Raw genomic sequence first — 110,369 nt, 5'->3', positions numbered from 1 at the left:
GACCCCACCCTCTTAGCCAACCCCTTGATTCGAAAGAGGTTTTCCGTGAGGACCGCGCCGGAAGTGGTGCGCATTATAGGGACCTCAAATCTGGCGTCAACCATTTTTTACTATGGCATCGCCTTTTCAGCATCCAGCTCCGAACTCGCCGCCAAAGCCGTTCACCTGAAACGATGAACGGCTTTTTTCAGCAAATGCTAGTAAACACATGCATTACGCTTAAGCAGATAGCTCTACCAATAGTTTATTAAGGCGCTGCACATAAGCGGCTGGGTCCTTGAGATTATCCCCTGAAGCCAAGGCAGCCTGATCAAATAGGATACGCGACAAATCAGCGAAGCGATCCTCGTCAGGCTCGGTATCTAGCCTTTCGATCAATGGATGCTGAGGATTGACTTCAAAGATAGGCTTGGAGTCGGGCACACTCTGCCCACTGGCCTCGAGGATTTGCCGCATCTGCAGGCCAAGATCTTGCTCCCCGATTGCAAGGATTGCAGGAGAATCGGTCAATCGGTGGGAAATCCGAACCTCAGCAACCTCATCCTTGAGAACCCCCTTGAGCCGCTCGACAAGCCCCTCTTTAGCTTTGGCGATTTCCTCCTGGGCCTTCTTCTCATCCTCAGAATCTAGCTTGCCCAAATCCAGATCACCGCGGGCCACATCGATAAATTGCTTGTCTTCAAAGTCAGTAAGATAGCTCATCAGCCACTCATCGATTCGGTCGGTAAGCAGCAGAACTTCTATCCCCTTCTTACGGAAGATCTCCAGATGCGGACTGCTCTTCACTTGAGCATAGCTCTCACCGGTCAGGTAGTAGATCTTGTCCTGCCCGTCCTTCATGCGACTGGCATAATCAGCTAGAGATACCGATTGTTCGCCGAACGCATCTCCGGTCGAGGAGAAACGAAGCAAACTGGCAATTTTCCCCTTGTTGGCGAAATCTTCTGCCGGCCCCTCTTTGAGCACCTGGCCGAACGCCTTCCAAAAGGACTTGTACTCTTCCGGCTTATCCTTAGCGAGCTTTTCCAACATATCGAGTACGCGCTTGGTAAGCGCCGACTTCATGGACTCTATCACTGGATCCTTCTGCAGTATCTCACGAGAGACGTTCAAAGACAGATCATTAGAATCCACAACTCCCTTGATGAAGCGCAGATAGAGAGGCAGGAACTCGTCGGCCTGATCCATGACGAACACGCGCTGAACATAAAGCTTGAGCCCCTTGGGCGCCTCCCGGTGATACAAATCGAAAGGAGCTCGACCAGGCACGTAAAGCAGTGAGGTATATTCCAGTTTACCCTCGACTTTATTGTGACTCCAGGTCAGCGGATTCTCGAAATCGTGGGCAACATGCTTATAGAACTCTTGATACTCCTCATCCTTGATTTCAGCGCGGGGCCTAGTCCAAAGCGCACTAGCGCGATTGACAACCTCCCATTCAGGCTCAGTCGACCTGTCTTTCTCCTCACCATAGAATTTTTTCGGCAGTTCGATTGGCAGTCCAATATGATCCGAGTATTTCTTAATGATGTTGCGCAAGCGCCAGCCGTCGGCGAACTCTTCTTCGCCAGCCTTCAAGTGCAGGACAATACGGGTACCATGCTCTGGCTTGTCGATCGTCGCGACGTCAAACTCCCCCTCACCTTTCGATGACCAGTGGACACCTTCGCTTGCCGGTCTATCGGCCCTACGACTGAAGACATCGACCTTGTCAGCAACAATAAAAGCTGAGTAGAAACCAACGCCGAACTGACCGATCAGATTCGAGTCCTTTCGCTGGTCACCCGATAAATTTTTCAAAAAGTCCGCAGTACCTGATTTTGCAATCGTGCCAAGATGCGCGATTACATCCTCTCGGGTCATACCAATGCCATTATCCTCGACAGTGACCGTCTTGGTTTCCTTATCGAAGTTAATTCGTATCTTCAGATCTCCCTGTCCCTCCAGCAGCTCCGGCCGCTCAAGGGCTTTGAACCGCAACTTGTCTGCCGCATCAGAGGCATTGGATATCAGTTCGCGTAGAAAGATCTCCTTATTGGAATACAGCGAATGGATCATCAGGTGAAGCAACTGCTTCACTTCCGTCTGGAAGCCAAGCGTCTCTTTTTGAGTCTCCACACTCATGGTCGTATAACTCCAAGCAGATGGTAGTAGCCGCAGCTGCGGCGGTTCCCATCCAAATGGGGGCGTTAAATGACATTTCAAGGAGTGGCGCAGACGCAGGGCCTACTCAGGGATCGATTAACTGGATTGCGCGAATCATATCGGGAGCCAGAGCGAAACTGGCGTCGCCCGCCCCCTCCAGTTCACGACGCAGCACTATGTAACCTTTATCATCAAAAATTTGGAATCTGCCTTCGGCGATGCTTCCCTTTGACGTAACGATACGCATACGTAGCTGTCGGTAATCAGCAGGCGACGCCTGAAGGCGCTTCAAAGTGAAAGCCAAGCGCCGGTCCCCGACTCCACCGTTAGGCTCTAAATCCGAGCGAAGCTGCCCCTCCCTAACTAGTCCTGACAGGCTCACAGAATGACCTAGTGGCGGATAATGCTCTCCTCTGACTTGCCAGCCAATCGCTCCCTCTTTAGCTAGGGGAATACCGATTTCCTCCAACTTACCATCAATGCGAGCAACCACTTGGATATTCAACTCTTGCGCTGGGAACGACGCACCTTTTAAATCCAGAACCTGCACAGCATGGGTAGCCTCACGTCGCTGCAGATAGCTCTCTATTACATAAACAAGAGTTTCTTCCGAGTCGAATGAGGCATCGACTTTTCCATTGCGGTAGCGCAGATGATCAGTGAGAAGCTCAATATTACCGCTGAGTCTAGTTCTATATTGGCTAGGAAGAACCAGATGGAAATCACCGACCAAGAGATTCGGAGACTTAGGCAGGAGATTAAGATGCAAAGTATATCCCCTTGTAACAAGGTATATCTTAGGTAGTTCTTGGCCAGATGAGCGCCAACTGATTTCAATGATGGGAATCCCCCCCCGATCCTGCGGCAGTACATCCAAACTCAGAAGTCCTGAGTGCTCCGCTGGTATGCGAATACGGATTTCCCCCTGGGAAAAAAAATCCCCCCCATCCCGCAGAGTGAGCACCCTCTTAATCAGCTCGCCCTGCTGCGGGTGGAAAGGTTGGCCATTGAGCTCACCGCGTAAGTCGATGTTTAGCTCGGGAGGTTGTTTAACCTCCGGCTTGAGCCACCTCAAGCTGAGAATCGCGTCTAATCGCTCGCTATCGTGACTGGCAAGCAAAGTAAAACCCACAATCAAAGGAATAAGACCTAAAGCCATCAACATCACTGGCTTTGAGACTTTTCGCCAGTGACCAAACATGAAAACCAGAGTCAGAGGTGGCAATAGGGCTCCCACCCCCCAAAGCAGACTAGTTGTAAATGCGCGTATGGCCAGCCATACCCAGCCGCCGAGCATCAGAAGCAAGCCCCCTAGGATCAGCAGTGCATCCATCCGGGTTTCCTGTAGATCATTTCATGATCAGGCAATGTTACCCTATTTAACTTGGTCTAATATTGAACTGATAGGCACTGAATGAGCATGAATCATGTCAATGAAGACTAGGTTCTGTACGAAAAGTCGGTGCAGGTAGAATCGTCGCCATGATTGGCTGGAGGCCCACATGGCAAGGCGCTACGAACTCCCGGATACGGGCTGGGAGTTGATCAAGGATCTAGTTTCCCCGGAACAAAAGATGGGCCGACCTCGAAGTGATGATCGGCTGGTACTCAACGGTATCTTCTGGATCCTCTGCTCCGGAGCCGCCTGGCGCGATCTGCCGGAACGTTTCGGCCCGTGGTCGACGATTTATCAACGGTTCCGTGACTGGCGAGACGACGGCACGTTTGACCGAGTACTTGAGCGATTGCACGTCCGGTTGAATCAGGAAGGCCTGATTGACCTGGACACATGGATGATCGATTCCACTGCGGCGCGCGCAACCCGAGCCTCTTCTGGCGCCGGGAAAAAGGGGGCCAGAAGAACCGGTAGACCATGCATTGGGACGTAGCCGAGGCGGCCTGACCACCAAGATTCACCTAATCTGCGATGCCAATGGGATACCTCGTCGCTTCATGCTGTCACCGGGCAGGCCAGCGATATTGCCCATGCTCAGCCGCTCTTGGATCAGGTGCGTATCCCCGGAAAGTTGGGACGGCCTCGCAAGCGCTGCCGTTGGTTACTGGCAGACAAAGGTTACGATGCCGAGCATCTGCGCCAGTACTGCGACCGCTACCGCCTGCAGCCGGTGATTCCGCAGCGCACCATGAAGTGCAAACCCAAGCCAGGACTACCCCGACTGTTTGATCGTCCGAAATACCGACAACGGAACATCATCGAGCGGATGCTTGACTGGTTGAAAGAGAACCGGAGAGTCGGCACACGCTACGACAAGCTCGCCAGAAGCTTTGCCGCAATGATCACGCTGGCCTGCACGTTGCGATGCCTACGGCAGTACTTTCCGGGACCAAACACCTAGAAGCACAGAATCAAATCGCTATTGCTCCTTAGATAATCTACGGTCCATAAAGGCCGCTATAAGCATAACCAGTGCGGTAGGCAACAACCAGCCTAGGCTTTGCTCAGCCAATGGCAAGTGTCGAAAAAAAAGAGGAATCCATAATTCGAACCCTGCTGCGGCAATGGCGTCAATAACGCCAAAGATCAGAGTAACCATCATTACAGGTACGAAAACACGGCGAGGCGACAGCCATAAGCGATCGAACAAACAAAGCCCAACAAGCACGATGGCAAGCGGGTAAAGCCCGACGAGAACCGGTGTGGAAATCCGAATCAATTCGTCTAGCCCCTGATTAGACACCCAGAGACTGAATAAGCTAACCAAGCAAACAACGAGACGGTATGAAATGGCAAAGCGGCTACTGAAGAATTCGCCGCAAGCAGTTATAAGGCCAACAGCCGTTGTCAAACAAGCAAGCGTAATCGCCACAGCCAACAGCAATTTCCCCGCAAAGCCAAAGGTTTGCCATGTGTAGGCGGACAGGATTTGCACGCCATTCAGACCCTCACCAGCCAAGTTTTGGCTCTTAGCACCAAGATAAAAAAGCGCCAAATAAATTAAAGATAACCCAAAGGCAGCAATAAGGCCGGCGATAATGGTGTAGAAGGTGATAAGACGTGCTTCCGTGATGCCTTGATCACGTACAGCCGAAGCGATGACGATACCAAAAACCAAAGCTCCCAGCGTATCCATGGTCAAGTAGCCGTCCAGAAATCCTCGTAGCATGGGTGCATCTTGATAGGCTGGTAGGCTTTTGCCTATCACCCCAACAGGAGTAAGGAAAGTGCCCCCCCCCAAAATCAGCAGTGCAATCAGTAACACCGGGGTGATGAGTTTGCCCATTCGATCAACCAATTTCCCCGGACTAAGAGCAAGGGCTAGAGATAGAGCAAAAAAAACCAACGAGTGGCCCAACCTTGGCCACATCCCATTGCCACTGAACGGAGCCATTCCCATCTCGAAGGCGACAACCGCCGTGCGCGGGGTCGCGAATAGAGGACCTATGGACAGATAAATTGCTATAGCTATCAACAGCCCAGCAAATCGGCCAAGCGGTTCCGTAAGCCGATCCATTCCACCGCCAACACGAGCAAGCGCGATGACGGCTAACAGTGGCATCCCAACCCCAGTTATAAGAAAACCAAATGCCACACGCCATACGTTTTCCCCCGCTGCCATCCCTACGCTTGGGGGAAATATGATGTTCCCTGCACCAAGAAAGAGCGAGAACGTCATAAAACCAAGGGCAAGCACATCTGCAGTTCTCAATCTCTCCATAAAGCCCCCTTACAAGAAATTCAAGTGACAGCAAAGCAACCGACTCGATCACATCCCCATTAATCAACATTCTCTTCCAACAAACCAGCAAACCTAAAGCCATCACTAAGCAAGCCCGCTTGTTAAGCAAGGGCTAACAGATGCCTTTAAGTGTGACTTATGCGCGACCTGGCTTTCCCTTAATGCATGAATACAGAAAAACCAATGTAACGACTCACTCAAGCTCAAAAAAAATGCCAGTCGCTGTAGCGACTGGCATTTCATGTGATAGACAAAAGCCTGATTAGGTGTGTGCCACCTAGCCTACCAATCTGTGAGTTCGGCAACGGCCTTGCCAATATCCGCCAAGGAGCGGACGGTTTTCACGCCAGCATCCTGAAGGGCAGCAAATTTTTCGTCTGCAGTGCCCTTTCCACCTGAAATAATAGCGCCAGCATGTCCCATACGCTTACCTGCAGGGGCAGTAACACCAGCAATATAAGAGACTACTGGCTTGGTTATATTGGCCTTGATATAGGCCGCCGCTTCCTCCTCGGCAGAACCACCGATTTCTCCGATCATCACTATTGCTTCAGTCTGAGAGTCTTCCTGAAAGAGCGAAAGAATATCAATGAAGCTAGAACCAGGAATCGGATCCCCACCGATACCAACACAGGTCGACTGTCCAAAACCAGCATCAGTGGTTTGCTTCACCGCTTCGTACGTTAGAGTCCCAGAGCGGGACACGATACCCACTTTGCCCGGCAGATGGATATGGCCTGGTTGGATACCGATTTTGCACTCACCCGGAGTAATGATGCCCGGGCAGTTGGGGCCGATAAGACGCACGCCCAGCTCATCGCATTTAACTTTGACGTCGAGCATATCGAGAGTAGGAAGACCTTCCGTGATGCAGACAATCAGCCTGATGCCGGCGAAGGCCGCCTCCAAAATAGAATCCTTACAAAACGGGGCAGGTACGTAGATTACGGAAGCATCTGCTCCCGTAGACTCGACAGCTTCCTTGACAGTGTTGAAAACCGGTAAGCCTAGGTGGGTATTTCCCCCTTTTCCGGGAGTGACTCCGCCAACCATCTTGGTGCCATAAGCGATCGCTTGCTCACTGTGGAAGGTACCTTGACTACCAGTGAACCCCTGGCAAATCACTCTCGTACCTTTGTCGATCAGGATGCCCATTGCCTACCCTCCGCCGCCTTGACTACCTGCACTGCCGCATCGGTCAGGCTGGTAGCCGCAATGATATTCAGGCCGCTAGTAGCTAGGGTCTTGGCACCCAACTCGGCATTGTTGCCTTCCAGACGCACAACAACCGGTACCTTTACGCCTACTTCCTTGACCGCACCGATGATGCCTTCTGCGATCATGTCGCAACGTACGATTCCACCAAAGATATTAACCAGAACAGCTTTCACGTTGCCATCAGAGAGAATGATCTTGAATGCCTCGGTCACTCGTTCACGAGTGGCGCCGCCACCGACATCTAGAAAGTTTGCCGGTTTGCCTCCATGAAGATTGACGATATCCATGGTTCCCATGGCTAAGCCAGCACCATTGACCATGCAACCGATATTGCCCTCGAGAGCCACGTAATTCAGCTCCCATTTGGTGGCATGCGCCTCTCTCGGATCGTCTTGGGAGGGATCGTGCATCGCGCGCAGTTTCGGGTGGCGATATAAGGCATTACTGTCGATGACGATTTTTGCATCCAGACAATTGAGGTCGCCTTGCTGGGTAATTACCAGAGGATTCACCTCGAGCAAAGCCAAGTCGTTATCTTGGAACAGCTTAGCTAGACCGAGGAAAATATGGGTGAACTGCTTGACTTGGTCACCCGACAGACCGAGTTGGAAAGCGAACTCGCGTCCTTGATACGGCAAAGCACCAGTCAGAGGATCGATAGTAGCCTTGAGAATTTTTTCGGGAGTTTCATGGGCCACTTTCTCGACATCCATGCCTCCCTCAGTCGAGGCCATGAAGACGATACGGCGACTGGAGCGGTCGACCACTGCTCCAAGATAAAGCTCTCTGTGGATGGCCGTACAAGACTCGACCAATATCTTACTTACAGGCTGGCCACGTGCGTCAGTCTGGTAAGTAACCAATCGTTTGCCAAGCCAATTTACCGCGAAATCCTTAGCCTCTTCCTTGCTCTTGACGAGTTTCACGCCTCCTGCCTTTCCGCGACCACCCGCGTGGACCTGCACCTTTACGACCCAGGCCTCACCACCGATTTTGTCACATGCTTCCGCTGCCTCCTCAGGGGTGTCTACCGCATAGCCCTTGGATACGGGGAGACCGTATTCAGCGAACAGCTGCTTACCCTGATACTCGTGAAGATTCATGCTTTCCTACCTTTCTTGATTTTATTAAAGGTATTGCGCATACGACGCTGCACTCATTGCATTGCGCCGTTGTTGACTGTGGTCTGGCGAGAACAGTCAGCAGCAGGCATTCCGCATAGAAGATTACGGGCAGCCTGCTGCTATTAGACGCTTAGATTAGCGCTTCTTCCGGTTGGCGATGTGAATCGCATGACCGGTTACAGCAAGGGCAGCCTCATGCAATGCTTCGGACAAGGTCGGGTGCGAGAAGACCATCATGCCCAGATCTTCGGAGCTGGTACCAAACTCCATAGCGATCGCGCCCTGCTGAACCAGTTCGGCAGCGCTTGGACCAATTACATGAACCCCCAGCACCCGGTCGGTCTTGGCATCAGCAATCACCTTGACCATACCCGCAGTGTCATTAGCTGCCATAGCACGGCCACTGGCAGCGAATGGGAACACACCAACGTTGACTTCGACGCCTTCTGCTTTCAGAGCCTGCTCGGTCTTGCCAACCCACGCAATTTCCGGGTGCGTATAGATGACCGACGGAATCAGGTCGTAGTTCATTTGAGGCTTGTGACCAGCGATACGCTCGGCGACCATGACGCCTTCTTCCGAAGCCTTGTGGGCCAGCATGGGGCCGCGCACTACGTCGCCGATTGCATAAACGCCTGGGACACTGGTAGCGCAATAGTCATCTACGAAGATGAATCCGCGCTCGTCCAGATCAACACCACTATCGGCAGCCAGCAAATCGGTGGTGACCGGTCGACGGCCGACAGCCACGATCAGCTTGTCGAAGGTCATCTGCTGCTCACCCTGAGCAGTGGTGAACTTGACGGTAACTTGTTTGCCCTTGACCTCGGTGCCAGTTACCCGAGCCCCCAACAGAATATTCAGCCCCTGCTTGGAGAGAATCTTCTGTGCTTCCTTGGCGATCTGCTCGTCGGCAGCAGCGAGGAACTTGTCCATGGCTTCGAGGACAGTAACCTCGGATCCCAGACGAGCCCATACCGATCCCAGCTCCAGACCAATCACGCCAGCGCCGATCACGCCCAGCTTACCCGGAACACTCTGGAAATCCAGGGCTCCGGTAGAATCGACGATAACGTCCTGATCGACCGGGGCCGGGGGAATTTCCACCGGCTTGGAGCCGGAAGCGAGAATCACGTTTTCAGCAGCCAGAACTTGGGTATTGCCATCCAGGCCGGTCACTTCGACCTGCTTGCCTGCCAGCAACTTGCCATGGCCTTCGAACAAGGTGACGCCGTTGGCCTTGATCAGCGCAGCGACACCGCCGGTCAGGTTTTTGACGATCAGGTCCTTGCGGGCGACCATGGTCGGGACGTCCATGGTGACTTCACCCGTGCCGATACCGTGAACCTTGAAGCTTTCATGGGCCTCATGGAATTTGTAGGTACTGTCCAGCAGAGCCTTGGACGGAATGCAGCCGACGTTCAGGCAGGTACCACCCAGCGCGGTCTTGCCTTCCTTTCCCTGATACTTCTCGATCAGGGCAGTCTTCAGACCGAGTTGCGCGGCCTTGATGGCAGCGACATAACCGCCGGGACCAGCGCCGATCACTACCACGTCGAATTTCTGGCTCATATCGAATCCTCGTCTTTAAACAATTTCAAACCGCAGCAAGAAGGCCCAGGTTATCGCCTGGGCCCCTCATCCTGCAGTACGTCCTAGATCAGATATCCAGCAGCAGGCGTGCCGGATCTTCCAGAAGATCCTTCATGGTGACCAGGAAGGTCACGGCTTCCTTGCCGTCGATCAGACGGTGATCGTAGGACAAGGCGAGGTACATCATCGGCAGGATGACCACTTGGCCATTTACTGCCATCGGGCGCTCCTGGATCTTATGCATACCGAGGATGGCGGTCTGCGGCGGGTTGACGATTGGAGTCGACAGCAAAGAACCGAACACCCCGCCGTTGGAGATGGTGAAGGTGCCACCGCTCATTTCTTCGATGGTTAGCTTGCCGGCCTTGGCCTTTTTGCCGAACTCGTTGATACCACCTTCGATTTCCGCCAGGCTCATGAACTCGGCATTGCGCAGAACCGGCACCACCAGACCACGATCGCTGGACACGGCTACGCCGATATCCTGGTAGCCGTGGTAAACGATGTCGTTACCGTCGATGGAGGCGTTGACGCCCGGCTGGCGCTTCAGCGCTTCGACTGCCGCCTTGACGAAGAAGGACATGAAGCCCAGACGCACGCCGTTATGGGTCTTCTCAAACAGATCCTTGTACTTGGCGCGCAGGTCCATGATCGGCTTCATGTTCACTTCGTTGAAGGTAGTGAGCATGGCCATGGAAGACTGGGCCTCGACGAGGCGCTCGGCGACCTTGGCACGGAGGCGGGTCATCGGTACGCGCTTCTCGACGCGATCGCCTGCGGCGAAGATCGGGGCAGCTACAGCGGGGGCTGTGGGCTTCGCTGCCGGTGCTGCAGCAGGAACGGATTTCTTCGCCTCCACTGCCGCAACCACGTCCTCCTTGGTCACGCGGCCACCCTTGCCGGTGCCGGGAACGCTATTCGGATCGATAGCGTTCTCTTCAGCCAGCTTACGTGCTGCTGGAGACAGGATTTGCTCTTCGGCAACAGGAGCCGGGGCGGCAGGAGCGGCAGGAGCCGGGGCCTCAGCGGCCTTCGCCGGAGCAGCGGCAGCTGCACCACCCTCGGCCAGACGGCCCAGCAGTTCGCCGCTAAGTACGGTGTCACCTTCGTTCTTGACGATCTCGGCGATTACACCATCAGCCTCGGCGAGGACTTCCATTACGACTTTGTCGGTTTCGATGTCGACGATCAATTCGTCACGCTTGACGGCATCGCCAACTTTCTTGTGCCAAGTGGCGACCGTGCCGTCCGCAATCGATTCGGGAAAAGTCGGCGCTTTGATATCGATAGCCATTATCTATGGTTCCTATTGATCTGGTGCTTCTGCGTGAAAGCGTTAAACAGTGAAGGCATCTTGCAGGAGCTTCTCCTGCTGTTCTGCGTGCATCGAGGGGTAACCACAGGCCGGAGCAGCCGATGCGGCGCGACCTGCATACTGGAGGAACAGCCCCTTCTCATGCGCAGTGGCGACACGACGCATGTGATGCTGGCTGCAGTACCAGGCCCCTTGGTTCATCGGCTCTTCCTGGCACCAGACGATGTGCTTGAGGTTAGTGTAATTGGCCAGGATTTCGGCCAAATCCTCTTCCGGGAATGGATAAAGCTGCTCGATACGAATGATGGCGATATCTTCGCGACCTTCGGCACGGCGCTTTTCCAGTAGGTCGTAGTAGACCTTACCGCTGCACATGACCAAGCGCTCGACCTTCTTCGGATCGATCGGATCGATCTCGTTGATGACGGTCTGGAAGGAGCCTTCGGCCAGATCCTCAAGGGTCGAGATAGCCAGTTTGTGGCGCAGAAGGGACTTCGGCGTCATGACGACCAACGGCTTGCGCAGCGGACGAACCACTTGGCGGCGCAGCATGTGGTAGACCTGTGCAGGAGTCGACGGAACACAGACCTGAATGTTCTGCTCGGCGCACAGTTGCAGGTAGCGCTCAAGACGAGCAGAAGAGTGCTCGGGACCCTGTCCCTCATAGCCATGCGGCAGCAACATGGTCAGACCGCACAGGCGGCCCCACTTGTGCTCACCACTGGAAATGAACTGGTCGATAACTACTTGAGCACCGTTGGCGAAATCACCGAACTGAGCCTCCCAAATGACCAGAGCGTTCGGAGTAGTGGTGGCGTAGCCATATTCGAAGGCAAGTACGGCTTCTTCGGAGAGGAAAGAGTCGTACAGATCGAAACTCGGCTGATCTTGCTTCAGATGTTGCAGGGGCAGATAGGTGGAGTCGTCCTTCTGGTTATGCAGCTTCGCATGGCGGTGCGAGAAGGTGCCGCGACCAACGTCCTGACCAGTGATACGTACCGAATGGCCCTCGTTCAACAGGGTTGCATAGGCCAACGTCTCGGCATAGCCCCAGTTGATCGGCAAGGCGCCGGCAGTCATCTTCTGACGATCTTCCAGAATCTTCGCCACTTGCCGCTGAACGACGAACCCTTCCGGGATTTGCAGCAGCTTGTTGGCAAGCTCCTGCAGGGTCTTCAACTCGACACGGGTATCGTGACGGGCAGTCCAGGCGTGGCCCAAGTAAGGGCGCCAATCCACGAACAGCGCGCTATTCGGCTCCTTGACCAGACTCTTGACAACATGCTGGCCGTTATCGAGAGCAGTGCGGTACTCATCAATCTTGGCTTCTACCTGCTCCGTGGACTGAACACCAGCCTGAATCAGTGCATCGGCGTAAAGCTCACGAGTAGTACGCTGCTTGGCAATCTGTTGGTACATCAGCGGCTGAGTACCGCTGGGCTCATCTGCCTCGTTGTGACCACGACGACGATAGCAGACCAAGTCGATGACCACATCGCGCTTGAACTGCATGCGATAGTCGACAGCAAGCTGGGTGACAAAAAGCACGGCTTCCGGATCGTCGCCATTCACATGCAGAATGGGCGCCTGGATCATCTTGGCCACATCGGTGGCGTACTCAGTCGAGCGCGCATCCTCAGGATAGCTAGTGGTGAAGCCGACCTGGTTGTTAATGACGATGTGGATGGTGCCGCCGGTCTTGTAGCCTCGGGTCTGCGACATCTGGAAGGTTTCCATGACCACGCCCTGACCGGCGAAAGCCGCATCACCGTGAATGGAAACCGGAACCACTTTGTCGCCTTTGGCATCATCGCGGCGATCTTGGCGAGCTCGAACGGAGCCCTCGATCACCGGCGACACGATCTCGAGGTGGGATGGGTTGAACGACATGGCCAGGTGAACTTCGCCACCCGAGGTCATCACGTTGGAAGAGAAGCCTTGGTGGTATTTGACGTCACCAGACCCCAGCTCGATCTTGTTCTTCCCTTCGAACTCGTCGAAAAGATCGCGAGGATTCTTACCGAAGGTGTTGACCAGAACGTTCAAGCGACCGCGGTGGGCCATTCCGATGACCACTTCGAGAGTGCCATAAGAGCCACTCCGCTGGATGATCTCGTCCATCATCGGAATCAGGCTTTCGCCGCCCTCGAGACCGAAACGCTTGGTACCCGGATACTTGGTGCCCAGATATTTCTCCAAGCCTTCCGCTGCGGTCAGACGTTCCAAGAGGTGAGCCCTGACCTCCGGCGAGAACGCAGGACGGCCACGCACGCTCTCAAGACGCTGAGCGAACCAGTTGCGTTGCTCAGAATCGACGATGTGGGCGAACTCCGCACCGATGGTGCGGCAATATGTCTCCTGCAACCCCTGAAGAATTTCGCGTAGGGTCGCTTCCTCCCGGCCGAAGAAGAGCTCGCCAGTACGGAAGGTAGTATCCAGATCGGCATCAGTCAGGCCGTAATGGTTCACCGATAGGTCAGCCGGAGCCGAACGTTTCCACAGACCAAGCGGGTCCAGCAGGGCGGCCTGATGACCACGGACGCGATAAGCCTGGATCAGGCGCAGGACTGCCACCTGCTTCTTCTCATGCTCGGTGCTTACGCTGGAGGTTGCCACGGGCTGGGCACGATGCTGGTTTTTCGCCAGCAGGATGAACTGATCACGAATCGTAGAGTGCGGAACGTCAGTGGCAGGGTTGCCGTCGGCAGGCAACTTCTGGAAGTAGGTGCGCCACTCTTCGGGCACAGCGTTAGGATCGTGAAGATAAAGCTCGTAGAGCTCTTCCACATAGGAAGCATTCCCACCAGAAAGGTAGGCGCTATCCCACATGCGCTGCATAACGCTATCTTGCATGCTCGGTCACCCTCGTAAGGGGACACCATCGGCGCGAGCCGCACATGGTCGATCCAAAGTCATGAAGCAGCGACTTCGGTAAAGCCACTACGGATCACGCAGATAGTCCAGGCGCAAGCCCGGATGCCCCTAGTCATTCGAAATACTTTAAAAAGGAGCGCGGCTTTATGGGCTGCGGATCCAGCCATAAATGCGGCGCTGGGCTTCCAGCGCCGCAATTTTCTTGATGTAGCGAAAAGCGGATCAGGTACCACTCTGCAGCAGCATATTGCGAATGTGACCGATAGCCTTAGTCGGATTCAGGCCTTTCGGACAGACATACACGCAATTCATGATGCCGCGGCAGCGGAATACGCTGAAGGGGTCATCCATAGCAGCCAGACGATCCTGGGTCTTGGCATCACGGCTATCGGCCAAGAAGCGATAGGCCTGCAGCAATGCAGCGGGACCGAGGAACTTGTCCGGATTCCACCAGAAGGACGGGCAGGAGGTCGAGCAGCAGGCGCACAGGATGCACTCGTACAGACCATCCAGCTTCTCGCGATCTTCCGGGCTCTGCAGACGCTCGATGGCCGGGGCCGGAGTGTTGTTCTGCAGGTAAGGCTGCACCTTCTCGTATTGCTTGTAGAAGATGCTCATATCCACGACCAAATCGCGGATAACCGGCAGGCCTGGCAGCGGACGAATCACCAGCTTTCCACCATTCACGACAGCGGACAGCGGATTAATGCAGGCAAGACCGTTCTTGCCGTTCATGTTCATACCGTCAGAACCACACACGCCTTCACGGCAGGAACGGCGATAGGAGAACGACTGGTCCTGGTCTTTGATCAGGGCCAACACGTCCAGAACCATCAGGTCCTTGCCATCGATCTCGACGTTGAAATCCTGCATGTACGGAGCAGCGTTCTGCTCCGGGTTGTAGCGATAAACGCTAACTTGCAAAGTTTTGGGCAGCGACATATCGATAACCCTCAATAAGTACGCACTTTGGGTTCAAACATCGGAACGGTCTTCGGTGCGAAGTTGACGGCTCGCTTGGCAACGCGCTTCTCGCCCGGGAAGTACAGGGTATGGCACAGCCACTCTTTGTCATCGCGACTTTCGTAGTCCTCGCGGGCATGTGCACCACGAGATTCTTTACGGGTTTCCGCAGCGATGGCGGTAGCCTCAGCTACCTCGAGGAGGTTCTGCAGCTCCAGTGCTTCAATGCGAGCAGTGTTGAATGCCTGGCTCTTATCGTCGATCTTGATTTGAGCAATGCGTTCGCGCAGACCTGCCAGTTGGGCAATCCCCTTCTGCATGTATTCGCCAGTACGGAATACACCGAAGTAGTGCTGCATGCAGTTCTGCAACTCCTTGCGCAGCGTGGTGGCATCTTCGCCGCTGGTACGCTGATTGACGCCGTCCAGACGCTTGAGGGACTGCTCCAAGTCGGACTCGGAAGCCATGCGACCCTCGACGCCCTCCTTGAGAGCCTGTTCCAGGTAAAGGCCTGCAGCACGACCGAAAACGACCAGGTCGAGCAGCGAGTTGCCACCTAAGCGGTTGGCCCCGTGAACCGATACACAGGCCACCTCACCTACGGCAAACAGACCTTCAACGATCCTGTCGTTTCCGTTGGCATCCTGGGTAATAGCCTGGCCATGAATGTTGGTGGCGATGCCCCCCATCATGTAGTGGCAGGTAGGAACTACCGGGATCGGAGCCGTAACCGGATCGACATGGGCGAAGGTTTTCGAGAGCTCGCAGATACCTGGCAGGCGGCTGTGCAGCACTTCCTCGCCCAGATGGTCAAGCTTCAGCATCACATGGTCGCCGTTCGGGCCACAGCCGTTGCCGGCCAGGATTTCCTTGACCATCGAGCGCGCTACCACGTCGCGACCCGCCAGATCTTTGGCGTTCGGAGCGTAACGCTCCATGAAGCGCTCGCCGTGCTTGTTGATCAGATAACCGCCCTCGCCACGGCAGCCCTCGGTCACGAGGACACCGGCACCGGCAATGCCAGTGGGGTGGAACTGCCACATCTCGATGTCCTGCACCGGGACGCCCACGCGAAGCGCCATCCCCACACCATCGCCGGTGTTGATGTGAGCGTTAGTCGTCGAAGCGTAAATGCGACCGGCACCACCGGTAGCCAGTACTACAGCCTTGGAGCGGATATAGACGGTTTCGCCAGTCTCGATGCAGATGGCGATTACACCAACGATGGCGCCATCTTGGTTCTTCACCAGATCGACGGCATACCACTCGTTGAGGAAAGTGGTTTCGTGCTTCAGGTTGTTCTGATAAAGGGTATGCAGCAGCGCGTGACCGGTACGGTCCGCTGCGGCACAGGTACGAGCAGCCTGGCCACCCTTACCGTAATCCTTGGATTGACCACCGAACGGGCGCTGATAGATGCGACCGGTTTCAGTACGTGAGAACGGCAGCCCCATGTGCTCCAGCTCGAACACAGCCTCGGGACCGACGGAACACATGTACTCAATCGCGTCCTGGTCACCGATATAGTCGGAACCCTTGACGGTGTCATACATGTGCCAACGCCAATCATCGTTCGGGTCGGACGAAGCGATGGCGCAGGTGATACCGCCCTGAGCGGACACTGTGTGGGAGCGAGTCGGGAAAACCTTGGTGATTACCGCGGTTTTGTGGCCACCCTGAGCCAGTTGCAGCGCGGCGCGCATACCTGCGCCACCACCGCCGACGATGATTGCATCGAAGGAAAGCGTACGAATGTTAGCCATGGATCAGACACCCCAAAGAATCTGCACACCCCAGACGAAATACGCGAACATGGCAATGCCACACGCAGCCTGGAAGAGGAAACGCACGACGGTCGCCGACTTGCCGAACGCCATCGGAGTAAGATAGTCGGTGGAGATAGTCCACATGCCAACCCAAGCGTGCACGCTCAAGGAAACGAGAGCCAGGAGGCTGAAAATTCGCATGGCATTATGGGAGAACAGCGCATGCCATTCGGCAAAAGTCAGACCCGGGCTAGCGACCAGATAACCCAGCAAGAAGAGAAAATAAGCCGCGAGAACGACCGCAGAAACACGCTGAGCCATCCAGTCATAGAGGCCAGAGCGCGAAAAGTTCGTGACATTGGTTACCATATCCAAACCCCCGCCAGCAGGATCAGCACCACCGAAACGGCGATAACGATTTTCGAGCCCAGAGTGCCGCCTTGCAGCGTCTCACCGATGCCCATGTCCATAATCAGATGGCGCACGCCGGCCACCAAGTGGTACAGCAATGCAGACAACAAACCCCAGGTCACCAGCTTGACCAGCGGACTGGCCAGGTACCCCTTCACCTGCTCGAAGCCTTCCTCGGAAGCCAAGGACTTACCGAGCGCAACTAGCAGCACAGCAATCCCTAGAAAGAGGATGACACCAGAGATACGGTGAAGAATGGACGTGTAAGCAGTGACAGGAAGTTTGATTGTCCTAAGGTCTAGGTTTACAGGTCGTTGGCTTTTCACGGCTTTTTTCACAGTGAGAGCCCTGGCGAGCAGGGCGAAGTTGTTGGGAAGTGCACTGGTCAGGTACCCACCACCCAGAGAGTGACAACCTCCAGAATACGAGCCTAAAGCCCCTGGTGGTCGGTGCCCGAGTATAGACAGTTAGGCCCCTAATGACAACGCGCCGCGCCCTACCAAAGTCGGCCTTGAACAAATCATACCTGTAACGTAAACAGGCAATTTTTAGCGCAAAATTGCGCTAAAAAGGCTCTAACATCTACTTCTGTGCAAATTGACTTTACGATTTATCACCTTATAGTGATGCGGGCCCTACAAGGGGGCCGTCTGATGACACCTAGCAGAAAGCTGATTGAAGGAGGCCAACATGGCTGACAAAAAAGCGCAGTTGATCATCGAGGGCCTAGCCCCCGTCGAACTGCCCGTCCTGACCGGCACACTCGGTCCTGATGTGATCGATGTTCGGGGACTAACTTCCACGGGCCACTTCACTTTTGATCCTGGCTTTATGTCCACTGCCTCCTGCGAGTCGAAGATTACCTTCATCGACGGCGACAAAGGCGTCCTGCTGCATCGTGGGTATCCGATCGAGCAGCTGGCCGAGCAGTCCGACTACCTGGAAACCTGCTATCTGCTGCTGAATGGCGAATTGCCCAATGCCGAGCAGAAGGCTAAGTTCGTCAGCAACGTGAAGAGCCACACCATGGTTCACGAGCAGCTGAAGAACTTCCTCAACGGTTTCCGTCGTGACGCCCACCCCATGGCCGTGATGTGCGGCGTCGTCGGTGCCCTTTCCGCCTTCTATCACGATTCGCTGGACATCAATAACCCGCAGCACCGGGAAATCTCCGCGATCCGCCTGATCGCCAAGATGCCGACCATCGCTGCCATGGTCTACAAGTACTCCCTAGGCCAGCCGCTGATGTATCCGCGTAACGATCTGAATTACGCAGAAAACTTCCTGCATATGATGTTCAACACTCCGTGCGAAGTGAAGCCGATCAGCCCGGTACTCGCCAAGGCCATGGATCGCATCTTCATCCTGCACGCTGACCACGAGCAGAACGCATCCACCTCAACCGTGCGTCTGGCCGGCTCTTCCGGTGCCAACCCCTTCGCCTGTATCGCTGCCGGTATTGCGGCCCTGTGGGGTCCGGCCCACGGCGGTGCCAACGAAGCCGTTCTCAATATGCTCGATGAAATCGGCGATGTTTCGAACATCGAGAAATTCGTCGCCAAGGCGAAGGACAAGAACGACCCGTTCAAGCTTATGGGCTTCGGCCATCGCGTCTACAAGAACTTCGACCCACGCGCCAAGGTCATGAAAAAGACCTGCGACGAAGTACTTTCCGAGCTGGGCATCAACGACCCGCAGCTCGAACTCGCGATGAAACTGGAAGAGATCGCTCGTCACGATCCCTACTTCGTAGAGCGTAACCTCTATCCGAACGTGGACTTCTACTCCGGTATCATTCTGAAGGCCATCGGCATTCCGACCAGCATGTTCACCGTGATCTTCGCCCTCGCTCGCACCGTCGGCTGGATTTCGCACTGGAAGGAAATGCTCTCCAGCCCGTACAAGATTGGTCGTCCGCGCCAACTGTACACTGGCCAGCTGGAACGCGATTTCGTTTCGCTGGAAAAGCGTTAACAAAGCATTTCTAGCGGCAAATTAAGGTTTTTTTGTCACGCCAAACCTTAATAAGCCTAGAAAGTTCAAAGATGCCCATATCTTTCGATATGGGCATTCTTATTTCAACAGACCAAAACCTACCGCCGAAATAGATACCCAAGCGAATCACTGCCCCCTTACACGCGCCCTGCTCCTTTCCATCCCATAGAGCAAAAAACTCTTATATTGTTCCGCGGCGACATCTTTTCCCTTAAGAACGGTTTTTTCATTGGATCAATTGATCACCCTGTCGGTTTCCTGCTCCAGCCAATGGATATAGTGCAAAGCCTCGTCCCGATCATTTCCGCATATATCCGGATCAGCCTTGAAATCCTCGCAAACGACTGGGCGCTCCGGACTCCCGAACAAGCCACATAAATTATCCATAGACAGGTGCAAGCAGCGCACGCCAGCAGGTTTGCCATCGGGCATCCCCGGAATCGGCGAAGAGATGGAGGGAGCAATGCAGCAAGCCCCACAGCCAGCCCGACATTTCATGATTGCCTCCTGTAGCGACTGGAACGAAAACCCTGAATCTTACGCCGGTGGCGACAGATCGATAAATACAGTCTTATCACCCTCGCTCCATCCCCCTGCATCACGCTCGAACGCTTTATCCATGCCCTTTGGAGTCATCCTCATGCCGGTCTGGCTGCAAACTGCCTTAATGCTCAGCCTCTCTAACGTCTTCATGACCTTCGCTTGGTATGGGCACCTGCGAACCCTGAACCAAAAACCCTGGTTCATCGCTGCCCTGATCAGCTGGGGCATCGCTTTCTTCGAATACCTGATACAGGTCCCGGCCAATCGCATTGGCTACAGCGTGCTATCCGTCAGCCAACTCAAGATCATGCAGGAAGTCATCACCCTATCCATCTTCGTGCCCTTCAGCGTGCTCTTCATGCAGCAGCCGTTGAAACTCGACTATCTTTGGGCAGGACTCTGTCTGCTTGGTGCGGTGTACTTCATCTTCCGCAGCTAGCCGGAGTCGGGTTCGATCCGGCCCCCGACGCGATACCCGAAATCTCTTCATGCTGGGTTTGCCCCAGACTGAGACTGACCACCGCGGTTGACGGTAGAATGCACCCGCCCGGGTAAATGAACGGCAAGGAAGCCCGAGGCCCGCGCACAGGAGGTTGCCATGGATATCTGGCTGGTGATCGATCTGGAGGCCACAACGGAAGAAGGTGGCTGGCCGATCAAGGATATGGAGATCATCGAGATCGGTGCCAGCCTGGTTAACGAGGACGGGCATGAGATCGATCATTTTCAGCGCTTCGTCAAGCCACAGCGGCGCCCGTACCTCACCAGCTTCTGCAAGGGCCTGACGCATATCAGCCAGCCGGATATCGACGCCGCCGAATCCATGTCCAGTGTCTGGATGCAGTTCGAGCATTGGCTGCAACCTCACCGCCAGCGTCTGGCTGGGTGGGCCAGCTGGGGCGAATACGATCGCCGGCAGCTCGAGCTGGAATGGCAGCGCCATGGCCTGATCAGTTCACTGACCATGAGCAGCCACACCAATCTCAAGCAGCGCTTTGCCGAGGCCCGCCAACTCAAGCGCGCCGTGGGCCTGAAAACCGCCCTCCATCTCGCCGGCCTACGCTTCCAGGGGCAGCAGCATCGTGCTCTGGAGGATGCGCGGAACACGGCACGTCTGCTCCCCCTGATACTTCCCGCCTAGCGCCAAGAAGCGGATGACGGCCCCAAACGTCTTATGCATACTGGCGGGCCTTTTTCACCCCTTCCGAGGTAGCTAGCATGTTCAAAGTCAACGAGTACTTCGACGGCACCGTCAAATCCATCGCCTTCGGCATGAGCCAGGGGCCGGCCACCATCGGCGTGATGGCAGCTGGCGAATATGAATTCGGTACCAGCCAGCAGGAGATCATGCACGTGATCGCAGGCGCCCTCACCGTCAAGCTGCCGGGCAGCGATGCTTGGGCGACCTATGAGGCCGGTAGCCAGTTCATCGTTCCCGCCAATAGTAAGTTCCAGCTGAAAGTCGCCACCGACACCGCCTACCTCTGCGAATATCGCTGATCGAAGCGACTCCGCCCGAAACCGGCTTCCTCGCCGGTTTCCCCCCTGGGATACCCTTCTCCCGGCCGTCCTCCGGTCGGCGGCACTTCCTCGCAGACGCTGAACTCTTCCGGCAATCGAATGGTCCATCCTGTTCTGCACAGCAGGCCAACTCGGGCATAACCCGAGCGCTCGGCCTTCGCCATGGCGCCTGGATGCCAGAGACAGCACGGTCTGTCCATTCCGACGCCTGAACTGTCGTGAGCGGAAGAGGAGATCGGTAATGCCAAACGAAACCGAGCAGCGCCAGGAGTCCCAGCACGCCCAGGGTCCGACCGGTGGAGCCATCATCGATGCCGAAGGTCGGGAAGTTCCCATTACGGAGGACATGATCCAGACAGCCTGCCGCATTCTCGACGAGGAGTGGAGCCTCCCGCGGCAACGGCAGAGCAGGCACCCAGCCGCCACGCCCAGGAGAGCCGGCTGATTCTTTCGGCGTGTGCGAAGGAGGCTTGCCGGGGTTCGTGAGCCTTGGAAGCCGACCGCCCCCGTCCCGGCCTAATCCTGGGAAATACCCAGCGCCTTCAGCATCTGCTTCAGAATCGGGGCCTCGCGGCCCAGGGACACACGCAACCCGTCGATTTCCCGACGAGGTGGGTAGTGCTTGCGCAACGCATCGAAGCCGGCACGCCGCTCCGCGGAGCCGCCCTGCAGGGTCCGGCGAAAATCCGCATCGTCGCGGCGCGGGTCGTAAACCGCGCGGCAGACCATGGCCAGGGCCCAGGCCGGGTCGGCACCGGCATCCAGACTCAGCTCCCTGAGCCAGGGCGCCGGCAGCAGCGCATCGAGACGAATCGACGGGGGCAGCCCCCGCTCCCTGCAGAAAGCCTGATAGATCTGCTCAGTGCCGCGCAGCTTGCCGTCCAGGCTATAGCCGGCGATGTGCGGCGTAGCGATATGGCATAGGTCGGCCAAAGCGACATCGACCTCCGGCTCACCCTCCCAGACATCCAGTACCGCTTCCAGATCCGTGCGATCGGCGAGCAGCTCGCGCAACGCCGCGTTGTCGACGACGGCGCCGCGACTGGCGTTGATCAGCCAGGAACCGGGCCGGAGCCTCCCCAGTTCCTCGCGCCCAAGCAGATGCCAGGTCGGATGCGGACCGCTGCGGGTCAGCGGCGTGTGCAGGCTCAGTACGTCGCACTCGCTCAGGATGGTCGGCAGATCGACGAAATCGCCGCCTTCGGCCTCTTGCCGCAGCGGATCGCAGACCAGCACGCGCCAGCCCAGGCTGCGCAGCACGTCGACCAGCCGTCCGCCGACCTGGCCGGCACCGATCACCCCGTAGGTTCTCGAGGCCAGATCGACGCCATGCACTTCGGCCAGGCTGATCAGACTGCCCAGCACGTAATCGACCACGCCGCGGGCATTGCAGCCTGGCGCGCTGGCCCAGGCGATCCCCGCCTGGCGCAGGTATTCGAGATCGAGATGATCGGTGCCGATGGTGCAGGTGCCGACGAAGCGGACCTGGCTGCCAGCCAGCAGCGCCTCGTCGACTCGGGTGACCGAGCGCACCAGCAGGACCTCGGCGTCGCCCAGGGTTTCGCGGTCGATGGATCGCCCCGGCGCGCGGCGGATATCGCCGAAGGCGCCGAAGAAGGCATCGACCAGAGGAATGTTTTCGTCGGCGAGAATTCGCATGGCAGGCTCCTTTCGAGGCTCGCCATTCTAGGCACTTCTACGACGGCACGGGAGCCATGCGCGAAAAACCGACCGGGCCCTCGCCGAGCTTTTCTGACCGCTCCGTCAGCGCGTAGACTACGCGGCCTTTCCGCAAGCGCCCGCCCGATATCCAGATGTCTGCCGTCTCGTTCCCGCAGCGGGTGCGCACCGAGTTGCGCGCCCTCCTCCCTCTCGCCCTGCCGATCATCGTCGCCCAGCTGGCGCACACGGCCATGGGCTTCGTCGACACGCTGATGGCCGGCCGGGTCGGATCCGCCGACCTGGCGGCGGTCGCGCTGGGCAATTCGCTCTGGGTGCCCCTGTACCTGCTGATGACCGGCGTGCTGCTGGCGACCACGCCCAAGGTGGCGGAACGCTTCGGTGCCGGTCGGCTGGCGGAGATCGGCCCGCTGGTCCGCCAGGCGCTGTGGCTGGCCCTGGCCGTGGGTTTCGGCACGGCCCTGCTGCTCTGGAACGCCGAACCCGTGCTGCATCTGATGAAGGTGGAGGCGCGTCTGATCGAGCCGGCCATGGGCTATCTGCGCGCCGTGGCCTTTGGGTTCCCTGCTGCCGCCCTGTATCAGGTGCTGCGCTGCTTCAGCGACGGCCTCGGACACACGCGCCCGAGCATGATGCTGGGCATCGCCGGCCTGCTGCTGAACATTCCGGCCAACTACGTCTTCATCCACGGCAAGTTCGGTCTGCCGGCCATGGGCGGCGTCGGCTGCGGCTGGGCGACCGGGCTGGTGATGCTGTTCATGCTGATCGGCATGCTCGGCTGGGTTCGCTGGGCCCCCTGCTACGCGCCGATCCGCCTGTTCGAGCGCTTCGAGCCGCCGCGCTGGCCGACCATCGGCCGCCTGATGGGCGTCGGCGTGCCGATCGGCATCGCCGTATTCGCCGAGGTCAGCGTCTTCTCCGTGGTCGCCTTGCTGATCGGCGGGCTAGGGGCCGACGTGGTCGCCGGCCACCAGATCGCGCTCAACTTCTCCTCCCTGGTGTTCATGGTTCCCTATTCCCTGGCGATGGCCGTCACCGTTCGCGTAGGCCAGAGCCTCGGCCGCGACCAGGCGCACACCGCCCGCTTCTCCGCCGCCGTCGGCATGGGGACAGCGCTGGGCTTCGCCTGCCTGTCGGCCACCTCCATGCTGCTGCTGCGCGAGGACATCGCCCGCGTCTACACCGCCGACCCGCTGGTCATCCAGATCGCCAGCGGCCTGCTCGTCTATTCCGCCCTGTTCCAGTTCTCCGACGCCATCCAGGTCAGCGCGGCGGGGGCCTTACGCGGCTACCAGGACACCCGTGCGACCATGCTCATCACCCTCTTCGCCTACTGGGGAATCGCGCTGCCGATCGGCTATGGCCTCGGCCTGAGCGATTGGCTCGGCGCTCCCAGCGGCCCGCGCGGTCTCTGGCAGGGGCTGGTGATCGGCCTGACCTGCGCCGCGGCCCTGCTCGGCATCCGCCTGCTGCGCTGCACCCGATTGCGCGTTCATATATAAGATCGCTCGCGAAAGTTATAGTGAAGTTGCCGGTTGGTCTCCGCTAATTATTCAAGGTAACTACCACTTATCGGATGCCAACTCGCGGCTTCTATACCGAAGCCCCTCTCTACTACACTTTTGCCCACTCCTAGCCAAATGGCTTTATCTGCAAATAGTCATTTGGTTGACATTGCCGCCAGAAATCCGATGAGGCAATGGAGCGAAACTTCACGGAAGAACATAAAGGGTTTCTGCAGATGTCACTTAGGACAATTGAAGGCCGAGCCCGCATTACGGCCATAAAACCACTCAAAAACAGACCGTTAGTCGCTCGCAACGACCGCGAGCAGGATGCTGTTTGCATGAGGTTTTTTGTCTTCAGGAAAAGACGTTAAACCTGGGGCGGTAGCGTGCCGATGCACTCTTCTGGCGAAGCGATGAATATATAAGCGCAACAGCGAAGAACTACCGCGGGTCATCCCCGCATGGCGATCGCTCGCACCGAACGAATGCCGCTTCGATTATCGACTGCCCATTGCAAGTTCGAAGAAACATACAACTCAAGGATTGCCGAAGTGTTCGAGCGAGTTTTGATCGTCTGTATCGGCAATATATGCCGTAGTCCCTGTGCGCAAATACTGTTGGAAGAAGCCATCGCCGGCAGCGGCGTCAAGGTAGCTTCCGCCGGCCTGGCGGCCAAGGTCGGCCAGCCCATCGAAGCCAGCACCCGCAGCGTACTCCTCGAACACCGACACGCCTTGCCCGAGCACCGGGCCCGCCAGCTGGACGGCGCCATGCTGCAGGCGGCCGATCTGGTGCTGACCATGGAACGCAGGCACATCGAGCACATCCACCACATGGCCCCGGAAGCGCGCGGCAAGACCTTCCTCCTAGGCAAATGGCAGGGCGAGCTGGAAATCGTCGACCCCTACCGCCGGGACAGGACGGCCTTCGAGCAGGCCTACCGGGACATCGAAAAAGGCGTCGAGGCCTGGGCGAAACGCCTGCGCCCGTAGTCCGACCGGACCCGCAGTTACTTCCACCTGACGAAGACCGACCCATGCAACCAGTCCAAGCCCTGCCCCAGCCGGACCACGACGGCAGCATCGACTTCCGCAAGCTGCTCGGCACCCTGCTCGACCACAAATGGCTGATCGCCTTTATCACCGCGCTGTTCTGTCTGGGCGGTGCGGTCTACGCCAAGCTGGCCACCCCGATCTATCTGGCCAATGCCCTGGTGCAGATCGAGAAGAAGAGCGGCACCGCCCCCGGACTCAGCGAAATCGGCGACTCCCTCGGCATGTCGGATGCCACCACCGGCACCGAGATCGAGCTGATCCGCTCGCGCACCGTGATCGGCAAGGCCGTCGACAACCTCGGGCTGGACATCCAGGCCGCGCCGGTGCGCTTCCCGTGGATCGGCGACCTCCTCGCCCGCCGCTATCGGGCGAGCCATCCGGACGCCCTGGCGCCGCCCCTCATGGGGCTGGACGAATACGCCTGGGGCGGCGAATCCATCGACGTCTTCCAGCTCGACGTGGCGCCCGAGCGGGTCGGCGAGACCTTCCAGCTGATCAAGGGCGAAGGGGACGCCTTCAGCCTGTACGACGGTTCCGGCGCCCTGCTGGCCGAGGGACACGTCGGCCAGGCCGTCGACGGCAACGGCATCCATCTGCAGATCCGCGAGCTGACCGCCCGCCCCGGCACGCACTTCGTCCTGCAGCGGCTCAACCGCCTGGGCACCATCCGCGCCTACCAGGGAGCCCTGCAGCTGAGCGAACTGGGCACCGATACCGGCCTGATCACCGTCGCCATGACCCACCCGGAACCCCAGCACGCGGTCAAGGTGGTCGACGAGATCAGCCGCCAGTTCGTCCGCCAGAACGTCGAGCGCATGTCCGCCGAGGCCGCCAGCAGCCTGGAGTTCCTGCGCGGCCAGCTCCCCCACGTGCGCCAGGACCTGGAGCGGGCCGAGGAAGCGCTGAACAACTACCGCAAGAGCAACGGCTCGGTGGACATCTCGCTGGAGACCAGCACCATCCTCAACCAGGCCGTGGCCCTGGAAACCCGCATCTCCGAACTGAAGATGCAGCAGGCCGAGTACGACCGCCGCTACACGCGCGAGCACCCCAGCTACCAGGCCCTGATGATGCAGATCGAGAGCCTGACCCGGCGCCAGAACGAGATCGCCGGCAAGGTGAAGGGGCTGCCGGAGACCCAGCAGGAGGTCCTGCGCTACTCCCGCGACGTGCAGGTCAGCACCGAGATCTACACCCAGCTGCTGAATAAGGCCCAGGAACTGGACCTGGTGCGCGCCGGCACGGTCGGCAACGTGCGCATCATCGACTCGGCGGTGGCCGAGAGCGGACCGGTGGCGCCGCGCAAGGCGCTGATCGTCACCGGCTCGACGCTGTTCGGCGCGGCCCTGGCGATCGCTTTCATCCTCGTCCGCAAGCAGCTCAACCCGGGGCTGGAGACCCCCGAGGCCATCGAGCACCTGGGCCTGCCGGTCTACGCCACCGTGCCGTTCAGCGAGCGGCAGAACCAGATCAGCCACAGCAAGCGCCCGCGCGGCGCGGGCGACGGCGGCGCCGCGCTGCTGGCGGCCAGCAGCCCGGACGACCTGGCCGTGGAGGCGCTGCGCAGCCTGCGCACCAGCCTGCACTTCGCCATGCTGGAGGCGGAGGACAACCGCCTGATGATCTCCGGGCCCAGCCCGAAGGTGGGCAAGAGCTTCGTCTCGCTCAACCTCGCCGCGGTCATCGCCCAGACCGGCAAGCGCGTCCTGCTGATCGACATGGACATGCGCAAGGGGCACCTGCACAAGCTGCTCGACCTGAAGGCGGACAACGGCCTCTCCGATACGCTGTCCAAACGCTGCACCCTCGACCAGGCCATCCGCGCCACCCCGGTCGAAGGCATGTTCCTGCTGCCACGCGGGCAGATCCCGCCCAACCCCTCCGAACTGCTGATGCACCCCAACTTCACCGCCCTGCTCGAGCAGACCAGCGCGGCCTTCGACCTGGTGATCTTCGACACCCCGCCCCTGCTCGCGGTGACCGACGCGGCGATCGTCGGCCGGCAGGCCGGGACCAGCCTCATCGTCGCCCGCTTCGGAGTCAACCACGCCCGCGAGATCGAACTGGCGGTCAAGCGCTTCGCCCAGAACGGCATCGTCATCAAGGGCGCCATCTTCAACGGCATGAAGAAGCGGGCCTCGGCCTACGGCTACGGCCACCGCTACTACTTCCAGTACGAATACAAATCGGACAACGCCTGACCCGGGGCGGCCAGGGAGCCGGGCCGCCCGCACGCAAGTTGATGCTCGAACACCGACGCCGGACGGGGTAACGACCATGCACAACCTGCAAGACATCAAGCTCGCCATCATCGGGCTCGGCTACGTGGGGCTCCCCCTGGCCGTGGAGTTCGGCAAGCGCCGCTCCGTCGTCGGCTTCGACATCGACCCGGCGCGCATCGCCGCCCTGCAGGCCGGGCACGACAAGACCCTGGAAGTCGGCGACCGGGAGCTGCGGGAAGCCACCTCGCTGGTCTACAGCGCCGACATCGCCAGCCTGGCCGACCGCAACGTGTTCATCGTCACCGTGCCGACGCCGATCGACGAGCACAAGAAGCCCGACCTGACCCCGCTGATCCGCGCCTCGGAAACCATCGGCCGGGTGCTGAAGAAGGACGACGTGGTCATCTACGAATCCACCGTCTACCCCGGCGCCACCGAAGAGGGCTGCGTGCCGGTGCTGGAGCGGGTCTCCGGGCTGGTCTTCAACCGCGACTTCTATGCCGGCTACAGCCCCGAGCGGATCAACCCCGGCGACCACGAGCACCGGGTCACCCGGATCAGGAAGATCACCTCGGGCTCGACGCCGGAGGTCGCCGAGCTGGTGGACGCGCTCTACAACGAGATCATCGCCGCCGGCACGCACAAGGCCGGCAGCATCCGGATCGCCGAGGCGGCCAAGGTCATCGAGAACACCCAGCGCGACCTCAACATCGCCCTGGTCAACGAGCTGGCGGTGATCTTCAACCGCATGGGCATCGACACCGAGGCCGTGCTCCAGGCCGCCGGAACCAAGTGGAACTTCCTGCCGTTCCGCCCCGGCCTGGTCGGCGGCCACTGCATCGGCGTCGACCCCTACTACCTGACCCACAAGGCCCAGGCCATCGGCTACCACCCGGAGATCATCCTCGCCGGCCGCCGCCTCAACGACGGCATGGGCAGCTACGTGGTGTCCCAGCTGATCAAGGCGATGCTCAAGCGGCGCATTCAGATCGACGGCGCGCGCGCCCTGATCATGGGCCTGGCCTTCAAGGAGAACTGCCCGGACCTGCGCAACACGCGGGTCGTCGACATCGTCCGCGAGCTGCGCGAGTACAACGTCTCGGTGGATGTCTACGACCCCTGGGTCAGCCCCGAGGAGGCCGAGCACGAGTACGGCATCACCCCGGTCGCCGAGCCCCTGCCCAACGCCTACGACGGCATCGTCCTGGCCGTGGCGCACCACCAGTTCCGCGGCATGGGCGCGCACAGCATCCGCCGTCTCGGCAAGCCCGCCCATGTTCTCTACGACCTGAAATACCTGCTGCGCGCCGAGGAGGCGGACCTGCGCCTGTAGAAGATTCCCCACCCACCCCCAAGGCGGATCATCCGATGCCACGTTATCAACGCCTGCTGAGTGAACTGCCGCGGTCGCCGCAGACCTGGCTGATCACCGGAGTCGCCGGCTTCATCGGCTCCAATCTGCTGGAAACCCTGCTGGTACTCGGCCAGCGCGTGGTCGGCCTGGACAACTTCGCCACCGGCCACCGGCGCAACCTGGAAGAGGTCTGCGATCTGGTCACCCCCGAGCAGTGGGCCAACTTCCACTTCATCCGCGGCGACATCCGCAACCTCAACGACTGCCGCCGCGCCCTCTACTTCCCCCATGCGCGGGGCGCCATGCCGGTCGAGCACGTCCTGCACCACGCCGCCCTCGGCTCGGTCCCGCGCTCGCTGGACGAGCCGATCGCCACCAACGGCGCCAACGTCGACGGCTTCCTCAACATGCTGGTCGCTGCCCGCGACGCCCAGGCGAGGAGCTTCACCTACGCCGCCAGCAGCTCCACCTACGGCGACCATCCCGCCCTGCCCAAGGTCGAGCAGCGGATCGGAAAGCCGCTCTCGCCCTATGCCGTGACCAAGTACGTCAACGAGCTGTACGCCCAGGTGTTCGCCCTGAACTACGGCTTCGCCAGCGTCGGCCTGCGCTACTTCAACGTCTTCGGCAAGCGCCAGGACCCGGAGGGCGCCTACGCCGCGGTGATTCCCCGCTGGATCGCGGCGATGCTGCGGGGCGAGGATGTGCACATCTACGGCGACGGCGTCAGCAGCCGCGACTTCTGCTTCGTCGACAACGCCGTGCAGGCCAACCTGCTCGCCGCCACCAGCGCCGCCAGGGCGCGCAACCAGGTCTACAACGTCGCGGTCAGCGCCCGCACCGACCTCAACCAGCTGTTCGAGGCGCTGCGCCAGAGCCTGGACAGCCACGGCGTGCGCTACGCGAGAACACCGAAGTACCGCGACTTCCGCCCGGGCGACGTGCGCCATTCCCTGGCCGACATCGGCAAGGCACGACGACTGCTGGGCTATGCGCCGCAGTACGACCTCCATGCCGGCATCGCCCAGGCCATGCCGTGGTACATCGCCCACACAGGAAGCCTCGCATGTCCGTCAGCAGTACAGCTCGCCGCACGCTGAACAGCAGCCTGCGGCACAGGTTCTTGCGCCTCTTGGTTGGCACGTTCGTTCCGAAAACCGCCGTACCGGGCACGCGGGCCTCGCTGGCCGGCGCCATCCGCCGGCTCTACGCCCACCTCTCGCGGCGACGGCGCGTGCAACTGGCCGGCCTGCTCGCGCTCATGCTGCTCGGTGCCCTGGCCGAGCTGGCCACCCTGGGCGCCGTGCTGCCCTTCCTGACCCTGATGGCCGAGCCGGGCAAGGCCCTGGAATACCCGCTGCTGCAGCAGGGTTTCGCCGCCCTCGGCTGGCACGACCGGCAGGACCTGCTATTGCCGGCGACCCTGCTGTTCGGCGCGATCGCGGTGAGCGCCGCGGCGGTGCGCATGCTGCTGCTCTGGGTCAGCAACCGGATCACCTTCGGCATCGGCTACGACCTCGGCGTCGAGGTCTACCGGCGCACCCTCTACCAGCCCTACCGCTACCACGTGGCGCGCAACACCAGCCAGATCATCGCCGGCATGAGCAAGGCGCAGAACGTGGTCAAGGGCATGCTCCTGCCGCTGATCAACGCCATCATCGCCGCCATCATGGCTCTGGCCATCTTCGCCGCGCTGATCCTCATCGACCCGCTGGTCGCCAGCGTCGCCGGCGTCGGCTTCACCCTGCTCTACCTGGCGATCACCCTCGGCACCCGGCGCAAGCTGCGCGACAACAGCCGGATCATCGCCGGTGCGCAGAACGTCCGGGTGCAGGCCATCCAGGAAGGGCTCGGCGGCATTCGCGACGTGCTGATCGACGGCTCCCAGGAGCTCTACGTCGAGCGCTTCCACCAGGTCGACGGCGACCTGCGGCGGGCGATGGTGGCCAACACCTTCATCGCCGGCGCGCCGCGCTACCTGATCGAATCCATCGGCATGCTGATGATCGCCGTGCTCGCCTACTGGCTGAGCCAGCGCGACGGCGGCGTGGCCGCGGCCATCCCGGTCCTCGGCGCCCTGGCCATCGGCGCGCAGCGCCTGCTGCCGCTGATGCAGCAGCTGTACAACGGCTGGGCCACCATCATGGGCAACCTGGGCGACATCGACGACGTGATCGACCTGATCGAGCAGCCCATCCCCGCCGAGTACGCCAGCCCGGAGCCGCCGCGGCCGCTGTCCTTCGCCCGCGGCCTGGCCCTGCAGGACCTCTGCTTCCGCTACGCGCCGGGTGCCCCGGAGGTGATCCGCCACCTCAGCCTGGACATCCCCAAGGGCAGCCGGGTCGGCTTCATCGGCAAGACCGGCAGCGGCAAGAGCACCACCCTGGACCTGCTGATGGGCCTGCTGGAGCCCTGCAGCGGCAAGATCCTGATCGACGGCGTGGAGCTGACCGCCGCCAACCGGCGCGCCTGGCAGGCGCGCATCGCCCACGTGCCGCAGAGCATCTACCTGGCCGACAGCTCCATCGCCGAGAACATCGCCTTCGGCGTCGAGCGCCGGCGGATCGACCCGCAGCGCCTGCGCCGGGCCGCCCGCCAGGCGCACATCGACCAGTTCATCGAGGCGCTGCCGGAAGGCTACGAGACCCTGGTCGGCGAGCGCGGCGTGCGCCTCTCGGGCGGGCAGCGCCAGCGCATCGGCATCGCCCGGGCGCTGTACCGGGAGGCCGACGTGCTGATCTTCGACGAGGCCACCAGCGCCCTGGACGACTGCACGGAAAGCCAGGTGATGCAGGCCATCGGCGAACTGGGCGGCGAACTGACCGTGCTGATGATCGCCCACCGCCTTTCCACGCTGAGCGATTGCGACAGGATCTTCGAACTGGAGCATGGCGTGCTGGTGCGCACCGGCAGCCACGCCGAAATCATCGACAAGCACCTGAGGAAGGCCTGAGGCCGGCATGCCCGCGCCTCGCGCCCTGGTCCGATCCCCAGCCCGGGAGCCAAAGCCATGAACGACCTGGTAAGCATCATCCTGCCGACCTACAACCGGGCGCGCCTGCTCGGCCGGGCGATCCGCAGCGCCCTGGCGCAGTCCTATCGGGAAATCCAGCTGATCGTCGTCGACGACGCCTCCACCGACGACACCGAAGAGGTGGTCGCCGGCTTCCGGGACTCGCGCATCCTCTATCTGAGGAACCCCGGCAACCTGCGCGCCTCCGGCGCACGCAACGTCGGCATCGCCAGGGCCGAGGGACGCTACGTCACCTTCCTCGACTCGGACGACGAATACCACCCGGACAAGGTGATCGAGCAGTACTCGAAGATCCGCAACACCACGCTCGGCGCGGTCACCTGCGGCCGGGACGACTGCTACGGGGACGGCCGGATGAGCACCTGGCTGCCGCGGATAGACAAGAACGCCCTGCACCACCTGCTGGCCCGCGACAACGTCGGGGCCGGGGCGCCGTTTCTGATGGTCCCGCGGACAGTGCTGCGGGACTACGGCATCCTCTTCGACGAGAAGATGAGCGCCATGGAGGACCACGACCTGCTGATCCGCATCTGCCAGCGGTTCGAGTTCGCCTACGTCCGCCGGCCCCTGGTCAGGGTCAACCACCACCCGGGCGAGCACCTGTACAGCAACGAGCGGAGCATCGAGTCGCACCTGGAGCAGAACCGCAAGTACGCGGAGCTCTACGAACGGGACACCAAGGCCCGGATCAAGAACGCCATCAATCTGGCGGAAAAGTACTTCTACCTGAACAAACCGGCCGAGGCGGTCCGCACCATCGAGCAGCAGATCCCCGGCGGCTCCCTGCTGGGCCGACTCTGGGCCCTGCACTTCCGGACCTTCGGCAGCCCCGACAACGGCCTCAGCCGCGTCAACCTGAAGCTGCTGCGCAAATGCACCTACATCACCTGAGGCGGCGCCGCCGCCAGCGCTCCGCTCATTCGTTGATCCAGCGACTCCGCGGGAGACGAGACATGAACAGCGATCTGTTGATCGGCCTGATCGCCGAGGGCAAGCACCTGGGCGGCAAGTACGTCTACTACCGCAACCTGACCGGCGCCCTGGCCGAACGGCAGGCGCCCTTCGTCGAGATCCGCCACCGCCCGGTGCCGCGCTTCTCGCCGCAGCGGGTCGCCAGCTACGTGCTCGGCCGCCTGGCCGGCGACCGTCGGGCGCGGATGGTGGACTTCGAGCTGAACGCCAAGGCCCGGGAGCTGAACCGGCTGCGCACGCGCCCCACGGTCTTCCATACCCAGCACCCCTTCGCCTCGGTGACCATCGCCCGCTCCGCCCTGCGCGACACGCCCATCGTGCAGACGGTGCACAGCTTCTGGCTGATCGAATGCCAGGCCCTGGGGCTGGCCGCGGACGACGAGCTATTGCGCAAGTACCGGGCGATCCAGGACGAGGCCCTGGAGCGGACCGACCTGTTCATCACCCTCAACCGCCTGCAGTCGCGCCGCCTGGCCGAGTACGGCGTCGAGCCGGGGCGGATCGTGCAGATTCCCAACGCGGTCGATCCCGACGCCCTGCTGGCGGCCAGCCGGCCGTTCCACCACGAGCCGGGCTACGTGGTGGTCGCCTCCCGGCTGTCGCCGGAAAAGGGCACCGAAGTGGCCATCGAGGCCATCGCCGCCATCCCGCCGCAGGAACGCCCGCATCTGCTGATCCTCGGCGAAGGGCCGGCCGGCAAGGCGCTGGTCGATCTCGCCCTGTACCTGAAGCTGGAGGACCACGTGCGCTTCCTCGGCGTCCGGGACCACGACGAGACCATCGGCATCATGCGCGGCGCCGAGCTGGTGCTCTGCCCCTCGGTGCCCTATCACGGCATCGAGGACAGCGCGCCGCTGACCATCCTGGAAGCCATGGCCGTCGGCACCCCGGTGGCCGCCTCGAGGGTCGGCGGCATCCCCGAGTACGTGGAGGACGGCGTCACCGGCTACCTGTTCGAGCCGGGCGACGGCAGCGCCCTGGCGACGATCATCCGCGAGCACCGCCAGCGCGACGGCGAACGTCGGCGGCAGATGGCCGAGGACTGCCGGGCGGCCATGGCCCGCTGCTTCGAGCACTGGACCGACGAGATCCTCGACGCCTACCGCAGCGTCCTGCCCGCGGCCCGCCGCACATCGGCCGCCGACGCCCTGCCGTCCTGCCGGCCGTCCCTCTGAGCGAGCCGCCGATGAAGCCGAAGAAGATCACCTTCCTGTCCGGCGACATGAACCGCCCGGGCGGCACCGAGCGGGTCACCGCAGTGGTCGCCAGCGCCCTGGCCGAGCTGGGCCACGAGGTCTCGCTCCTCAGCGTCCAGGGCGGCCTCGCGCCCTTCTTCCCGCTGCACGAAAGCATCCGCCTGGAGCAGCTGTTCGCCGGCCCGAACAACTACCGCCGCAAGTACCTGCAGGCCGTCTGGCGGCTGCGCCGGAGCCTGGCGCGGCGGCGGCCCGAGGTGGTCATCGACGTGGAGAGCCTCCTGGCGCTGTTCAGCCTGCCGGCCATGGCTGGGCTGGGCATCCGCCACATCTGCTGGGAGCACTTCAACTTCCGCACCGACCACGGCCGCCGGAGCCGGCGGCTGGCACGCTTCCTCGCCGCCCGCTGCTGCGACGCGGTGGTCACCCTCACCGAGCGCGACCGGGCGCTGTGGCAGAGCGCGGGCGGCCGGGCGCCCATCCGCGCCATCCCCAACCCGCTGTCCTTCCCGGTGCAGAAGAGCCACGCCTACCCGCTGCACAGCACCACCATCCTCGCCGTCGGCCGGCCGGCGCACATCAAGGGCTACGACCGGCTGATCGAGGCCTGGGCGCGGATCTGCCACCTGGTCCCGGAGTGGACGCTGGAGATCGTCGGCCTCGGCGAGCGGGACCGGGACGAATTGGACTGCCAGTGCCGCTCGGCCGGGATCGCCGGGCGCGTGCGCCTGGAGCCCGCGACCCCGGACATCCACGCCCACTACCGCGGCGCGGCGATCTTCTGCCTGAGTTCCAGATCGGAGGGCTTCCCCATGGTGCTGCTGGAAAGCCTGGCCTTCGGCCTGCCGGTGGTCAGCTTCGACTGCGAGACCGGGCCGGCCGAGATCCTCGAAGGCTGCGGCGTGCAGCTGGTGGCGAACGGCGACGTCGAAGCCTTCGCCGCGAACCTGCTGCAGCTGATCCGCGATCCCGGGCGACGCGCGGAGCTGTCGCGCCTGGCCAGCCGCAAGGCCGAGCAGTATTCGCCCGGCCTGATCCGCCAGCAATGGCTCGAACTGCTGGAGTGCTGAAACCATGACGGGCAAGAGGCCAGCGGCCATGAAGATCCTCCTGGTGGTCACCGGGCTCGGCGTCGGCGGCGCGGAGCGGGTGGTGACCAGCCTCGCCGACAGCTTCGCCGGCCGCGGCCACGAGGTGGTGATCGCCTACCTCACCGGCCGGGCGCTGCTGCGCCCCCGCTGCCGGCAGATCCGGGTGGTCGACCTGCAGGTCGACTCGGCCTACACCCTGGCGCGCGCCTACCTGCGCCTGCGGCAGCTGATCAAGGCCTTCGAGCCGGACATCGTGCACAGCCACATGGTCCACGCCAACCTGCTGGCCCGCCTGCTGCGCCTGTCGGTCGGCATCCCGCGGGTCATCTCCAGCGCCCACAGCACCCACGAGGGCGGCCGCCTGCGGATGGCCCTGTATCGCCTCACCGACCGTCTGGCGGACATCTCCACCAACGTCAGCGACGCCGCGGTGGAGGCCTTCGTCGCCCGCCGCGCGGTGCCGCCGGGGCGGATGATCACCGTGCACAACGGCATCTCCACCGACGAATTCCGCTACTCGGAGTTCTACCGCCAGGAGCTGCGCGAAGAACTCGGCCTGGCCCCGGACTGCCCGCTGATCCTGGCGGTCGGGCGGCTCTACGAGGCCAAGGACTACCCGACCCTGCTCGCCGCCCTGGGCCGGCTCGGGCCGGACGCCCCCGACTTCCGCGTGCTGATCGTCGGCGACGGCCCGCTCAGGGCTCGGCTGGTCGCCCAGGCCGAGGCCCTGGGCCTGGCCGGGCGCCTGCGCTTCCTCGGCGTGCGCAGCGACGTGGCCCGGCTGATGACCGCCGCCGACATCTTCGTCCTCTCCTCGGCCTGGGAGGGCTTCGGCCTGGTGGTCGCCGAGGCGATGGCCTGCCAGCGGGTGGTGGTGGCCACCGATTCCGGGGGCGTGAAGGAAGTCCTCGGCGATGCCGGCGGACTGGTCCCGGCCCGCGACCCGGAGGCGCTGGCGCGAGGGCTGCGTTGGGCCCTGGGCCTCAGCGAGCGGGAGCGCGCCATGCTGGGCGAGCGGGCCCGCCGGCGCGTGCAGGAACGCTTCTCCCTGGATGCCGCCGCGGCCCGCTGGCTGGCGCTCTACGCCGGCTCGACCGGCCTGGCCTGACGCCCTTTTTCCCGATACGGACCGTCCCGACCATGGAACTCAACGCTTCCGCCTGGCAACTGATCACCTCCGCCCTGGTCCTGCTGGTCGGCGCGGCCGTCGCGGTCGCCGTCGGCCGCCGCCTGGTGTGCAGCAGCGGGCGCAGCCTGGCGCTCTACGGCTGGCACACGCTGTTCTGCGTCTTCTACTGCCTCTACGCGCTGCGCTACGGCGCCGACGCCCTGGGCTACTACCGCAACTCCTTCGTCCTGGAAGGCCCGTTCGCCCCCGGTACCACCGGCGTCAGGTATCTCACCGCGCTGATGACCCAGGGATTGGGCCTGTCGCTGATCGGCACCTTCCTGGTCTACAACGTCTTCGGCAGCATCGGCCTGCTGGCCTTCGACGGCTGCCTGCGGATCGCCACCCGGGACAAGGCGGCCTACATCCGGCGCCTGGCCACCCTGATCGTGTTCCTGCCCTCGGTCAGCTTCTGGTCCTCGGCCATCGGCAAGGACGCGCCGGCCTTCATGGCCGTCGGCCTGGCCCTGTGGGCTTCGCTGGACCTCGGTCGCCGGCCCCTGCTGATGGCCTTCGCCGTGGCCCTGATGCTGCTGGTGCGCCCGCACATGGCTGGGCTGATGGTGATGGGGCTGACCGTGGCGCCCTTGGTCGACCCCAAGACTACGCCCGGCAAGAAGCTCCTCCTCGGCACCGTCGCCGCCGCGGTGGCGGCCGCCATGGTGCCCTTCGCCCTGCACTACGCCGGGGTCGGCGACAACGTCAGCGCCGACAGCCTGAAGAGCTACGTGGAAAGCCGGCAGGCGCAGAACATGGCAGGCGGCGGCAGCGTGGACATCGCCTCCATGAGCCTGCCCATGCAGCTCTTCACCTACCTGTTCCGCCCGCTGCTGATCGAGGCGCGCAGTCCCTTCGCGCTGGCCGCGGCCATCGACAACCTGATCCTGCTCTACCTGTTCGCCGCCGGCGGCTACGCCATCCTGCAGAACCCGGCGCGCAAGCAGCGGGAGAGCCGGGTCTTCCTCTGGAGCTACGCCCTGATGGCCTGGCTGGTGCTGTCCATGACCACCGCCAACCTGGGCATCGCCCTGCGCCAGAAATGGATGTTCGCCCCCATGCTGATCTTCCTGCTTCTCTCCGCCATCGGCCGGCCGCGCCAGGCGCAGCTGGAGCCCGGCATGACGCCGGTGATGAAGATCTACCAGACCTACGGCCTTCTCCCCGGACAGAGGCGCAGACCATGATCTTCCTGCTCGTCGCCAGTTACGCCGATTCGCTGATCCCGTTCCGCGGCCCCCTGCTGGACGACCTGCTCGCCCGCGGGGTCGAGGTGCACGTGGCGGTGCCGGAGGTGCCGCCCGGCAGCACCCTGCGCCGCAGCCTGGAGGACCGCGGCCTGCGGGTGCACGACGTGCCGCTGCAGCGCACCGGCATGAACCCCTGGCAGGACTGCGCCACCCTGCTGCACCTCTGGCGGCTGAAGCGACGCATCCGCCCGACCTGCGTGCTCGGCTACACCATCAAGCCGGTGATCTACGGCACCCTGGCCGCCTCGCTGGCGCGGGTGCCGCAGCGTTTCGCGCTGATCACCGGCCTCGGCTACGCCTTCATCGGCGAGCGCGGCGGCGGCGACGGCCGCGGCCTGCTGCGCCTGTTGGTCGAGCGGCTGTATGCGCTGGCCCTGCGCAGCACGCACAAGGTGTTCTTCCAGAACCCGGACGACCAGGCGCTGTTCCGCGGCCAGGGCATCCTCGGCCCCTCGACCCCCTCCTGCGTGCTCAACGGCTCCGGGGTGGACCTCGCGCGCTACCGCGTCGAGCCGCTGCCGGCGACCCCCTGCTTCCTGCTGATCGCCCGCCTGCTGGGCGACAAGGGCGTGCGCGAGTACGTGGCGGCGGCCCGCCAGGTGAAGGCGCGCTTCCCCGCCGCGACCTTCAACCTGGTCGGCTGGATCGATGGCAACCCGGATGCCATCCGCCGCGACGAGCTGGACGGCTGGGTGAAGGAAGGGGTGGTCCGCTACCTCGGGCGCCTGGACGACGTGCGCCCGGCGATCGCCGCGGCCAGCGTCTACGTCCTGCCCTCCTACCGCGAGGGCACGCCGCGCACCGTGCTGGAGGCCATGGCCATGGGCCGGGCGATCGTCACCACCGACGCGCCCGGTTGCCGCGAGACGGTGGTGCCGGAGGAAAACGGCTTCCTGGTGCCGGTCCGGGCGGTCGACGCGCTGGCGCGGGCCATGCTGCGCTTCATCGACGAGCCGGCCCTGGTCACCCGGATGGGCGCCCGCTCCCGGCAGATCGCCGAGGAGAAGTACGACGTGCGCCGGGTCAACGCGCGGATGCTGCAGGAGATGGGAATCCAGTGAACAAGCGCCTGTTCGACCTGCTCGTCGCCCTGTTCGGGCTGATCCTGCTGTCCCCGCTGCTGGCCGTGCTGGCCTGGCAGATCCGCCGGCGCCTCGGCACGCCGGTGCTGTTCCGCCAGGTACGCCCCGGCCTGCACGGCCGCCCCTTCGAACTCGTCAAGTTCCGCAGCATGCGCGACGCGCTGGACGCCGACGGCCGACCGCTGCCGGACGCCGAGCGGCTGACGCCCTTCGGCGGCTTCCTGCGCGCCAGCAGCCTCGACGAGCTGCCGGAGCTGTGGAACGTGCTACGCGGCGACATGAGCCTGGTCGGCCCGCGCCCGCTGCTGATGGAGTACCTGCCGCTCTACAGCGCCGAACAGGCGCGCCGCCACGCGGTGCGCCCCGGCATCACCGGCTGGGCCCAGGTCAACGGGCGCAACGCCCTGAGCTGGGAGGACAAGTTCCGGCTGGACGTCTGGTACGTGGACCACCGTTCGCTGCGCCTGGACCTGAAGATCATCCTGCTGACGCTGCGCAAGGTGGTGGCCCGCGACGGCATCACCGCCCTCGGCCACGCCACCACCTACGCCTTCAAGGGGAGCAACCATGAGCCATACGATTCATGAGTCGGCCAAGATCATCAATCGCCAGAACCTCATCGTCGGCGACTACTCGCAGATCGACGACTTCGTGTTCCTCAACGCCGGGGAACGGACCGTGCTCGGCAGCTTCGTCCACATCGCCTCCTTCTGCAGCGTGATCGGCGGCGGCGAGCTGCAGATGGACCACTTCTCCGGCCTCAGCGCCGGCTGCCGGATCATCACCGGCAGCGACGACTTCATGGGCGGCGGACTGACCAACCCCACCGTCCCGGCCCGCTACACCAACGTCAAGCGGGAGCGGGTGCACATCGGCCGCCACGCGATCATCGGCACCAACGTCATCGTCCTGCCCGGCGTCACCATCGGCGAAGGCGCCGCGGTCGGCGCCGGCGCGCTGGTGCGCAAGAACCTGGAGCCCTGGACCCTGTACGCCGGGGTCGACTGCAACCCGATCAAGACCCGGCCGAGCGAGCGGATCCTGGAGCTCGAACAGCGCCTGCTCGAGGAGCTGAACATCCGGCTCGCCCCGCTCCCCGGCCACTAGTTTTCCTCTTCCCCCGCCACCGGTACACCAACGTGCTGAACACACCCTTCTCCCCCTGGCCTTCCTTCACCGAGGAAGAGGCCGAGGCCGTACGCCGCGTGATCCTGTCCAACCGGGTCAACTACTGGACCGGCGAGGAGTGCCGGGAATTCGAGCGGGAATTCGCCGACTGGGCCGGCACCCGCCACGCCATCGCCCTGGCCAACGGCACCCTGGCCCTGGACGAGGCGCTCATGGCGCTGGAAATCGGCCCCGGCGACGAGGTGGTGGTCACCCCGCGGACCTTCCTCGCCTCGGTCTCCTGCATCGTCAACGCCGGCGCCACGCCGGTGTTCGCCGAGGTCGACCGCGACTCGCAGAACATCACCGCCGCGAGCATCCGCGCGGTGCTGACCCCGCGTACCCGGGCGGTGATCTGCGTGCACCTGGCCGGCTGGCCCTGCGACATGGACACAATAATGGCCCTGGCCGCCGAGCGCGGCCTGAAGGTCGTCGAGGACTGCGCCCAGGCCCACGGGGCGCGCTACAAGGGCCGTCCGGTGGGCTCCATCGGCCATATCGGGGCCTGGTCGTTCTGCCAGGACAAGATCATGACCACCGGCGGCGAAGGCGGCATGGTCACCACCAACGAGCGGGGGCTGTGGTCGCGCATGTGGTCGCTGAAGGACCACGGCAAGAGCTGGGAGGCGGTCTACGAGCGCCAGCACGGGCCGGGCTTCCGCTGGCTGCACGAGAGCTTCGGCAGCAACTGGCGGATGATGGAGACCCAGGCGGTGATCGGCCGCATCCAGCTCGGCCGCATGGCCGGCTGGCACGCCCGCCGCCTGGCCAACGCCCGCCGCCTGTGGGAATGCGCGCGCCGCCTGCCCGGGCTGCGGGTGCCGGAGATCCCGCCGCAGATCGAGCACGCCGCCTACAAGTGCTACGTCTTCGTCGAGCCGGCGCAGCTGCGCGAGGGCTGGGACCGCGACCGCATCATCAAGGAGATCGGCGCCCGCGGCGTGCCCTGCTTCTCCGGCTCCTGCTCGGAGGTGTACCTGGAGAAGGCCTTCGACGGCACCGGCTGGCGCCCGGCCGAGCGCCTGCCGGTGGCCCGGGAGCTGGGCGAGACCAGCCTGATGTTCCTCGTCCACCCGACCCTGAGCGCCCTGGAAATCGACAAGACCTGCGCCGCGCTGATCGACGTGATGAGCGAGGCCGCACGTCCGCGCCGGAGCACCTACCGGATCGCCAGCCTGGCCCTGTCCGTCGCCCACTTCATGCAGCCCTCCGCCTGGAAGGCGGCGGACGCGCACCACCGCCCGGAGCGGCGCGGCGCGCCGAAGTGAGCGCTGCGCCGCCGTTCCGCCCCCGAAGGAACCGGACGGGCCGTCGTCTTCAGCCAGGGAGAAATCATCCACGCTCCTGATCGGGGAATGCCGCCATTCCCGGGATTACCGCCCGATGAAATCGCTCAGCAAAGACTCGCCCCTGTCGTTCCGACAGCGTCTGTTGAACCTGCCCCATGGCGGCAAGCGCATCCTCCAGGTCGGCACGGACATCCTGCTGATCTGGCTGGCGCTGTGGCTGGCCTTCTACATGCGCCTGGAGGACCCGGGCGCCATCGCCCCGTTCGGCCGCCATGCCTGGCTATTCGTCTCGGCCCCGGTGGTCGCCCTGCCGGTATTCATCCGCCTGGGCATGTATCGGGCGGTGATGCGCTACCTCGGCAACGAGGCGCTGCTGACCATCGCCCGCTCGGTGAGCGTGGCGGCGCTGCTGCTGGCCCTGGTGGTCCTGCTCCACGGCCGCAGTGCCGCGCCGGTGCCGTATTCGCTGATCGTCATCTACTGGCTCCTCGGCCTGCTGCTGATCGGCGGCCTGCGCATCGCCATGCGCCAGTACTTCACCGGCGACTGGTTCCACCTGGAGCGCGGCCCGGGCCGCGACGGCCGGCGCACCCGGGTGGCGATCTACGGCGCCGGTTCGGCCGGGCACCAGTTGGCCCACGCCCTGCGCCTGGGCAACGCCATGCGCCCGGTGGCCTTCGTCGACGACGACCCGCAGCTGGCCCAGCGCATGATCGCCGGCCTGCCGGTGTTCCCGCCCTGCCAGTTGCCGCGCATGCTCGCCGAGAGCCGCGCCGAGGAGATTCTCCTGGCGATCCCCTCGGCCACCCGCGCGCGCCGCGGCCAGATACTCGAGATGCTGCAGACCTGCCCGCTGCCGGTGCGCTCGATGCCGAGCATCGCCAAGCTGGCCTGCGGCTGCGTCAAGGTCGACGACCTGCAGGAGGTGGACATCGCCGACCTGCTCGGCCGCGACCCGGTGCCGCCCCGCCCAGACCTGCTTGAGCGCTGCATCCGCGACCAGGCGGTGATGGTGACCGGCGCCGGCGGCTCGATCGGTGCGGAGCTGTGCCGGCAGATCCTCGCCTGCGGGCCGGCCACCCTGATCCTCTTCGAGCATTCGGAATACAACCTCTACTGCATCCAGAGCGAGCTGGAGCGGCGCATCCGCCGGGAGAACCTGCGCCTGAGCCTGGTCCCGGTGCTCGGTTCGGTGCGCAGCCCCGGCCGCCTGCTCGACGTGATGCGCAGCTGGCAGGTGGACACGGTCTACCACGCCGCCGCCTACAAGCACGTGCCGATGGTCGAGCACAACGTCGCCGAGGGCGTGCTGAACAACACCCTCGGCACCCTGCACACCGCCCAGGCCGCCCTGCGCGCCGGGGTGCGCAACTTCGTGCTGATCTCCACCGACAAGGCGGTGCGCCCGACCAGCGTGATGGGCGGCAGCAAGCGCCTGGCCGAGATGGTGCTGCAGGCCCTGGCGCGGGAGCCGGAGGTGGCGCTGTACGAGGCGCCGGGGCTGAAGCCGCAGGTCAACCGCACCCGTTTCACCATGGTGCGCTTCGGCAACGTGCTGGACTCCTCCGGCTCGGTGATTCCCCTGTTCCGCGAGCAGATCCGCTGCGGCGGGCCGGTCACCGTCACCCACCCGGACATCACCCGCTACTTCATGACCATCCCGGAGGCGGCGCAGCTGGTGATCCAGGCCGGCTCCCTGGGCGAAGGCGGCGACGTCTTCGTGCTGGACATGGGCGAGCCGGTGAAGATCCTCGACCTGGCGGAGAAGATGGTGCGCCTGTCCGGGCTGTCGGTGCGCTCGCCGGGCAACCCGGACGGCGACATCGCCATCCAGTTCAGCGGGCTGCGCCCCGGCGAGAAGCTCTACGAGGAGCTGCTGATCGGCGACAACGTCACTCCGACCTGCCACGGCCGGATCCTGCGCGCCGACGAGGAACACCTGCCCTGGGAGCAGCTGAAGCCGCTGCTCAAGGCGCTGGTCGAGGCGATCCGCCACGACGACTTCCCGCAGCTGCGCCAGTTGCTGCAGCACGCGGTCAGCGGCTACGTGCCCGAGGGCGAGATCGCCGACTGGCTGCACCAGAAGCACATGGCCGCGCGGCTGCACGCCCTGCAGAAGCTGCGCACGCTGGGGCCGACCGCCGCCGGCAAGCATTAGTCCGATAGCGTCGGCGGACGGACGTCACGGCTCCCGTTTGCCCATTCCCCGGCTGTGGCCTAGCTTTCTTGCAATGGAATCCGACTCCGGAGCAGGCAGCATGAAAGCACTTCCCTCGACGGCGCTGACGATGCTCGTCCTCGGCCTGACCGCCACGGCCCATGCAGTCGATGGGACCTCTCCCCGGCAAGCGCACGCCACCCCGTTCGCCGCCGCGCCCGTCGCCGCGTCTGCCGCCACCCTGCTCCTGGCCGCCGAAGACGCCCCGCGCGGCACCACGGGGACCACCGGAACGACGGGCTCCAACGGCTCGACCGGAACCACCGGCACCACGGGTTCCAACGGCAGCACCGGAACGACCGGCACCACGGGCTCCAACGGCAGCACCGGGACCACCGGCACCTCGGGCACGGACGGCGGCGGCACGGCGCCGGTCGCCGCCTCCGTGCCGAACAGCCTGACGCCTTCCGCCCAGCTACCCGGCCTGAACACCGCCCCGCCGGTGGGCATCGCCTCGGGCGTCATCGGCGTCGGCGCGGCGGCTGCCACCAGCGGTTCCACCGGCACCAGCGGCACGTCGGGGACCACGGGAACCTCGGGGACCACAGGTACGCGCTAGCCCCCAAGGACAACGCCCCGTCCGCCCCGGCGGACGGCGCAGGGCTCCCTCCGTCTCTCACCGGTACGCCTCCCATGCCCCGCTCGCTCGCCCTCGTCCTCGTCCTGCTGCTGGCCACGGCCACCCAGGGCTGCCTCTTCGCCCCTGGGCAGCAACTGAGCACCTGGTCCATCAAGCGCGAAGGCTCGCGGGAAAACAGCATGGTCGAGCTGGTGCCCATCACGCCCAAGCTGCTGGCGATCCAGGACGCCGCCCGCCGCGCCGAGCAACTGCCGGTCGAGCTGACCACCTACCGCCCCGGTCCCTATCTGGTCGGCGTCGGCGACATCCTCAACATCACGGTCTGGGACCACCCGGAACTCACCGCGCCGGCCGGCCCGCAGCAGGCGCCCTTCGCCAACGGCCGGCTGGTGCGCCCGGACGGCAATCTGTTCTACCCCTACATCGGCGAAGTCCAGGCCGCCGGGCGGACCATCGAGGACCTGCGCAGCGACATCGCCGAGCGCCTGACCCGCTACATCGAGAGCCCGCAGGTGGACGTCGCCGTCATCCACTTCGGCGGGCGCAAGGTGACCCTCACCGGCGCCTTCGACAAGACCGGCATCCAGGCCCTGACCACGGTGCCGCTGACCCTGCCGGCAGCCGTGGGCGAGGCCGGCATCGACACTGCCGAGGCCGACCTCGCCGGCCTGATCCTCAAGCGCGACGGCCGCGAGTACCGGCTGGACCTGGACGCGCTGAACCGTGGCGGCGCCCGGCTCGACTCCATCTACCTGAAGGACGGCGACCAGCTGCACCTGCCCTACAACGACCGCAAGCGCGTGTTCATCCTCGGCGAGGTCGTCTCCCCCGGCCCGCTGCACTACAAGACCCGCAGCATTTCCCTGTCCGAGGTGATCGGCGCGGTCAGCGGCCTGCGCCAGGAAACTTCGGCCCCCAAGGCGGTCTACGTGATACGCGGGATAGAAGACCTGAAGACGAGAAAGGCCACCGTCTTCCAGCTGGACGCCAAGTCGCCGACGGCCATGGTTCTCGCCGCGCATTTCGAGATGCAGCCCCAAGACGTGGTCTTCGTCGGCGCCGCGCCCATCACTCGCTGGAACCGCTTCATCAGCCAGGTGGTGCCCTCGTTCTACTTCGTCAACACGGGCGTGAACCTGCAACGAAACATCATGGAACGATAGTCAGGTGGTGATCCGTGTGGATGCTCCGCTTCGTCGCGGCCCTGACCGCAGCCTGCGCGCTCTCGGCCTGCGCGCCGCCCCTGCAGGGCGCCTTCGGCACCCTGCGCGATGCGCTTTACACCCCTCGCCCGACGGTTTCCACATCCTCCGCCGACATCCTCGCACGCCCCTACTTCCAGCAGCGCCTGCAGTCGCCCTGGGGCACGGCCCTGCTGGTCCTCGGCCGGACCCAGGGCAGCCAGGAGTTCTGGGCCACCTCTACAGGCCAGGTGCTGGTCGTCGAACACGGCCTGATCCGCCGCACCACCGGCCTGCCGCAAACCCTCGAAGGCACCCGCTTCCTCGGCCCCGATCCCTTCGCCGCGGGCCTGCACACCCTGCCCGACGGCAGCCGTAGCCGGCGCGAACTGGACTGGGCGCCCGGCTACCGCTATGGCATCCAGGTCCGCTCGCGCTTCCGCCGCCACGGCCTGGAGGCCGTCACGCTGCCCCGGAACCTGGGCTCCCCGCGTCTGCTCCTGCGCATCGACGAAGAACTCGAGGCGAGCAACGCCCGCTTCTCCGTCACCAACCGCTACTGGGTCGACCCGGACGACGGCTTCATCTACAAGAGCCGCCAGTACCTCGCCCCGCACCTCCCCGTGACCCTCACCCAGCTGCGCCCCTATCGCCGGGAGCCTCGGCCATGAGCCGGCTGGCCGTCCTGGCCCTGCTGATGCTGGCCCTGGGGCCGGCGGGCGCCGCGGTGCGGGTGGAAGGCCTGGTCGAGCGCCCGGGCGAGCAGCCCCTGGCGCCGGGCGGCCGCCTGCTCGATGCGCTGCTGACGGCCCGGGTCCGCGCCGACGCCTACCTGCTCGGTGCGGCCTGGCTGCACCAGGCGGAGATTCCCGCCCAGCGCGACCTCAAGACCGGCATCCTGTTCGAGCTGGGCGTGCTCGAGCGGCTCGCCGTCATGGGCGACGAGCCGGAGCGGGCGGAGCTGTTCCACCGTCTCGCCGAGCAGGTCCGCGCCGCCCCCGTCAGCGGCCGGCGGGCGACCAGCCTCGATCCGCTGCGCCTGGAAACCCGGCCCGGCGACAACCGCCTGCTGGGCGAGGGCGACCGCCTGCTCTTCCCGCCGCGGCCCCGGCACGTCCGCGTCACCGGCGCGGTGCGGGCCGACTGCAGCCCGCCCTTTCTCGGCCTGCGCCCGGCCACCGCCTATCTGCACGACTGCCCACGGCATATCGCCGCCGACCCCGACTGGCTGTACGTGATCCAGCCGGACGGCCAGGTCAGCCGCCTGGGCGTCGCCGCCTGGAATCGCGCCCCGGACCAGCCACTGGCCCCCGGCGCCGTGCTCTACGTACCCCTGGACGGCTCGCTCCTGGAAGGACTGGCCAAAGACCTCAACCGCGAACTGGCCCGCTTCATTGCCACGCAACCTTTGCCGCTGGATGGAGCCACGGAAGACAATGATGAAACGTCTGGCCTTAGCGTCGATTGCCCTCTCTGCCGCACTGACACAGGGAACGACCCGGGCCCAGACTAGCGAGACCCGCCACACCCAGAGCGACTTCGGCGGCGTGGGCCTGCTGCAGACGCCCACCGCGCGCATGACCCCGGCCGGTGAACTGAGCTTCACCTACACCCACAGCCACCCGAACAACCGCTATGCCCTCACCCTGCAGCCGTTCAACTGGCTGGAGGGCACCTTCCGCTACACCGACATCAGCAACCGCCCCTACGGCCCGCCCGGCTTCAGCGGCGACCAGAGCCTGAAGGACAAGGCCTTCGACGTGAAGGTGCGGCTGCTCAAGGAAACCCGCTGGCGCCCGGATTTCTCCGTCGGCGGGCGCGACATCGGCGGCACCGGGCTGTTCTCCAGCGAATTCTTCGTCGCCAGCAAGCGTTTCGGCCCCCTGGACTTCACCTTCGGCATAGGCTGGGGTTATCTGGGCGAGCGCGACAACGTCACCAACCCCTTCACCCTGTTCAGCAACAGTTTCGAGGATCGCCCGCGCCGCGGGGCGGGCGGCGAGTTCAACAACGACTCCTGGTTCCACGGCCCCGCCGCCCTGTTCGGCGGCGTGGAATGGCAGACGCCGTGGAAGCCCCTGTCGTTCAAGCTGGAGGTGGAAGGCAACGACTACGAGAACGAACCCCTGGGCAACAACCAGAAGCAGGACACCCCGATCAACGTCGGCGCCGTGCTCCGCCCCACCGACTGGCTCGACCTGCACCTGGCCCTGGAGCGCGGCAACACCGCGATGCTCGGCCTCACCGTGCACACCAACTTCGCCAGCCGCCGCCCGCCGCCCAAGCTCGGCGATCCGCCGGCCGTGCCGCTGCGCGCCGGGCCGCGCCCGACGCAGCCGACCGACTGGAATCTTGTGGCACGGGAACTGGAGGCGAACGCCGGCTACCGGGTCAGCCGCATCGCCAGGCGCGAGCGGGAGATCGTCGTCCATGGCGAACAGGTCCGCTACTTCCACGAGCCCAAGGGCCTGGGGCGCAGCGCGCGGATTCTCGATCTTCGCGCCGAGCAGGACATCGACTGGCTCACCGTGGTGGACTCGCGCTACGGCCTGCCGATCCACGAAACCAGCTTCGAGCGCGAGGCTTTCCGCGATGCCGTGAAACAGGACGCCGACCTCGGCGAACTGGCCAGGACCCTGTCGCAGACCGAAATCCTGCCGCAACGGGAAACCGAACTGCTGCGGCGCCGGCCCAACCCCCTCAGCTATGGGCTGGGCCTCGGCTACCGACAGAGCGTCGGCGGCCCGGACGACTTCATCCTCTACCAGGTCAGCGCCAACTTCAGCGCCGAGCTGCGCCTCACGCCCGGCACCTGGATCAGCGGCATGGTCAATCAGAACATCGACAACAACTTCGACAAGTTCAGATACACCGCGCCCAGCAACATGCCGCGGGTGCGCACCAACATCCGCGAGTACTGGACCACCTCCAACACGACCATGCCCTACTTCCAGCTCAACCACGCCCGCGCCCTCGACAGCGACCTGTTCGGCATGGTCTACGGCGGCTACCTGGAATCCATGTTCGCCGGGGTCGGCGGCGAGCTGCTCTACCGCCCGATGGGCGAGCGCTGGGCGCTGGGCGGCGACATCAACCGGGTCAGGAAACGCGACTTCGAACAGGACTTCGGCCTGCAGCAGTACGAGGTCTGGACCGGGCACGTCACCGGCTACGCGCGCGGCTTCCCCCTGCGCCACATGCTGACCCGGATCAGCGTCGGCCGCTACCTGGCCAAGGATTTCGGCGTCACCATCGACCTGTCGCGGGAGTTCGACAACGGCGTGCGCTTCGGCGCCTGGGCCACCTTCACCGATGCCTCCAAGGAGGAGTACGGCGAGGGCAGCTTCGACAAAGGGTTCTACGTCTCCATCCCCTTCGACGAGATGCTGACCAGCTCGATCGTGCGCCGCGCCGACTTCGCCTTCGCCCCCCTCACCCGCGACGGCGGCGCCCGCCTGATCCGCAACTGGACCCTCTTCGATCTCACCGAAGGCCGCAACGCCGACCTGTTCTACTCCAACTTCGGCAAGATCCTCGAATAGCCGGGCCGGCGAAAAAGAGATTTCGCCGAAAGGCGCGATACCGACACTCATCGCGGACATTCACCCGTTATTTTGCGGCAGTGCAAAATAGTCCTATGCAAAATAAAAAAAATCCTATGACATTTTTGTTATTGCGTTTAATGTCGAGTCGCTACATTCAGCAAATATCCAGATCCATCGCAGCAGTTATTTATCCGACTGACGCTCAGGTCATGTAGGCATGCCATTCAATACAATAAGAGGCCATGCATGATTGAAACCATACAAGCACTGGACATTTCGCTCTTCAAGTTCGTCAACGAGTTTGCCGGTACAAACGAGCATCTCGACAGAATTATTCTATTCATCGCGAACAACTACCTCATAAAAGGCATTCCCTTCTGGATGCTATGGTGGAGCTTCTGGTTTTCCAGGGACTCCGACCGAGTGCAGGTTAGAGCGAAACTGTTGGCGATGATGGCCATCTCCATCGTTGCGATACTCGTCGGAAGACTGTTATCCGCAGTGCTTCCCTATCGACTCAGACCCATGCATGACCCAGCAGTCGAATCGATACTTCCGATCAATATCGATCCGCTGACACTGAACCAATGGAGTTCGATGCCCAGCGATACCTCCGTACTCTTCTTTTCCTTCGCGACCAGCATCTTCCTGCTCAACCGGAGGCTCGGCGCCCTGATGATGGGTTACACGGCGCTGCTCATATGTCTTCCGCGCGTCTATGCAGGCTTTCATTTCCCCAGCGATATAATCGTCGGCACGGCAATTGGCATTCTCATTTCCCTGACCCTGATGAAACCGCTCTCGAAACTGGTCCTGAGGCTCCGCCTGCTGACCCTCGAAGATCACTATCCGGCCCTGTTCTATCCGCTGGTCTTTCTGATCAGCCTCGAGTCCGCCACCATGTTCGACTCCGCGCGCGCCTTCGTGGCCGAGGCCTACAAGTTCGCCAAGTTCGTCATGATCTGAGCCCCGCCTGACCAGGCCGGCGACCGGGAACACCATCCCGGTCTCGGGCGAACGCGGGGCCGCTTCATTCTGCCGATGCGAGCCTGGGAATGAATGCAGCTCGATATCAGCCTCCCCCATCTGCTGCACCGTCCCATTGTCCGGATGGCGCATCTACACTTTCTCGATCCGGATAATTGCCTCTCTACGACAACTTGAGCGCACAGTCAGAAATAGCCATTCGCCTTAATGGCCGATGCCTTGAGCGATGCAGCTTCAAGAAGAAAAACGGAATTTCCGTGCTAACAAAAAAGTATTACTAACGAATCAAGAACTCTTCTCGAACAGGCTTCCGCACGTTAAAGGAGTGCTAGGAATCAGAAAAAAAATCCTACCTCTCGTCCTTAAGGCAAAGTTAAGGTGAGTCCGCTACCGAATGAATATGACAATTTTCTGAAAAATCGAAGCTCAACTGGAAGAGCATGAAAGATCAGGGACAGGTCTGAACCCAGGCTCCTCTTTTCGGGCTGGATATATCGACTCAGCCCTCGTTCGCCCTTCCCTTGATTTCTTCCCAGTTCAACGTGCGCGCAGAGCCCCGAGGCGACTGTCGCAGGTTATGTTTTGCTCCCAAAAACATGTTTCCCACGTTTTCAGGATCGAACGATAAATCTTGGGGCGGTAGCGTGCTCGAAGTAGCCATGACCAATCGACAGGCCAACAACTGCAATTGCGGCGCCGATGGAAGTCCTCAAACTTCAGGCAGTGCAATAAACCTATCGATCAATGCAAAACTTTGGAGATAACGAGTTCCATGGCCATACGTCATTTCTTCCTGTTGCTGGGTCTGTTGCTGGTTCAGAGCGAGGCCGTGCTGGCAGAAGGTAACTCCACCTACAAACTGGGATCGGGCGACGTCATCCGGATCAACGTATTCGGCGAGCCCGACCTCAGCTTTCAGGAGCTCCGCCTGACCGACGCCGGCACCTTCTCCTACCCGTTCATCGGCGAAGTCCGCGCCAAGGGCAAGACCGCCGCCGAGATCGAGAAAATGATCGCCGAGAAACTCAACGGCGAATTCCTGGTGGACCCGCGCGTGTCGGTCAGCGTCCTGCAATACCGAGAGTTCTACATCAGCGGCGAAGTGAAGGAGCCCGGCGGCTATCCCTATCAGCCCGGACTCACCCTGCGCCGCGCCATCGCCCTGTCCGGCGGGCTGACGGAGCTGGCTTCGAAGAGCCGGATAACCATCATCCGCGATCAGGACCCCAACCGGACCCCGGAAAAAGCCAACCTCGATACCCCCATCTATCCCGGAGACTCCATCAACATCGACCAGGGCTTCTTCTGAAAGACCTCCCGGCCAGCGGCCCACCTGCACCAGGAAGTGCCAGTAGCACTACGGGCTTAGAGAAAACGCACACCACGCCCCTTCTCAGCGCAGAGTCTCATACATGGAAAGTATCGCTCCGAGTTCAGTCCGCCCCCGGGCCATCCAACGTCTGGATTTCGACGAGAAGGTCGATCTGCTGCACACCTGGCAAGTCATCTGGTCCAGCAAGTGGAGCATCCTCTCGCTGGTCCTGGTGGCCATGCTGGCCACGGTCGTCGTGCTTTTCGGCATCACGCCCACCTATCGCGCCATAACGACCCTGCTGATCGAGCAGCAGAAGGCCAATATCGTGGCCATCGAGCAGATCTACGGCACGGAAAGCTCGCAGAGCGAATATCTCCAGACCCAGTTCGAACTGCTCAAGTCCCGCACCCTGGCCGAGCAGGTGGTGCGCAAGCTCAACCTCACCACGCACCCGGAATTCGACCCCCGGCAGAAGCCGAAACCCCTGATCAACGTCTCGGCCCTGCTCTCCCGCTTCCTCAAGGCCAAGCCTGCCGCCCAGCCGGGCGAATTGCCGGGCACCGTGCCGGACGTCCTTGCCGGGAGCGTCCCCACGGAAGAGGCGCGGATCTTCAAGGACGTGACCAGCGCCTTCATGGACCGCATCGTCATCGAGCCCATCCCCAAGAGCCAGCTGGTGAAGATCCAGGTCGACATGGCCGATGCGCCCATGGCGGCCCGCGCGGCCAATGCCCTGGCCAACGGCTATATCGAGGCCCAGCTGGAGGCCAGCATGGCCATGTCGGCCAACGCCACCGCCTGGATGCATACCCGCCTGGGAGAGCTGCGTGACAAGCTGACGGAATCCGAGAACCGCCTGCAGGCCTATCGCGAAGCGGAAAATCTGGTGGATCTCGACGGCGTGACCACCATCAACGCCGCCGAGCTCTCGCTGACCGGCAACCGCATGATCGACGCCCGCCGCCAGCGCGCCGAGGCCGAGAGCCAGTACCGCCAGGTCCAGTCCATGCGCGAAGGCGGCTGGGAGAAGCTGGCGACCATTCCCGCGGTGCTGGGCAACCCGCTAATCCAGCAGTTCAAGGCCGAAGAGGCCAGGGCCCGGGCCAAGGTCGAGGAGCTGTCCAAACGCTACGGCAGCCGCCATCCGGCCATGGAAGCCGCTCGCACCGAGCTGAACGCCGCCTCCGCCAGCCTGAGGGGCCAGGTCGAGCAGATCGTCGCCGGCATCGAGCGCAACTATCAGTTGGCGCTCGCCAACGAGGGCTCGCTGAAGAACTCGTACAACGCCAACAAGACGCAGATCCAGAACATCTCCCGCAAGGAGTTCCAGGTTCGCGAACTGCAGCGCGAGGTGGAGGCCAACCGCGCCCTCTACGAGACCTTCATGACCCGGCTGAAGGAAACCACCGCCACGTCCGACCTCGAAACGGCCAATGCCCGGATCATCGACCCGGCCACCGTGCCCAGCCGTCCGATCAAGCCGCAGAAGGGGCTGATCGTGGTCCTCGTCGGCATCCTGGCGCTGCTCGCGGGGGCCGGCATCAGCCTGCTGTTGAACTCGCTGAACGACACCTTCAAGAGCACCGAGGACGTCGAGAACAACCTCAATCTTCCGGTGCTCGGCATCCTGCCCATGATCAAGAAGCAGGAGCGCGGCCAGCTCGCCAAGCTCTTCACCAGCCATGAGCACCGGACCTTCGCCGAGTCGATCCGCACCATCCGCACGGCCGTCATCCTCTCCGGCATGAACAGCAGCCATCACGAGATCCTGGTGGTCACCTCCTCGATTCCCGGCGAGGGCAAGAGCACCGTCGCAGCGAATCTGGCGCTGGCCCTGGGCCAGATGGAAAAGGTCCTGCTGATCGACGCCGACCTGCGCCGCCCGACCCTGGCCAAGAACTACGACTTCCCGGTGGGCACGCCCGGCCTGGCCAACCTGATCGCCAATACCGCCCGCCTGGAGGACTGCATACGGCATTCCAACGGTATCGACATGCTCAGCGCCGGGGCCGTCCCGCCGAACCCGCTGGAGCTGCTGTCCTCGCCACGCTTCAGCAGCGTTCTGGAGACCCTGAAGAAGAAATACGACCGCATCGTCATCGACTCCCCTCCGACCCAGGCGGTGAGCGATGCAGCGATTCTGGCCACCCAGGCCAATGCGCTGATTTACGTGATCAAGTCGGAATCCACCCCGATCCCGCTGGTGCAGAAAGGCGTGGGCCAGATGCTGCAGAACAACGCCCCGATCACCGGCGTGGTGCTCAATCAGGTGAACGTGAAGAAGGCCAAGAAGTACATGAACAAATACGGCGGCTATTACGACTATTACGGCTATAGCAGCGACGACAAGAAGGCCACGGGGACCTGATCAGCCGTCGAGGATCGGTTCCAACATCCACCCCAGGGACGATGGCCGGTTGCCCAGCGACCGGGTTGTTCGTTGACCACTCACCGACCATGGCTCAGGACGACGCCCATGCCCGCTACCGCACGCGCAAGACGCGATAGGCCCATGTCCCCGGACGCGCCCGGGATACTTCCCCGCTGGGGCCAAGGGGCAGACACACGCGGCGTCGACAGCCTCCGCCGCCAGCGGAAAATCGCCGCGGCCCGCGGTCTCACCTTCTGGGGGCAATGGCTGGTGGCGATGACCCTGACCAGCCTGCTGCTCTGTGGCCTGGCCCTGGCCAAGACCGGGGAGATCGATACCCAGTACCGCATGCTCGTGCTCTTCGCCCTGCTCGGCTCGGCGCCGGTCTACTCGCTGCTTCGCGTCTACCACAAACAGCATGGGTACCTCACGGGACTGTCCCGCCTGCTGGGCGGCTGGTTGCTGCTCCTCGCCGGGCTGACCATGGTGGCCTTCATCACCAAGACCAGCACCCTGTTCTCCCGGGAGGTCGCACTCACCTGGGCGTCGCTGGGCCTCGCCGCGCAAGCCGTGGCCTACCTGCCGCTGCATCACGTCTCGCGGCGTTACCACCAGAAGCTGCTCAGCGAGCGCACGTCGCTGATCGTGGGCACCGGCGATCTGGCCCTGACGCTTGCCGAGAAACTGCACCGCATCAAGCACGAGCCCGTTGTCGGCCTGGTCGCCCAGGAGGTCCCGGAGCAACCCAGGCCCTGCCCCTACCCGGTCATCGGCGTGCTGGCCCATCTGCGCCAGCTGATCGCCAACCACAACATCCGCCGCCTGTATATCGCCCTGCCCCTCACCGAGGCCGAGCAGATAGAGGGCCTGTACATCGACCTGCTGGATGCCAACGTGGACGTGGTGTGGATTCCCGATCTGGCCAGCCTGATGCTGCTCAACCACTCGGTGAGCGATATCGACGGCCTGCCGGCCATCCATCTCAACGAAAGTCCGTTGACCGCCTACCCCACCGCCGCGCTGACCAAGGCCATGCTGGATCGCTTCATGGCCCTGCTGGCGATCCTCGCCCTGAGCCCGCTGATGCTGATCATCGCCATTCTGGTCAAGCGTTCCTCCCCGGGTCCGATCATCTTCAAGCAGCAACGCCACGGCTGGAACGGCCAGATCATCATGGTCTACAAGTTCCGCTCCATGCGCATGCACGACGACGTCCAGGTCAAGCAGGCGACCCGGGAAGATCCGCGCATCACGCCCATCGGTCGCTTCATCCGCCGTACCTCCCTCGACGAGCTGCCGCAGTTCTTCAACGTACTGCAGGGGCGGATGTCGCTGGTGGGCCCTCGCCCCCACGCCGTGGCGCACAACGACTACTACACGGGCAAGATCAAGGCCTACATGGCCCGGCACCGGATCAAGCCGGGAATCACCGGGCTGGCGCAGATCAACGGCTGCCGCGGCGAAACCGAGACGCTGGACAAGATGCAGCAGCGCGTGGAGCTGGATCTGGCCTACATCAACAACTGGTCGCTCTGGCTGGACATCAAGATCCTGATCAAGACGCCCTTCACCCTGCTCGCCAAGGACATCTACTGACCTCCCGGCATCCGGAGCCAACCACACGCAAAGAAAGCCATGGAGATGCCCGGCCCTGACGCACGGATCGTCGGCCGGGCAACGGCGCCCCTCTCATATTTGAACGTTCGAAGGAATCGACATGAAAGTTACTGTTTTCGGCATCGGCTATGTCGGCTTGGTCCAGGGGGCTGTTCTGGCGGAAGTCGGTCACGACGTGGTTTGCGTCGATGTGGATGCCCACAAGGTCGAACGCCTCAAGCAGGGCATCATCCCCATCTACGAGCCCGGTCTCGAAAGCCTGGTACGGGAAAACCATGCGGCGGGCCGCCTCGACTTCACCACCGATGCCGCAGCCGCCGTGCAGCATGGGGAAGTTCAGTTCATCGCCGTCGGCACGCCGCCGGACGAGGACGGTTCGGCGGATCTCCAGTATGTGCTCTCCGTCGCCGAAACCATCGCCCGGCACATGGAAAGCCGGCAGATCATCATCGACAAATCCACCGTGCCGGTCGGCACCGCCGACAAGGTCGGCGCCCGCGTCGCGGAAGTGCTGGCTCAGCGTGGCCGGGAGGACCTGCACTTCGACGTGGTCTCCAACCCGGAATTCCTCAAGGAAGGCTCGGCGGTCGCCGACTGCATGCGCCCCGACCGCATCATCATCGGCACCGGCAGCGAGCATGCCGAAGAGGTGATGCGCGAGCTGTATGCGCCCTTCAACCGCAACCATGAAAAGATCATCGTCATGGACGTGCGCAGCGCCGAGCTGACCAAGTACGCGGCCAATTGCATGCTGGCGACCAAGATCAGCTTCATGAACGAAATAGCCAGTCTGGCCGAAAAGCTCGAGGCCGACATCGAGATGGTTCGCCAGGGCATCGGTTCCGACCCCCGAATCGGCTACCACTTCATCTATGCCGGTGCCGGTTACGGCGGCTCGTGCTTTCCGAAGGATGTGCAGGCGCTGATCCATACGGCCGACAGCATCGATTTCGATGCCAAGCTGCTCAAGGCGGTGGAGGCACGCAACGCCGCGCAGAAGACCGTGCTGTTCAACAAGATTCACCAGCACTTCGACGGGAATCTTCGAGGCAGGACCTTCGCCCTCTGGGGGCTCAGCTTCAAACCCAATACCGACGATATGCGCGAAGCCCCCAGCCGCGTCCTGATGGAAGCGCTATGGAAAGCCGGCGCCAAGGTCCAGGCCTACGACCCGGAAGCCATGGAGGAAACCCAGCGTCTCTATGGCAACCGGGACGATCTGACCCTGTGCGGCACCAAGGAGGCAGCACTCAAGGCAGCGGATGGCCTGATCATCGTCACCGAATGGCAAGCGTTCAAGGCACCGGATTTCGACTTCATCAAACAGCAACTAAGCCAGCCGGTGATTTTCGACGGGCGTAACCAGTTCGAACCCAAGCGCATGGCAAGGAAAGGCTTCAAATACTACTCGATAGGGCGCTGCGTGGCCTGACAGCGAGTTCATGGAAGTGCAGTCGAAGTTCGCCCATCAGGCGAAGAGGCAGTAGGAATCGGAATGAGAAAGCCGCCCGCTCCAAAAGTCCGAATAGGATACAGCCCATTTTCCAACACGGAAAATGCGTACATCGACCGAAACAAGGAGATCCTGTCTCGCCTCGGTGCTGTCCACGAAATACCTTCGCTTGGGCAACTATTCAGACATCCCCACCGATATCTGGCATCGCGACTGGATGTAGCGATCATCAACTGGTGGGAAAATTCGATCGTTTCCAGAAAGACCGGGAAACTTCATCTGCCGGGTCTTTGCAAGTTCATGGTCAAGGCGCTCGCCCTCAGGCTGGTCGCCAGAAAAGTTGTCTTCATCAGACACAATAACTATCCGCATCATACGGATCATGAAAAAGGCGAACGCATAGCGCGCCTTCTGGATCGACTGGAAAAGCTATTCTCGATCAGCGTGACCCATTCCGGGCATAACGAGAACAGCGAGCGGCCCTATGTGCCCCATCCCCTGTACAACAAAAAGCCCGGAAGCGGCAGATCGGCACCCCTGGAAAGACAGGGGGATTATTTCGTGGCTTTCGGCAGAATCCAGCCCTACAAAAAACTGGAAGAGCTGATCGACGGTTTTCCCCCGGAGAAGAAACTGATCATTGCGGGGCCCTGCAAAGACGATGAATACCTTCGCCGTATAACTGCAGCGAGCGGGCAGAACATCGAAATACGCGCAGGCTATCTGGCCAAGGATGAAGCCGAGCGGCTGGTGGCCAACTCCCATGGAATGATTCTTTCACATGCCGAATCGGACATGATCGTCAGTGGCAGTTACTTCTTCGCCACCAGTATCGGAGTTCCCGTCCATGCCATAAAAACCCCATTCTTCGAATGGGCCAGGCGGTCGTTTGAAACTCGCGGCCTTCATATATACGAAAACCTGGCAATGCTGCATGACGGCATCGAAACGGCGAAGCAGCGAAATATCAAAAAGGAAATCATCGCCTATGCCGGCAATTCATTCGGCGATCGCAAGGTGGCCGAACACTGGAGCAAGGTATTCGACAGAATCGGCATAGCGACGCGAGGCCATATTCAAGTGGTCAGCTCAACGCCGAACCCTGCCGAACACAAACCGAAACCACGACACCTGAAAGCATCGATCCAGGGTATTGCAGGCAATACCCGACAGCGAAGCCACCATAAAACCAAATAGAGTGCCAGGGCGTGACACAAGAGCAATCCCCCCCGATCCAACCTATTCCTCATAGCCGAACGCTGTACGACGCCGTAATCAAAAGCATGCTGGGGCGCTATGCGGTGTATGCGGTGAATCTGGCATCGATGATGCTGCTCGCGCGCCTCTTCACCCCGGAAGTATTCGGCACGGTCGCATCGATTTCGGTGTTCTTCGTCTTCTTTCAAGTGATGGCGGAAGCCGGACTGGGACCGGCCATCATCAATCTCGAAAGACTCGATAGCGCGGATCGGGACGGGCTCTTCGGCTTGACCCTGGTAGGCGGGGCGGTGCTTTCAGGAGCATTCTATTGGCTCTCTCCGCTCTTCGTTGAGCTCTACGACTTGCCCAGAGTCGGCGAGGTGGTTCCTTACATCTCGCTGGCGCTTCTTTTCTTCGCGGCGGCCATAGTGCCAAGCGCCCTCCTGCTGCGCGATCAGGCCTATTTCAGGATCGCCAATGCCGGGCTGGCAGCCGAGGTGGTATCGACCACCCTGACCGTGGTCCTGACACGCTGGCTGGACCCATTGCACGCCCTTTCCGCCAAGGCTGCCTTCAGCGCGGCAACCACTTTCGCGGTGCTGTTCCTTTATTCGGAAGTAACGGAGTTCGGACGTCCGAGATGGGGAACCAAGTTCTCGGCAATCAAACCATTACTGACGTTTTCCGCCTATCAGTTCGGCTTCAACATCATCAATTACTTCTCACGCAATCTGGACAACATTCTGGTTGGCAGGAACTTCGGAGCCAGCTCGCTGGGCATCTACGACAAGGCCTATCAGCTGATGCGCTACCCGCTGATGCTGCTCACGTTCGCCATGACGCCAGCCATCCAGCCGGTCGTACGGAAATATGCCGGCGACAAGGAAAAGGTCGAGGCCCTTCATCGCGACTTCACCTTCAAACTCTCGTTTCTCGGCGCGGCGGCCGGCCTCGGAGTCTTCCTGCTCGCCGAGTGGATTGTCCGGGTGATGCTCGGGAATCAGTGGCAGGCCGTCGTGGAGATCATTCGCATCCTGGCGATAGCGATTCCGGTGCAAATCATATTGTCCACCAGCGGCAGCTTTTTCCAGGCGATGAATCGTACGGATCTGCTGTTCAAGACCGGCCTCGTGTCGGCGGTCATCACCATATTGGCGATCGGCTGGGGGATTTATCGAAGGGACATGCAAACCCTGGCCTGGGTGCTGGTCGCCTCGTTTCACGTGAATTTCTTCATCGCCTATTACGTCATGTACACCAGGATCTTCGGAAAGAACCTCTTCAGATACTTTGCCAGGATGATGCCAGCCGCATTGGTGATCGTTGGCATGGTGCTCTGGCATGACTTTTCGTGAGTGCTCTTACGTCCATTAGCCGATAGAGCAGCCCCCAGCCGCATATACCGACATGGCGCCATTTCCGGCCAGTGACTCATCAATATTCCAGAGCCCGAGCAGATAGCTCAATGAACATACTCTTTCTCAGTCACAGCTCGACGAAATCCGGCTTCGTCGTCGGCAGCCACCATTACGCACACAACCTGGCCAAGATGGGGCACAAAGTCATCCATATATGCAGCCCTATCACGCCTTTTCACCTGCCATTCTCGCAACGGCGGGATAAGTTCGACATCAGGATAGACAACTCGAGACTTAGCCAGAAGCACTGGCTCTTCGACGAGTATATCCCTCTCACGCCTTTTCCTTATGGAAAAGGCAAGTTACTGGATCGAATCAACAATACGATCCTGAATCGGATAGTCGAGAGCGGCTTCGCGGGCGAAGTCGATGCGATAGTCATCGACCAGCCGAAACTCCATTCTTTCCTGGAAACCTATCAAGACAAGCCCATCATCTATAGACCCACCGATGTCTACAGCACGATGGAAAAGAAAGATATCCGGGGTCTGGAGCTCGAAACGCTCAAATATTGCAGTGCGGTCATTGCGACGAGCAGTGCCGTCAGGGAGCACATCAACCGGCTGGGTTACGAAGTCGCATGCGTGATCAATAACGGCGTGGACTTCGACGCTTTTGAAAAACATGCCGGCGACAGTTCGCGGAATCATGACTGCGTCTACGTGGGCGCCATCGACTATCGCTTCGACCTGGATCTGGTGATAGTTCTGGCACGGGAAAATCCTCTGATCGGCTTCGATATCTTCGGTCCCTTGAGTCTGTCCCTCCCGAGCCCACTCCCCGGCAATCTCCGCTTCGGCGGGAACATCGATTATGCCGAGCTGCCACTGACCCTCGCCAAGTACAGGATGGCGCTCATGCCTTTCAACGATCATCCGGCGAATGCCAGCCGGTCGCCCATGAAGCTGTTCGAGTATTTATCGGTGGGCCTGCCCGTTTTCGCCAAAGCCATCCCCAGTCTTGCCGAATCCCCGCTGCCGGCGGTAGTGGAGACTTACAGCGACGAAAAGGAGGCCACTGAGAGATTCGGTAACTTTCACGAGTCCATCGACTCCGAACTGAGCGCCCAATGCCTCGCCACTGCTCGCCAGGAAAGCTGGGAGCATAAGACCATGAAGTTGCTGAAGATCATTTCAGAAAAGCTCCCTGCAAGTACGGCCGAGGAATCCGCTCGCGCACTCACCAGCAGTTTTCCCCTTGACGCTCAAAGAAAAACACCATGAGCACAGGACTTAAGCGTGCATCTATCGAGAAGGCCGAGAAAGTGCGCAACAGGCTTCTCGCGCTCACAAAGAGCCCAGGGCTTTCCAAAGTATATCTGACCATACTGCTGGCCATTTCCTACAATGCGATCCTTGCAATCATCAATGCCCACGCAATGCGGATCTCCTTCCCCCTGGTGGCAGCGACCGAGTTCCTGGTGCTGCTCTCGGTTGCATTGATCATTTACAAGGAAAACCTTTATACCAGCGACCTCCCCTACATATATTTCTTCGTCTTCTTCTTCACGATATCGATCATCATCTCGATTTTGAACCAGAAGTTATTCATCGATGTCATTCGAAACATGTTGATCGTCTCGCTTTTCTTGCTGTTGGGAAGGCGATTCGACAAGGAAGCGATCATCAAAATATTTCTCTTGATGAGCTCGACCATTCTATCCGTTTTGATCCTGGAGCTCTCCGCCCTGGATATTTACGCAGCGATATTCAAGCCTGCAGCGTACTTCGCGAATACACGAGGCGTCGCCGAGTTCTCACTCGACGAGTCCGGACTATTTCGCAATGCATTGGGCTTCGAGGGAAGATTTTCATTCGGCATTTTCTCTACACCACGCACATCCTCCATTTTTCTCGAGCAGGTTTCGCTTGCAAACTATGCGGGAGTTTTGAGCCTATTCCTCTTGGCTTTATGGCCAGAGTTGAAAATCCAGCATCGCATGCTGCACCTAACCCTGATCTTACTGATCATACTCTCGAACAACTCAAGAACATCCTCTTTCCTGTTCGCCATCTGCATACTCGGGTATTTCATTTATCCACGGCTACCCAGATATCTAAATCTGGCAATCGCCCCCATTATCGTCACCATTGCCCTTTATGTCTTCTACAGCAATCCAGACGCCAGGGGAGATAACTTTTCTGGAAGGGTGACACATACAGCCGAGAAGATCGTATCGATGGAAACCGGCGACTACTTCGGTCTGAGCATATCTCAACTCTACACACTGATGGACAGTGGCTACCCCTATATCATTTACTCAAGCACCATCTTCGGGATGGTCGTTTATTGGCTATTTGTCTGCCTGGTCATCCCCCAATACAACAGTGCGCAAAGACGCTGCGCATATGGATTATCCACCTATACTTTCATCAACCTTCTAATCGGTGGGACGGCGATTTTCTCCATCAAGGTCGCAGCCCCCCTCTGGTTATTGATCGGTTATATGACGATGCATCACCGCCAACCCAGCCGGGAAGTTAAGTCCAGAATAGGAACGTACAACCATTCCACTACTCAGTCAGTTGGGACTCTCTGGCCTCACCAGAAAGGCTGAAGGTTGCGCCTTATACACACCACCCTCCCAAGGCTCCGGGCAAACAATGAAAATAGCTCACATCGTGCGTCAATTTCATCCCAGTATCGGCGGTTTGGAGGACTTCGTATTCAACCTTGCCACCGAACAACTGGCTAGTGGACATAGTGTTTCGGTGTTCACGTTGAACAGTGACTTCCAGAACGATGAGAAACTGTCACCTCGCGAGCCATATAAAGGGATAGAAATAAGACGCTATCCCTGGTTTTTCTCCAAGCGCTACCCGATATGCTTCATGGCGATGGCAACGCTGAATGGCTATGACATCGTCCACATCCACGCTATAGATTATTTCGTGGACTATCTATCGCTCTGCAAACGCATCGGCATACTGAAACCCACGACGATACTGTCAACCCATGGCGGTTTTTTTCATACCAAGCGCAACGCCTTGCTCAAGCACTATTACTTCAAGACCATAACGAAGTTTTCGACCGCAGCCATGGACGCGGTCATATGCTGCAGCGAGAACGACCATCGGCTCTTCAGAAAACTGAATGGCAATACGCACCAGATCAACAATGGTGTGAAACTCAAAAAGTTTGGCGAGCCGCTGCCTGTGCCCGGCAAGACACAGGACATGATCTATTTCGGGCGGTTCAGCCAAAACAAGTGCATCCCATGGCTGATCGACGCATACGCAGGTATTCGCAATCCGGCAGGCAAACTCAAGATAATTGGCCGTAGCAAAACGGGCAATGTTCAGGTGCTAAAGAAAATGATTCAGCAACTCGACTGTGCCGATAGAGTCGAATTGATTCTCGATGTCTCTGACGAGGTCATTCTCCATCACATATCATCAGCCAAATATACAATCAGCGCCTCCGAGTATGAGGGGTTCGGTCTCAGCATAGTTGAGCTCATGTCCTATGGGCTGGTTCCCTTCTTGAGCAGCAAGCCTCCATCATTCAGAGAGTTCGTGGGTGAATCAAGATGCGGCATGCTATTCGACTACGAGCGAGAAAAATTCGAAGAACAATACCAACAACTTGTACGCAACTGGTCTCCTGACTTGGCTCATCGGGCAAGAAAATATTCGGACAGATTTTCCTGGCAAAGTGTAGCCAAAAGCATTGAATCCATTTACCAGGCAAGCATGAATCCTACGACTGGCATACAAGCGGATAGCATCGATACGAATCCATGAACCCTGCCACTCATTAATCAGCGAGCCTATCTACTTGTTCAATTTCGCTCAAAATCAACCCAGGGAATTCATCGGCCTCCAATACCTGAGAGGGATAGCCGCCTTATTGGTCGTCTATTTCCACAGCCTGTTGCAATTGAAAGGCCTGAGCGATGTTTCGGATCATTTCCCACTCTTTGGAGAAAGTGGGGTCGATATATTCTTCGTGTTGAGTGGCTTTGTCATGTGGTTCACCACTTATCAAAAGCATCAGTCCCCTGGCCGCTTTTTGCAGAAGAGGCTCATTCGGATCGTCCCGCTGTACTGGGCCGCTACCTTCCTGGCCGCTGGGGTGGCTCTGCTGCTTCCGCAGATGCTCAAATCAACCAGCTTCGACTTTTATCACTTCCTTTCCTCATTGTTCTTCATTCCCTGGCCAAACCCCGCTTATCTGATCGGCTCCAAGCCGACGATAACGCCTGTGATCGTTCCCGGCTGGACGTTGAATTACGAGATATTCTTCTACCTGATTTTCTCAGTCTCACTTGTCTTCCATAAGAACCTGAGACTCAGCCTGACGGCTACGGCTCTTTTTGTTCTGGTAGGACTGCGCGCACTGAGCGACACTCCAGGAACTTTTCTGAAGTTCTATGGCGACCCGATCATTCTCGAGTTTCTATATGGGGTTCTGATCGCGGTTATAGTCACGACCAGAGCGACGCTAAAACCTATACCCGCATTGTTCATCGGTGGCATTTCTTTCGCAGCCATAATCATTCTGGATATCATGGATCCACCAATCGATCGCGCCTTCTCGATCGGTCCTATGGCAGCGCTGCTCATTCTTTCCGTTGCCTCTTTGGAACTCTCCTCAAAAGTCCCTCATATAAGTTTTTTATCGAAAATCGGGGATGCCTCGTACAGCATCTACCTTACCCATATTTTCACGCTAGTCTTGGCACGTTTGGTCTATAAGCTTCTGGCTCTGTCCGGCGGGCTGGCGAATGCCTATATCTTCATTCTTTTCTGCATTACAAGCTCCACCACCATTGGATATCTCGCTTATCGCTACTATGAAAGGCCGATTCTTCGAAGACTCAAACAAGGCCCAGCCATCAAAGATACATCCCTGATCGGCCAGGCTTGATTCGCCATAGAAGCGGCCCTTCATCAAAGCCATAAAAGTTCTAACGATCACTCAATCGATCAATGCTTCCACTTCAATCAGGCCGAGGGGAATCTATGACTCCAATGAATAAAAAGCTTCTAGGGATCGGCACAGCTTTGGCATTGAGCCTGACACTCCATGCCACTGTCGCTTCGGCCGAACCGATAAACCTCATTGGAGTGAATCTTTCCGCAGCAGGGTTCGGCACCAAGGCCCTTCCCGGCAAACACGGGACCAATTACCTCTACCCTTCGGAGGAGTATTACAAACGCTATAGCGATATGGGCATCAAGCTCGTACGACTGCCATTTCGCTGGGAGCGTGTCCAGCATCAACTCGGTTCTGATCTGGAGCCGAGTGAACTCGATCTGCTGAAGCAATCGCTCGACCTGGCCGACAGGCACGGCATGAAAGTCATTCTCGACATGCACAATTACTACCGGTATTACAGCGATCAGATCGCATCCCCGCAGGTCCCCATCGAGGAATATGCCAATACCTGGTCGCGTCTGGCATCCGCAACCAAGGAGCATCCAGCGCTCTTTGGCTATGGACTGATGAACGAGCCGCACGACACCAACGGCCAATGGCCGGAAGCGGCAGTGGCAGCCGCCAAAGCGATCAGAGGAGTGGATGCGGATCATTGGATTCTGGTAGCAGGAGACAGCTGGTCCAGTGCCCAGCGGTGGCCGAAGGCAAACCCACGCCTGATAACCGATCCGTTCATGGTCGACTCGAACAACAAGCTCCTTTACGAAGGTCATCTGTATTTCGATGCGGACACTTCCGGAACCTATAAAGACCAGAACGAGGCCTTCGATCCCCAGATTGGCGTGAGACGGGTCGAGCCCTTCGTGCAATGGCTGAAACAGCATGGTTTACGCGGTTTCATAGGCGAGTATGGCGTTCCCGACTGGTCGGAGTCGGCGATGACGGCCATGGACAATATGCTTTCCTATCTCGCCCAAAATTGCATTCCCAGTACCTACTGGGCGGGTGGGCCATGGTGGGGAGAAAACGCATTGGCCCTCGATGTGAAAAGCGGAAAGCCGCGCCCACAATTGGACATATTGAAAAAACATGCAACTTACAGTGCCTGCACCGATATAGGACCACAGTAAGCAGACGACCTTCCCAATAAGTGCTTCTCCTCTCTCATCGGTCATATTTCAACGGATGAAATGACATGATATTTCCGGTAATTCTGGCCGGTGGGGCCGGCTCTCGACTATGGCCCTTATCCCGCCAACTCTATCCCAAGCAATTTCTCCCACTGGGCGAAAGCGAACTGACCTTGCTGCAATCCACCATTCAGCGTCTGCAAGGATTGGAATGCGCCCCCCCCATCCTGATATGCAATGACCAGCACCGCTTCCTGGCTGCAGAGCAAGTGCGTCAGCTGGGTATGGAGCAGGTAACGATTCTCCTCGAGCCGGTCAGTCGCAATACCGCACCGGCTATTGCTTTGGCTGCACTGCAGGCGGCTTCCCGGGAAAAGGATTCGATACTCCTGGTACTGGCAGCAGACCACTTGGTTCGGGATGTCGCTGCCTTCCAGGAATGCGTTCGGAAGGCCTTGCCTCTAGCCGAGGCCGGTAAGCTGGTGACTTTCGGGATCGTTCCCACCCATCCGGAAACTGGCTATGGTTACCTCGAGAAAGGCCGCGAGATCGTCCCGGGTTGCTTCGCTGTCAACCGATTTGTCGAGAAGCCTGACCTGCCGGCTGCCGAGGACTATGTGGGCACCGGAGATTATTACTGGAACAGCGGCATGTTCATGTTCCGCGCCAGCCGTTACCTGGAAGAGCTCGAACGCCTCCAGCCGAACATGCTGTCCGCTTGCCGATCTGCCCTCGAACAGGGCTCGCAGGATCTGTACTTCACACGGGTCGATCTAGCGGCTTTTGCGGCCTGTCCCGAACAATCCATCGACTATGCCGTGATGGAGAAAACCAGCGAAGCGGCCATGGTGCCACTGGATGCCGGCTGGAGCGACGTTGGCTCCTGGTCCGCCTTGTGGGATGTCAGCGCGAAGAGCCCCGAAGGCAATGTGCTCAAAGGCGATGTCCTTCAGCAGGATACCCGCAATACTTACGTGCACTCGGAGAGCCGTCTGGTCGCAGCCGTGGGTGTCGACGATCTGATGATCATCGAGACCAAGGATGCGGTACTGGTGGCGCACAAGAACCACGTGCAGGACGTCAAAAGCATCGTCGAGCGAATCAGGAACGATGGACGTCATGAGCATATCAACCACCGGAAGGTGTTTCGCCCCTGGGGCATGTATGACTCCATCGATGACGGCCACCGCTATCAGGTCAAACGCATCACGGTGAGACCTGGCGCCAAGCTTTCGGTACAGATGCATCATCACCGCGCGGAGCATTGGATCGTCGTCAGCGGTACGGCCAAGGTGACGAAGGGCGACAAGACCTATCTGGTCAGCGAGAACCAGTCCACCTACATCCCTGTCGGCCAGATTCATGCGCTGGAGAATCCAGGGGTGATCCCTCTGGAATTGATCGAGGTGCAATCGGGAGCCTATCTCGGCGAAGACGATATAGTCCGGCTGCAAGATGTATACGGCAGGGCGTGAAGGCTCGCTTGCCATCAAGGTCCTGCCTATAACTCCCCGTTATTCTCCCCCGGTCGTCCCCGCTGGCTGTAGCCGGGCCTACAACGGCAAATACTAAACAGGCATAGGCAGTCTATTCGAAGTTAATGCCCCGACAAGTCGAAGCCTTCGGCAGTTTCGAATATGCCATGCCAATAACACCGCCCATATATGATCCCAGCCATTTGCCAGAGGCATGAGCATGCTTACTACAAAGGGTATCGGTTCAGCAAACAGTCTGATTGAAAAGCTGGAACAAATCGAACCGGACCACTATAACGAATTTATCGATTCTCTCCTCGACACCAATACGCCTGTAACCATTGGTTTTCTAAACCAGCATGCCTACAACGTAGCGAATAAGAACGCCAGGAATCTGCGTGCCTTCATTGATCTCGACTACCTATTACGCGATGGAATCGGAATAAAGCTTGCCTGCCTTTATAGGAAGACCCTGCCGGGTGCGAATATGAATGGCACCGATTTTATTCCCGCGCTCATCGATAGAGTTCTTAAGTCAAGGCGCAAAGTTCAGTTCTTCGTGTTTGGCACGGAATCTCCCTGGCTGGAAAAAGGTGCGAAGAAGCTCTTGAGAGGCCACGACTATCATTATCTGCATGGCTTCCTCGATCCTGCACGCTATGTAGATCTGGTTCAGAGCACTATGGATAACGACGCATTGAAAATAGTCATCCTTGCCATGGGAATGCCAAAGCAGGAAACACTGGCCTGGGTGTTACGCAGAACAACCAAAGGTCCCGCACTCATTGTATGCGGCGGGGCCATCATCGACTTTCAAGCGGGCCGATTCAAACGCGCGCCCTTTCTTTTCAGAAAGCTGGGACTGGAATGGCTCTATCGTCTGGCTCTAGAGCCTAAGCGATTAGGCTCTCGCTATGTAATTGGCATCCCGAAGTTTCTTGTGCACGTACTTATTGGCAAATGACCCAGCTCTCTCGATAACCATTGAGCAGAGTCATTTTTCATAAACAGCGCTATTTTCACGAACTTCGGGCAGGAAGAGGCTTGACTCATTTCCGAAAATTCAACCTGCCTCCATAAGTCAATGAAGAAGGCAAACCGCAACTCTATTAATCCAAGTAAAGACCATACCACTGAACATACAAGCAAATATCCATCCCATGGATAGGATAGTTGATCCGAAACGCCGAATTCCAGCGCCCCTAGCGATTGGAAAAGTATGACCGGCCATTACACTATCGATCTTTTCGGAGCCAACCACAAGCAAATGACGTATTGGCATCAACTTTCTATTAATAGACAAAGTCGTAAACCAGCCTGTACGTGTTCAGACGAAACTACTGCTTCGTAATCGCAAAATCAGTCATTGCCCCACCGGCATAACCATGGAAGGCCTAGGGTATATATGAGCCATAAAACCCAACTACACGCATTGACAGCCGCCGTGGCGGCAGCCGCCAGCACCTGCGCTTGGGCGCTGGAACCGCAGAGCATCAGACTTGGAGATAGCCTGAATTTCAGCCCGAGCCTTCAAGTCACCGAAAGTTACGATGACAACATCCGGGCTGTCGAAACTGGCGAGTTATCCTCCTGGGTTACTCGCATCAGTCCTGCCTTCGCGCTTGGAGCGGATGGACATAAGGCTAGCTATCAAGTTCAGTATCGAGCAGACAGCGACACCTTTCATTCCAGCCATCTCGACGACAATACCGACCATCATCTAACCGCCAAGACTGCGTTCAATTTCAATGTGCGCAATCACTTGACGTTCGATATCGGCTATCACCGGGTCGAGTTGCTGGACTCGGAGAACTCGGACCATCAGAGCCAGAACGACAAGTACAACACGATCGATGCCGGGGCCCTGTACAGTTTCGGCGCTCCACGTGCACGCGGACAGATTGACTTCGGCGTTCGGCACCAACGTCTGCGCTACGAGAACACCCAACATATAAACGACGATCTGGAACGTGAGTTCACCCAAGCCAATACCATTTTCTACTATCGCCTGGCACCTCGAACCCGTGCGCTAATTGAAGCCCGCTATACCGACTTCAATTACGTGAGCAATGACCTGCGCAACAGTTCTGAAATCGCCCTGCTGGGCGGCTTGGCGTGGGAAGCTACCGCAAAAACCACCGGCGCCATCAAGATCGGCAGCCAAAAGAAACACTTCGAAGAGTCCAGTGTCGGAAACATGAGCGGCTCCATGTGGGAGATCGGCATTGACTGGAAACCGCGCACTTACTCGACCGTAAGCCTGACTACCCGCCAGGCCATCGACGAAAACTACCAAAGTGGCATCGGGGCCTCAGCAGTCGAGTCGACTCTGGTGAAACTGGGCTGGAAACATGGCTGGACTAATCGTCTCTCTTCCGAGACCAGCTATTCATATATCAAGCGGAAGTATCAGGATTACGATCGAGACGACAGGTTCGACATCGCTACACTGGATCTGACCTATGAACTGCGCCGCTGGCTGGATGTTAGCCTGGGTCTCAAGTACATCCAGAAGGATTCGACCCGAGCAAGAGAAAGTTACGAACGCAGTATTGTCGGCCTGACAGTCGCTGCCAGCTTATAAGTATCCCATAGCTGAACGGCAAGCCACACTCGCAATGCTTTTCTGAGCAACTTCCCAGGCCCGGCATTACCGATATCGACACCTAGCATTAGCAATCAGGGAGCGTCGGGATGGAGCCTATCCAACTGACGTATAGAGCCCATAAGATGACTAGCGCTGTCAAAAATACCAATGAAGCACTTAATTTTGATAATAGGCAATCCTGGATCGATGTTCTGAGAGGCACAAGCATACTGTTGGTCATGCTTAGCCACTCCTACGGCTTTACGGCTTTCGATAAAAACCTGAACCAAAATGCCTTCATCGATGTCGTGAGTACAGTGAACACCTCGGTAGAAGCCTTCAGAATGGAGATAATGTTTTTGCTTTCCGGCTTTCTCGTGGAGAGAGGCTTGAAGAAGGGGAAACGGCAATACCTGACCGGGAAGTTACATAATATCGTTTATCCTTTTCTGGTCTGGTCAACGATCATATTTCTGCTGAAACAGGCTGGAGCCGTCATCTTCAAGGGGGAGCCGATAGAGTGGGAGTATCTGCTCCGATTTCTGATAGGCTCTACTGACCTCACATGGTTCCTCCACGAACTGCTCCTGTTCTATCTCATTACTCCCCTCCTGAGCAGACTCAATGTATTGACCGTAGTTCTCGTATCTTGTGCGATGTCAAACCTGGTACCCAGAGATATCCATGACAACCTACCGGGATTCAACAATACCTTTATCAATGATCTTTTCTATTACTTCACCTACTTCTTTCTTGGCAATTACATCACCAAATCAAATCTCAGCCTTTCCGCGATTAAGGAAACCAAGGTACAACTAATCTCTTTGGCAGCCATTTCGACAATACTTGTCACAAGCCATTTCACTGACATAGCCAAGACCTGGCCTGGCTACCTTCCCCTGGTACTGGCCTCTCTGCCAATATTTTTCCTTGCCTCCATCGCCGCCAGCAGGTCTCCACTCTCATCCCCACTCAAGTATCTGGGCGAAAACTCGATTGTCTTCTACCTTGTGCACTACCCAACCCAAATGGTTCTGGCATATTTCTTGGGAAAGGTAATCAGCGACAAGACAGCATTATTCCTACTGCTTCTTCTGGTTGGATTATTGGTACCGACCCTTGTATCGATCGGTAGAGCCAGAGATGAATTCAGATTTTTAAATATCTTCTTCTCATCGCAGAAATATTTTCTGCTTGGTATCAGAAGGTCCGCACAGGCAAGCCCAGCATCCTGAATAGGGGGCAGTAAAACGGGCGTACCGGGGTATTGTTCGATGGACCTTCCCCCCTTATATGGGGAACAAAAACCATGGGCAGATACCAGAATCCGCCCGGCTTTCTAATATCGACTAGTGCACTATTCGACTTTCTTGCGGATCCAGTAAAAGTAAGTACCCGCATCTTCCTGCTGTTCCAGCAGTTCGTGGCCGAGAAAGATGCAGAACTTGGGGATGTCGCGGCGAGTGGAAGGATCGGTCGCGATGACCTTGAGCAAGCCTCCGGCCGGCAGGTCACGCACTTTGTTGTGCAGCATCATCACGGGCTCGGGGCAATTCAGTCCGGTGGCATCGAGGATGGCATCGACGGACAGTGCATCGTTCTGGGACATGGGCTACTCCGCTGAATCGGTCGATTATTGTGAGGCAACGGACAAACGCAGTCGATCCAGTATTCATCCCTCCCACCACTGGCCCAGGCTCAACCCCGACCGTTACAACCGCCGTAGGTGGCAGGTCACTTCCTCTCGATCATGGTAGAGCTGCTTGCAGGCCAGCAACACCCTGACTCCCCGGGCGGCCAGCCCATCCTCGATCCGCTCGAGTAGACGACGCACCTCGGCGTAGCGCTGCTTCATCGGCAGCTTTAGGTTGACCACTGCCTCCCGACACAGCCCTTCACCGACCCAGGTTTCGATCAGGGCCGCGGTACGAGCCGGCTTCTCCACGATATCGCAAACCATCCAATCCACCGGTCGGCGCGGCCGGAAGACGAACCCGTCAGCCCGGATATGCTCTACCAGGCCGGACTCCATCAGACTTTCTGCCATTGGCCCGTTGTCCACGGCGGTAACCTTCATGTGCCGGTTGACCAGTTGCCAGGTCCAACCACCGGGTGCGGCCCCGAGGTCCACCGAGGTCATGGCCGGAGCCAGGCGCTCGTCCCACTGATCGCGGGGGATGAACTGGTGCCAGGCTTCCTCCAGCTTGAGGGTCGATCGACTCGGTGCTTCCCGGGGGAATTTCAGACGCGGAATGCCCATGGGCCACTGCGCCGAGTTGCCCGCCTCGGCCTGGCCCAGGAAGACTTCCCTGCCACTTCTGAAGGTCAGCAGCAAGCGCGGCTTAAGCGGATCGTCGACCAGCCGGCCGGCCTTGCCCAGCGCCTTGCGCAGCGGCGCCTCGAATTTGCGGCAGAAGGTGGAGAGTTCCTTGCCCTCGTTGGTATCCAGCACTTCCAGCCAGAGGCTGCCGCAGACCGGATAGCCGGCAAGACGATCCAGCAGCACGCTGATACGGTCGCTTTCCGGCAGCTCGACGAATTCCCCGCGCGCCCATTGGCGGGGGAAGATCAACTCGGCGAAGCGCACTCCACGCATCAGGCGCTCGGCCCCGTTCGGCTCGCTGCAGACGAACTCGACGTACGCGCTGCTCGGTTTGGCCTTGGCATAGCCGGCCACCCCAAGGCGCCCGGCATGCTCGCTGATTTCCGCGCAAACCTCTCCTTCGAAACCGGGGCGACAGTGCAGCAACAGGCAGTTCATCATCTGGATCTTCGATGCCGTGACAAGGGCGCGCATGATAACGAATTCGGGCATTGCAGGCTCTTTCCAAAGGCGCTCAACTGGCCAGCTCCGGCAAGCCGGACTAGCCTGAAAAGGCTCTCCCGCTCAGCCCGGCCTGCAAGACGGGCCATGGAGAATGACCGATGCCTTCCCTGGATAGCCTCAACTGCCGGCGTAGCCTCGAGGTCGGCGGCAAGACTTATCAGTATTTCAGCCTTCCCGAAGCTGCGAAAAGCCTGGGCGACATCAGCCGCCTGCCGTTCTCGCTGAAGGTCCTTCTGGAGAACCTGTTGCGCTGGGAAGACGGCAGCAGCGTACGAACCGGCGACTTCACCTCCCTCGCGGTCTGGCTGAAGACGCGCACTTCCGAATCGGAGATCGCCTATCGACCGGCGCGGGTGCTGATGCAGGATTTCACCGGGGTACCGGCGGTAGTCGATCTCGCCGCCATGCGCGATGCCGTGGCCAGGGCCGGTGGCGATCCGCAGAAGATCAACCCGCTCTCCCCCGTGGATCTGGTCATCGACCACTCGGTGATGGTCGATCGTTTCGCCGATCCTAGCGCCTTTGCCGACAACGTCGCGCTGGAAATGCAACGCAATGGGGAACGCTACGCTTTCCTGCGCTGGGGCCAGCAAGCCTTCGACAATTTTCGGGTCGTCCCGCCGGGTACCGGTATCTGCCATCAGGTCAATCTGGAGTACCTCGGCCAAGTAGTCTGGTCCCGCGAGGAAAATGGCGAAACCTACGCCTATCCGGACACGCTGGTGGGTACCGATTCCCATACCACCATGATCAACGGCCTCGGCGTGCTCGGCTGGGGAGTCGGCGGAATCGAGGCGGAAGCCGCGATGCTCGGGCAGCCCGTGTCGATGCTGATTCCGGAAGTGGTCGGCTTTCGTCTGGATGGGTGCCTGAACGAAGGCATCACCGCCACCGATCTGGTGCTGACCGTCACCCAGATGCTGCGCAAGCAAGGCGTGGTGGGCAAGTTCGTCGAGTTCTACGGCCCCGGTCTCGACCATCTGCCTCTGGCCGATCGCGCCACCATCGCCAACATGGCGCCGGAGTATGGTGCCACCTGCGGTTTCTTCCCGGTGGACAGGGTTACGCTCGACTACCTGCGTCTGACCGGCCGCGATGAACAGCGCATAGAACTGGTGGAAGCCTACTGCAAAGCCCAGGGGCTATGGCGTACGGCCGATTCTCCGGAGCCCTGTTTCACCGCCACGCTGGAGCTCGACCTCGGCAGCGTGCAACCCTCTCTGGCTGGCCCCAAGCGTCCGCAGGACCGGGTCTCGCTGCCGAACATCGGCGCCACCTTTGATCAGCTACTGGCGACCAGCGGCAGGCAGGCCCAAGCCGACCTGGAAGTACCGGTGCCAGGCGAGAGCTTCTCCCTGAAGCACGGCGCAGTGGTCATCGCCGCGATCACCTCCTGTACCAATACCTCCAATCCCAGCGTGTTGATGGCTGCAGGACTACTGGCGAAGAAGGCGGTCGAGCGCGGCCTCAAGTGTCAGCCGTGGGTCAAGACCTCGCTCGCGCCTGGCTCCAAGGTCGTCACCGACTATCTGCAGAAAGCCGGACTGACTCAATATCTCGACCAGTTGGGGTTCAACCTGGTCGGTTACGGCTGCACTACCTGCATCGGCAACTCTGGACCGTTGCCCGAGCCCATTGCCCAGGCGATCACCGACCAGGATCTGATCGTTTCCGCGGTGCTCTCCGGCAACCGCAATTTCGAAGGACGAGTGCATCCTCAAGTCAAGGCCAACTGGCTAGCCTCTCCTCCCCTGGTGGTGGCCTTCGCCCTGGCTGGCACCACCCGTATCGACCTCACCCAGGAACCCTTAGGCCAGGATGCACAGAATCAACCGGTCTACCTCAGGGATCTCTGGCCCAGCAGCGACGAGATTTCGGCGGCGGTCAGCCAGATCGACGGGGACATGTTTCGTCGACGCTATGCCGATGTCTTCAGTGGCGATGACGCCTGGAAAGGCATTGCCATCGGAGCCGGCGACACCTATCAGTGGGATGCGAACTCCTCCTACGTGCAGAACCCTCCTTTCTTCCGCAGTATCGGCACTCCCCTCCAGGCGCCTCAGGACGTACGTGGCGCCCGCATCCTGGCGCTGTTCGGCGACTCGATCACGACAGACCACATCTCGCCGGCGGGCAACATAAAAGCCAGCTCCCCGGCCGGCCTCTACCTGCAGCAGTTGGGCGTGAAGCCCGAGGATTTCAACTCCTATGGTTCGCGGCGAGGAAACCACGAGGTGATGATGCGAGGCACTTTCGCCAATATCCGCATCAAGAACGAGATGCTGGGCGGCGAGGAAGGCGGCAATACCCTTTACCAACCGACCGGGGAAAAGCTCCCCATCTACGACGCGGCTATGCGCTATCAGAGTGAGGGTGTCCCGCTGGTGGTAATCGCAGGCAAGGAGTACGGGACCGGTTCCAGCCGAGACTGGGCCGCCAAGGGGACCAACTTGCTGGGCATCAAAGCGGTGATCGCCGAAAGCTTCGAGCGTATCCATCGCTCCAACCTGATCGGCATGGGCGTGTTGGCTCTACAGTTCACTGGAGGGCAAACGCGCCAGAGCCTGGCCCTGAATGGCTCAGAGAAGGTATCGATCTGCGGGCTGTCGGGTACTTCCCTGAAACCTCATCAGTTGCTGACAGTGGAAATCGAGCGTACGGATGGATCTCAGGCTAGCTTCCCGGTGCTATGCCGCATCGACACAGCGAATGAAGTGGAATATTTCAAGGCGGGCGGCATTCTGCACCACGTACTTCGACAGCTGATCGGCAGTTGAGCCGTGAAGCCCCAAGCGGCTACGCTTGGGGCTTCAGGTGCACGTGGAGCATCGAGAACCAGAAAGATGGAACTCAATTCGCGCTCTTGGATTCGACCCAGACCGGAATCACCTTGCCAGCCTTTCCGATGACGAACAGAGAGGAAACCTCACCGCGCTTGAGCAGCACCGGTTTCGCCTCGGCCAGACGGCGCTCATCCTCGAACAGGGCCAGCTGGATCTTCACCGGATTGATCTCACGCTCGCCCTGTGCGCTGGGTGCCACGGAGCTGATCACTTCGGTCTTACCGTCCGTGGTTTTTACGCTCAGTTGGCGATCGGTGAGATTATGCAGACGCATTAGGGATTTGCGACGGTCCTTGAAACCTACCTCGTCCACCAATCTGGGCGCACCATCGGAGAGGTTAACCAACGTATAGTAGTGGTCAGCTTCGAGCTTTACCGGAAGGCTCTGCGAGCCGAGTTTGGTGGTGTAGCTGCCGGCAGGCAGGAAACTGAAAGAACTGCTTTCCATACTTGGAACGCTCTTGATCGTAACACCGGCGATCACAGCACTGACCGGCTCATTGCCCGCATTAAGTAAACGTACAAACGCCGAGCCTTTCGGAGCGGCCGGAGCATAAAGCGCACCGTCGTTTGCATGCGTCTGGAGGGACAACAGTCCCAAGAGCATGGTGAACAGAACGGTTAAAGGATGGAATCCAGATTGTCGGGTCATCAGCTTGCACTTCCTTAGCGAGTTTGACGGACTGCGCCACTATGGCGCTCAGGAAACTTTGTCCTATTCATAGCGCAACGGTTCCCTGAAACTTCTACTTTTCCATCCATCAAAATGTTCCCGCCAATCAAAAGCGCCAGATCGGCCGACTGATTACGAGAGGGATCTGTTCGTCTGTCTGTTCGTATCCTTCTTGATGGTTTTTCCGCGCAAGACGGGATGCATCCTTAGTCAGCGGCCTGTCAGCGGCCCACTCCGGATTATCAGTCTCCTGGTGCAGGGCTGGATGCATGCCAGGCTTGCGGACTTCCGCAGAAGATACGCTTGCATTGGACGCTTCCGTTATTGGCAAGAGGCTCCCGCTTGAACTGAACAGTAGCCAGCAGAAGATCATCCCCGCAGTGGGTATACCAGCCCAAATCTGCTGGACGATTGAATGCAACCCCATAGCGCCTCCTGCACATCTTTTCGCATGTTATTCGGCGAGGCTGGGTCTGAAATCTGCCAAAACCTGCACCGGACGGGGCTTGCCGGCCAAGTGAGGAATCGTCCCCATCTACTCAGCCATCGCACAGCAAGAGCATGCTGCGCTGCAAGCATGAACAGCACTTATCCAGCACTGCCAGTGTCTAACTAGTTAAGCTGCAATGCAGAGAGACGCTGTCGTACAGGAGATGGAGCCAGGATGATGGGAGTCCGCATGGCAGACGGGAGTGGGAACTCGCAGATGGCAGGCTCAACCATGCTATGGGAGTTAGAAGAATAGCTCAGCATTTATCATCTCTCCTTATGTCTACCTGCCCGAGCATTGATATTCAATGAGCGCGGAGGGTACGGCAAAATCCCTTACCGTTTTGATCAAAAAAGCGAACACCTATGAAGTATTTATAAACTCTCAGTTTCGCTGCGAAAGCACTGATGGCTAATTAATATTAAAGCGAACAGAATTCATGAAGCCTTTGCTTTACTAAACTGATAGCACTCAGCCAAGCATGACTAACTACCGGCATCTAGATGATGATCTCCTTTATGCACCAGGAGCAACAGTTATGCCAGACCGGGGTATTGTATACGAAAAGATGGTCGCCCCCTCAAAACATGAGTAAAGTTAATGGGGTTAGCATAAACGTCCCATATTTATAGCTATAAACAAGGATGCACGATAGCCTTTTGCTATTAAGACACGCCCTCATTAAGGGCACTCAGTCCTTATTGAGGGCAGCCTGCTTCAAGGTACTTTAATACCGGCATCATGACTGTCCAGTTACCGGAGACCCGGGCTTTCTATTTCACGGATGCTGAATGCAGGAAAACAAAAAATCGGCAATTACCTGGGCGGAATTTTCAAGATATTGAGAGTGGCTTATACCAGCAGCCTTCAGCGGTCTCAGGTCATGGTCTGCAGCGGCCAGCCAGTGCACTTTGATTACTGGAGATAAATCATAGCCCGACACGGTCGAATGATTTCCCAGCGCATCTCGCTCGCCCTGAATGATCAAGGTTGGCGTTTTGAGCTGCGCTAGATGACCTACCCTGGGTTTATCTGACCTGCCTGCAGGGTGGAAAGGATAGCCCAGACAGATAAGCGCATCGGCCTCCAGCTCGTCGGCTAACAGGCTCGCCATTCGCCCACCCATCGACTTTCCCCCGATAGCTAGAGGGCCCTTGGCATGCTGTCGCACGCCAGCATGTACCGCTCTCCAGCAATCCAGCAGCTGGGCCTGGGGATTCGGCGGACGCTTTCGCCCATCAAGACGGCGAGCAGCCATGTAGGGAAATTCGAAACGCACAACGGAGATTCCGCACAACGCCAAGGCGTTGGCCATGGCAGTCATGAAAGGGCTGTCCATTGGAGCGCCGGCGCCATGCGCCAAGATCAGGGTTGGAGAGGCGTTGTTTGCAGATATCTCGAGGCTGTTCCATAACCAATGTGTATCTTCCGATTGCACGCATTGACCGATATCAATACCGATCTCGACCCCATTGCCCATGCTTTCTCCGACGAATAGAACTCACTGGCTGCAGGCATATTTGGTAACCATATATGCCTGTCGCTCTCCCCGATGGAGGGACTCATGCCCCTCGACATGGCGCGACAAAGTGTCGCAGAGGGAACCATGAAAGCCCTCAGAGGGGATGGGTTGAACTAAAATTCCTGACATAATTTTAAGGTGATCCCCCTCTTGACACGGCGTTTTCTTTTGGAACATCCCCCTCGAAAAGGCTCACCACGAAGCGAAGCGAGGCCTTTACCGCCGGGCTTTTCAACGCAGAAATACGACGGCTCGTGTCGTTGCAATGGCTACTTGCTTTCTCCATACTTGCCGCCGATTTTTGCCTTCAAAAAACCTCCATTAACCGTGGAAACCTTAGCATGAGCACAGCAACGAGTCAGACTGCTTATAACTATAAGGTGGTCCGCCAGTTCGCCATTATGACGGTGGTCTGGGGGGTCATCGGGATGGGACTTGGGGTCCTGATTGCATCACAACTGGTATGGCCACAACTCAACTTTGATCTGCCGTGGGCTAGCTTTGGCCGCCTACGCCCATTGCACACCAACGCGGTAATCTTCGCCTTCGGCGGTTGCGCGCTGTTCTCCACCTCCTACTATGTGGTGCAACGTACCTGCCAAACCCGCCTGGTGTCCGACACCCTCGCCGCCTTCACTTTCTGGGGCTGGCAGGCCGTGATCATCCTGGCAATCATCACCCTGCCACAGGGTATGACCTCTACCAAGGAATACGCTGAGCTGGAGTGGCCGATCGATATTCTCATCGCGGTCGTCTGGGTCACTTATGCAGTGGTGTTCTTCGGCACCGTGATGAAGCGCAAGACCAAGCACATCTATGTGGGCAACTGGTTCTATGGCGCATTCATCCTCGTTACCGCCATGCTGCACATCGTGAACAACATGGAGGTTCCAGTCTCCCTGTTCAAGTCCTACTCGCTCTACTCGGGTGCGACCGACGCCATGGTGCAGTGGTGGTACGGCCACAACGCCGTGGGCTTCTTCCTGACCACCGGCTTCCTCGGCATGATGTACTACTTCGTGCCTAAGCAAGCCGAGCGTCCGGTCTACTCCTACCGTCTGTCCATCGTCCACTTCTGGGCGCTGATCACCCTCTACATCTGGGCAGGCCCGCACCACCTGCACTACACCGCCCTGCCGGACTGGGCTCAGTCGCTGGGCATGGTGATGTCGGTCATTCTCCTGGCGCCGAGCTGGGGCGGCATGATCAACGGCATGATGACCCTCTCCGGTGCCTGGCATAAGCTGCGTACCGACCCGATCCTGCGCTTCCTGGTGGTTTCCCTGGCCTTCTACGGCATGTCCACCTTCGAAGGCCCGATGATGGCGATCAAGACCGTCAACGCCCTCTCCCACTACACCGACTGGACCATCGGCCACGTGCATGCTGGCGCCCTCGGCTGGGTGGCGATGGTTTCCATCGGCTCGCTGTATCACCTGATTCCCAAGGTCTACGGTCGCGAGCAAATGCACAGCATCGGCCTGATCAATGCTCACTTCTGGCTGGCCACCATCGGCACCGTGCTGTACATCGCTTCCATGTGGGTCAACGGCATCACCCAGGGCCTGATGTGGCGCGCCGTGAACCAGGACGGCACCCTGACCTACTCCTTCGTCGAGGCCCTGGAAGCCAGCCACCCCGGCTTCATCGTCCGCGCAATCGGTGGCGCCTTCTTCCTCACCGGCATGCTGCTGATGGCGTACAACACCTGGCGCACCGTGCGCGTAGCCAAGCCCGCTGAATACGAAGCCGCAGCCAAAATTGTCGAGGTTGCCCACTGATGAAACACGAAACAATTGAGAAGAACATCGGCCTGATGGCCCTGTTCATGACTATCGCCGTCAGCATCGGCGGCCTGACCCAGATCGTTCCGCTGTTCTTCCAGGACGTGGTCAACAAGCCGGTGGAGGGCATGAAGCCTTATACCGCCCTGCAGCTCGAAGGCCGTGACATCTTCATCCGGGAAGGCTGCGTCAGCTGCCACTCGCAGATGGTGCGTCCGTTCCGTGCTGAAACTGAGCGTTATGGCCACTACTCTGTGGCGGGTGAGAGCGTCTGGGATCACCCCTTCCTGTGGGGCTCCAAGCGTACAGGTCCGGATCTGGCCCGCGTGGGCGGCCGCTACTCCGACGACTGGCATCGCGCGCACCTGTACAACCCGCGCAACGTGGTGCCCGAATCGAAAATGCCCTCCTACCCGTGGCTGGTCGAAGGCAAGCTCGATGGCAAGCTGACCGCTAAAAAGATGGAAACCATGCGCACTCTCGGCGTGCCTTACACCGACGAAGACATCGCTGGCGCCAAAGAAGCCGTTCAAGGCAAGAGCGAGATGGACGCCCTGGTGTCCTACCTCCAGGTTCTCGGCACTTCCATCAAAACCAAACGGTAACGCATCATGGATATCGGGACTCTCCGCGGACTGGGCACAGCCATTGTGTTGATTGCCTTCATCGGCATGCTGATCTGGGCTTTCAGCGGCAAGCGCAAGAAGAGCTTCGACGAAGCCGCCAATCTCCCTTTCGCGGACGAGCCCGAATCCAGGAAGCGCGACGATCAAGCTTCTAGGAGCAAGAGCGAATGACTTCTTTCTGGAGTGGGTACATTACCCTACTGTCCCTTGGCACCATTGCCTCATTGACCTGGTTGCTCTTCGCGACCCGCCGAGGCGAGCGCAAGGGCAGCACCGATCAGACCATGGGTCATACCTTCGACGGCATCGAGGAATATGACAATCCCCTGCCGAGATGGTGGTTCATGCTGTTCCTGTGCACCGTGGTCTTCGCGGTGGGCTATCTGATCCTCTATCCAGGCCTGGGCAACTGGAAGGGCAAACTGCCGGGCTATGAGGATGGCTGGACCGAAGTGCATGAGTACGAAAAGGAAATGGCCAAGGCCAATGAGCAATACGGCCCGCTGTTCCAGAAGTACGCCGCAATGCCGGTTGAGGAAGTAGCCAAGGACGAACAGGCGCTGAAGATGGGTGGCCGCATTTTCGCCTCCACCTGCTCCGTGTGCCACGGTTCCGATGCCAAAGGTGCTTATGGCTTCCCGAACCTGACCGACAACGATTGGCTGTATGGCGGTGACGGTGAAACCATCAAGACCACCATCATGGCTGGTCGCCAGGCCGCAATGCCGGCGTGGAAGGACGTGATCGGCGAAGAAGGCGTCAAGAACGTCGCTGCCTATGTGCGCAGCCTCTCCGGCCTTAAGGCTCCGGAAGGCGTCGAAGCCGACCTGGCCGCCGGTCAGAAGATCTTCCAGACCAATTGCGTCGCCTGCCACGGCCCCGAAGGCAAAGGTCAGCAGGCCATGGGGGCTCCGAATCTGACCGACCATACTTGGCTCTATGGTTCCAGCTTCGCCCAGGTTCAGCAGACTATCCGCTATGGCCGCAATGGTCGTATGCCGGCCCACCAGGACTTCCTCGGCAACGACAAGGTACACCTGGTAGCTGCTTACGTGTACAGCTTGTCGAATAAGGCTACGGAGGAGTAATCGTCCGCCCTTCCGGGGGTGACATCATGTCGCGCCCGGCTTCGACTCGTCAGGCATACATTATACCAGCTGGTAAAATGATCCAGGCCGATCTAGCATCGGCCTGGATTCCCACCCCTAGCAGTGGTAAGCATTGATGAGTGATCAAATTCCCGTTCAAAATATCACCCCCCCCGGCAAAGAAGATCATGTCGATCTCTATGCAGCCCGGAAGAAAATTCAAACGCGCTCATTCACCGGTCACTTTCGCAATCTGCGCCGTGTCGGCGGCCTAGTTCTCTTCGCCCTTTTCTACGGTACCGCCTGGCTGAACTGGGACGGTCGCCAAGCTGTCTGGTGGAACCTGCCTGAGCGCAAGTTCTATATTTTCGGCGCTACCTTCTGGCCCCAGGACTTCATGCTGCTGTCCTGGCTCTTGATCATCTGCGCCTTTGGTTTGTTCTTTATCACGGTATTCGCCGGACGCGTCTGGTGCGGCTACACATGCCCGCAGAGCGTCTTCACCTGGGTTTTCATGTGGGCGGAGAAAGTCACCGAGGGTGACCGTAATCAGCGCCTGAAGCTCGACAAGCAGCCCATGAATGCCGAGAAGCTTCTCCGCAAGCTGGCCAAGCACTCCATCTGGATGGGTGTTGCTTTGCTCACGGCGATCACTTTCGTCGGATACTTCACCCCGATCCGCCAACTGGTTCCCGATCTGCTGACCTTCAATATCGGTGGATGGGCACTGTTCTGGGTCGGATTCTTCACGCTTGCCACCTATGGCAACGCCGGCTTCCTGCGCGAGCAGGTGTGCATTTACATGTGTCCCTATGCCCGCTTCCAGAGCGTGATGTTCGACAAGGACACCCTGATCGTCTCCTATGATCCGAACCGCGGCGAAAAACGTGGTCCGCGCAAGAAAGGGATCGACTACAAGGCTCAAGGGCTCGGCGACTGCATCGACTGCACCATGTGCGTGCAGGTCTGTCCGACCGGCATCGACATCCGCGACGGTCTCCAGTTCGAGTGCATCGGCTGTGCCGCCTGCATCGACGCCTGCGATTCCATCATGGAGAAGATGGATTATCCGAAAGGCCTCATCAGCTACACCACCGAGCACAACCTGTCTGGCCAGAAGACCCACCTCATGCGTCCCCGCCTGATCGGTTATGCGATTGCCCTGACTGCCATGACTGGACTGTTCACCTACGCCGTGACCCACCGCTCGCTAGTCGAACTGGATGTCCTCAAGGATCGCGTGCTCTACCGCGAAAACGAGGAAGGGCGCATCGAGAACGTGTACACCCTGAAGATCATGAACAAAGCTCAGCGAGACGTCGCGTTCGCAATCAATGCAGAAGGTCTGGATGGGCTGATCTTCGAGGGCAAACGCGAGGTCAAGGCCGGAGCCGGTGAGGTTCTTTCTGTCCCGGTGGAACTATCCATCGATCCGGAAAAGCTGCCATCGAGCACCAATGAGATTATGTTCAAGGTTCAGGCTGTGGACGACCCCGGCATCGAACAGGGAGCTGAAAGCCGCTTCATCGGCCCTAAGGTCCGCTAAACAAGGTAACGCATGCACTCGACAAACACTGAAACCAGCCGTTGGTACAAGCAATTCTGGGCTTGGTTCGTCATCGCCATCCTGCTCTGCTCCATGGGGCTGGGTACGGCAATGCTAGTGATATCCATCCGCCAGGCAGACAGCCTGGTGGTGGACAACTACTACGATGCCGGCAAGGGGATCAACACCTCGCTGGAGCGGGAGCATCTAGCCCAACGGCTCAACATGCGAGCCCACCTGACTCTGGATACGGAGACCGGGGTTGCTGAACTCGGCCTGAGTGGCAACAGCCGCCCACAGCAACTGATCCTCAACCTGATCTCGCCGACCCAGCAAGAAAAGGATCGGCGCATCATTCTGCAATTGCAGGGTGACGGACTCTACCAAGGCCAGATGCAGGATGAGGTTCAGGGGCGCCGTTTCGTCGAAGTGCTCGGCCAGGAAGGCGGCCAGGATTGGCGCCTGTTCGAGGAACACAACCTCGAGCCAGGCGTCACCGTAGAGCTCGGCAAGTAAAAAGTGGATGCACGGCGGCCGCAGTTGCCGCCGTCCTACACGCCCTCCCCCGCCATCCTGTTGTACCAATCCATGGCCAGTCCTACACCTTGCTACCACTGTGGTCTGCCGGTTCCCGCCGGTAGCCATTTCCACGCCCGCGTTTTGGGCGAGACACGTGCCATGTGCTGTCCTGGCTGCCAAGCGGTAGCCGAGGCCATTGTTGCCGGCGGCCTGGAGAGCTACTACAAGCATCGCAGCGAGAACGCCGCCAACCCCGAGTCCCTGCCCCAGGTGTTGAGCGACGAGCTTGCGCTATACGACCGCCGGGAAATCCAGAAGCCCTTCGTTGAGCACCAGGGCGAACTCGCCAGTACCTGCCTGCTGATAGAGGGAATCAGTTGCGCTGCCTGCGGCTGGCTGATAGAGAAACACCTGCGAAGCATGGACGGCATCGCCGAAGCCAACCTCAACCTGTCCAACCATCGCCTGCAGGTCCGCTGGAGCGACTCCCGTCTGCCACTCAGCGAACTGCTCAAATCTTTGCGTCAAATCGGTTATGTAGCGCACCCCTACCAGCCCGACCGCGCGGCCGAGCAATTGGCTCGCGAGAACCGTCGCGCCTTGAGACAACTGGGGGTGGCCGGACTACTGTGGATCCAGGTGATGATGGCCACCATGGCTACCTGGCCGGAGTTCAATCTGGACCTATCGGCAGGCATGGACAAGATCCTGCGCTGGGTCAGCTTTCTGCTTACGACCCCCATCGTTTTCTATTGCTGCTTCGACTTCTTCAAGGGCGCCTGGCGAGATTTACGCACACGCCATCTGACCATGGACGTTTCGGTCAGTCTTGCGGTCGGCGGGGCGTACTTCGCAGGGATCTGGTCGACCCTTACGGGCCAGGGTGAACTCTACTTCGATGCAGTCGGGATGTTCGCCCTGTTCCTCTTGGCCGGAAGATTCCTTGAGCGTCGGGCCCGAGAGCGAACCGCTGCAGCAACTGCACAACTTGTCAATCTGTTGCCGCCATCCTGCCTACGACTGAATGCTCAAGGGCACAGTGAACGCATCCTGCTCAGCGAGCTTAAGTTGAAAGACCACGTGCTGGTGCCGCCGGGCAGCCTGCTGCCAGCCGACGGCCGCATTCTGCAGGGCCGATCGAGCATCGACGAATCCTTGCTGACCGGGGAATACCTGCCTCAGCCCCGTGCCGTTGGCGATGCGGTAACCGCCGGCACGCTCAACGTAGAAGGCCCGTTGACCATAGAGGTCCAAGCACTAGGTGACGATACCCGGCTTTCGGCCATCGTTCGTCTACTGGAACGGGCTCAGGCCGATAAGCCCAAGTTGGCCGAGTTGGCCGACCGTGTAGCCCAGTGGTTTCTGGTCATCGTCCTCATTGCGGCAGCACTGGTAGGCATCGCTTGGTGGCAGATAGATGCGGGCCGTGCCTTCTGGGTCGTCCTGGCTCTGCTGGTCGCCACATGCCCCTGCGCTCTATCGCTGGCCACACCGACTGCGCTCACCGCAGCCACCGGCAGTCTGCACAAACTGGGACTGCTACTGACTCGCGGCCATGTCCTGGAAGGGCTGAATAATATCGACACGGTCATTTTCGATAAGACAGGCACTCTGACCGAAGGCCGCCTGACACTCACCGAAGTGCACCCGCTGCGTGATCTGGATAGCGATGCCTGCCTAGCGCTGGCCGCAGCCCTGGAAAACCGATCCGAGCACCCTATCGCATTGGCCTTCGGCCGCTCTCCTCACGCCGCTGAGAAGGTCGAGAACGTTCCGGGACAGGGGCTGGAAGGCTTCGTCGAAGAACGCAGACTACGCATCGGTCAGCCGGCTTTCGTCGCCGAACTTAGCGGCGGCCAGGCTCCTGCGATACCAGGGAACCGGGGCCAGTGGCTGCTGCTCGGAGACAGCCGGGGTCCGCTCGCTTGGCTGGTGCTTAATGATCGCCTGAGAGAGGACGCACGGACACTGATTGAGGCGTGCAGATCCCGTGGCTGGCGTACTCTGCTGCTGTCCGGGGACACTTCACCCATGGTCGGCGAGATCGCTGGTCAACTGGGTATCGACGAAGCGCGTGGAGGAATGGCGCCAGACGATAAGCTTGCCGTGCTCCAAGGACTGCACGAACAGGGCCACCGGGTCCTGATGCTCGGTGACGGCGTCAACGATGTACCTGTCCTGGCAGGTGCGGACATCAGCGTGGCGATGGGGTCTGCCACCGACCTGGCCAAAACCAGTGCCGATGCCGTGCTGCTGTCCAACCGCCTGGAAAGCCTCATACAAGCCTTCGGATTTGCCCGACGAACCCGGCGCGTCATCGTAGAGAATTTGACTTGGGCCACCTTGTACAATGGGTTGGTGCTGCCCTTCGCCGCTCTCGGCTGGATCACCCCGCTGTGGGCTGCCCTCGGCATGTCACTCAGCTCCCTGCTGGTGGTGCTCAATGCTCTGCGGCTGACCCGCATGCGAGCTTAGGGCCTGCTTATCACAGAGGGGCACACGCCCCCATCGAACAGGAGTCCCTGCCATGGCCGCGCTCTATGTAATGATCCCCGTCGCCGTGATTGTGGTCGGATTGGCCATCTGGCTGTACTTCTGGGCAGTCAACAATGGCCAGTACGACGACCTCGACAGCCCGGCACACAGCATACTCTTCGATGACGAAGATCCCGCGCACAAAGAGGGTATCCAGCAGGCCGAGGTAGACTCGAAGGGCGGGTCCCGGGATCGGGAGCCGCCGCGTGTCTGATCTTCTTCCTTTATTGGCCTCGGCACTGATCCTCGGCCTGCTCGGTGGTGGTCATTGCCTGGGCATGTGCGGTGGCCTCATGGGCGCACTGACGCTGGCCATCCCTCCACAGCGAAGAACCCAACGCCTTCGTCTGCTGCTGGCCTACAACCTAGGCAGGATACTCAGCTATGCCGCGGCGGGCTGGCTACTAGGACTGGGCGGATGGGCTGTCGCCAACAGTCCCGCGGCAACTGCGCTGCGTCTCCTCGCTGGATTGCTGCTGATCACCATGGGCCTGTATCTGGCTGGCTGGTGGAGCGGATTAACCCGCGTTGAAGCCCTCGGCCATGGTATCTGGCGTCATATTCAGCCGGTCGCCTCTCGCCTCCTGCCGGTCAGTAGCGGGCCACGAGCCCTATTGCTCGGTGCTCTATGGGGATGGCTACCCTGCGGTCTGGTTTACAGCACCCTGCTTTGGGCGGCGAGCCAAGGGGATGCCTGGCACAGCGCTCTGCTGATGTTCGTCTTCGGCCTCGGGACTTGGCCCGTACTCATTGCCACCGGCCTTGCGGCCGAGCGCCTGACAGCACTGCTCCGTCAAAGAAGCATCCGGATCGCCGGAGGCATGCTGGTCATCTTGTTTGGCCTCTGGACCCTTCCTGGGCCGCATCAGCACTGGTTGATGGGGCATTGACAACGCCAGGGATCGCCTCGGATGAGGGTCGACCTCCCGCTTGATACAGGTCAAGATGCCCCTGAAGCACCTTGAACTAGACTTCCGACACAGCTCGTCTCGGAAGCCCTTCATGCCTGCATTGATCGAATGGGATACCAGCCTGATCCGTCGCTACGATCAGGCCGGCCCCCGTTACACCTCTTACCCCACCGAGACGCAGTTCCACGAGGGCATAGGGGTATCCGAACTGCTCGCAGCCCTAGACGAGAGTCGCCAGGCCAGGCGCCCGCTATCGCTATATGTACACATCCCGTTCTGCGCCCACATCTGCTACTACTGTGCTTGCAACAAGGTCATCACCAAGGATCGGGGGCGCTCACTGCCGTATCTCGAGCGGCTGGAAAAAGAAATCGAGATAATTAGCCGTCATACCGGCCCACAGCAACGCGTCGAGCAGTTGCACCTTGGCGGAGGGACCCCTACTTTCCTAAGCCATAGCGAATTGCGCCGACTCATGGATTGCCTACGTCGGCATTTCAAACTCGCTCCCGGCGGAGACTTCAGTATCGAGATCGATCCCCGCGAAGCCGACTGGTCGACCATGGGGCTGCTTCGGGAGCTTGGGTTCAATCACATCAGCCTCGGTGTTCAAGATCTGGATCCCGAAGTCGAGCGCGCTGTGAACCGCCTGCAGAGCCTCGAAGAAACCCGTGCCATCGTCGAGGCCGCTCGCACCTTGGAATTCCGCTCGGTGAATATCGATCTGATCTATGGGCTGCCGAAACAAACGTCGGAAAGCTTTGCCCGTACCGTCGAGGAAATCATCGCGCTGCAACCCGATCGGCTATCGATATACAATTACGTTCACCTTCCGGAACGATTCAAGCCGCAACGAAGGATCAACGCTACCGATTTGCCCTCTCCCGCCGAAAAGCTGAGCATATTGCATAACAGCATCGAACAAGTGACTGCTGCGGGTTATCAATATGTGGGCATGAGTCACTTCGCCCTGCCCGACGATGAGCTCGCCATTGCCCAAGAAGAGGGCAGGCTAGAGCACAACTTCCAAGGCTATACCCCTCATGGCCACTGCGACCTGATCGGTCTAGGTGCTTCCGCCATCAGCCAGATCGGCGATCTCTACAGCCAGAACGCCAACGACATTGAGGCCTATCAAAATAGCCTCGAGGAGGGTCGGCTACCAACGACTCGTGGCCTTCGTTGCAACGAAGATGATCGGATACGCCGGACGGTCATCCAGCAGCTCATTTGCGACTTCCATCTGGACTTCACTTCAATCGAAAAGCAGTTCGATATTGTCTTTAGGGAATACTTCTCTGCGACTTGGCCTCAACTGCAAAGCATGGCCCGAGATAAACTCATCAACCTGACCTCAAAAGGTATTGATGTTCTTCCGGCCGGGCGCCTGTTAGTGCGGTCTGTGTGCACGCTCTTCGACCACTATCTGGAAGTACAGAACGGACAGCGCCTTTCCCGCATCATCTAAGCTAATTCCAGCATTTTTCCTTAACCGCACTGCCGTGAGACTGCGGCGTATCCCATCGAAGCTTTTGGCACGAGCCCGCGCCTAAGGTATCCTTGCCGAATTCGCTCCATCTGCAAGGAAAAAGCCTCCATGTCGGATAAAACCAAGGTGCGCCAGACACATCCACATCACACCCATTGTCAGGACTGCAGTCTTGCTGCCTTGTGCCTACCGATCTCGCTGAATTTCGAGGACATTGATGCACTAAATGAAATCGTCAAGCGGGGCAAGCCACTCAAGAAGGGCGAATATCTATATCGGCAGGGCGACGGATTCAGTTCGGTATTCGCGGTACGCTCAGGATCGCTGAAGACCTTCAGCGTCAGCGATAATGGCGAAGAGCAGATCACCGGCTTCCACCTGCCGAGCGAACTGGTGGGGCTTTCAGGAATGGACAGCAACAGTTGTCCAGTCTCGGCCCAGGCGCTGGAAACAACCTCGGTATGCGAAATCCCCTTCGAGCGTCTCGACGAACTGGCTCTCCAGTTACCGCAATTACGTCGCCAGTTGATGCGGGTCATGAGCCGCGAGATCCGCGACGATCAACAAATGATGTTGCTGTTGTCGAAGAAAACTGCAGACGAACGTATCGCCACCTTCTTGATCAATCTGTCCGCCCGTTTCCGCGCGCGCGGCTTCTCTGCCAACCAGTTCCGCCTGGCCATGTCGCGCAATGAGATTGGTAACTATCTAGGGCTAGCAGTGGAAACTGTCTCGCGCGTTTTCAGCCGCTTCCAGCAAAACGAGCTGATCGCCGCAGAGGGCAAGGAAGTGCACATCCTCAACTCCATCGAGCTATGCGCCCTGGCTGGCGGCCATCTAGAAGGCTGACAGCTCCGCTGCCTTACAAGAATCATCAGGGCGAATGCAATTCGCCCTGATGATTCTTTCCTGGTTCCCTCGTGCCTACAAACCACGCCCATAGAGAGGTCACCGTCAGGCTGCCTATCTAGCACACGTCGTCATGCAGCAAAAAGCGTAAGCCCATCCGATACCCGTGACATAGGCTCAACCACCGAGAAAACCAGCATCACCCGCTCCAGCGCCAATCGCGTCATGGCTCTCTAGTGCCTGCTTTTCAAATCGCGCCAGCACTTCGCCCTACGATGCCCTACCTGCCCCTACGAACCTGAAGAGCGACCTCACCCAAAGGCCTTGAAAGGGACTAGCCTCTACGGCGCAGAGATACCTGTGCCTTGAAGAGCAAAGAAGAAGGCCGACGTTCGGTATGGGTACCTATTTAACTTTATGGAGCCACCAGAGGCCTCCAAGTTACGCGGCCGGCGGAAACAGCTGCCTGCGGGGAATGCCAAGGGCCTGTTGCGTATGAACAAAGGAGCGAACGCTCAGAGTGCTATCGGCTTGCGTCCAGCCAAAGCATGAGTCAGCGTGCCACCATCGACCAACTCTAGCTCACCACCCAAGGGCACTCCATGAGCGATACGGGTAACGGTCAGGCACTTGGGGCCGAGGATCTGGGCAATGTAGTGGGCAGTGGCCTCGCCTTCCACCGTTGGGTTGGTAGCGATGATCACCTCCTCGAAAGCCCCATGCTCGATCCGCGTCAGGAGCTCGGGGATGCCGATCGCCTCGGGACCAAGGCCATCGAGAGGGGAAAGATGCCCCTTGAGCACGAAATAACGACCTCTAAAACCAGTCTGTTCAATCGCGAACACATCCAGCGGCCCCTCGACCACGCAGAGCAAACCATCCTCACGCCGTGGGTCAGCGCACTGCGGACACAACTCCTCTTCACTCAGCGCCCGGCATTCGCGACAGTAACCCACCCCCTCCATCGCCTGGCTCAACGCCTGAGCCAAGCGTAGACCACCGCTGCGGTCACGCTCGAGCAAATGCAGCGCCATACGCTGCGCGGTCTTCTGGCCCACACCTGGCAGGATTCGCAGGGCGTCGATGAGTTGGCGGATCAGCGGACTGAAGCTCATGGGGTAAACGGCCGCAAAGATATGGACGGCCTATATACCCGCGCTATCTGGCAGCGTCAAATCGGCGATTAAGAAGCCAGTACATCAACGCGGCTTTGGCACTGGGGGCAGGATTATGCTCGGTGATCAGATTGCGATCTCGCACTACATGAACACCTCGGCAGTCTTAAGCATGGCGCCCAATTTCCACAACATGCTCTCCAACAGGAAAGGCACCTCATCCTAAAGGCCGATGAGATACTCCTCGGAGTCGGTGATGACTGTCATACGCCCCCTCGACCAGCTGCAGGCCATTACAGCACTTCGGCCCTAAGAAGGCGACCGACCCGTGGCACATGGCCGCCAAGATCCTGTCCCTGGGCATTGAAATCCGCCAGCAGGCGCCCGTAGTGGATTGTCCTGCAGATCGAACATGGCGCCATACCCCGCCCGGCAAGAAAACGGTATTGAAGCTCTCGACCTGCACACGCTCGTCCAGCACAGTCAACTGCTCAAGCATCTGCACCGCCTCAGACCACTCGGGATGTTCGACGAGCTCATTGCCACTACGATGATCAAGGGGGGCACGTCCCCACGAGATCGCCCGTGAGCGCTTGTGGGAGGACCCAAGCGGCAGCGCCCGTTAGAAAGGCATCTTGAAACCGGCAGGTAAGCCCATGCCAGCCGTCATACCAGCCATTCTCTCCTGGTTGTTCTGCTCGATCTTGCGAACGGCATCATTGACGGCCGCTGCGATCAGATCTTCGAGAATCTCCTTGTCCTCCTGCATCAGACTGTCATCCAGAGTGACACGCTTGACGTCATGCCGACCAGTCATCACCACGGAGACCAAGCCGGCGCCGGATTGACCGGTGACTTCAGCGTTGGCCAATTCTTCCTGCATTTTTTGCATTTTTTCTTGCATTTGTTGAGCCTGCTTCATCAGGCCGGCCATACCACCTTTGAACATGGTAAATCACCTCAAGTATTCAGGGGTTCAATCGTTTCGTCGCGAATCACTGCGGCGAATTGCTGGATCATTTGCTGGACCAACGGGTCGTTGCGGATCGAAGCCTCGGCCTGGCGCTGCCTCTCCGCACGCCGACGGGCGGCGGCCTGGGCCGGGGTTTCCTGTTCCGGCTTGCACAACTCGATATCCAGCTTCAGTGTGCGGCCATGATACTGGTTCAAGGCCTCGTTCAAACGCCGCTGCTGCGTAGCATTGAACAGCGCACTGTGTGCCGGGTCCAGATGCAGCAGCCAGTGATCGCCCTCCACCCGGATCAGCGTGCAGTTTGCGGCAATGCTGGCGGTCATGCCACCCAGCCCGAGGCGCGGGAACAGATCCAGCCACTCGGCCGCCAGGCCAGTAGCGGGCATCGCCGCCAGCTCGGGCTCCACGGGGGCAGGCGCAGACTCTGTGGGAAGCTCATCGAGATAGGCGTAAGCCTCGATGTCAACATCATCGTCCACGTCATAATAGTCATCATCGCTGGGAGGAGGTATCGAGCCGACGTCTGTCCGCGCTGCCTCCTCGATGGCTGCCGAAGCAACCGGCTCGCCTTGCGCAGGCGACGCACCAGGAGTGATGCTTTGAGGCTCCGGCACTATGGGAACAACTTCCTCCATGACCTCGCCATCATGGTCTGCTCCAGACAAGGGGGCACCGGCAAGCATGGTGGACGACTCAGCAGCGGGAACCCCATCGACTTGGGTAGGCTCATCCCACGGTACATCGACCCCTTGCGTGACCGGAGTCTCTCTATGCGGGAGAGGAACGCTTGGCAGCGGAAGCCCATCTCCCACAACCATGGCCAGCCCCTCACCGAGCGTCATATCATCCGCGCCACCTTCGGCAACACTAGCCACAGCGCCTTGGGAATCAGCCGTGGCCTTGCCGATCCCCAGATCCTTTAGTGCTGTTCCCGGGGTTTTACCGACATCAGCCGGACGAAAAGCCAGCATGCGCAACAGCACCATCTCGAAACCGCTACGCGGATCCGGCGCCAATGGCAGATCGCGCCGGCCGATCAATCCCATCTGGTAATAGAACTGCACATCCTCGGCCGGCAGCACCCGAGCCAAAGACAGAACGCGCTCACGATCTCCCTGACCATTGTCCACTGCCTCGGGCAGCGCTTGCGCAATGGCCACCCGATGCAGAGCATTCAGCATTTCGGCCAAGACGCCACTCCAGTCAGGCCCCTGCTCGGCTAGTTGGCGTACAGCCTCGAGCATGGCCCGGGCATCCCCTTCCAGCAGGGCGTTCAGAACACCATAAACCTGGCCGTGATCGAGAGTGCCGAGCATGACGCGCACATCGGCGGCAAGCACCTTACCCTCGCCAAAGGCGATGGCCTGATCGGTGAGGCTCATGGCATCGCGCATCGAGCCGTCGGCCGCCCGCCCAAGCAGCCACAGCGCGTCTTCCTCGAAGGGGATCTTCTCCGCGGTCAGGACATGGGCCAGATGCTCCACCACCCGCTCCGGCGGCATGTTCTTCAGAGAGAATTGCAGGCAGCGGGAAAGGATGGTGACCGGCAACTTCTGCGGATCAGTGGTTGCCAACAGGAATTTGACGTGGGGTGGCGGCTCCTCCAGGGTCTTCAGCAACGCGTTGAACGAGTGGCTGGAGAGCATGTGCACTTCGTCGATCAGGTAAACCTTGAAGCGCCCGCGGGTCGGGGCGTACTGCACGTTGTCGAGCAGCTCGCGGGTATCCTCGACCTTGGTGCGGCTGGCAGCGTCCACTTCGATCAGATCGACGAAACGGCCCTCATCGATTTCCCGGCATACCGAGCATTGGCCACAGGGCGTCGAACTGATGCCCGTCTCGCAGTTCAGGCACTTGGCGATAATCCGTGCGATGGTGGTCTTGCCCACCCCGCGGGTGCCGGTAAACAGATAGGCATGGTGCAGACGCTGATTGTCGAGGGCGTTGATCAGCGCCTTGAGCACATGCGTCTGACCGACCATTTCGCGGAACGAACGCGGACGCCATTTTCGCGCAAGAACCTGATAACTCATCGATAACCGTCGCAGCAGAAAAGCGGGAAGGGGCAATCCTAGCGGAGCAGACCTCAAAATGCACTCAATGCCCCGAGAAAGGGCGTGAGACTTGGATTAGTGGGTCGGGTACCAAGAGCTGGCGGGGACGAAACAGGTTTGGGTCACGTCCTGTGCCACCAAGTGGACAGAAGCGTTTAAGGGGGAAGCGGGGGGATAAATGGAGGTAGCCCCACCAGCCACACCCCGGCACACGATTTCACCGCTACGGCTGCTCCCTTCCAGGCCTGACCGGGTTCACGGCTGATCGTTGCGGAGAGGCTTTGAGACCCCGCCATTCCTGAATTCTAGCGGTTTCTGTCCGTCACACGACTATTCATTGACGACTCCATTCTACAGCGAGCAACCAAGCCCGCAGCAGCCCTTGGATCACTCGTTCGGATCACTTTTGGACCACTTTTGGATCACCAGGCCACACCCCAACCGGCTATTTTTTGAGCAAAAATTTGAGGTGGTATCCATGGCGTTGCTATACCGCCCTCCCCCCGATACCTACCCTCCCCCGAGCGAAAATCAGGGCACCGCCCCTACCCCTCACTATCTAAGAAGGCTCCTACAGGACCCACCTTACAGGCACCAACTACATCAATAGACAACTTATTACTTCCTACTTAGCATGGGAGGCTTTTAACCAAGAGATGCTGTATGCGGAAGTTAAAAAGCCTCGTAGGACTCGCAGGGTGCATGGCCCTAATAGCTGTGGCCGGTTGCGCAAAGTCACTCAGCGTAGATGTTGTCTCCACCGAAACGCCCCGCAATGTGCGGCAGTTGGTTTTGGTTAATCACAATGACTTCTCGTCTGCGATCAGAAGGTCATTGATTAAGCAAGGATTCCAAGTCAAGGCAGCACCCTCTACCAAAGCGATCACAGAGAAAAGCCCGGGCCAGGACGTTACCTACAATGCCGCAGAGGCTAGGTATGGGGTGAGGCACGGGGGAAACATGAGCGCTAATAACCCCTGCTTCACGAACGGGAATGCAACTCACTTTACAGAGTACGAGTTCGAGCTAATCGACCTTCAAACTAATGAGACAGTCCTTTTTGTCTCAAAGGGTGGGTGGACTGAATGGTGCACTGGGGCACCTACGACTCAGACAACTGACCTATTCGGCGATCTGTCTCAAGAGCTGGCATCGATTATCCGGTGAACCCTAGCTCAGAGGGTACACCTTGTGAGCCAAGCGAAGCGCCTCTGGTGGTAGACGAAGCAGTGCGGCCTTCACCTGGATCAGAACTGTTGATTTCCACCGATCCATCAAATAGCATCTTGAGCTAGCTTTGTGATCCACCATGCACTCAAGGAGCTACCGGCCATGACCGCCACCATCGCCTACGTCCGAGTCAGCACCGACGACCAGACCACCGAGGCCCAGCGCCACGCCATCAGCCAACGTTTCAACGTGAGCGAGTGGTTCTCCGATGAAGCCACCAGCGGGGCCACGAAGGCGCTACAACGGGAGGGCTTTAAGGCACTCCATACCTACGCCAGGAAGGGAGACACAGTTGTCGTGGCGGCCATCGACCGCCTGGGCAGAGATACCATCGACGTTCTGGAGACAGTGGAAGCCCTGAAGGCCAAGGGCGTGACCGTGGTATCGATGCGCGAAGGCTTCGACCTATCCAGCTCAGTCGGCAAAGCCATGCTCACCATGCTGGCTGCAGTGGCAGAACTGGAGAGGGCTAACATCAAGGCTCGTCAGATGGCTGGGATCGAGCGAGCAAGGGCGCAAGGGAAGAAGCTGGGCGCACCGAAGGTGATTGATGATGAGGCCGTGGCTATCTGGAGAAAGGAGAACGAGGCCAGCATCGCGGATACGGCCAAGCACTGGGGGATCTCGACGGCGGCAGTGAAGCGGGCTTGTAGGGTGCTGCGAGTGCCCGAAGCGGAAGCCCAATAAACGAGGTGCTGTGAGTGGGGGTGCATTATTTTTTACTCCCCCCACAACAGCTATCGCATTGCCGAGTACACGCTCTCGCCAGCCCCGTAGTAGTTTGTGAAGATGTGATGGAAGGCCATCTCGCACCTCTCGTTGTAGATGTCCTCGTCGTAGCTCTCCGGTAAGCCACGGTCGAGCACGATCTCCATGGTACGACGCACATCGCTTCGCGCCTTGTCCTTCTTCCTCCAATCGAGCACCAGCTTCTTGGCCTTCAAGGTCTCCAGCAGCTCCTTGCAGACCTTCTTGACCTGCTTTTTTTCATCCTCGGTCAGTTCAGGCACCGGCTGGGTCAGGATATCGAACAAAGCCAGCTCCTCCTCGGAGAGCTTCTCTCGCATGGCCCGCTGGTCTTCCTCTTGAAGCTGCCCAGTGAAAGCCATCAGCTCCTTGAAGAAAGCCTCGATATTCATGCTGCCGGAGTTGTACGCATCGATCAGCTTCTGGAACTTCTCCATGAAGTTCTTCCGAGTCGGGTTCTCCGTCATCATGGTTTCCAGCTTCATGTTCAGGAGCGCCCTGAGCTTCTCTGCTTCCGTTCGCTTGCGTCCTTGGCTGAACTTCTCCTTGAGCTTCTCGAAGTCGATCTCGCTCAGGTCGTGCAGGGGCTGATCATCCTCTTCCTTGATAACGTAAGGGATCGGAGCAACCGAGCGATCCAGCAACTCCTCAACCTGTTGCATCACCTCGGAGATGTCGACTGGAGGCTCCAGTGCCTTGATCTTCTGGGCGATGACAGAGATCAGCACAGCATCTGGAGCGAGATCGTTTGCATCTGGATCGGGCAGGATGGCGCGGTAGACCCGCGAGATCACCCGAGCCTGAGCAAGGAAGTTGTTCTTGATCTCCTCGGTAGCGATGAGCTGCTCGACCGCATCGTCCAGCAGGGCCACCTTGTCGAAGCCCTGAGCTTCTTTGATGACCTGGGCATTCACACCATGCTCGGATAGGAAGACAATGCCGCGGGCGATCAGGTGCTTCAGGTACTCAACCAACTCGGCCTTGTTCTTGATCGGCCCACTTTCGCCACCAGCGCCAGAGGAAGCACCTCCATAGATGGCCAGAGCCTCCTGCAGCTTACGGAAGACCCCAACATAGTCGACGATCAGCCCCGCCTCCTTGCCCGGATACTTCCGGTTGGCCCGAGCAATGGTCTGCATCAGGGTGTGGTTCTTCATCGGCTTGTCGAGGTAGATGGTCGAGCACGACGGCACATCGAAGCCGGTGATCCACATGGCGCACACGAAGACCAACCGTAGGGGATCCTTGGAGTCCTTGAACTTCTCGCCCAGGTTCTCCTCGTTCATCCGCTTGCGGTGGGGAAGGATGTCCAGCCCCTTGTCGGCCAGTTCCTTCACCTCGTTCTGACCCTGAGAGACAACCACAGCCATATCCGTGGATGTCATCACCTGGATCTTGTGGCGCAGCTCTTCCTGATGCTCTTTAGGTGCCTTCGCCAGTTCGGCCTTCAGCTCGGCCAGGTACGACTGCCAGTACGCCTGAACCTTGTTGTACATCCGCACGGCGGTGGCCTTGTCGATGCACACCAGCATGGCCTTACCCTGATACCCACGCCCGATGAAGTGGCTCACCAGATCCTTGGCGATGGCCTCCAGTCGATCCTCGCGGGTGATCAGGTGGTACTCCCGAGCGAAGACCTGCTCGACCTTGCGCTCCTGATCCTCATCCAGTTCGGCCTCCTCAAGGAGCCGCTCCATGTCCTCGTTCAGATCCTCGTTGATGAGCTGCATCTCAGGGATCCGGTTCTCGTAGTACAGAGGAACCGTGGCACCGTCCGCGATGGACTGGCCGAAGTCGTAGACGGAGATGTAGTCACCGAAGACCTCCTTGGTCTTCTCCTCGCCAGCCATCAGCGGCGTCCCGGTGAAGCCCAGGAAGGCGGCGTTGGGCAGTGCCGTCCTCATGTTCATGGCCAGGGTGTCGTACTGGGAGCGGTGGGCCTCGTCGGTGATGACGATGATGTCCTGCCGGTCTGAGAGCTTGGGGTAGATCTCGCCTTTCTTGGTACCGAACTTCTGGATCAGGGTGAAGACGTAGCGGTGATCCTCGCTCAGCAACTGCTTGAGGTGGGCGCCGCTGGCAGCGTGAGCTTCGACCTCGCCCACAGCTCCGGTGGCGGCGAAGGTCTTGTAGATCTGATCATCCAGCTCGTTGCGGTCGGTGACGATCACGAACGTCCAGTTGCCGGGGATCTTGCGAAGGATCTTCTGGGCGAAGAAGACCATCGACAGCGACTTGCCTGAACCCTGGGTGTGCCAGAAGACCCCCAAGCGTCCTGCCTGATCCTTGGGGCGATCCTTGGTTCGCCAGACTTCAGCGATGGCTTTGTTGACCCCGAGGTACTGGTGGTTCTTGGCGATCTTCTTGACGATGCCACCGGTAACCTCCTCGAAAACCGTGAAGTTCTCGACGATGTCCAGCAGTCTTGCAGGTTCTCCAATGCCCCGGATGGCTGTCTCCAGCGAGACGACGCCTTTCTCACCCTCGTCGTTGATCCGCTTCCACTCGAACAAGTGCTCCCACGGGGAGAAGGTACTGCCCACCACCGTGGCAGACCCGTTGGAGAGCATCAGCGCCCCGTTGTAGGTGAAGAGCTGAGGGATGACGGTTCGGTAGTCCGTGAGATTATCGTCGTAGGCAGCTTTCAGGGTCTTGTGAGTGGCCTTCAGCTCGACGAACAGCAGCGGGATGCCGTTGATGAACCCCAGCAGATCAGTGCGTCGAGTGTGGTATTGCCCCTTCACCCAGAACTGGGAAGCAAGGAAGAAGTCGTTGGCGGCCGGTGTCTTCCAGTCGATCACCGTCACGACCTTCAGCGTGCTACCTCCATGCTCATCGGCCACCCTCACCGTTACGCCATCCTTCAGCAGTCGGTAGACCTCTTGGTTGGCGTTCACCGGCAGGAGCTTGGAGCGATCACGGGTCAGCTCTTCGATGACTTGATCGAATGCTTCTTTTGGCAGGTCAGGGTTCAGATTGCCAAGGGCGGTTCGCAGCCGATCCACCAGCACCACATCCTGCTGGGTTTGTCGTCCTTCCTTGGAGCTGTTGCCTGTCCACTCGTTATAGAGATTCCCCGTTTCCCAGCCGAGGGAGCCGAACAGTGCGATAGCTGGCTGTTCGATCAGGGCGTCCTCGGAGTATCCGTGCGAGTGGGACTGTGACAGGTTCATGCGCCTCAAACTCCTTTTAGTTGGGCATGGGGACTTCGGATACGTCGATCTCGCCGGAGATCAGCTTGGGTAAGAGGAGGTCTCGTTGCTTTCGGAGATTGTTATTTTTTCTTTGCAAGGAAAATATCAGATGATAAATAGGCTCAGCCAATCTGCCGAACCTGGCAGTCAACTGCTCTTCGGCGACAATAATCTTCTTAGAAGTGAATTGCGGCCAGTGGCCCTTGTAATCATTTAACTCAACAACCCCATAAGTCGCATTGTGAAGCCAGTAGATATCCCTCTTGTACTTATCGCTACTTTTGAATGGGAGTACATTCTGGATGGTGGAGAAAGGATGTAAAATTATCTTTTGATAGCAGGTGTGGTTGGAAAAAACGATTACTGGATCGCTTAGAGACGCCCAGACCCCAGGCTCATCACTGTGATAGCCGATAACCCCCTGCTTACCTTGATCCAGTACAGGGATGCTACCGCTAACGGATACAGTTCGCTGACAATATTTCGGCCCAGTTGAGATGCGTCCCACAGCATCGCCTACTGTAGCTATTTCCCACGTCGCAGGAATCAACCCAAGCTCGCTTTCCTTGAGCTCCACCTCCTCATGCCCCGGAAAGCGAAACTGGACGAACCACTCCTCGTACAAACGCCGAGCCTTTTCTTCAAGAATCTCGATGCGGCGCGTATTGTTCTCGATGAAGTCGTCGTAGACGGATAGGATCGAAGCTATTTTTAATTGGGTCTCAATTGGTGGAACAGAAACAGAGATTCCACAAAAGGATGACTTGTTGATGATTGGTGTTGCGGCTCCGCCCGCCAGAGCCTTAACCTCATCCGCTATGCCTAGCATCAAGTAATAAACAAACTCTGGAGAATATCTTTCGCAATTAACAATTATGCTGTTTATTTGTTGGTTTGTGAAGCTTTCTGTGTAGGTCAGGCAGACCTTGCCTATCGTTGCTCCGATGCAGACGAATGCGACTGACTTAGGTGGAAGCTTGATTCGGCCTAGAGCCGAAGATCCTATATTAGAGATTGATCTTTCTGTAGATACACGCCGCAGACCAAAACTCATATCGCTAGGAGTGATGAATGGGTACTCACCACCAAACATTTCTGGATTGCTAGATGGCGGGGTTCTTCCTGTGACGATTTGCCCAAGGTCTTGAATGGTGACATTGTGCCAATTCTGTAGCCTTGTTTGACTCATACTGCCCCCCCTAGAAGGCGGGCAATGTTGCTTCCAACAGTCTCTTCTAGCTCTCGAGCCTCAGCATTCAGAACCTCTAGCTCCTCGGCCAGCTCTTCCAGTCGCTCCGTGAAGTCCACATCCTCGGCCTCCCTCGCAGCGGCTCCTACATACCGTCCAGGGTTCAGCGACCAGCCCTGCGCCTTGACCTCTTCCCGAGTGGCAACCTTGCACAGCCCTGGCACATCCACATAGCCATCGCCCAGCCCCTTCTCGGCCAGCAGGTCGCCACTGCCTTGCTCCAGCTCCGGTGCTTGACCACGGTATAGCCGCACGATGTTGGCGAGGAACTCGATCTGCTCAGGTAGCCAGTCGCGGTGCGCCCGGTCGATCTGCCGATAGATGTGGCGAGCGTCGATGAACAGCACCTTTTCGGCCTTCTCTTCATCACGCTCCTTGGCTCGGTCGAAGAACCACAGGGTGCAGGGCAAGGTCACGGTATAGAAGAAGTTCGAGCCTACCGAGACGATCACATCGACAGCGCCGGTCTCGATGAGCTTCTGGCGGATCACCTGCTCGCTGCCTCGGGCATCACCCGCCGAGTTCGCCATGACGAAGCCGGCCCGCCCGGTCTTGTTCAGCGATGCGTAGAAGAGCTGGATCCAGAGATAGTTGGCGTTGTCGGTCTTCGGTGGACCAAAGGGGAACCGGAGATCACCCTCCAGGCGCTCCTTGTCGACGCCCGACATGTTGAACGGAGGGTTGGCCATCACGAAGTCGAAGCGTCCACCTTCACGTGTAACGGCTTCGTGAGGGTCTTCGTAGTAAGTGTTCGCCACGCGCACATCACCGGAGAGGCCATGCACCGCGAGGTTCATCTTGTTCAGGTTGACGGTGACCTGCTCTTTCTCGGTGCCGAATACCGAGATCTCCTCCATCGCCGTCTTGTGGTGCCGCTTCACGAAGTCAGCCGAGTGGGTGAACATGCCGCCGGAGCCGCAAGCCGGGTCGAAGATCCGCCCGTGGTAGGGCTCGATGATCTCGACGATCAGCTTCACGATGGACTCGGGGGTATAGAAGACGCCGCCTTTCTGGCCCTCCTTGAGCGCGAAGTTGCCCAGGAAGTACTCGTAGACCTTGCCGAAGGCATCGCCAGTCAGATCGACGGGGCCAAGCAGCCTGATCAGCTCCAACAGCACCCTGTTGCCCAACTGGACGTAGTTGCGAGGCAGCGCCCCTTTGAGGTCGACGTTCTCTTCCTCAACGGCCTTCATTGCATCGTTGATGGCCAAGCCAATGACGTCACCCTCGGTGAGGGTCTGCAGGTAGGAGAAGCGGGCGTTCTCGGGCAGGAAGATCACGCCTTCCGCGAGGTAGTCATCCTTGCTGACCTTGCGGCGACCGCCAGAACCAATCGGCCCCAGCTTCTCTTCAGCGGCAGCGTAGATCTTCTCGGCGTATCGCAGGAAGATCAGCCCCAGGACGGGAACCGAGAACTCTGCGGGCCTCAGGCCTGTGTTGGCCCATAACTGGTCGGCTACAGCCCACAAGCGCTTCTCTACTTCTCCGCTAACCAAGGTACTTCTCCAAGCAGTGCCAAACAAATCCGTACAGCTTACTACACGGAGCGGCCAATTGATGGCATCAGGTAAAGCAGGAGGGCTCAAGCTTCGGCACTTGGCGCTGGGGGACAGGGTGAAGGAAGAGCCAATCGGTGAGAGGCTGCTGGAGAAGCTCCTGAGCACCTGATCGGTGGGGCTGATAGCTGGTGCTGGATATCTGCCCCCGGTGGTTGAAGCCGATGGTAGGCCTCTAATCTCGACAAGATTCACGCCAACTCTGGGGTGGCCAATTAGGGCGCACCACTAGAAGGAAAGACGTCTCGGCATGGAAGAATCTTCGCACCAGCATCCACACTTGGCGATGGGGAACCTGCCGAAGCTGGCTTTCAGTCAATCTGCAAGATCGCTGCACGTTCGCCGAAGATCCAATTTTGTCACACTTATGGAGGACAAGGCGCTTCAACCAGGAAAGGATCTTCGTATCGGCATCCAGGCTGGGCGGTGACCGAGTCCAAGAGACGATCCTCCATCTCTGACACAACTGACCGAGAGCCTCCCTGCTCTTCTCATCCTCGGTCATGTGTCGGGAATGATGATGGTGGTATGTCAGATTCCATATCCACCACCCATCCCTTCTCCTCAGACCAACCCCAAGCCCATCTTCAAGCAACACCCCGCAGCCTCCCTTGCTGCTTCAACTCAAACCCAGCCCGTTTTGTCCAGCCGTTCGAGCCGTCCATGCTTTCCCTTGTAGGTGGGAGCTGGTGGTGTGGACGGAAGGGACTCTGACGGCTGAACAAAAAGGAATGCCTACACCATGAGATTACATATTGCGACCGAAATTCTTCTTGAGCTGATCCCGTTCCACTCGCAACTGGAGGCAGCCTGAACATGCGACTGATCGAGCTCTTCTTCATCATCGCAGTGACCCTCTGGCTCTTCATGCCACTGGTCTACTTCCTGCTCGTCCCGTTCACCCTGAACGTGAAGCTCATTGCTCGGAACAAGGCGTCTCGCGGAGGCAATGAGCGGCAGGGTCGTAGCCAGTTGCGAGCCAGTTTGGATTAGGGCGCTCTTATGGGTAACAAAGCACTGAAACCTGGGGTTGCAGAGTGACTACCAATTCCCTCTGACCTCTTTTTCTACCATCCAGAGTTGCAAAGACAGCACCGCCTGTTGTTCTCCAAGATTGGCCACGTCTCATCTTTGAGACTGAAATCTGCCTCTAGCCCAGTAAATCCGGGGCTAGTAACTGCCCTTCTATGTAAGGAAAGGAGCTTCTTGCGCCTTCCTGCCCCCCCCCTGATCCACCCATTACCACCACAGAACTACCCAGGAGAATGTCGCCATGATTCTCTCGTCCATCCATTCGCCATCAGAAAAAGTTGAGTTGCCGCTATGCATTCCCGTGCGGACACAGGACGGACTCTTCGCCATCGCCCCTGAAACAGGGTGTGTCATTGATCAGCAGGTAACGACAGGTGCGCTCTCACAGCGTCACATCAAGGCACAGGTTGGGATCGATACGCGCTACCCCGCCGAAGCAAGAAACCCTGAAGAGCTGTGTGAGGCATTATCCGTTCATGACCCGCATCTTGCTGATCTCCACGTTGAGTACGATCGGCTTCTTGGGCTTCTCGATACCGGGCACTCTGTCCTGGCGGTCAAGGTCTTCCGCTTCATCTGCGAGCGGCTCGACGGGTGGAACTACTGGTTCGGTCGAGTAGCTGACCTGCTGACAGAGTTCGATGGCTGCGGTCGAGCGAGCGTCTATCGGGCTTGGTCTTCGCTTCAGCCAATGCTGGTTAGAGCTGAGCCCATCCGCAACTTGGGAACGCTCCAGGTGCGAGTCAACCCTTGGTACGCATGGCGAGGTGCTCGATACCTCCGGACTCCAGCAATCAGTAACTGGTATGCAGCAGTCGCTGTGCAGTTGTCGTCGATTGAGCAAGAAGTGAAGGAGGGCTGATCGATGAAGTACGAGCAGTTGAAACCGGGGGATTCAACCGGCAAAACCAAGCAGCGCATCTCCGACGACGTGCGCCAGCGGGTACTCGATCTGCGCCGGAGTCACTCCCTGCGAGAGGTTGCTGCAATGACCGGACTGTCACTTGGAACCGTGAAGACCTTAGTTTCACGATCAGGGAGGTTCCGCGACAACGCCAAGCACCGAGAGTTGTTCAGCTTGCCGCCAATCCGTGAGAGCGAGGAAACGTTGCCGAGCGTACCGGAGTTGCCGCCTCAGGAGGACATCACTGGCGATAGGGAAGTTGACGCAGTTCTGTGGCTGCATCAGGTGATCAACACTGGCAATGCCGCATTGATTGAGCGGGCGATGGAAGGCGCCAGGAAGATTAAGACACCCCTGACAGTCTTGCAGCAGCGTTATAAGCAGTACTTGATTGATACATACCCTGACAACCCGTTGGCTGCTTTTGGGGCGTATGGGTTCTCTGATTTGGAGGGTCTTGCAATCGCAGCAATCGAGCGTCAACGACTGCAAGTCGAGGCTATTGCTCGATTCGGGGACAGGCTCATGAGTGATACGCCCGCTGAAGCATTCTGTGTCGAAGTGTTGGCTGGGCTGGAGTTCTCAGAGGCTTACCTCCCATTCGATGAGGCTTCCGTGGCTGAGCGTTTCAAGGCTCACCCTGAGCTGATACCTCAGACTCTGGCCGACTGCCTACACGAACTGAAGTATTGGAAGCACCTTCATAGGCTTAGGAGCGCATCGTGCAAGGAATATTGCCAGCCGCTTGAGGAGGTGACTTCGCGTGACTGGTTCGTGTTCGGTCTACTGGCTGAAATCCGCCCACGAGGCACTGAAGAGGCCAAGGCTGTCCTCCGCTACCTGCTTGAGTGCGGACGGCGTGATGTGATCGGGGCTGATGCAATCCTCGAAAACATCATCAGGTAACCCGACCGACTCTCACGTCTTTTCGGCACATCGCCAGACTCGCCTCTGGCTTCCTTTCCCCTGCAGTTTCGCCACTGCACTTCAACTACCACCAGCCCGTTTAGTCCTGCCGCTTGTGTCCGTCTGCGCTGCCCTCTGTGGTGGGCGCTGGTGGGCGTAGGCGGTGGCGACCACAGGCGGCAGAACTAAGAGGAACACCACATCCATGCAACACCAACGCACCATCCAGATTTTCACCGATGGCGCTTGTCCCAACAACGGCCAACCCCAAGCGCGTGGAGGCTGGGCAGTCATCCTGCAGAACCCCGAGGGACGCACGAAGGAGATCGCCGGGCCGCTCGAAGGCGACCAGCAGACCAACAACCGGGCCGAGCTGACGGCGGTCATCAAGGGGCTGCAAGCCCTGAAGACCCCTGGTTCGACAGTGGAGGTCGTGACTGACAGCACCTACGTCAAGAACGGATGCACCTCCTGGCTGGCCAACTGGAAACGGAATGGCTGGCGCACCGCTGATCGCAAGCCGGTGGCCAATGCCGACCTCTGGCAGCTCCTCGATCAGCTACTGGCTGAGCACAAGGTTCACTTCCAGTGGGTGCGTGGCCATAGCGGTCATCCCGAGAACGAGCGAGCTGATGCCCTGGCTCAACGAGCAGCTCTGGGTGAGCGCATCGAGCGGTATGGTCACTGACCTGCCGCCCTCGACCATCCCTGATCACTGCAGCCACCCGACAGCATCGAAGTCCACTGCCTCCACCACCGGAGCCAACACCTCAGGCCTGAAGTCCTTCCCGTAACGGCTGAAGGTGATGCCGCCCGTCTGGTGCCCCAACAGCCCACCCACCAGCGCCTCGCTGATGCCCTTCTGCTTCAGATGATCCGCGATGGTGTGACGGAAGCTGTGGAAGTCCTTCTGCCCTTCCCCATCCCTGAAGCCCAACTGCTCACGAACACGGGTGAACCACTTCGACGGAGCAGCCCCGTAGCCATGCTTCTTGTGGCAGGTCAGCTCAGGGAAGACCCGCTGGTGCCCTGCTGCCCGTTGCTTCTGGATGAACTCGATGAAGCCCAGCGCCTTCAGCTTGGAGTGGATCGGCACCAGTCGCTCGGAAGATGCGGTCTTCAGCTTCTGATCGGGCCGTGAGGCTCGGATGTGGAGGCAGTCCACACCGTTGATGGTGACCACATCGTCGAGGTAGAGCTGGCAGAGTTCGTTGAGCCTGGCTCCGGTGTACAACCCCAGCAGAGGCAACCAGTACTGATTCGGCTTACTACTGCTGGCTGAGGCGTAGACCTCCTTCGAGAACAACCGGCGAAGATCCTCCTCGGTGAACACGCTGCGCTCCTCGTTGGCCTTGCCCCGCTGCTTCACCCGCAGTCCATCGAAAGGATTGCGTTCGCAGTAGCCCTCACGGATGGCGTAGGAGAAGAAGGTGGTCAGGTTCTTCACGTAGTTGTTGAACGTGGTGAGGCTGATCGTGCTGGTAGCCGTCTTGATGATCTCCTCAAGGGGCTGACCATCAGGGAGCTGGTTGAGGCGAGGAGGCAGCTTGAGGGCTGTCTCTCGGAACGTGCGGGCATCCTGCCGGGTGATCAGATCAATAGGCAGATCGCCAATGATCCGCACCAGCAGGGCAGCCATAGCTCGCTTATCGTCGATGGTCTTGGTCGAGACGCCTTCCCTACGCTGCTGCTCCAAGCACTCCTCGACCACCTTGGAGAAGCTAGGAGACGTACTGGGAGCATCCGGCAGCAACCCCATGCTTCGGCTAGAAGAAGCGCTTGCAGAGGCTTTGCGGGGCTTCTGAGGGCTTCCTGTAACGCCACCCTGCCCTACCTTGCCATTCGCCCTGGGCTGATCCTGTGGGATCACTCCAGAAGCCACTATCTCGACCAACTGCTGCTGACGAAGCCATGAGGCCCAACTGGCGACTCGCTTGGCTCCCGTCTCCCACGCACCACGCAGGGAGTCGAGGCAAGGCCGAACACCTTGGAAGGCTTGGGTATAGAGGCTCTGAACCTGCAGGAGCAACTCGCGGCCACGGATCAGGGCTTCGCGCTTGCAGCGGGTCTGCAGGGAGCGACGGATCTCAGCACAAGGAAACAACGGACGGATGACTTCGGGCACCACGATCCTGAAATAGAAGATCGAGTGTCGGGACAACCAGAGGTAGGAAGGAACGGCTGACACGGTGGATCACCCCTTGGATCACTTGCGTGTCTCGGAGCGAAAAACCGTTGAAAATCAAAGAGTTACAGCAATGGAGGTAGCCCCACCAGCCACACCCCGGCACACGATTTCACCGCTACGGCTGCTCCCTTCCAGGCCTGACCGGGTTCACGGCTGATCGTTGCGGAGGGACCGGCAGGGCCACCATAACGACACCTGCCAATCGGCAGGTCGCGCCATTTTACCGGCTTGTGCGCAAGTTACAACCATTCGATGAGAAGAAAGCCGTTTGGCGACAAACACTTGCTGGCCCAAGCCCGGTCGGCCGCACCATAGGCTAGGGTCAGGGCGTTTGCAGTGCTGCGGTAGCCAGGGCAACCCCACCGTAGTCACTCTCCTCCTCTCTGATGTCGAGTTGACGCATCCGACGTAGTCGATCCAGCCGGTTGAGGTTCTGCCAGGCGGCCTCGTAGTGATCCGGCGATAACTCGATGGCGGTTCTGAAGAACTACTTGGCCATTTCCAGATCACCCTCGATCATGCAGATATAATCAACGTTATTGCTGGTCTCGGCCCTATGCCCAACGTGTTCGAAGGCGGAGATCGCCTCCTCATAACGCCCCATGCGTGCCAACAGCAAACCGTAGTTGCGCCACAGAGGCTTGTAGTCGCCATCGTAAGCCATGCCGCGCAGGTAAGATCGCTCGGCCTCCAGCCAGTGTCCGGCAAGGTAGTAGGAATCCCCATCACTGCTCTAAACCAGAGCCGAACGGGTCTCGATCAGCAGGGCCAAGCGAAGTAGCCCTCGGCCTTGGAGAGGCCGTTGCGCAGGTCGGCCAGCACTCCCAGCCGTTGTAGAGCTTCAGCGGCAACTTGGCATCCACCTTTACGCCGGCCGAGAAGCCGCCTGCCCCCACCCGCCACCAACCGCTGCTGGTCGAACCTCAAGGCCAGCTCTAGGCTTGCCAGAGCGTTCTCCTCACTTCGCCGTGCCAAGTGCAAAAGGCTGAGCTCGGTCAGTGCCTGGACGTTCTCCGGCTCCTTCTCCAACACCCCGGCAAAAGCCAACTCGGCCAGTCCGTTGTTACCCCGCACGCGGCGGATCCTTCCAACCCAAACGAGCGCACCGTAACGCTTGGGCTCCGGTTCGGGAGCTCGCAAGTACCGGCACAAGGCCTGATCCGGATCTCCCGCCCGATAGGCCGCCGGAGCATTAATCATGGCCTGACCGGCAGACGACTCGGCCTTGCGCGCCTGGTAGAGCACGGAGTTGGCGCCATCGTAGAGGCTGGAGCGGTCGATCGCCTCCTTGCCCGGTTCCATGGTCCGACATCCCGACAATATGGCCGTCATGGCCAGCGACTGACTCGCCTTGAGCATCTCCATATGCCAATGGGCCGATGCCCCATGCATCGCCTAGGCAGCGCATTGTCGCAGCTTAGAAATGAGAATTAAGAGTTAGGATTTTTTTGCGATTTAATAGCATTGCTTTGCCACTACAATAGAATTTAAATGCCATCAAATGAACACGACCATAAGATGCACAAGAGAAGAAGGCCAAGGTGCGACAGCAGCAGATAAAGACACGCGCGCACCAATAAAACCTGCACACCAGTCCAGCCACTCTAGAACTCACGTACCACTTGATAGGCCGATCATAGACCTATCACCGACTCCCCAAACAAGCCTAGAAAATTTTCAATGGCAAGTAGGACGGCAATTCGCCATAACTTCCTAGTTAAAAGCAAAGAGGCAACCAGCGAACCGACTAAGCCACTGACTTGAGAGCTTATTCTTAAAAAACAGAACAAAGATGAAGAAAGATTCTTAGCCACCTCCGCCGTTTGTCTTTATCAAAGAAAGTGAAAATGGACTTTCACCGAGCACCTTTCATGATGAATGAACGCTCCCTCATTCCGCATCTCTTGTGGTTCGATCTGAGTCAGGATGGCTCCGCACAGGAAGCCATATCCCTTCTTGCTGAGTATTGCCGCATCAGCCACGTGCAGGGCTTCGATCTGTCCTGGCTAAACCCTAAGGACAGCCCGGATATGATATGCCTGTCCTACGACCGTCCCGATGCTCTCGGTCTCAGCCACTTGCCCGCTCTGAAACGGGAGGCTCCCTCCATCCCCATCACCCTGCTGACCGTCCAGCATTCGGAAGAGCTGGCCGTCTGGGCCTTTCGTTCGGGAGCCTGGGACTATCTGGTGATGCCCCTCGGCAATCCTGAACGGCAGCGATACCTCCAGGCGTTGTACGAGCTTTGCGAACTAAGACGGAACCCGTCCGACAGCCAGCAAAAACGCCCGCTGGAACGCGTTCAGGATCTGCCGGAAAGCGTGCGCCTCACCGCTAAGTCGCAGAAACAGCAGCCCCTGCAGCGCGTGATGCGCTATATCGAGCGGCACTTCCAGGAAAGCCTCGAACAGAAGGCCATGGCCGAGCTCTGTGGCATGACCCCGGTCCGTTTCAGCCGGGTTTTCAAGGAGGTCTATGGCATCGGCTTTCAGGAGTGCGTCCAGAGTAAACGCATGGAGCATGCCCACGGGTTGCTGCTGAATAGCCAGATGCCCATCTCCAGCGTCGCCTACGCCAGCGGCTTCAAGGACCCTTCGTACTTCACCCGAGCCTTCCGGCAGCATTATGGCCTCAGTCCTCGCGAATTCCGCAGCAGAAATCCCGGTCCCAATGCCGAGAACCTGCAAACTGCGCCTCAACCGCACCTGATGCCGGATGCCCAGCCGCAATTAACGATGCCCCGGCCGTCGCCGGCTGGGGCAGCTCCGGATCTAGCGGAGCTCGGCTCGGGTCCTGAATAGGAGCTGCTCAGCCCTCCAATTGCTGCAGGAGCAGCAGGAAAGCCGCCTCGTCGATCACCTTCACGCCTAGCTCACCGGCCTTGGCCAGCTTCGAACCGGCGCCAGGACCAGCGACGACACAGCTGGTCTTGGCCGATACCGAGCTGGCCACCTTGGCACCGAGACGCTCCAGTCTCTCCTTGCCCTGGTCCCGACTCATGGACTCCAGGGTTCCGGTGAGAACCCAGGTCTGGCCGGCCAGCGGCAGACCGGCGACGGCCCTCCTCGCACTTTGCCAATGCATACCGAAATCGCTCAGCTGGGCCTCGATGGCCAGGGCACGGGCGGCGTTTTCCGGCTGGTCGAAGAAATCCCGCAGGGAACGGGCGGCCCTTTCGCTCAGTCGCTCCACCTGGCGCAGATCGAGCCAGTCGGCACAGATGATGGCCCCCAGCGAGCCGAATCTCGCGGCCAGGCGCTCGGCGCCAGTGGAGGCGATGTGCGGGATGTTCAACTTGTCCAGCAGCTCAGGCAGGCTCGCGACCGCGGCGAATTCGGGATGCAGCTCGCCCTCATCCTGCAGGGTGACGCCACGCCGGAGCAGCAGCTCGATGACCGTGCGGTTGTGCTCGTCCTCGAAGAAGTGGTGGATTTCGTGGGCGACCTCCAAGCCAACGTCCGGTAGCCAGGTGAGAACCTCCGGCAGGGCCCGTTCGATCCGTGCCAGAGAGCCGAGGGCACGCGCCAGCAGCTTGGCGGTCTCCTCGCCCACATCGGGAATGCCCAGGGCATAGATGAAGCGCGCCAGGGTCGGCTTGCAGCTGTTTGCGATGGCAGCCAGCAGGTTACGGGTGGAAACTTCGGCGAAGCCGTCGAGTTCGATAATCTGCTCGAAGGTCAGGCAGTACAGGTCGGCCGGCGATCTGACCAGCCCCCGGTCGATCAGTTGCTCGACGATCCTGTCGCCGAGGCCGTCGATGTCCATGGCCCGGCGCGAGGCGAAGTGGATGACGGCCTGCTTCAGCTGCGCCTGGCAGGCGAGACGGCCGATGCAGCGATAGACGGCACCCTGGCTGATGGCCTCGCGCCCCTTGCCGCGCTTGATCAGCTGGGTGCGCTCCACGGCCGAGCCGCATACCGGGCAGTGCTCCGGCACCTGTACCGGGCGGGCATCGGCCGGCCGACGCTCGGCGATTACCCCGAGGATCTGGGGAATCACGTCGCCGGCGCGGCGGACGATGATGCTGTCGCCGATCATCACACCAAGACGAGCCACCTCGTCCATGTTGTGCAGGGTCGCATTGGATACCGTGACGCCCGCCACCTGCACCGGCTTGAGGCGGGCCACCGGCGTGATGGCGCCGGTCCGACCGACCTGAAACTCCACGTCGAGCAATTCGGTGACTTCCTCCCGCGCCGGGAACTTGTGGGCGATGGCCCAACGCGGCTCACGGGCCCGGAAGCCCAGTTCGCGCTGCCGCGCGACCAAGTTGACCTTGAACACCACGCCGTCGATTTCGTAGGGCAGCGAATCGCGCCGCTCGCCTATA

88 protein-coding genes, 2 other RNA genes and 1 pseudogene (1 of these 91 only partly in view) are annotated in these 110,369 nt (G+C 59.7%); 61 read left to right on the top strand and 30 right to left on the bottom strand.

The genetic code is table 11. The features are described 5' to 3' along the window. Positions 1-219: 219 nt before the first annotated feature. Both htpG and ACFOJE_RS05025 read right to left on the bottom strand, forming a co-directional pair. Positions 220-2,124, bottom strand: coding sequence for a molecular chaperone HtpG (htpG, locus tag ACFOJE_RS05030; RefSeq protein ID WP_377813180.1), 1,905 nt, complete (start codon positions 2,122-2,124; stop codon positions 220-222). A gap of 106 nt (positions 2,125-2,230) precedes the next feature. Continuing rightward, positions 2,231-3,478 (bottom strand): MFS transporter, encoded by a 1,248-nt coding sequence (locus ACFOJE_RS05025; RefSeq protein ID WP_377813179.1) that lies wholly within the window; start codon positions 3,476-3,478, stop codon positions 2,231-2,233. Positions 3,479-3,647: 169 nt separating this feature from the next. On the opposite strand from ACFOJE_RS05025, the pseudogene ACFOJE_RS05020 reads away from it, so the two are divergent. Then, positions 3,648-4,502 (top strand): annotated as a pseudogene (locus ACFOJE_RS05020) (IS5 family transposase). Between the two features lie 18 nt (positions 4,503-4,520). Here the strand turns inward: ACFOJE_RS05020 and brnQ are convergent. From brnQ to sdhC, 10 genes are all read right to left on the bottom strand, one after another. After that, the gene (gene brnQ, locus ACFOJE_RS05015) at positions 4,521-5,822 is read right to left on the bottom strand and encodes a branched-chain amino acid transport system II carrier protein (protein WP_377813178.1); all 1,302 of its coding nucleotides are present in this window, start codon (positions 5,820-5,822) and stop codon (positions 4,521-4,523) included. Positions 5,823-6,125: 303 nt separating this feature from the next. Beyond that, positions 6,126-6,998, bottom strand: coding sequence for a succinate--CoA ligase subunit alpha (sucD, locus tag ACFOJE_RS05010; protein WP_377813177.1), 873 nt, complete (start codon positions 6,996-6,998; stop codon positions 6,126-6,128). Next, positions 6,986-8,164, bottom strand: coding sequence for an ADP-forming succinate--CoA ligase subunit beta (gene sucC, locus ACFOJE_RS05005; protein ID WP_377813176.1), 1,179 nt, complete (start codon positions 8,162-8,164; stop codon positions 6,986-6,988). The genes sucD and sucC overlap by 13 nt, the downstream gene beginning before the upstream one ends. Positions 8,165-8,320: 156 nt before the next feature. Next, complete coding sequence (gene lpdA, locus ACFOJE_RS05000) at positions 8,321-9,757, bottom strand: dihydrolipoyl dehydrogenase (RefSeq protein WP_377813175.1); 1,437 nt, start codon at positions 9,755-9,757, stop codon at positions 8,321-8,323. A gap of 88 nt (positions 9,758-9,845) precedes the next feature. Further along, positions 9,846-11,072 carry a dihydrolipoyllysine-residue succinyltransferase gene (gene sucB, locus ACFOJE_RS04995; protein ID WP_377813174.1) on the bottom strand — a complete coding sequence of 409 codons (1,227 nt, stop codon included), beginning with the start codon at positions 11,070-11,072 and terminating at the stop codon, positions 9,846-9,848. A gap of 42 nt (positions 11,073-11,114) precedes the next feature. Continuing rightward, positions 11,115-13,946, bottom strand: a complete 2,832-nt coding sequence (locus tag ACFOJE_RS04990) for a 2-oxoglutarate dehydrogenase E1 component (protein WP_377813173.1) — start codon at positions 13,944-13,946, stop codon at positions 11,115-11,117. Positions 13,947-14,189: 243 nt separating this feature from the next. Next, positions 14,190-14,909: a succinate dehydrogenase iron-sulfur subunit gene (locus ACFOJE_RS04985; protein WP_377813171.1), complete on the bottom strand. Its 720-nt coding sequence runs from the start codon at positions 14,907-14,909 to the stop codon at positions 14,190-14,192. An 11-nt stretch (positions 14,910-14,920) separates the two neighbouring features. Then, on the bottom strand, positions 14,921-16,693 hold the full coding sequence (gene sdhA, locus ACFOJE_RS04980) for a succinate dehydrogenase flavoprotein subunit (protein WP_377813170.1): 1,773 nt from the start codon (positions 16,691-16,693) through the stop codon (positions 14,921-14,923). A 3-nt stretch (positions 16,694-16,696) separates the two neighbouring features. Then, positions 16,697-17,065 (bottom strand): succinate dehydrogenase, hydrophobic membrane anchor protein, encoded by a 369-nt coding sequence (gene sdhD, locus ACFOJE_RS04975; protein WP_377813169.1) that lies wholly within the window; start codon positions 17,063-17,065, stop codon positions 16,697-16,699. Further along, positions 17,059-17,445, bottom strand: a complete 387-nt coding sequence (gene sdhC / locus ACFOJE_RS04970; protein ID WP_377813168.1) for a succinate dehydrogenase, cytochrome b556 subunit — start codon at positions 17,443-17,445, stop codon at positions 17,059-17,061. The genes sdhD and sdhC overlap by 7 nt, the downstream gene beginning before the upstream one ends. 352 nt (positions 17,446-17,797) lie before the next feature. On the opposite strand from sdhC, the gene gltA reads away from it, so the two are divergent. Next, complete coding sequence (gltA, locus tag ACFOJE_RS04965; RefSeq protein WP_377813167.1) at positions 17,798-19,081, top strand: citrate synthase; 1,284 nt, start codon at positions 17,798-17,800, stop codon at positions 19,079-19,081. 255 nt (positions 19,082-19,336) lie between these two features. On the opposite strand, the gene ACFOJE_RS04960 is transcribed toward gltA, so the two are convergent. Further along, positions 19,337-19,600: a YkgJ family cysteine cluster protein gene (locus ACFOJE_RS04960; protein ID WP_377813166.1), complete on the bottom strand. Its 264-nt coding sequence runs from the start codon at positions 19,598-19,600 to the stop codon at positions 19,337-19,339. Positions 19,601-19,742: 142 nt separating this feature from the next. Here ACFOJE_RS04960 and ACFOJE_RS04955 point away from each other — a divergent pair, with 142 nt between their 5' ends. The 4 genes from ACFOJE_RS04955 to ACFOJE_RS04940 all read left to right on the top strand — a co-directional run bounded on the left by ACFOJE_RS04955 (position 19,743) and on the right by ACFOJE_RS04940 (position 21,611). Beyond that, a complete protein-coding gene (locus tag ACFOJE_RS04955; RefSeq protein ID WP_377813165.1) occupies positions 19,743-20,084 on the top strand; it encodes a DMT family protein in 342 nt (113 codons plus the stop codon). A gap of 159 nt (positions 20,085-20,243) precedes the next feature. Beyond that, positions 20,244-20,786 (top strand): exonuclease domain-containing protein, encoded by a 543-nt coding sequence (locus ACFOJE_RS04950; RefSeq protein WP_377813164.1) that lies wholly within the window; start codon positions 20,244-20,246, stop codon positions 20,784-20,786. A 77-nt stretch (positions 20,787-20,863) separates the two neighbouring features. Further along, a complete protein-coding gene (gene ppnP, locus ACFOJE_RS04945) occupies positions 20,864-21,145 on the top strand; it encodes a pyrimidine/purine nucleoside phosphorylase (protein ID WP_377813163.1) in 282 nt (93 codons plus the stop codon). A 262-nt stretch (positions 21,146-21,407) separates the two neighbouring features. Continuing rightward, entirely contained in the window at positions 21,408-21,611 is a 204-nt protein-coding gene (locus ACFOJE_RS04940; RefSeq protein ID WP_377813162.1) for a PA1571 family protein, read from the top strand. 71 nt (positions 21,612-21,682) lie between these two features. Here the strand turns inward: ACFOJE_RS04940 and pdxB are convergent, their stop codons facing one another. Next, entirely contained in the window at positions 21,683-22,825 is a 1,143-nt protein-coding gene (gene pdxB / locus ACFOJE_RS04935; protein ID WP_377813160.1) for a 4-phosphoerythronate dehydrogenase PdxB, read from the bottom strand. A gap of 155 nt (positions 22,826-22,980) precedes the next feature. Here pdxB and ACFOJE_RS04930 point away from each other — a divergent pair, with 155 nt between their 5' ends. From ACFOJE_RS04930 to ACFOJE_RS04750, 37 genes are all read left to right on the top strand, one after another. After that, the gene (locus ACFOJE_RS04930) at positions 22,981-24,348 is read left to right on the top strand and encodes an MATE family efflux transporter (RefSeq protein ID WP_377813159.1); all 1,368 of its coding nucleotides are present in this window, start codon (positions 22,981-22,983) and stop codon (positions 24,346-24,348) included. A gap of 557 nt (positions 24,349-24,905) precedes the next feature. Further along, positions 24,906-25,346 (top strand): low molecular weight protein-tyrosine-phosphatase, encoded by a 441-nt coding sequence (locus ACFOJE_RS04925; protein ID WP_377813158.1) that lies wholly within the window; start codon positions 24,906-24,908, stop codon positions 25,344-25,346. 44 nt (positions 25,347-25,390) lie between these two features. Continuing rightward, complete coding sequence (locus tag ACFOJE_RS04920) at positions 25,391-27,610, top strand: polysaccharide biosynthesis tyrosine autokinase (protein WP_377813157.1); 2,220 nt, start codon at positions 25,391-25,393, stop codon at positions 27,608-27,610. Positions 27,611-27,686: 76 nt separating this feature from the next. Next, complete coding sequence (gene tviB / locus ACFOJE_RS04915; protein ID WP_377813156.1) at positions 27,687-28,964, top strand: Vi polysaccharide biosynthesis UDP-N-acetylglucosamine C-6 dehydrogenase TviB; 1,278 nt, start codon at positions 27,687-27,689, stop codon at positions 28,962-28,964. Positions 28,965-28,999: 35 nt separating this feature from the next. Then, positions 29,000-30,085, top strand: a complete 1,086-nt coding sequence (locus tag ACFOJE_RS04910) for an NAD-dependent epimerase/dehydratase family protein (protein ID WP_377813155.1) — start codon at positions 29,000-29,002, stop codon at positions 30,083-30,085. Beyond that, on the top strand, positions 30,052-31,938 hold the full coding sequence (locus ACFOJE_RS04905; protein WP_377813154.1) for an ABC transporter ATP-binding protein: 1,887 nt from the start codon (positions 30,052-30,054) through the stop codon (positions 31,936-31,938). The genes ACFOJE_RS04910 and ACFOJE_RS04905 overlap by 34 nt, the downstream gene beginning before the upstream one ends. A gap of 57 nt (positions 31,939-31,995) precedes the next feature. Beyond that, a complete protein-coding gene (locus ACFOJE_RS04900) occupies positions 31,996-32,910 on the top strand; it encodes a glycosyltransferase family 2 protein (protein ID WP_377813153.1) in 915 nt (304 codons plus the stop codon). Between the two features lie 62 nt (positions 32,911-32,972). After that, the gene (locus ACFOJE_RS04895; protein ID WP_377813152.1) at positions 32,973-34,166 is read left to right on the top strand and encodes a glycosyltransferase family 4 protein; all 1,194 of its coding nucleotides are present in this window, start codon (positions 32,973-32,975) and stop codon (positions 34,164-34,166) included. A gap of 11 nt (positions 34,167-34,177) precedes the next feature. Further along, positions 34,178-35,257, top strand: a complete 1,080-nt coding sequence (locus ACFOJE_RS04890) for a glycosyltransferase family 4 protein (protein WP_377813151.1) — start codon at positions 34,178-34,180, stop codon at positions 35,255-35,257. 28 nt (positions 35,258-35,285) lie between these two features. After that, complete coding sequence (locus ACFOJE_RS04885) at positions 35,286-36,386, top strand: glycosyltransferase (RefSeq protein WP_377813149.1); 1,101 nt, start codon at positions 35,286-35,288, stop codon at positions 36,384-36,386. Positions 36,387-36,418: 32 nt separating this feature from the next. After that, entirely contained in the window at positions 36,419-37,630 is a 1,212-nt protein-coding gene (locus tag ACFOJE_RS04880) for a hypothetical protein (RefSeq protein WP_377813148.1), read from the top strand. Next, the gene (locus ACFOJE_RS04875; RefSeq protein WP_377813147.1) at positions 37,627-38,754 is read left to right on the top strand and encodes a glycosyltransferase family 4 protein; all 1,128 of its coding nucleotides are present in this window, start codon (positions 37,627-37,629) and stop codon (positions 38,752-38,754) included. The genes ACFOJE_RS04880 and ACFOJE_RS04875 overlap by 4 nt, the downstream gene beginning before the upstream one ends. Then, positions 38,751-39,362 carry a sugar transferase gene (locus ACFOJE_RS04870; RefSeq protein ID WP_377813146.1) on the top strand — a complete coding sequence of 204 codons (612 nt, stop codon included), beginning with the start codon at positions 38,751-38,753 and terminating at the stop codon, positions 39,360-39,362. The genes ACFOJE_RS04875 and ACFOJE_RS04870 overlap by 4 nt, the downstream gene beginning before the upstream one ends. Beyond that, complete coding sequence (locus ACFOJE_RS04865) at positions 39,343-39,882, top strand: acyltransferase (RefSeq protein ID WP_377813145.1); 540 nt, start codon at positions 39,343-39,345, stop codon at positions 39,880-39,882. The genes ACFOJE_RS04870 and ACFOJE_RS04865 overlap by 20 nt, the downstream gene beginning before the upstream one ends. Positions 39,883-39,914: 32 nt before the next feature. Continuing rightward, a complete protein-coding gene (locus ACFOJE_RS04860; protein WP_377813144.1) occupies positions 39,915-41,210 on the top strand; it encodes a DegT/DnrJ/EryC1/StrS family aminotransferase in 1,296 nt (431 codons plus the stop codon). Positions 41,211-41,325: 115 nt separating this feature from the next. Next, a complete protein-coding gene (locus ACFOJE_RS04855) occupies positions 41,326-43,389 on the top strand; it encodes a polysaccharide biosynthesis protein (protein ID WP_377813142.1) in 2,064 nt (687 codons plus the stop codon). A gap of 100 nt (positions 43,390-43,489) precedes the next feature. After that, complete coding sequence (locus ACFOJE_RS04850) at positions 43,490-44,008, top strand: hypothetical protein (protein WP_377813139.1); 519 nt, start codon at positions 43,490-43,492, stop codon at positions 44,006-44,008. A gap of 74 nt (positions 44,009-44,082) precedes the next feature. Continuing rightward, on the top strand, positions 44,083-45,192 hold the full coding sequence (locus ACFOJE_RS04845) for a polysaccharide biosynthesis/export family protein (protein ID WP_377813138.1): 1,110 nt from the start codon (positions 44,083-44,085) through the stop codon (positions 45,190-45,192). A gap of 20 nt (positions 45,193-45,212) precedes the next feature. Further along, entirely contained in the window at positions 45,213-45,881 is a 669-nt protein-coding gene (locus tag ACFOJE_RS04840) for a YjbF family lipoprotein (protein ID WP_377813189.1), read from the top strand. Continuing rightward, positions 45,878-46,723 carry a capsule biosynthesis GfcC family protein gene (locus ACFOJE_RS04835; RefSeq protein ID WP_377813137.1) on the top strand — a complete coding sequence of 282 codons (846 nt, stop codon included), beginning with the start codon at positions 45,878-45,880 and terminating at the stop codon, positions 46,721-46,723. Before ACFOJE_RS04840 ends, ACFOJE_RS04835 begins: the two co-directional genes overlap by 4 nt. After that, entirely contained in the window at positions 46,650-48,752 is a 2,103-nt protein-coding gene (locus tag ACFOJE_RS04830) for a YjbH domain-containing protein (RefSeq protein WP_377813136.1), read from the top strand. The genes ACFOJE_RS04835 and ACFOJE_RS04830 overlap by 74 nt, the downstream gene beginning before the upstream one ends. 249 nt (positions 48,753-49,001) lie before the next feature. Next, positions 49,002-49,721, top strand: a complete 720-nt coding sequence (locus ACFOJE_RS04825; protein WP_377813135.1) for a phosphatase PAP2 family protein — start codon at positions 49,002-49,004, stop codon at positions 49,719-49,721. A 793-nt stretch (positions 49,722-50,514) separates the two neighbouring features. Next, a complete protein-coding gene (locus tag ACFOJE_RS04820; RefSeq protein ID WP_377813134.1) occupies positions 50,515-51,051 on the top strand; it encodes a polysaccharide biosynthesis/export family protein in 537 nt (178 codons plus the stop codon). A 103-nt stretch (positions 51,052-51,154) separates the two neighbouring features. After that, a complete protein-coding gene (locus tag ACFOJE_RS04815) occupies positions 51,155-53,425 on the top strand; it encodes a GumC family protein (protein WP_377813133.1) in 2,271 nt (756 codons plus the stop codon). A 144-nt stretch (positions 53,426-53,569) separates the two neighbouring features. Then, positions 53,570-55,024: an undecaprenyl-phosphate glucose phosphotransferase gene (locus ACFOJE_RS04810; protein WP_377813132.1), complete on the top strand. Its 1,455-nt coding sequence runs from the start codon at positions 53,570-53,572 to the stop codon at positions 55,022-55,024. Positions 55,025-55,145: 121 nt separating this feature from the next. Further along, positions 55,146-56,477: a UDP-glucose dehydrogenase family protein gene (locus ACFOJE_RS04805; protein ID WP_377813131.1), complete on the top strand. Its 1,332-nt coding sequence runs from the start codon at positions 55,146-55,148 to the stop codon at positions 56,475-56,477. Positions 56,478-56,540: 63 nt separating this feature from the next. Further along, positions 56,541-57,695: a hypothetical protein gene (locus tag ACFOJE_RS04800; protein ID WP_377813130.1), complete on the top strand. Its 1,155-nt coding sequence runs from the start codon at positions 56,541-56,543 to the stop codon at positions 57,693-57,695. Positions 57,696-57,706: 11 nt separating this feature from the next. Next, complete coding sequence (locus ACFOJE_RS04795) at positions 57,707-59,053, top strand: lipopolysaccharide biosynthesis protein (RefSeq protein WP_377813129.1); 1,347 nt, start codon at positions 57,707-57,709, stop codon at positions 59,051-59,053. Positions 59,054-59,163: 110 nt separating this feature from the next. Beyond that, complete coding sequence (locus tag ACFOJE_RS04790) at positions 59,164-60,339, top strand: glycosyltransferase family protein (RefSeq protein WP_377813128.1); 1,176 nt, start codon at positions 59,164-59,166, stop codon at positions 60,337-60,339. After that, positions 60,336-61,673 carry a hypothetical protein gene (locus ACFOJE_RS04785; RefSeq protein ID WP_377813127.1) on the top strand — a complete coding sequence of 446 codons (1,338 nt, stop codon included), beginning with the start codon at positions 60,336-60,338 and terminating at the stop codon, positions 61,671-61,673. The genes ACFOJE_RS04790 and ACFOJE_RS04785 overlap by 4 nt, the downstream gene beginning before the upstream one ends. A 46-nt stretch (positions 61,674-61,719) precedes the next feature. Continuing rightward, on the top strand, positions 61,720-62,859 hold the full coding sequence (locus ACFOJE_RS04780) for a glycosyltransferase family 4 protein (protein ID WP_377813126.1): 1,140 nt from the start codon (positions 61,720-61,722) through the stop codon (positions 62,857-62,859). 34 nt (positions 62,860-62,893) lie between these two features. Continuing rightward, entirely contained in the window at positions 62,894-63,985 is a 1,092-nt protein-coding gene (locus tag ACFOJE_RS04775; protein ID WP_377813125.1) for an acyltransferase family protein, read from the top strand. Between the two features lie 104 nt (positions 63,986-64,089). Beyond that, positions 64,090-65,127 (top strand): glycoside hydrolase family 5 protein, encoded by a 1,038-nt coding sequence (locus ACFOJE_RS04770; protein ID WP_377813124.1) that lies wholly within the window; start codon positions 64,090-64,092, stop codon positions 65,125-65,127. A gap of 65 nt (positions 65,128-65,192) precedes the next feature. Continuing rightward, entirely contained in the window at positions 65,193-66,602 is a 1,410-nt protein-coding gene (locus ACFOJE_RS04765; RefSeq protein WP_377813123.1) for a mannose-1-phosphate guanylyltransferase/mannose-6-phosphate isomerase, read from the top strand. A 220-nt stretch (positions 66,603-66,822) separates the two neighbouring features. Beyond that, positions 66,823-67,566: a WecB/TagA/CpsF family glycosyltransferase gene (locus tag ACFOJE_RS04760; RefSeq protein ID WP_377813122.1), complete on the top strand. Its 744-nt coding sequence runs from the start codon at positions 66,823-66,825 to the stop codon at positions 67,564-67,566. A 441-nt stretch (positions 67,567-68,007) separates the two neighbouring features. Continuing rightward, entirely contained in the window at positions 68,008-69,186 is a 1,179-nt protein-coding gene (locus ACFOJE_RS04755; RefSeq protein WP_377813121.1) for an outer membrane beta-barrel protein, read from the top strand. Between the two features lie 146 nt (positions 69,187-69,332). Further along, positions 69,333-70,424 carry an acyltransferase family protein gene (locus ACFOJE_RS04750; RefSeq protein WP_377813120.1) on the top strand — a complete coding sequence of 364 codons (1,092 nt, stop codon included), beginning with the start codon at positions 69,333-69,335 and terminating at the stop codon, positions 70,422-70,424. A gap of 122 nt (positions 70,425-70,546) precedes the next feature. Here ACFOJE_RS04750 and tusA read toward each other — a convergent pair whose 3' ends face one another. Beyond that, positions 70,547-70,798, bottom strand: a complete 252-nt coding sequence (gene tusA, locus ACFOJE_RS04745; RefSeq protein WP_377813119.1) for a sulfurtransferase TusA — start codon at positions 70,796-70,798, stop codon at positions 70,547-70,549. 102 nt (positions 70,799-70,900) lie between these two features. Beyond that, complete coding sequence (gene rlmM / locus ACFOJE_RS04740; RefSeq protein ID WP_377813188.1) at positions 70,901-71,950, bottom strand: 23S rRNA (cytidine(2498)-2'-O)-methyltransferase RlmM; 1,050 nt, start codon at positions 71,948-71,950, stop codon at positions 70,901-70,903. 164 nt (positions 71,951-72,114) lie between these two features. Between rlmM and acnA the strand changes: the two genes are divergently transcribed. After that, positions 72,115-74,793 carry an aconitate hydratase AcnA gene (acnA, locus tag ACFOJE_RS04735; protein ID WP_377813118.1) on the top strand — a complete coding sequence of 893 codons (2,679 nt, stop codon included), beginning with the start codon at positions 72,115-72,117 and terminating at the stop codon, positions 74,791-74,793. Between the two features lie 73 nt (positions 74,794-74,866). On the opposite strand, the gene ACFOJE_RS04730 is transcribed toward acnA, so the two are convergent. Both ACFOJE_RS04730 and ACFOJE_RS04725 read right to left on the bottom strand, forming a co-directional pair. Further along, positions 74,867-75,511: an alginate O-acetyltransferase AlgF gene (locus ACFOJE_RS04730; protein WP_377813117.1), complete on the bottom strand. Its 645-nt coding sequence runs from the start codon at positions 75,509-75,511 to the stop codon at positions 74,867-74,869. Positions 75,512-76,800: 1,289 nt separating this feature from the next. Continuing rightward, a complete protein-coding gene (locus tag ACFOJE_RS04725; RefSeq protein WP_377813116.1) occupies positions 76,801-77,502 on the bottom strand; it encodes an alpha/beta family hydrolase in 702 nt (233 codons plus the stop codon). Between the two features lie 383 nt (positions 77,503-77,885). On the opposite strand from ACFOJE_RS04725, the gene ccoN reads away from it, so the two are divergent. The 11 genes from ccoN to fnr all read left to right on the top strand — a co-directional run bounded on the left by ccoN (position 77,886) and on the right by fnr (position 88,891). Further along, positions 77,886-79,325: a cytochrome-c oxidase, cbb3-type subunit I gene (gene ccoN, locus ACFOJE_RS04720; RefSeq protein WP_377813114.1), complete on the top strand. Its 1,440-nt coding sequence runs from the start codon at positions 77,886-77,888 to the stop codon at positions 79,323-79,325. Then, positions 79,325-79,933, top strand: a complete 609-nt coding sequence (gene ccoO / locus ACFOJE_RS04715; protein WP_377813113.1) for a cytochrome-c oxidase, cbb3-type subunit II — start codon at positions 79,325-79,327, stop codon at positions 79,931-79,933. Before ccoN ends, ccoO begins: the two co-directional genes overlap by 1 nt. 6 nt (positions 79,934-79,939) lie before the next feature. Further along, a complete protein-coding gene (locus ACFOJE_RS04710) occupies positions 79,940-80,125 on the top strand; it encodes a cbb3-type cytochrome oxidase subunit 3 (RefSeq protein WP_377813112.1) in 186 nt (61 codons plus the stop codon). Further along, on the top strand, positions 80,122-81,042 hold the full coding sequence (gene ccoP / locus ACFOJE_RS04705; RefSeq protein WP_377813111.1) for a cytochrome-c oxidase, cbb3-type subunit III: 921 nt from the start codon (positions 80,122-80,124) through the stop codon (positions 81,040-81,042). Before ACFOJE_RS04710 ends, ccoP begins: the two co-directional genes overlap by 4 nt. 136 nt (positions 81,043-81,178) lie before the next feature. After that, positions 81,179-82,588 carry a cytochrome c oxidase accessory protein CcoG gene (gene ccoG, locus ACFOJE_RS04700; protein WP_377813110.1) on the top strand — a complete coding sequence of 470 codons (1,410 nt, stop codon included), beginning with the start codon at positions 81,179-81,181 and terminating at the stop codon, positions 82,586-82,588. 12 nt (positions 82,589-82,600) lie between these two features. After that, complete coding sequence (locus ACFOJE_RS04695; protein WP_377813109.1) at positions 82,601-83,104, top strand: FixH family protein; 504 nt, start codon at positions 82,601-82,603, stop codon at positions 83,102-83,104. A 72-nt stretch (positions 83,105-83,176) separates the two neighbouring features. Further along, positions 83,177-85,582, top strand: coding sequence for a heavy metal translocating P-type ATPase (locus ACFOJE_RS04690; RefSeq protein ID WP_377813187.1), 2,406 nt, complete (start codon positions 83,177-83,179; stop codon positions 85,580-85,582). Between the two features lie 52 nt (positions 85,583-85,634). After that, positions 85,635-85,856: a cbb3-type cytochrome oxidase assembly protein CcoS gene (ccoS, locus tag ACFOJE_RS04685; protein WP_377813108.1), complete on the top strand. Its 222-nt coding sequence runs from the start codon at positions 85,635-85,637 to the stop codon at positions 85,854-85,856. Next, complete coding sequence (locus ACFOJE_RS04680; protein WP_377813107.1) at positions 85,849-86,532, top strand: sulfite exporter TauE/SafE family protein; 684 nt, start codon at positions 85,849-85,851, stop codon at positions 86,530-86,532. Before ccoS ends, ACFOJE_RS04680 begins: the two co-directional genes overlap by 8 nt. Positions 86,533-86,644: 112 nt before the next feature. Next, positions 86,645-88,021 carry an oxygen-independent coproporphyrinogen III oxidase gene (hemN, locus tag ACFOJE_RS04675; RefSeq protein ID WP_377813106.1) on the top strand — a complete coding sequence of 459 codons (1,377 nt, stop codon included), beginning with the start codon at positions 86,645-86,647 and terminating at the stop codon, positions 88,019-88,021. A gap of 129 nt (positions 88,022-88,150) precedes the next feature. Next, positions 88,151-88,891 carry a fumarate/nitrate reduction transcriptional regulator Fnr gene (gene fnr / locus ACFOJE_RS04670; protein ID WP_377813105.1) on the top strand — a complete coding sequence of 247 codons (741 nt, stop codon included), beginning with the start codon at positions 88,151-88,153 and terminating at the stop codon, positions 88,889-88,891. A 515-nt stretch (positions 88,892-89,406) separates the two neighbouring features. On the opposite strand, the gene recR is transcribed toward fnr, so the two are convergent. The 4 genes from recR to ffs (ACFOJE_RS04650) form a co-directional block, all read right to left on the bottom strand. After that, entirely contained in the window at positions 89,407-90,006 is a 600-nt protein-coding gene (gene recR / locus ACFOJE_RS04665; RefSeq protein WP_377813104.1) for a recombination mediator RecR, read from the bottom strand. A 622-nt stretch (positions 90,007-90,628) separates the two neighbouring features. Next, the gene (locus ACFOJE_RS04660; RefSeq protein WP_377813103.1) at positions 90,629-90,955 is read right to left on the bottom strand and encodes a YbaB/EbfC family nucleoid-associated protein; all 327 of its coding nucleotides are present in this window, start codon (positions 90,953-90,955) and stop codon (positions 90,629-90,631) included. An 11-nt stretch (positions 90,956-90,966) separates the two neighbouring features. Beyond that, the gene (dnaX, locus tag ACFOJE_RS04655; protein ID WP_377813102.1) at positions 90,967-93,012 is read right to left on the bottom strand and encodes a DNA polymerase III subunit gamma/tau; all 2,046 of its coding nucleotides are present in this window, start codon (positions 93,010-93,012) and stop codon (positions 90,967-90,969) included. Positions 93,013-93,221: 209 nt separating this feature from the next. After that, an RNA gene (gene ffs / locus ACFOJE_RS04650) (signal recognition particle sRNA small type) lies at positions 93,222-93,318 on the bottom strand. Between the two features lie 1,047 nt (positions 93,319-94,365). Between ffs (ACFOJE_RS04650) and ACFOJE_RS04645 the strand changes: the two genes are divergently transcribed. Further along, positions 94,366-94,950 (top strand): recombinase family protein, encoded by a 585-nt coding sequence (locus ACFOJE_RS04645; RefSeq protein ID WP_377813101.1) that lies wholly within the window; start codon positions 94,366-94,368, stop codon positions 94,948-94,950. Positions 94,951-95,000: 50 nt separating this feature from the next. On the opposite strand, the gene ACFOJE_RS04640 is transcribed toward ACFOJE_RS04645, so the two are convergent. The 3 genes from ACFOJE_RS04640 to ACFOJE_RS04630 are packed head-to-tail and all read right to left on the bottom strand — an operon-like array spanning position 95,001 to position 100,922. Next, positions 95,001-98,183, bottom strand: coding sequence for a type I restriction endonuclease subunit R (locus ACFOJE_RS04640; protein WP_377813100.1), 3,183 nt, complete (start codon positions 98,181-98,183; stop codon positions 95,001-95,003). Between the two features lie 16 nt (positions 98,184-98,199). After that, positions 98,200-99,393: a restriction endonuclease subunit S gene (locus ACFOJE_RS04635; protein WP_377813099.1), complete on the bottom strand. Its 1,194-nt coding sequence runs from the start codon at positions 99,391-99,393 to the stop codon at positions 98,200-98,202. Further along, the gene (locus tag ACFOJE_RS04630; protein ID WP_377813098.1) at positions 99,390-100,922 is read right to left on the bottom strand and encodes a type I restriction-modification system subunit M; all 1,533 of its coding nucleotides are present in this window, start codon (positions 100,920-100,922) and stop codon (positions 99,390-99,392) included. The genes ACFOJE_RS04635 and ACFOJE_RS04630 overlap by 4 nt, the downstream gene beginning before the upstream one ends. 903 nt (positions 100,923-101,825) lie before the next feature. Here ACFOJE_RS04630 and ACFOJE_RS04625 point away from each other — a divergent pair. The 4 genes from ACFOJE_RS04625 (at position 101,826) to rnhA (ending at position 104,539) form a co-directional block, all read left to right on the top strand. Beyond that, positions 101,826-102,002 carry a hypothetical protein gene (locus ACFOJE_RS04625; RefSeq protein ID WP_377813097.1) on the top strand — a complete coding sequence of 59 codons (177 nt, stop codon included), beginning with the start codon at positions 101,826-101,828 and terminating at the stop codon, positions 102,000-102,002. A 280-nt stretch (positions 102,003-102,282) separates the two neighbouring features. Further along, positions 102,283-102,903 (top strand): hypothetical protein, encoded by a 621-nt coding sequence (locus tag ACFOJE_RS04620; protein ID WP_377813096.1) that lies wholly within the window; start codon positions 102,283-102,285, stop codon positions 102,901-102,903. A gap of 3 nt (positions 102,904-102,906) precedes the next feature. Further along, positions 102,907-103,851 (top strand): hypothetical protein, encoded by a 945-nt coding sequence (locus tag ACFOJE_RS04615; protein ID WP_377813095.1) that lies wholly within the window; start codon positions 102,907-102,909, stop codon positions 103,849-103,851. Positions 103,852-104,056: 205 nt separating this feature from the next. Further along, complete coding sequence (gene rnhA / locus ACFOJE_RS04610) at positions 104,057-104,539, top strand: ribonuclease HI (protein ID WP_377813094.1); 483 nt, start codon at positions 104,057-104,059, stop codon at positions 104,537-104,539. A 24-nt stretch (positions 104,540-104,563) separates the two neighbouring features. Here rnhA and ACFOJE_RS04605 read toward each other — a convergent pair whose 3' ends face one another. The 4 genes from ACFOJE_RS04605 to ACFOJE_RS04590 form a co-directional block, all read right to left on the bottom strand. Next, positions 104,564-106,039: a tyrosine-type recombinase/integrase gene (locus ACFOJE_RS04605; RefSeq protein WP_377813093.1), complete on the bottom strand. Its 1,476-nt coding sequence runs from the start codon at positions 106,037-106,039 to the stop codon at positions 104,564-104,566. Positions 106,040-106,119: 80 nt separating this feature from the next. After that, positions 106,120-106,216: signal recognition particle sRNA small type (ffs, locus tag ACFOJE_RS04600), an RNA gene on the bottom strand. 310 nt (positions 106,217-106,526) lie between these two features. Then, positions 106,527-106,703 (bottom strand): hypothetical protein, encoded by a 177-nt coding sequence (locus tag ACFOJE_RS04595; RefSeq protein WP_377813092.1) that lies wholly within the window; start codon positions 106,701-106,703, stop codon positions 106,527-106,529. Between the two features lie 95 nt (positions 106,704-106,798). After that, complete coding sequence (locus tag ACFOJE_RS04590; RefSeq protein WP_377813091.1) at positions 106,799-107,341, bottom strand: hypothetical protein; 543 nt, start codon at positions 107,339-107,341, stop codon at positions 106,799-106,801. Between the two features lie 569 nt (positions 107,342-107,910). Between ACFOJE_RS04590 and ACFOJE_RS04585 the strand changes: the two genes are divergently transcribed. After that, the gene (locus tag ACFOJE_RS04585) at positions 107,911-108,840 is read left to right on the top strand and encodes a helix-turn-helix domain-containing protein (protein WP_377813090.1); all 930 of its coding nucleotides are present in this window, start codon (positions 107,911-107,913) and stop codon (positions 108,838-108,840) included. Between the two features lie 7 nt (positions 108,841-108,847). On the opposite strand, the gene ligA is transcribed toward ACFOJE_RS04585, so the two are convergent. Further along, positions 108,848-110,369, bottom strand: partial view of an NAD-dependent DNA ligase LigA gene (gene ligA / locus ACFOJE_RS04580; RefSeq protein ID WP_377813089.1) — the 3' portion only. Its footprint extends 824 nt past the window's final position; the window shows 1,522 of its 2,346 coding nt (coding positions 825-2,346); its start codon lies off the right edge, out of view; the stop codon is at positions 108,848-108,850.

The organism is Azotobacter bryophylli (assembly GCF_042643485.1).
Classification (GTDB): domain Bacteria; phylum Pseudomonadota; class Gammaproteobacteria; order Pseudomonadales; family Pseudomonadaceae; genus Azotobacter; species Azotobacter bryophylli.
Note: the sequence above shows the minus strand (reverse complement) of the source record. Positions and strands in the feature narration are given on the sequence as shown.

Excerpts from the sequence above, each read along its gene's own strand:
- ACFOJE_RS04750 (WP_377813120.1), top strand. The coding sequence starts at position 69,333 with ATGACTAGCGCTGTCAAAAATACCAATGAAGCACTTAATTTTGATAAT.
- sucD (WP_377813177.1), bottom strand. The coding sequence starts at position 6,998 with ATGGGCATCCTGATCGACAAAGGTACGAGAGTGATTTGCCAGGGGTTC.
- ACFOJE_RS04765 (WP_377813123.1), top strand. The coding sequence starts at position 65,193 with ATGATATTTCCGGTAATTCTGGCCGGTGGGGCCGGCTCTCGACTATGG.
- ACFOJE_RS04695 (WP_377813109.1), top strand. The coding sequence starts at position 82,601 with ATGCACTCGACAAACACTGAAACCAGCCGTTGGTACAAGCAATTCTGG.
- sdhA (WP_377813170.1), bottom strand. The coding sequence starts at position 16,693 with ATGGCTAACATTCGTACGCTTTCCTTCGATGCAATCATCGTCGGCGGT.
- ACFOJE_RS04780 (WP_377813126.1), top strand. The coding sequence starts at position 61,720 with ATGAAAATAGCTCACATCGTGCGTCAATTTCATCCCAGTATCGGCGGT.
- ACFOJE_RS04820 (WP_377813134.1), top strand. The coding sequence starts at position 50,515 with ATGGCCATACGTCATTTCTTCCTGTTGCTGGGTCTGTTGCTGGTTCAG.
- gltA (WP_377813167.1), top strand. The coding sequence starts at position 17,798 with ATGGCTGACAAAAAAGCGCAGTTGATCATCGAGGGCCTAGCCCCCGTC.
- ACFOJE_RS04585 (WP_377813090.1), top strand. The coding sequence starts at position 107,911 with ATGATGAATGAACGCTCCCTCATTCCGCATCTCTTGTGGTTCGATCTG.
- ccoP (WP_377813111.1), top strand. The coding sequence starts at position 80,122 with ATGACTTCTTTCTGGAGTGGGTACATTACCCTACTGTCCCTTGGCACC.
- ACFOJE_RS04625 (WP_377813097.1), top strand. The coding sequence starts at position 101,826 with ATGCGACTGATCGAGCTCTTCTTCATCATCGCAGTGACCCTCTGGCTC.
- ACFOJE_RS04910 (WP_377813155.1), top strand. The coding sequence starts at position 29,000 with ATGCCACGTTATCAACGCCTGCTGAGTGAACTGCCGCGGTCGCCGCAG.
- ACFOJE_RS04960 (WP_377813166.1), bottom strand. The coding sequence starts at position 19,600 with ATGAAATGTCGGGCTGGCTGTGGGGCTTGCTGCATTGCTCCCTCCATC.
- ACFOJE_RS04690 (WP_377813187.1), top strand. The coding sequence starts at position 83,177 with ATGGCCAGTCCTACACCTTGCTACCACTGTGGTCTGCCGGTTCCCGCC.
- ACFOJE_RS04615 (WP_377813095.1), top strand. The coding sequence starts at position 102,907 with ATGAAGTACGAGCAGTTGAAACCGGGGGATTCAACCGGCAAAACCAAG.
- ACFOJE_RS04955 (WP_377813165.1), top strand. The coding sequence starts at position 19,743 with ATGCCGGTCTGGCTGCAAACTGCCTTAATGCTCAGCCTCTCTAACGTC.
- sucB (WP_377813174.1), bottom strand. The coding sequence starts at position 11,072 with ATGGCTATCGATATCAAAGCGCCGACTTTTCCCGAATCGATTGCGGAC.
- ACFOJE_RS04905 (WP_377813154.1), top strand. The coding sequence starts at position 30,052 with ATGTCCGTCAGCAGTACAGCTCGCCGCACGCTGAACAGCAGCCTGCGG.
- ACFOJE_RS04660 (WP_377813103.1), bottom strand. The coding sequence starts at position 90,955 with ATGTTCAAAGGTGGTATGGCCGGCCTGATGAAGCAGGCTCAACAAATG.
- sdhD (WP_377813169.1), bottom strand. The coding sequence starts at position 17,065 with ATGGTAACCAATGTCACGAACTTTTCGCGCTCTGGCCTCTATGACTGG.
- htpG (WP_377813180.1), bottom strand. The coding sequence starts at position 2,124 with ATGAGTGTGGAGACTCAAAAAGAGACGCTTGGCTTCCAGACGGAAGTG.
- ACFOJE_RS04825 (WP_377813135.1), top strand. The coding sequence starts at position 49,002 with ATGATTGAAACCATACAAGCACTGGACATTTCGCTCTTCAAGTTCGTC.
- ACFOJE_RS04620 (WP_377813096.1), top strand. The coding sequence starts at position 102,283 with ATGATTCTCTCGTCCATCCATTCGCCATCAGAAAAAGTTGAGTTGCCG.
- ccoN (WP_377813114.1), top strand. The coding sequence starts at position 77,886 with ATGAGCACAGCAACGAGTCAGACTGCTTATAACTATAAGGTGGTCCGC.
- ACFOJE_RS04920 (WP_377813157.1), top strand. The coding sequence starts at position 25,391 with ATGCAACCAGTCCAAGCCCTGCCCCAGCCGGACCACGACGGCAGCATC.
- ACFOJE_RS04875 (WP_377813147.1), top strand. The coding sequence starts at position 37,627 with ATGATCTTCCTGCTCGTCGCCAGTTACGCCGATTCGCTGATCCCGTTC.
- lpdA (WP_377813175.1), bottom strand. The coding sequence starts at position 9,757 with ATGAGCCAGAAATTCGACGTGGTAGTGATCGGCGCTGGTCCCGGCGGT.
- ACFOJE_RS04730 (WP_377813117.1), bottom strand. The coding sequence starts at position 75,511 with ATGACCCGACAATCTGGATTCCATCCTTTAACCGTTCTGTTCACCATG.
- ACFOJE_RS04640 (WP_377813100.1), bottom strand. The coding sequence starts at position 98,183 with ATGAACCTGTCACAGTCCCACTCGCACGGATACTCCGAGGACGCCCTG.
- pdxB (WP_377813160.1), bottom strand. The coding sequence starts at position 22,825 with ATGCGAATTCTCGCCGACGAAAACATTCCTCTGGTCGATGCCTTCTTC.
- ACFOJE_RS04805 (WP_377813131.1), top strand. The coding sequence starts at position 55,146 with ATGAAAGTTACTGTTTTCGGCATCGGCTATGTCGGCTTGGTCCAGGGG.
- ACFOJE_RS04985 (WP_377813171.1), bottom strand. The coding sequence starts at position 14,909 with ATGTCGCTGCCCAAAACTTTGCAAGTTAGCGTTTATCGCTACAACCCG.
- ACFOJE_RS04880 (WP_377813148.1), top strand. The coding sequence starts at position 36,419 with ATGGAACTCAACGCTTCCGCCTGGCAACTGATCACCTCCGCCCTGGTC.
- rlmM (WP_377813188.1), bottom strand. The coding sequence starts at position 71,950 with ATGAACTGCCTGTTGCTGCACTGTCGCCCCGGTTTCGAAGGAGAGGTT.
- ACFOJE_RS04590 (WP_377813091.1), bottom strand. The coding sequence starts at position 107,341 with ATGGAACCGGGCAAGGAGGCGATCGACCGCTCCAGCCTCTACGATGGC.
- ACFOJE_RS04810 (WP_377813132.1), top strand. The coding sequence starts at position 53,570 with ATGTCCCCGGACGCGCCCGGGATACTTCCCCGCTGGGGCCAAGGGGCA.
- brnQ (WP_377813178.1), bottom strand. The coding sequence starts at position 5,822 with ATGGAGAGATTGAGAACTGCAGATGTGCTTGCCCTTGGTTTTATGACG.
- ACFOJE_RS04830 (WP_377813136.1), top strand. The coding sequence starts at position 46,650 with ATGAAACGTCTGGCCTTAGCGTCGATTGCCCTCTCTGCCGCACTGACA.
- dnaX (WP_377813102.1), bottom strand. The coding sequence starts at position 93,012 with ATGAGTTATCAGGTTCTTGCGCGAAAATGGCGTCCGCGTTCGTTCCGC.
- ccoS (WP_377813108.1), top strand. The coding sequence starts at position 85,635 with ATGGCCGCGCTCTATGTAATGATCCCCGTCGCCGTGATTGTGGTCGGA.
- ACFOJE_RS04930 (WP_377813159.1), top strand. The coding sequence starts at position 22,981 with ATGTCTGCCGTCTCGTTCCCGCAGCGGGTGCGCACCGAGTTGCGCGCC.
- acnA (WP_377813118.1), top strand. The coding sequence starts at position 72,115 with ATGCCTTCCCTGGATAGCCTCAACTGCCGGCGTAGCCTCGAGGTCGGC.
- hemN (WP_377813106.1), top strand. The coding sequence starts at position 86,645 with ATGCCTGCATTGATCGAATGGGATACCAGCCTGATCCGTCGCTACGAT.
- ACFOJE_RS04950 (WP_377813164.1), top strand. The coding sequence starts at position 20,244 with ATGGATATCTGGCTGGTGATCGATCTGGAGGCCACAACGGAAGAAGGT.
- ACFOJE_RS04645 (WP_377813101.1), top strand. The coding sequence starts at position 94,366 with ATGACCGCCACCATCGCCTACGTCCGAGTCAGCACCGACGACCAGACC.
- ACFOJE_RS04835 (WP_377813137.1), top strand. The coding sequence starts at position 45,878 with ATGAGCCGGCTGGCCGTCCTGGCCCTGCTGATGCTGGCCCTGGGGCCG.
- ACFOJE_RS04800 (WP_377813130.1), top strand. The coding sequence starts at position 56,541 with ATGAGAAAGCCGCCCGCTCCAAAAGTCCGAATAGGATACAGCCCATTT.
- ACFOJE_RS04900 (WP_377813153.1), top strand. The coding sequence starts at position 31,996 with ATGAACGACCTGGTAAGCATCATCCTGCCGACCTACAACCGGGCGCGC.
- ACFOJE_RS04725 (WP_377813116.1), bottom strand. The coding sequence starts at position 77,502 with ATGGGCAATGGGGTCGAGATCGGTATTGATATCGGTCAATGCGTGCAA.
- ACFOJE_RS04635 (WP_377813099.1), bottom strand. The coding sequence starts at position 99,393 with ATGAGTCAAACAAGGCTACAGAATTGGCACAATGTCACCATTCAAGAC.
- ccoO (WP_377813113.1), top strand. The coding sequence starts at position 79,325 with ATGAAACACGAAACAATTGAGAAGAACATCGGCCTGATGGCCCTGTTC.
- ACFOJE_RS04840 (WP_377813189.1), top strand. The coding sequence starts at position 45,213 with ATGCTCCGCTTCGTCGCGGCCCTGACCGCAGCCTGCGCGCTCTCGGCC.
- ACFOJE_RS04850 (WP_377813139.1), top strand. The coding sequence starts at position 43,490 with ATGAAAGCACTTCCCTCGACGGCGCTGACGATGCTCGTCCTCGGCCTG.
- tusA (WP_377813119.1), bottom strand. The coding sequence starts at position 70,798 with ATGTCCCAGAACGATGCACTGTCCGTCGATGCCATCCTCGATGCCACC.
- rnhA (WP_377813094.1), top strand. The coding sequence starts at position 104,057 with ATGCAACACCAACGCACCATCCAGATTTTCACCGATGGCGCTTGTCCC.
- ccoG (WP_377813110.1), top strand. The coding sequence starts at position 81,179 with ATGAGTGATCAAATTCCCGTTCAAAATATCACCCCCCCCGGCAAAGAA.
- ACFOJE_RS04845 (WP_377813138.1), top strand. The coding sequence starts at position 44,083 with ATGCCCCGCTCGCTCGCCCTCGTCCTCGTCCTGCTGCTGGCCACGGCC.
- ACFOJE_RS04885 (WP_377813149.1), top strand. The coding sequence starts at position 35,286 with ATGAAGATCCTCCTGGTGGTCACCGGGCTCGGCGTCGGCGGCGCGGAG.
- ACFOJE_RS04755 (WP_377813121.1), top strand. The coding sequence starts at position 68,008 with ATGAGCCATAAAACCCAACTACACGCATTGACAGCCGCCGTGGCGGCA.
- ACFOJE_RS04895 (WP_377813152.1), top strand. The coding sequence starts at position 32,973 with ATGAACAGCGATCTGTTGATCGGCCTGATCGCCGAGGGCAAGCACCTG.
- ACFOJE_RS04940 (WP_377813162.1), top strand. The coding sequence starts at position 21,408 with ATGCCAAACGAAACCGAGCAGCGCCAGGAGTCCCAGCACGCCCAGGGT.
- ACFOJE_RS04710 (WP_377813112.1), top strand. The coding sequence starts at position 79,940 with ATGGATATCGGGACTCTCCGCGGACTGGGCACAGCCATTGTGTTGATT.
- recR (WP_377813104.1), bottom strand. The coding sequence starts at position 90,006 with ATGAGCTTCAGTCCGCTGATCCGCCAACTCATCGACGCCCTGCGAATC.
- ACFOJE_RS04865 (WP_377813145.1), top strand. The coding sequence starts at position 39,343 with ATGAGCCATACGATTCATGAGTCGGCCAAGATCATCAATCGCCAGAAC.
- tviB (WP_377813156.1), top strand. The coding sequence starts at position 27,687 with ATGCACAACCTGCAAGACATCAAGCTCGCCATCATCGGGCTCGGCTAC.
- fnr (WP_377813105.1), top strand. The coding sequence starts at position 88,151 with ATGTCGGATAAAACCAAGGTGCGCCAGACACATCCACATCACACCCAT.
- ACFOJE_RS04790 (WP_377813128.1), top strand. The coding sequence starts at position 59,164 with ATGAACATACTCTTTCTCAGTCACAGCTCGACGAAATCCGGCTTCGTC.
- ppnP (WP_377813163.1), top strand. The coding sequence starts at position 20,864 with ATGTTCAAAGTCAACGAGTACTTCGACGGCACCGTCAAATCCATCGCC.
- ACFOJE_RS04855 (WP_377813142.1), top strand. The coding sequence starts at position 41,326 with ATGAAATCGCTCAGCAAAGACTCGCCCCTGTCGTTCCGACAGCGTCTG.
- sucC (WP_377813176.1), bottom strand. The coding sequence starts at position 8,164 with ATGAATCTTCACGAGTATCAGGGTAAGCAGCTGTTCGCTGAATACGGT.
- ACFOJE_RS04595 (WP_377813092.1), bottom strand. The coding sequence starts at position 106,703 with ATGGCTTACGATGGCGACTACAAGCCTCTGTGGCGCAACTACGGTTTG.
- ACFOJE_RS04760 (WP_377813122.1), top strand. The coding sequence starts at position 66,823 with ATGCTTACTACAAAGGGTATCGGTTCAGCAAACAGTCTGATTGAAAAG.
- ACFOJE_RS04990 (WP_377813173.1), bottom strand. The coding sequence starts at position 13,946 with ATGCAAGATAGCGTTATGCAGCGCATGTGGGATAGCGCCTACCTTTCT.
- ACFOJE_RS04890 (WP_377813151.1), top strand. The coding sequence starts at position 34,178 with ATGAAGCCGAAGAAGATCACCTTCCTGTCCGGCGACATGAACCGCCCG.
- ACFOJE_RS04785 (WP_377813127.1), top strand. The coding sequence starts at position 60,336 with ATGAGCACAGGACTTAAGCGTGCATCTATCGAGAAGGCCGAGAAAGTG.
- ACFOJE_RS04770 (WP_377813124.1), top strand. The coding sequence starts at position 64,090 with ATGAATAAAAAGCTTCTAGGGATCGGCACAGCTTTGGCATTGAGCCTG.
- ACFOJE_RS05025 (WP_377813179.1), bottom strand. The coding sequence starts at position 3,478 with ATGGATGCACTGCTGATCCTAGGGGGCTTGCTTCTGATGCTCGGCGGC.
- ACFOJE_RS04815 (WP_377813133.1), top strand. The coding sequence starts at position 51,155 with ATGGAAAGTATCGCTCCGAGTTCAGTCCGCCCCCGGGCCATCCAACGT.